The organism is Mycobacterium asiaticum DSM 44297 (genome assembly GCF_000613245.1).
Taxonomy (GTDB): domain Bacteria; phylum Actinomycetota; class Actinomycetes; order Mycobacteriales; family Mycobacteriaceae; genus Mycobacterium; species Mycobacterium asiaticum.
On sequence record NZ_HG964936.1, the window covers coordinates 900821 to 1015795 of the forward strand.

Here is a 114975-nt window from a genome sequence, read left to right on the forward strand (position 1 = left end):
GCCTGCGGGCGCCGGCGCGGCGCTGCCCGCCGACGTTGTCCCGGGGCTCCGCTGACCACCATGGCGGGGACGGGCAAGGGCGCGCCGAGCACCGTGGCGCCGGCGCCCGCGCCGGTCGTGGTGCCCGGTCCGGCAGCACCCGCCGCGGCCGAAGTGCCGCCGCCCGCGCCCATTCCGGCCTTCCTGGCCGGCATGACGACGGCAATGCCCACCTGCGGAGGGGCGCTGGCTCCGGCCCAATAACGCGGAGTCTCATGACGGCGGTAGTTCGCGCGGCTTGGCTGGGTCGGCCTTCTTCTCGACCGGGTCGGCTTCCTTGTCGCTGCGGATCGTGGCGACGCCTTCCTCGACGATCACCGGGTCACCGATGTGGACGGTGTCGAAGTACCACTCGGCGTCAGTGGGGGTCAGGCTGATACAGCCGTGGCTGACGTTGTCGACCCCCATCGACGGCACGGCCCACGGCGCGGAATGCACGTAGAGACCCCGGTTGGTGATGCGGACGGCGTATTCCACGTTCAGCTTGTAACCGTCGGGGTCGTTGACGGGGATGCCGACACTGCTGGAATCCATCAGCACCGAGCGGTCTTTGGCGAGCACGGTGTAGGTGCCGACCGGCGTCGCGAACTCCGGTCTGCCCATGCTGGCCGGGAGCACCCCGGTCTCACCGAAGTGTGACCGGTGATGCGGTGCGGGTAGTGACGGCGGCGATTCCGGGTCGGCCCCGTCGATGCTCACGGTGAAGGTGTGGTTGGCGATGTTGGCGACGCCGACGACCTTGGGCCCCGTTTTGAAGTCGGTGCGCAGGCCACCCACTGACAGCGCGATCGTGCTGTGCGCCGGCCAGTACCTGTCCGGAACCCATTGCACGACGTTGTCCTCGATCCACTCGAACCGGCCCGTCATCGCCGGCACCGACGTCACCGCGATGGCGCGTTCCACCGCCGCGCGATTGACGACCGCACTGTGGAAGGTCACCACGACCGGATGCGCGACGCCGACGACGGCGCCGCGCATGGGCGCGATCGATGCGATGTCGAAATACCCCCGCGACGAGTTCGTCATCGTGACGCCGGTGGGTCCGGCAAACACCGTCGCAGCGATACCAATCACCACAAGAACCGACCGCATTGCCGCCCGCATCGCTTTTTTCAACACCTTTCGAATAGCAGATTGCCGTCGATCGTAGGACCGCGGTGACGTGCGAATATGCAAGCGACAGTGAGCGTTTCGGTCAGGGTTCGGTTACAGGTTGGTCACTCGCGGAATCGGTGTGTCACCGCAGCCCGGCACACTGACACCGTGCTTGACCTGGTTCTTCCACTGCAGTGCGCGGGGTGCGGCGCACCCGCGGCACGATGGTGCGCGTCCTGTGGACGGGAGCTTGCGCTCAAGGCCGACGAGCCGCATGTGGTATCACCGCGGGTCGACCCGCAGGTGCCGGTGTTTGCCCTGGGCCGCTATACCGGGGCCCGCCGCGAGGCGCTGTTGGCCGTCAAGGAACGCGGCCGCGCGGACCTCATCGCGCCGCTGGCCCGGCATTTGGCCCTCGGCATCCACCGGTTGTTGGCCTGGGGCATGGTCGACACGCCACTGACGGTGGTGCCGGCGCCGACCCGGCGGTCGGCGGCGCGGCGCCGCGGTGGTGATCCCGTCGCGAGGATGACGCGGGCGGCGGTCGCCGGACACCCGGAGATCGCGGTCGCGGCCGCGCTGCGCATGCGGGCGTTCGCGCGCGACTCGGTGGGCCTGGGGACCGCGGCCCGCGAGCGCAACATCGCCGGACGGGTGCTGCTGCGCGGGCCGCGCCCGAGTACCGAGGTCCTGATCGTCGACGACATCGTCACCACCGGGGCCACGGCGCGCGAATCGGTTCGGGTGCTGCGCGCCGCCGGAGTGCGGGTAGCCGCGGTGCTGACGATCGCCAGCGCCTGAAGAAAATCCGCAATCCGCAAGAGAACGTGAAGAACTCGAAACAGGTCCGCGAATGGGGTGGCACGGTTGGGCGAACACGGGCTAACGTCGAGATCAGAATCAACGACTCACTGTCGCGAAAATGCCAGGTTGAGCAACACCCCGGAGTAGGAGGTGAGAATTCGATTTCTTGCTCCGGCGGGCAGCCTGCGGCGGCGAACATCTCTCGATGTTTCTTAACCGCTTACACCCTCGTCGGCGCGCATCCGAATACCCGGCACGCAGGGCGCGTGTGACGTGAAGAGAGAAACGAGTTGTCACGAATGTCAAGGCTTACCGTGGATTCCGAACAAGTTCTGGACCAGACGCCGGCAGCTAGCGACGGCCAAACGGAACCGATGGCTAACGCCGAAATCGTGTTCAAGGGCCGCAACGTCGAGATCCCCGACCACTACCGCATCTACGTTTCACAGAAGCTCGCACGCTTGGAGCGGTTCGACCGAACCATTTATCTGTTCGACGTCGAACTCGATCACGAGCGCAACCGTCGCCAACGCAAATCCTGTCAGCGCGTCGAGATCACCGCGCGCGGTCGCGGGCCGGTCGTGCGCGGCGAGGCCTGCGCCGACAGCTTCTATGCCGCGCTGGAATCTGCCGTCAGCAAGCTGGAGAACCGGCTGCGCCGCACCAAGGATCGCCGCAAGGTGCACTACGGGGACAAGACGCCGGTGTCGCTGGCCGAAGCGACCGCCGTGGTGCCAACCGACAACCCCTTCGACAACCAGCCGGCCGAGCCGCACGACCATTACGGCGAAGTGCCGGACCACCAACCCGGTCGGGTCGTCCGCGTCAAGGAGCACCCAGCCAAGCCGATGTCGGTCGACGACGCTCTCTACGAGATGGAACTGGTCGGGCACGACTTCTTCATGTTCCTCGACAAGGAGACCGATCGGCCCTCGGTGGTCTACCGCCGGCACGCCTACGACTACGGCCTGATCCGGCTGGCTTGATCCGGCTGGCCTGACGATCAGCGGCCTTCACTCGGTCGTCACCTAGGATGGGGGTCGCCCGAGACTCCTACCCGCGAGGGACATAGCTGTGCTGTCGAAGTTGCTGCGCCTTGGTGAAGGTCGCATGGTCAAGCGCCTCAAGAAGGTGGCCGACTATGTCAACACGTTGTCCGATGACGTCGAAAAACTCACCGACGCGGAGCTGAAGGCCAAGACCGACGAGTTCAAGAAGCGTCTCAACGACGACAAGAACCCCGAGACGCTCGAAGACCTGCTCCCGGAGGCGTTCGCGGTGGCCCGCGAGGCTGCCTGGCGCGTGCTGGACCAGCGCCCGTTCGACGTCCAGGTGATGGGCGCGGCCGCCCTTCACCTGGGCAACGTCGCCGAGATGAAGACCGGTGAAGGCAAGACGCTGACCTGCGTGCTGCCCGCCTACCTCAACGCACTGGCCGGCAAGGGCGTGCACGTCGTCACCGTCAACGATTACCTGGCCAAACGCGACAGCGAGTGGATGGGCCGCGTGCACCGGTTCCTGGGCCTGGAGGTCGGAGTCATCCTCGCCCAGATGACGCCCGACGAGCGCCGCGTCGCCTACCACGCCGACATCACCTACGGCACCAACAACGAGTTCGGCTTCGACTACCTGCGCGACAACATGGCTCACTCGCTGGACGACCTGGTGCAGCGCGGACACAACTTCGCCATCGTCGACGAGGTCGACTCCATCCTGATCGACGAGGCGCGCACCCCGCTGATCATCTCCGGGCCCGCCGACGGCGCCTCCAACTGGTACACCGAGTTCGCCCGGCTGGCGCCGCTGATGGAGAAGGACGTCCACTACGAGGTCGACCTGCGCAAACGCACCGTCGGTGTGCACGAGAAGGGTGTGGAGTTCGTCGAGGACCAGCTCGGCATCGACAACCTCTACGAGGCCGCCAACTCCCCGCTGGTCAGCTACCTCAACAACGCGCTGAAGGCCAAGGAGCTGTTCAACCGCGACAAGGACTACATCGTCCGCAACGGCGAAGTGCTGATCGTCGACGAGTTCACCGGCCGCGTGCTGATCGGCCGCCGCTACAACGAGGGCATGCACCAGGCCATCGAGGCCAAGGAGCACGTCGAGATCAAGGCCGAGAACCAGACGCTGGCCACTATCACCCTGCAGAACTACTTCCGCCTCTACGACAAGCTGGCCGGCATGACCGGTACCGCCCAAACCGAAGCGGCCGAGCTGCACGAGATCTACAAGCTGGGTGTGGTGCCCATCCCGACGAACAAGCCGATGATCCGCACCGACCAGTCCGACCTGATCTACAAGACCGAAGAGGCCAAGTACATCGCGGTGGTCGACGATGTCGTCGAGCGCTACGAGAAGGGCCAGCCGGTCCTGATCGGCACGACCAGCGTGGAACGCTCGGAGTACCTGTCGCGCCAGTTCACCAAGCGGCGCATTCCGCACAACGTGCTCAACGCCAAGTATCACGAACAAGAGGCCGGCATCATCGCCGAAGCGGGCCGGCGCGGCGGCATCACCGTGGCCACCAACATGGCCGGCCGCGGCACCGACATCGTGCTGGGCGGCAACGTCGACTTCCTCACCGACAAGCGGCTGCGCGAGCGCGGCCTGGACCCGGTGGAAACGCCGGACGAGTACGAGCAGGCCTGGCACGAGGAGCTGCCGAAGGTCAAGGACGAGGCCAGCGCCGAGGCCAAGGAGGTCATCGAGGCCGGCGGGCTGTACGTGCTGGGTACCGAGCGGCACGAGTCGCGCCGGATCGACAACCAGCTGCGCGGCCGGTCCGGCCGGCAGGGCGACCCCGGTGAGTCGCGGTTCTACCTCTCGCTGGGTGACGAGCTCATGCGCCGCTTCAACGGGGCGGCGCTGGAAAGCCTGCTGACCCGCCTGAACCTGCCCGATGACGTGCCGATCGAAGCCAAGATGGTCACCCGCGCCATCAAGAGCGCCCAGACGCAGGTCGAGCAGCAGAACTTCGAGATGCGCAAGAACGTGCTGAAGTACGACGAGGTGATGAACCAGCAGCGCAAGGTCATCTACGCCGAGCGTCGCCGCATCCTCGAGGGCGAGAACCTGCAGCAGCAGGCAAAGGACATGCTGACCGACGTCATCACCGCCTATGTCAACGGCGCGACCGCTGAAGGCTACGCCGAGGACTGGGACCTGGACGCGCTCTGGACAGCGCTCAAGACGCTCTATCCGGTGGGCATCTCCCACGAAGAGCTCACCCACCGCGACGAGGAGTCCGAGCGCGACGACCTCACCCGCGAGGAACTGCTCGAGGCGCTGCTCGAAGACGCCGACCGGGCGTACGCCAAACGGGAAGCCGAGCTGGAGGAGATCGCCGGCGAGGGCGCGATGCGGCAACTCGAGCGCAACGTGCTGCTCAACGTCATCGACCGCAAATGGCGAGAGCACCTCTATGAGATGGACTACCTCAAGGAGGGCATCGGGTTGCGCGCGATGGCGCAGCGCGACCCGCTGGTGGAGTACCAGCGCGAGGGGTACGACATGTTCACCGCAATGCTCGAGGGCATGAAAGAGGAGTCGGTCGGCTTCCTGTTCAACGTCAGCGTGGAGGCGGTCCCGGCCCCGCAGGTCGACCTCGCCCCGGTCGAGCCGCCGGAGGGCTTGGCCGAGTTGGGTTCCTCCGCGGCCGGCGACGAAACGACCGACGAGCCGCCGACGCCCAAGCCGGCACTCAAGGAACCCGTCAGCACGTTGCGCGCCAAGGGAATTGAGAACGAGGCCCCGGCGCTTACCTACAGCGGGCCGTCGGAGGACGGCTCGGCGCAGGTGCAGCGCAACGGCGGTTCGGCGGGCAAGACCCCGGCTGGGGTGCCCGCCGGTGGCAGCCGACGCGAACGGCGCGAGGCCGCCCGACGCCAGGGCCGCGGCGCCAAGCCGCCGAAATCGGTCAAGAAGCGTTAGCCCCGGGGCGCCGCAACTTGAGGCAGTCGCCTCATGTGCGGCCCCGGCGCCGGCGCGCACCATTGCGCCATGACCACACACCACACCCCTTACGACGCCGCCACGGCGGTCCTGCAGAACCCGACCCTGCCCGACGGAGACGACGAACGATTCGTCGGCTACGGCGTGATGGGCCTGCCCTTCGCCAGCGGTCACTACCTGGCGCTGCGGCACTTTCCGAAGGCCACCTTCGCACCCGCCTACAAGTCGGTGTGGCACCGCGGCCCCGACGGCGTCTGGACGTTCTACGCGACGACGTGCGGGCAGCAGAGCTGCGCTCGCTACTTCAGCTCGGCCACCAGCCAGGACGCAGTCCAATGTCAGATCGACGTCGACTGGATCGGCCCCTGGTCCCTGTCCGTCCGAATAGCCGGCCTGCTCGACTGGCAGCTCGACATCCGTTCCAGCCTGCCGACGCGGCTGATGAGCGCCGTCGGCGGACGCTTGCCCACGGCGACCTGGACCAATCGCACCGCGCTGGGGGCGCTCAGCCGTGCGGCCGGTCTGGCTTTGGGCGCCGGCCAGGTCCGGCTCGCCGGCACCGCGCCCAACGGCCAGCGATTCATGATCGCCCCGCGGCAGATGTGGGCGGTGGCGCACTCGCGCGCGGTGCTCGACGGCATCGACCTGGGGCCGGTCGGCCCGCTGCCCAGTCAGGCGCGGCTGGCCAGCTTCCGTCCCCCGCAGCGGGGACTGTTCGTCGTCGGCTCCGGGCACTTCGAATCCTTCGATGCGGATCGTCACCATGCCGTCGAACGCACTATCTCGATCGACTGACCCGGGCCACAATGAGCGCATGGTCTCTCGCCCCGAGCCTGCGCAGCTACCGACGCGCGCGGAGTTGTTGGCCGCGCTGTCGGTGGCGATCGACCTCGGGCTGGGGCAACCCGCCGAACACATGCTGCGGGCCGCGCTGATCGCCACCCGGCTCGCCGATCGGCTCGGGCTGAGCAAGCCGCAACGCGACAGCGCCTACTACACCACGCTGATCATGTGGATCGGCTGTCACGCCGACTCGCACGAATACGCGCAATGGTTCGGTGATGACATCGGGGTGCGCCACGACTCCTATCTGGTCGACTGGTCCGGACTGCCGTACATGCGATTTCTGGTCAGCAACATCGGCCGCGGTCAGCCGCTGTTGCAGCGGGTCAGCATGATGGCCACGCTGTTGATCAACGCGCGCGGCCAGATCTCCCGAATGATCCACTCACACTGCACATCCGCGGCACTGCTTGCCGACCGGCTGGGCCTGGGCGCCGATGTGCAGGCGGCGCTCGCGTGCGCGTTCGAACGCTACGACGGGGGCGGGCTGCCCACCGGCGCCCGCGGCGAGGCGATCCCGGTCCAGATGCGCGTCGCTCAACTCGCCGAGATGGCCGAGGTGCACCACCGCATGTACGGCGTCGAGGGCGCCAGGGCGATGGTGCGGGCCCGCAGCGGCGGCCAGTTCGATCCACAAGTGGCCGCGACGTTCCTGGACCACGCCGAGGACATCCTGGCCGGCCCGCCCATCGGCGACGTGTGGGTCGCGGCGCTGCAGGCGGCACCCGATCGCCACGAGCGCCTCGACGACCGGGCGCTGGACACGCTGCTGGTCGCCCTCGGCGACTTCGTCGACCTGAAATGCCCGTTCACGCTTGGCCATTCGCGGGCGGTGGCCCGGCTCGCCGGGGACGCCGCTGTTGCCGTCGGGCTCGACGCCGACGCGGTGGCCCTGACCCGGCGCGCGGGTCATGTGCACGATCTGGGCCGAATCGGCGTGTCGAACCAGGTTTGGTCGAGGCCGGGGGCGTTGACCGCGGCCGAATTCGAACGCGTCCGGCTGCATCCCTACTTCACGGTGCGAATACTCAACCAGGTGCCTGGTCTTCGCCAGCTGGCCGAGGTCGCCGGCAATCATCACGAATGCCTCAACGGCACGGGATATCCGCGCGCCCTCGCCGAGGGCGCCCTGGGCCTGCCCGACCGTATCCTGGCCGCCGCGGTCAGCTACCAATCCGCTTGTGAGCCAAGGCCATACCGCAAGGAGATGACCCCCGACTCAGCGCGGCGACGGCTGCTGGGCCGGGTGCAAGCCGGTGAACTCGATGCCGCCGCCGTCGAGGCGGTGCTGCATGCGGCCGGCCACCGGGCGCAGCGCCCGAAGGTGCGCCCGGACGGGCTCACCCCGCGCGAGGTCGAGGTGCTGTGCTTGGTCGCCCGCGGCGCCTCCAACAAGGAGATCGCGTCGACGCTGGTGATCAGCGAGAAGACGGCCCGCAACCACGTGGAGCGCACCTACGCCAAGATCGGCGTGTCCAACCGGATCGGCGCCAGCATGTACGCGCTGCGCCACGGCCTGGCCACCGCCTGAGAATCTGAGGCAAAAGCCCCATGTGAGATCCGCTCTCCCCGGCACACAATCGGCCCATGAAACGCTATCTGACAATCGGTTACGGCGCCCTGAGCTACCTGGTCTTCCTGGTCGCCTTCTTGTACGCCATCGTCTTCGTCGCCGCGATCCTGGTGCCCCGCAACGTCGACCACGGAATTGACGCTCCGCTGTGGCAGGCGCTCGCGGTCAATCTGGGACTGCTGGGTCTGTTCGGTGCCCAGCACAGCGTGATGGCCCGTCCGGGCTTCAAGCGCTGGTGGACGCGATTCGTGCCACAGCCGGTCGAGCGCAGCACCTACGTACTGCTGGCCAGCGCTGCGCTGCTGTTGCTCTATTGGCAATGGCGCACCATACCCGGCATCGTCTGGGACGTGCGGCAGCCGGCGGCCCGACTGCTGCTGTGGGTGTTGTTCTGGCTCGGTTGGGCAATCGTGTTCGCCTCGACGTTCATGATCAACCATTTCGATCTCTTCGGGCTACGGCAGGTTTACCTGGCCTGGCGCGGAAAGCCCTACGCGGAATTGGGTTTTCGGACGCATCTGCTCTACCGGCTGGTGCGGCACCCGATCATGCTGGGATTCCTGATCGCCTTCTGGGCGACGCCGACGATGACGACGGGTCATCTGCTCTTCGCGGTCGGCACCACCGGCTACATCTTCCTGGCGCTGCAACTCGAGGAGCGAGACCTGTTGGCGGCCATGGGAGATCAGTACCGCGACTACCGGCGCCGGGTCCCCATGCTGCTTCCCCGTCCCCGCCACCGCGCCTCAGCCGATGTGCAGGGCGACCACCAGCCATCGATCGGGTAACTGCTCCACCCGGCATGCGATCGCGTGCACGCGGTGCCCGCGGCTGTAGGTGCCGAACACCTCGGCCGCCCGGTCACCGGCGGGCTGCACGTGCATCCGGCGCAGCACGGCGGCGCCCGTCGCCGTGCCCAGCGACCGACTGACCGAGAGCACCGAATCGATCAGGCCCGGTGCCAGCACCGCGCCCAGCTGCGCCGCCGGTCGGCGCCGGTCGATGACCTCCAGCACGCGGCGCAGCGCGCCATCAGCGAAGGCCGCCGCGCGGCGCGTCTGCGGCGCAAGCGGTGCCTGGGAAAGTGCCGAGCTGCTCGTCCGGCTGCCCCGCCGTGTTCGCGGGTTCGGCGGTGACGGCTGCCCTCGGGGGACGGCGCGCGTAGGCGGCTCGTAGTCGATCACCGGGGTGACGGTCAACGGAACTCTCCACGGGCAATGGTTGGTTGGGCGGCGTGCTGAAGAGTGTCAGACAATGGGGTGCCGCGCTATTCAGCTCCGGGCTTTCGTCCACAGGTACGGTGGGCGATGGCAGGGGCCCGCTCATGAAATGAGGACGACTTGACGAGAAGGACAGGGCCGCAATGGTGACCCGATTGTCCCCCGCGGACGCGTCCTTCTACCGGCTGGAAAACACCGCCACCCCGATGTACGTCGGCTCACTGTCGATCCTGCGGCGCCCGCGATCGGGACTGAGCTACGAGACGTTGCTGGCCACCGTCGAGCAACGGCTGCCGCAGATCCCGCGCTATCGGCAGAAGGTCCGCGAGGTCAGCGTCGGCATGGCCCGACCGGTGTGGATCGACGATCGTGACTTCGACATCACCTATCACGTCCGGCGTTCGGCGCTGCCCTCACCAGGCAGCGACGAGCAACTGCACGAGCTGATCGCCCGGCTGGCCGCCCGCCCTTTGGACAAGTCGCGCCCGCTGTGGGAGATGTACCTCGTCGAAGGCCTGGCGAAGAACCGCATCGCCCTCTACACGAAATCCCATCAGGCGTTGATCAACGGCATGAGCGCGCTGGAGATCAACCACGTCATCGCCGACCGGACCCGCAAGCCACCACCCTTCCCGGAGGACATCTGGATACCGGAACGCGATCCCGGCAACACCCGCCTGGTGCTGGGCGCCATCGGCGACTGGATCGTTGGGCCCGGCGCCCAGCTGCAGGCCGTCAGCTCCACGGTGGCCGGATTGGCCACCAGCTCGACGCAGCTCGTCGAGGCGGGCCGCCGGGTGTTGGACGTCGCCCGCGCGGTGGCGCGCGGCACCGCGCCCAGCAGCCCGCTCAACGCCACCGTCTCACGTAACCGGCGCTTCACCGTGGCACGCGGGAAGCTCGAGGACTATCGGGCAGTGCGGGCCCGCTACGACTGCGACATCAACGACGTGGTGCTGGCGGTGATCACCGGCGCGCTGGGCAACTGGTTGATGTCCCGGGGCGAAGCCGTCGCGTCCAGCACGACAATCCGGGCGATGGCGCCGCTGTCGGTGTACGCGGACGATCAACTGGATTCGACCGGTCCTGGCCAGGCGATGAGCGAGGTGACGCCGTTCCTGGTGGATCTGCCGGTGGGGAGGGCAACGCAGTGGTGCGGTTGTCGCAGATCGCCCACGCCACCGAGTCCAATCCGGGTGCCGCCAGCCTCGTCGACGCCAGGACCATCGTTACGCTGTCGGGGTTCGCACCGCCGACGCTGCACGCGATGGGCATCCGGGTGGCCACCAGCTTCCCAACCCTGTCCCGGCAACCGTTCAACCTGCTGATCACTAATGCGCCGGGAGCGCAATCGCAGATGTACATCGCCGGCACCAAGCTGCTGGAGACTTACGCCGTGCCGCCGTTGCTGCACAACCAGGCACTGGCCATCAGTGTCACGTCCTATAACGGCATGCTGTACTTCGGCATTAACGCCGACCGTGACGCGATGAGCGACGTCGACGTGTTGCCGGGCCTGCTGAATCAGTCGTTAGAAGAGCTGCTGGAAGCGTCGAGGTGAGCGTGGGTAAAAAGAAGGCTGCGGCCGTGCAGAAGATCCCCGATGACGTCTACGAGGCCGAATTATTCAGGCTGCAAACCGAATTGGTGAAGCTGCAGGAGTGGGTGCGCTATACCGGTGCTCGGGTGGTGATCGTCTTCGAAGGACGCGATGCCGCCGGAAAGGGCGGCGCGATCAAGCGCATCACCGAATACCTGAGCCCCCGGGTGGCGCACATCGCCGCGCTGCCGGTCCCGACCGATCGGGAACGCGGCCAGTGGTACTACCAGCGGTACATCGCCCACCTGCCGGCCAAAGGCGAGATCGTGTTGTTCGACCGGTCCTGGTACAACCGCGCCGGTATCGAGAAGGTGATGGGATTCTGCACGCCGCAGGAGTACGTGTTGTTCCTGCGCCAGACGCCGATCTTCGAGCAGATGCTGATCGACGACGGAATCCTGTTGCGCAAGTATTGGTTTTCGGTCTCCGACGCCGAACAACTGCGCCGGTTCAAGGCGCGCCGCAACGACCCGGTGCGGCAATGGAAACTCAGCCCGATGGACCTGGAGTCGGTGTACCGCTGGGAGGACTACTCGCGCGCCAAGGACGAGATGATGGTGCACACCGACACGCCGTCCAGCCCGTGGTACGTGGTTGAGTCCGACATCAAAAAGCACGCCCGGCTGAACATGATCGCCCATCTGCTGTCCACCATCGACTACGAAGAAGTCGAGAAGCCCACGGTCGAGCTGCCCGAGCGTCCGTTGGTGAGCGGCAACTATCAACGCCCGCCGCGCGAATTGTCCAAGTACGTCGACGATTACGCCGCCACCCTGATCAAGTCATGATTGCGATCTACATCCCGGCCACCGTGGCCATGCTGCAGCAACTCGTCGCCGACGGGGAGCTGCGTCCGGTCAACGGCACCGCGTTCGCGGTGACACCGAGATTGCGGGAGTCCTACGCCGAGGGCGACGACGACGAGCTCGCCGAGGTGGCCCTGCGGGAGGCGGCGCTGGCATCCTTGCGGTTGCTGGCAGCCGACCAGCCCGGGACACTGCCCGCCCGTCGCGCGGTCCTGGCGGCCGAAGTGGACGAGGTTACCTACCGTCCAGATCTGGATGACGCCGTCATCCGGCTGGACGGAGCGGTTGCCATGAACCGCGTGGTCGCCGCGTACGTCGACACCGCCGGCGCCGAGTCGGCCGTGACGGCTGCGATCGAGGCGGTAGATGCCGCCGACCTGGGCGATGAGGATGCGGATTTGATCGTCGGCGACGCCCTGGACCACGACCTGGCCTGGTATGCCGCCCAGGAACTGCCGTTCCTGCTGGAACTGCTGTAAGCCGCGTCACGCTGGCTAGAAAACCGTAACTTACGGTACCGTAGCTTCTAGCCATGAGCAGAAAACACACGGCGCTCACCGCCAATGTGGTCAACACCCAGCGACCGGTGGTCGCCGGGGCTGACAAGCATCCCGGCTGGCACGCCCTGCGCAAGCTGGCCGCCCGCATCACCACGCCGCTGCTGCCAGACGATTATCTGCAGCTGGCGAATCCGCTGTGGTCCGCCCGGGAATTGCGGGGCCGCATCCTGGACGTGCGCCGGGAAACCGAGGACTCGGCAACGCTGGTCATCAAGCCGGGCTGGGGGTTCAGTTTCGACTATCAGCCGGGGCAGTACATCGGCATCGGCCTGTTGGTCGACGGTCGCTGGCGGTGGCGGTCGTATTCCCTGACCTCGAGCCCCGCGGCGGGCACGTCTGGGTTGACGCGCACCATCACGATCACCGTCAAGGCGATGCCCGAGGGCTTCCTGTCCACCCACCTGGTGGCCGGCGTCGAGCCCGGGACCATCGTGCGGCTGGCCGCGCCGCAGGGAAATTTCGTGCTTCCCGATCCCGCCCCTCCGAAGGTCCTGTTTCTGACCGCCGGGTCGGGCATCACGCCGGTGATGTCGATGTTGCGGACGCTGGTTCGCCGCAACCAGGTCACCGACATCGCCCATCTGCACTCGGCGCCCACCGCGGCCGACGTGCTGTTCGGTGCGGAGCTGGCCGCGCTGGCCGACGAGCATCCCGGCTACCGCCTGACCATGCGCGCGACGCGCACCCAGGGCCGGCTCGACCTGTCGCGGTTGGATCAGGAGGTGCCGGACTGGCGGGACCGCCAAGTTTGGGCGTGTGGCCCGGAGGGCATGCTCAACGATGCCGAGAACGTGTGGTCGGCCGCCGGTATCAGCGACCGTCTGCACCTGGAGCGGTTCGCCGTGGCCAAAGCAGCACCGGCGGGAGCCGGTGGCAGGGTCACCTTCGCGCGCAGCGGCAAGAGCGTGACTGCCGACGCCGCGACCTCGGTGATGGACGCGGGCGAAGGCGCCGGCGTGCAGATGCCGTTCGGTTGCCGGATGGGAATCTGCCAATCGTGCGTCGTCGAATTGATCGACGGTCACGTCCGCGACCTGCGGACCGGCCGGGAACACGACCCGGGAACCCGAGTCCAGACGTGCGTGTCCGCCGCGTCCGGCGATTGCGTGATCGACATTTAGGGTTACCGAAGGGTAACCTACGGGTACGTAGGTTACGATAGCGTAGGTCTAGTAAGTTCAAAGACCGGACGACGTAGGGAGAGCATTATGGCGATCACAGACGTCGACGAATTCGCCCACTTGACGGACGCCGACATCGAAAGTCTGGCCGTCGAGCTCGATGCCATTCGCCAGGACATCGAGGATTCTCGCGGGGAACGCGACTCCCGCTACATCCGCCGCACCATCGCCGCGCAGCGCGCGCTCGAGGTGGCCGGGCGGGTCATGCTGGCCGCCAGCTCACGCCGCTCGGCGTGGTGGGCGGGCACGACGACTCTGGCCGTGGCCAAGATCGTCGAGAACATGGAGATCGGCCACAACGTCATGCACGGCCAGTGGGACTGGATGAACGACCCCGAGATCCATTCCTCCACCTGGGAATGGGACATGAGCGGCTCGTCCAAGCACTGGCGCTACACCCACAACTTCGTGCACCACAAGTACACAAACATCCTGGGCATGGACGACGACGTCGGCTATGGCCTGCTGCGCGTCACCCGCGACCAGCGCTGGAAGAAGTTCAACGTCTTCAATCTCGTCTACAACGCTTTGCTCGCGCTGCTTTTCGAGTGGGGCGTCGGCATGCAGCACGTCGAGATCGGCAAGATCGTCAAGAAGCGGATGGACCACCAGGAATCCCGCGAGCGCATCGACGAGTTCCTGGCCAAGGCGAGCCGCCAGGTGGTCAAGGATTACGTCGCCTTCCCGGCACTCACCTCGCTGTCGCCGGGTGCCTCATACCGGTCCACCCTGACGGCCAACGCGACCGCGAACATCATCCGCAACGTGTGGGCCAACGCCGTGATCTTCTGCGGCCACTTCCCGGACGGCGCAGAGAAATTCACCAAGACGGACATGGTGGGCGAGACCAAGGGCCAGTGGTACCTGCGGCAGATGCTGGGTAGCGCCAACTTCGAGGCCGGCCCGGTGCTGCGGTTCATGAGCGGTAATCTGTGCCACCAGATCGAGCACCACTTGTACCCCGACCTGCCGAGCAACCGCCTGCACGAGATCTCCACGCGGGTGCGCGCCGTCTGCGACAAGTACGACTTGCCTTACACCACAGGCTCTTTCCTGGTGCAGTACGGCAAGACGTGGCGCACGCTGGCCAAGCTCTCGCTGCCCAACGCCTACCTGCGCGACGGCGCCGATGATGCGCCCGAGACGCGCAGCGAGCGGATGTTCGCGGAGCTGGAGCCCGATTTCGCGGGTACCGACCCGACGACGGGCCGGCGGCGCGGACTCAAGACCGCGATCGCCACCGTGCGGGGTTGGCGGCGCAGCAAGCGCAAGGCGGCCGCCACCGGGTCCACCGGCGGCGAGCTCGCAGCCTGACTGACCGGATTACGGCCGGTTGAGGACCGGACGCAAATCGTCCAACCGGTCGAACAGGTGCCATACGTAGTTCGACGACCCCTGTTCGCGGTGCGGGTGTAGGTCCGCCAGTTGCGGGTCGCTGCGATAGGAATCGAACGCTTCCTTCGACTCCCACTCGACCAGGATCAGCACCTGCCGGGGCGTGATGTCGCCGGTAACCGCTTGGCTGAACTGGCCCAGCGCCACTATCCGGCCACCGTGCGCGGCGACTTGGGTGGGCGCTTCCCGTGCGTACTGCACGTATTCGGCACTATCGGCGACGTCGAAGAGGTTCAGCGCATATACGGTCACGGGCGCTCACGCTACCTGCACGAACTGGTTCGCCATACTGGAACATGTGCAGGTTTTCGCTGGGCAGCAGGTCTCGCACTGGGATTTCCCGCGCAACACCGGCAGCGTCGCCCTGATGACCGAATTCGGCTGTGCCAACCAACTTTCCGCGGCGGACCTGCTGGACGGATCCGGCTTGTCCGAAGGTGACCTGGGTGATCACAGCCGGATGATCGCTGGTCGTCAGGAGCTGGCGGTCGCGACCAACCTGGTCAACCTGCTCGGTAATCGGATCGGTCCCGCCGACCTGGGCGTGAAAGTGGGTCGTAGTTACCACGTCGGGTCGTTCGGCATTTTCGGCTTCGCCTGCCTGACCAGTTCGACGCTAGGGGACGCCGTGCGATTCGCCGCCCGGTTCTATGAGCTCAGCTACGGGTTCTGCCTGCCCTCGGTCACCCTGGAAGGGCCGGTCGCCGCGCTCCGGCTCGACCTGCCCGACCTCACCGGCCCGGTCGCCGATTTCCTGGTGCGACGCGACATGGCGGCCATCGCGCAGGTCATGGCGGAATTGGTGGGCGAGCCGGTCACCTTCGCGTACATCGAATTTGCCAGTCCTGCACCGGGTTCCGGTGATACAGCGGCTCGCGAGGCGTTCGGGGTGACACCACGCTACGACGCGCCCGCCAACGTGGCCGGCCTACCGGTCGCGTTGCTGGAAAATCGGCTACCGCAGGCCAGCGAGATGAGCGTGGCGATCTGCGAGCAGCAATGCCAGGTGCTGCTGGAACGCCGGCGGCAGCGCACCGGCGTGGCCCGTCGGGTGCGGGACCGGTTGGCGTCGATCGACGGCAAACCCCACACAATCACTAGCGTCGCCCGGCAACTGGCGATGAGCGAGCGCACGCTGCGGCGGCGGCTGGCCGAGGAGAACACCACCTTCCGCGACCTCGCCGAGGAAGTCCACCGCGTACTCGCCGAGGAGTTGCTCGCGACCGGAGCCCTGACGGTCGAGGACGTCGCGTTACGGCTGGGCTATGCCGAGGCGACCAGCTTCATCGCCGCGTTCAAGCGCTGGACGGGCACCACGCCGGCCCGCTACCAGCGGTCAGTGGCCCCGCGCGAACGACACCTGGCCGGAATCATGGATTTGCCGACCGCAATCGGCTGACGCTGCGGTACCGTCGCTGGCCACGATGGAGTTATGACAGCTACCATTCGTCCTCGCGTACTGGTGATCGGCGCCGGCTTCGGTGGCCTCGCCGCCGCCTACGAGCTCTCCAGGGAAGGTCTCGCCGAGGTGACGGTGCTGGAGAAGGCACACGACATCGGCGGTGTCTGGCGGGAGAACACCTACCCCGGCGCCGCGTGCGACGTCCCGTCGAACCTGTACTCCTATTCGTTCGCCCGAAAGACGGACTGGGGCCGCCGCTACGCGGAGCAGCCCGACATCCTGGGCTACATCCACGACACCGCCGATCGGTTCGGGCTGCGCAAGCTGGTGCGGACCGGTGTCGAGGTGACCTCGGCTCAGTTCGACGAGTCGACCGCAACCTGGAGGGTGACGACGTCGTCCGGTGACGTCTTCGAGGCCGACGTCCTGGTACCCGCCGTGGGCCAACTGTCGCGGCCGGCACTGCCGAACATCCCTGGACTCGACACCTTCGCCGGTCCGTCCTTCCATTCGGCGCAGTGGCGCCACGACGTCGACCTGGCCGGCAAACGTGTCGCGGTGCTGGGCACCGGCGCGTCGGCGATCCAGTTCGTCCCGCGCATTCGCCAGACCGCCGGGCACGTCACCGTCTTTCAGCGCTCGGCACCCTATGTGGTGCCGAAGGTGGATCGCGCCTACACCGAGAAGCACCACGCCGCGTTCGCCAAGGTGCCCGGGTTCGCCGCCGCCATGCGCGGTGCGATCTGGGAGACCACCGAACTGCTGGGCCTCGCGCTGACCCGAGTCGCCCCGCTGGCCCGGGTGCTGCAAGCGCTGGCCTCGGCAAACCTGAAGCGCCACATCAAAGATCCGGTGCTGCGAGCCAAGCTCACCCCCGACTACCCGATCGGCTGCAAGCGCGTGCTGTTCAGCAGTGACTGGTATCCAGCGCTGGCGTGCGACAACGTCTCCGTCGAGACCGACGCGATCACCGAGGTGACCCCGACCGGCGTGCGCACCGCCGACGGGCGACTCCACGAGGTGGACGTGATCGTCTACGGCACCGGCTTCAAAGCCACGGAATTCCTTGCCCCGATGACGATTACCGGCCGTGACGGGCGGGATCTGCACGCCGAGTGGGCCCAGGGCGCGCGCGCCCATCTGGGCATGGCCGTTCCAGGCTTCCCGAACATGTTCCTGATCTACGGGCCGAACACCAACCTTGGCAGCAGTTCGATCATCTTGATGATGGAGCAGCAGGCCGGCTACATCCGCCAGATCACCGCGGAGCTCGCCCGTCGCGGCATGGGCCGCGCGTTCGAGGTCCGCCGGGACGTCGAGGAGGCCTACGACGCGGCGGTGCAGTCCCGGCTGGAAAACGGCGTCTGGACCACCTGCGACTCCTGGTACCGCACCGAGTCGGGCCGGGTCACCACCAACTGGCCGGGGCTCGTACACGAATATCAGCACCGCACCCGCGTCGCGGCGATCGAGGACTACCACGAGGTCCTGCCGGTCCGGCAAGCCGAGGAGGTCAACGCGTGAGCCGATTCGACTATGACGTGCTCGTTATCGGATCCGGTTTCGGCGGCAGCGTCACCGCCCTGCGCCTGAGCGAAAAAGGTTACCGCGTAGGCGTTCTCGAGGCGGGCCGACGGTTTGCCGATCAGGACTTCGCCAAGAACAACTGGCATATCCGGGATTACCTCTTCAAACCGTCGGTGGGCTGCTACGGCATCCAGCGGATCGACGTGCTCTCCGACGCCGTCGTGCTCAGCGGCGCCGGAGTGGGCGGTGGCTCGCTGGTTTACGCCAACACGCTGTACCAACCGGACGATCCCTTCTACGCCGACCCGCGCTGGAGCCACATCACCGACTGGAAGGACGAGCTCGCGCCCTGGTACGACCAGGCCACCCGGATGCTCGGCGTCGAAACCTACCCGCGCACAACGCCGTCGGACAAGGTGATGCTGAAGATCGCCACCGACCTGGGCGTCGCGGACTCCTTCCACGCCACCCGCGTCGGGGTGTGCTTCACCGACGCCGACGGTAAACCGGCCGCGCCCGGCGCCCCGGTCGGTGACCCGTATTTCGGTGGCGCCGGCCCGGACCGCAACGCGTGCCTGCACTGCGGCGAATGCATGACCGGCTGCCGGCACAACGCCAAGAACACCCTGGTCAAGAATTACCTTTACCTGGCCGAGAGATTGGGTGCCACGATCCACCCGCTGACCACCGTCGTCGACGTGCGGCCGCGGCCCGGCGGGGGATACGACGTCATTACGCGCCGGACCGGGGCCAAGCTGCGTCGGAGCCGCCAGACCTTCACCGCGGAGCAGGTGGTGTTCTCGGCTGCCGCGCTCGGCACCCAGCGGCTGCTGCACAAGTTGCGCGACGGCGGCAGCCTGCCGCACGTCTCGCCCCGGCTCGGGGAGCTGTCCCGGACCAACTCCGAGGCGATCCTGGCCGTGCGGGCCCGCCGTGACGATGTGGACTATTCCGAGGGGGTGGCGATCACCTCGTCGATCCACCCGGACAACCACACCCACGTGGAACCCTGCCGGTATGGGCACGATTCCAACCTGATGGGGTTGATGGGCACGGTCCTGGTCGACGGTGTGGATGGGCTGACGAGGGGGCGAGGCAGGTGGCGTACCGGCATGAAAGAGCTTGTGCGGCAGCGCCGTGACCTCCGACGCCTGCTCAACCCCAAGCGCTGGTCCGAACAGACCATCCCGCTGCTGGTGATGCAGACCCACGACAACTCGCTGACCACCTACACCCGCCGCTGGCTGTTTGGGCGGCGCATGGTGACCCGGCAGGGCGTCGGGGACCCGAACCCGACCTGGATCCCGGTGGGTCACGAGGTCGCCCGCCGCGCGGCCGAGCACCTGGACGGTATCGCCGGTGGCGCCTGGGCCGACCTGGCCGACATCCCGATGACCGGACACTTCATCGGCGGTTGCGTGATCGGCGAGACTCCGGACGACGGCGTGGTGGATCCCTACCACCGCATGCACCGGTATCCGGGGCTGCATGTGATCGACGGCTCCACGATCACCGCCAACCTGGGCGTGAACCCGTCGCTGACCATCACCGCGCTGGCCGAGCGCGCCACATCGCTGTGGCCCAACAAGGGGGAGCCGGACCCGCGCCCGCCACTGGGCTCGTCGTACCGGCGCGTCCAACCCGTCGCCCCGAACCGCCCGGCCGTTCCGGCCACCGCACCGGGGGCATTGCGTGCTGAGCGGGACTACGCTTCATAGCGTGCTCGCTGCTTTCGGATTCGAATCCCTCGGCGTGGTGGTCGGGGACATGTATTTCGTCGATCCCTCACCGATGACCGGTCAGGAAACTCCCGAACGGGGAGTGCGCCTGGAACTTCGCCTCGTCGACCGCGACAAACCCCAGGGCTCGATCTATGCCGGCATCCCCATCGCCTTCGCCCGCCCAGTGTGGCGGGTCGACCTGTTCGGCTCCACCGAGAGTCCGCCCGGGACGCTCGATCGGGCCCATCACCACCCGCGTTTTGACGGCTGGGAACCGGGGCGCAGGCACTTTGTGCCCGAGCTGTCCGCCGACCCGGTGTCCTGGCTGGCGGGCCAGCTGGCCGACCCGGCCGCGGTGCTGGAGCGGGCCGGTGTCGACCTGGACGAGGTCACCGAGGCCGACCTGACCGGCCTGGCGGCGGCGGCCCCGGAAATCGTCGCCTCGGTGAAGCGGATGCTCGACGGTGTGCGCGACGGCGAACTCGCCCCGGCGCCCGCCGAACCGGTGGCCGCCGCGCGCACCGGCTGGCTCTGAGCTACCCGCCGAATGACTCCCGTCGTCATCGAGTGCGCGATCAACGGCGTCACCTCGAAGGCGACGAATCCCCATGTGCCGGTGGAACCCTCGGAAATCGCCGCGGATGCCCTGGCCTGCATAGCGGCAGGTGCGGCGATCATTCACAACCACATCGACCTGTACGGCGTCAGCCTCGAGCGGGTTGTTGAGCGCTACCTGGAGGGATGGCGGCCCATCCTCGAGGCTCGCCCGGACGCCCTGCTGTACCCGACGATTCACTTCGAACAGGGTTTCTCGATCTCCTACGAACATTTGATTCCGCTCGCCACCGCCGGCATGCGCGTCGGTCTGACCGACCCCGGCTCGGTCAATCTCGGCGGGGTCGACAACGGCATACCCACGGGTGATCTGGTCTACCGCAACTCATTTGAGACGATCGGTCGCGCCTTCGACATCTGCCGCGAGGCCAAACTGGGACCCAGCTTGGCCATCTATGAACCCGGCTTCTTGCGGGCCGCACTCGCTTGGTGGCGCGCGGGCAGGCTGCCGCAGGGGGCGATGGTCAAGCTCTACTTCTCCACCGAACAGGGTTATCTTGGAGCGCCTTTCGGGCTACCGCCCACCGAACGCGCCCTCGATGCCTATCTGGAAATGCTGGACGGATGTGACCTGCCGTGGGCCGTGTCGATCGTCGGCGGCGACCTGTGTGCCCACCCGATCGCCGAACGGGCACTCGCCCGCGGCGGACACCTGCATCTGGGACTCGAGTTCTATCGTGGCGACCGTATGCCGACCAATGTCGAGTTGGTCAGCGAGGCTGTGGCCCTCTGCCAACGGGTGGGCCGTACCGTTGCGACTCCCGATCAGGCCGTAGAGATTCTCGGACTGCCCTAGCGGCAAACGTCCAACGGCGAGTACATCTAGATCCGTGGCAGCGTACGACTACATCGTGGTGGGGGCCGGGTCCGCCGGGTGTGCGGTGGCTGGAAGGTTGGCCGCTGAATCTGGGGCGCGGGTGTTGCTGATCGAAGCCGGCGGTTCGGATCGACGATTGGAAGTGCGAGCGCCGCTGGCGAGCATCCGGCAGTTCGGGACCTCGCTGGACTGGAACTACGAAACCGAGCCGGAACCCGGTTGCGCCGGTCGCCGGATTCCCCTGCACGCCGGTCGCGTGCTAGGCGGTACCAGCGCAATGAACATGATGTTGTGGGTCAAGGGCAGCAACCTCGACTACGACGGCTGGCAGCTGCCCGGTTGGTCGTGGCAGGAGGTGGCGCCGGTATTCGCGCGGATTGAGCAGGGGCCGATGCGAATTGGCCGATTGCCTTATCCCGACGAGGTGTCCAAGCGCTTCGTCGCGGCGGCGCGTGCGGCCGGTGTCCGTGCCAACGACGACGTCAGCGGACCCGAGCTGGAGGGAGCGGCGATCGCTCCCGTCACCATTCACAACGGCCAACGCTGGAGCACGCCACGCGGCTATCTCCAACGTCGCAAGAACCTGACGATTCTCACCAAGACCGAGGTCCAGCGGGTGATCATCCGCAACGGTCGCGCGGTCGGTGTCGAATACTCGCGTGGAAAAAGGCGCCACGGGCGCGTGCAGCAAGCTTTCGCCGACCAACAAGTCGTTATCAGCGCAGGCGCCTACCGCTCGCCGCACCTGTTGCAGCTGTCGGGCATTGGTCCGGCTGACCACCTGCGCAGCGTCGGAATCACCCCGGTCGTCGACAGCCCCCGCGTCGGCAAGGGCCTGACCGATCACCCGCACGCCTGGGCTATCTGGTCTCTTGCGCCCGGCTATGTCGGCTTGTCGGACACCACCCACCCGAAGTGGTTGCTGCAGTGGCTCTTCGGCCGAAGGGGCAAGTTCGCCAATAGCGTGGTCGAGGCGGTCGCCCATATCCGGTCGGCGGCCGACCTCCCGGCATGCGACTTTCAGGTGATGACCTGCCTCGCCGATGCCACGGTGGATCCGAGCTCGGGAAAGCTCGAGCCCGCGTTGTCCATCGGGCACTCGTACTGGACACCCAAGAGCCGCGGCAGCGTCCTCGTCCGTTCATCGGATCCCGCAACGCCACCGGCCATCCGGATGAACCTGCTCACCGAACGCGGCGATGTCGAAGCGCTCATCCGGGCGGTGCAGGGCACCCGCGAACTCATGCGCTCCGACCCGATCGCTTCCTGTGTCGACCGCGAGCTTCTCCCGGGTCCGGGCAGTGACATCGAGACGCGCATCAGGGAGACGACCATCACGACGTACCACCCGGCCTGCACTGTCGCGATGGGCAATCAACCTGACAGCCCCCTCGACGAGCAGCTGCGGGTGCGCGGTGTGGACAATCTCCGCGTCGCCGACGCGTCGGCGCTGCCGCGGATTCCCCGAGCCAACACCAACGCCGCCTCGATCCTGATCGGCGAACGTTGCGCGGACTTCCTGCTGGCCGTATCTCCTGCCCGCCACTCGGTAACCGCGAGCGACTAGGTCACACGACCTTCGTCGCCAGCGCAGCCAACTTGGCGTCCAGTTGCTCGGCAGCGCTGCGCAATTCGGGATTGTCCTCGACCACCATCAACGACGACGGCTTGACGTAGGTGAGGCTGGCGCCGCCGGGCTCGTCCAGGATCAGCAGCTCGACCGGCGCGAACAATCCCGCGCTGACGTCGTGGCGCAGCATGGTGATCGCGATCAGGGGGTTGCCGAGGATCACCCGCAGTACCTTGCGGTCGATACCGGCATTGCTGATCCAGGCGCCGTGGTCGATCAGGCCGAACAGCATGAATCCGCTTGGTCCGACGCGGGGTTCCACCTGTTTCCGGTAGGAATCCCAGTCGGCATTACGCGTGGCGATGTCGCCGATGGGCACCGGCTTCTCGCCGATGTCGGCAAGCAGGGCCGCGACGAGTTCGTCGTAACTCTTGGTGCTCTGGTAGCGCAGCCGCACTCCGTCGAAGCGGGTTTCAGACGCGGACATAGTTGGCCTCCTCGGGAAATTCGAGCCGCTCATGCACTTGGGCAGCGGGGGTACGGTCCACCAGCAGGCTCAGCAGATCAGGGCGGCTGTAGTGTCCGCTGGCGTCCATCTGAGCCTTGCGGGCATCGATCAACGTGAAGTCGAGATCGGCGATAACCTCACCCTGCCCGGAGCGCAGCGGCTCACCCAGCAATTCGCCATGCGGTGACACGATCGCGGTAAAACAGCCGCCGGAAATCGGCCCAATCGGGGCGCCGGTGTCGGCCATCAGCTGGGCCTGCTGATCCGCGTCGAGCCAGGCGGTGGCGTTGACGACGAACGCACCCGACTCGAGTGCGTGATTGCGCACGCTGAGCTCTGTTTGCCGGGCAAACAACTCGCCGCCGAACGAGCCGGGAAACATGCCTGAGTGGATCTGTTCACCGTCGGCGATCAGGGCATACCGGGCCAGGGGGTTGTAGTGCTCCCAGCACGCCAACTGACCGATCCGCCCGACCGCACTGTCGACCGCTCGTAATCCGCTGCCATCGCCCTGCCCCCAGATGATCTTCTCGTGGTAGGTCGGAGTGATCTTGCGTCGGCGCTGGATCAACGTCCCGTCGGCGTCGAACAACAACTGCGTGTTGTACAACGAACCACCGTCGCGCTCGGTCACCCCGACGGACACCACCATGTGGGCGGCGCGGGCCGCGGCACCGATGGCCTCCACCTCTGGCGAGGGGATCGTGACCGCCTGATCCATCAACTTCAGGTGTTCGGCCCGCAGTTCGAACGGGCGTTGCACGAAGGTGAAGTACGGGTAGTACGGAATGACGGTCTCGGGGAAGGTAGCGAACTGGACACCCCGTAGACCGAGCTCCTCGATCTTGGCGACCACCCGTTCCACAGTGGCTTCCCGGCTGTACAGCACCGGACTGATTTGCACTGCGGCGGCACGGATTACGGTCATGATCCGACCTCTTTCTAGACGAGCCGCTCGATAATGGTGGCGTTCGCCATGCCGCCGCCTTCGCACATCGTCTGCAGGCCGTAGCGGCCGCCGCGCTGCTCGAGGGCATTTACCAGGGTGGTCATGATGCGTGCGCCGCTGGCCCCCAAGGGGTGGCCGATCGCGATTGCACCACCGTTGACATTGGTCTTCGCCAGATCAGCTCCGGTGTCATGCGCCCACGCCAGCACCACGGGTGCAAACGCCTCGTTGACCTCGAACAGGTCGATGTCGGCCAGCGTCAAACCGGCTCGCTGCAGCACCTTTTCGGTGGCGGGGATGACGCCGGTCAGCATGTACAGCGGGTCCGAGCCGACCGCGGTGGCGGTGTGGATGCGGGCCAGCGGCCGCAGGCCGTGCTGCTTGGCGAACTCTCCACTGGTGATCAGTACCGCGGCGCTGCCATCGGACAGCGGGGAGGAGTTGCCCGGGGTGATCGCCCAGTTGATCTGGGGGAACCGCGCGGCCACGGCTTCGCTGTAGAACGCCGGCTTGAGCCCGGACAGGGTGTCGACCGTGGTGCCGGGACGGATGATCTCGTCGGTGGAAAGCCCGGCGATCGGGATCAGCTCGTTGTCGAACAGGCCTTCCTTGGTGGCGCGGGCGGCCTTCTCGTGGCTGGCCGCGGAAAATTCGTCGAGCTGGGCGCGTGAGAGCCCCCACTTCGCGGCGATCAGTTCGGCGCTGATGCCCTGCGGCACCAGGCCCTCGGGGTAGCGCGCGGCCATGTCCGCGCCGAACGGGTTGCTGCCGGGCAGCACCGAGGTGCCCATCGGGACGCGGCTCATCGATTCCACGCCACCGGCGATCACGACGTCGTAGGCGCCGGCGATGACGCCCTGGGCGGCAAAGCTGATGGCTTGCTGGCTGCTGCCACACTGCCGGTCGACGGTGGTGCCAGGGACCGACTCGGGGAAACCGGCTCCGAGCAACGCGTTGCGGGCGATGTTGACGGCCTGGTCGCCGACTTGGGTGACCGCGCCGGCAATGACATCGTCGACGAGCGCTGGGTCGACGCCAGTGCGGGCCACTACTTCACGCAGGCAGTGGGCGAGCAGGTCGGCGGGCAGCACGTCGTGCAGGGCGCCGTTGGCCTTGCCTTTGCCGATGGGGGTGCGGACAGCGCCGACGATCACGGCGTCACGGGACATGGCTCCTCCTTGAGCTGGGTACATATCACTGTACTCAGCTATAACAGCTAGGTATAGTGAAAGCAACCCAGACTGAGGAGTGATTTGCGTGACAATGCTGCAGGGGGCCCTTGCCGATCGCGACTCCTGGTCGGCGATCGGCGAGTGTGCGATCGAGAAGACCATGACCGTGGTGGGCACCAAGTCGGCCATGCTGATCATGCGCGAGGCGTACTACGGCACCACCCGGTTCGACGACTTCGCCCGCCGGGTCGGCATCACGAAAGCCGCGACCGCGGCGCGATTGGCCGAACTCGTCGACCTCGGCCTGCTGAGCCGCCGGCCGTATCGGGAGCCCGGGCAGCGCAGCCGTGACGAGTATGTGCTGACAGCAGCCGGGGAGGAGTTCATGCCGGTGGTGTGGTCGATGTTCCAGTGGGGGCAGCGGCACCTGCCGGGCCGGCACCGGCTGCGGCTGACGCATGTGGGCTGCGGAGCCGATGCCGCTGTCGAGATACGGTGCACCGAAGGGCATTTGGTTGCCCCCGACGAACTCGGCGTGCGGCTGGCGAAGTCGCGAAGCTAGCTGCCCCGGCCCTGCTTGCCGAACGTGCGGAGAATGCCACGTTCCTCGGCGTGTCGGCGTACATCTACGCACGTTCGGCGGACGCCGGGTCAGGTCTCCCTCAGAACGGCGAGCAGTCGCCGCGCCGCGGTGACCCGGCGCACCGCGGTACCCGTCAGCGCGTCCAGCGCACACTCGGGGTCGGCCGGCGGGCCCATGTGCCCGCAACCGCGGGGACAGTCCTCAATCGCCTCGGCCAGGTCGGCGAACGCCAACAACACGTCGTCAGGCTGAATATGGGCCAGCCCGAACGAGCGGATGCCCGGCGTATCAATCACCCAGCCGCCGTTCTCCAGCGGCAAGGCGACTGACTGAGTCGACGTGTGCCGCCCCCGCCCAATATCGGTGACCAAGCCGACCGCCCGGTCGGCTTCTGGCACAAGACGATTCACCAACGTCGATTTGCCCACCCCGGAATGCCCGAGCAGCACCGTGATCTGCTCGTCAAGTAGATCGGCCACCGCGAGCAGCGGATCGTCGACGCCCGCGGCAACCACCGTCAGCTCCAAATCGACGAACTGCTCGGCGAACGGTTCTGGCGGTGCAAGGTCGGTCTTGGTTAGGCACAGAATCGGCCGCAGCCCACCGGCGTAGGCGGCAATCAGTGCCCGGTCCACCAGCCCGGTACGGGGCGGCGGGTCGGCCAGCGCTACCACCATCAACAGTTGGTCGGCGTTGGCGACCACCACCCGTTCGGTCGGGTCGGTGTCATCGGCGGTGCGCCGCAACACCGTTCGCCGCGGCCCGCGCCGCACAATGCGGGCCAGGGTATCGGCGCCGCCAGACAGATCGCCCACGATGTCGACGTCATCGCCGACCACGATCGGGGTGCGCCCGAGTTCGCGTGCACGCATCGCGGTGACACGTCGATCCGGGCGCCCGCCCAACACACATCCCCAACGGCCGCGATCGACGCTGACCACCATGGCGGACTCGGCATCGGCGTGCTGCGGACGGGTCTTCGTCCGGGGCCGCGTCCGTTTCCCGGCGCGGACCTTGACGTCGGACTCGTCGTAGTCGCCAGGCCTCAAGCGCTGGATCCAACCATCTCGCCCCACAGCTGGGGGAATGCCGGCAGCGTCTTCGTCGTCGCCGCGATGTCGTCGACCTCGACGCCAGGAACCCGCAACCCGACGATTGCGCCGGCCATCGCCATCCGGTGATCGGCATAGGCCCGCCAGAGTCCGGACCGCAGCGGGGTCGCGGTGATGACCAGACCGTCGGGCGTCTCCTGGCAGTCGCCGCCCAGGCGGTTGATCTCGGTGCTCAGTGCGGCGAGCCGGTCGGTTTCGTGGCCGCGCAGATGCGCGATGCCGGTCAGGTGTGACACCGATCCGGTCTTGGCCAGCGCCGCCAGGGCGGCGACCGACGGTGTCAGCTCGCCGACATCGCGCAGGTCGACGTCGAAACCGTCGTATCCTTCCGATCCGCGCACCTCCAGCGATGAATCAGATTGTGAAACAACGGCATTCATCTTCTGCAGGACATCCAGGATGTGTTCGGCCGGCTGGACGCTGGCGGCGGGCCAGCCGGTGATGCGCACCGAGCCGCCGGTGACGACGGCGGCCGCCAGAAACGCGACGGCATTGGTCAGGTCGGGTTCCACCTGCCAGGGCCGGGCGCGGACCGCGCCGGGGCGGACTCGCCAGGTATTGGCGAGCGAATCGTCGACGTCCACTCCGGCCTGTCGCAGCATCGCCACCGTCATCGCGATATGCGGCGCCGACGGCAACGACGTGCCCGTGTGCCGCACGGTCAGCCCTTCGGTGAACGACGCGCCAGCCAGCAGCAGGCCCGAGACGAACTGCGACGAGGCCGAGGCGTCGATGGCGACGGTGCCGCCCGCGACGGATCCGCTGCCCTGCACCCGGAACGGCAGTCCGGTCCCGTCGACCGCGACGCCCAGGCCGCGCAATGCGTCCAACAGCGGTGCGATGGGGCGGGCCCTGGCCTGTTCGTCGCCGTCGAACACCACGGCGACGGCACTGAGTGCGGCCAGCGGCGGAACGAATCGCAGCACCGTCCCGGCCAAGCCGCAGTCGACCCGGGCATCGCGACCCGGTGCGATGCCGCCACCGACCGTCAGGTCGGTGCCGGCTCCGTCGACGTCAAGGCCAAGGGTGCGCAGCGCGCCGATCATCAGATCGGTGTCGCGGCTGCGCAAGGCGCCGGTGATCGTGGAACTGCCCTGGCCCTGAGCCGCCGCCAGCGCCGCCAGCACCAGCGTCCGGTTGGTCTGCGATTTCGAGCCTGGCACGGTCACGGTCGCGTGCACCGGTGCCGTGGTGGACGGGGCCTGCCATGCGCTCACCGGTCCATCATTGCGTGTCAGCCCGGTCAGGCAACATGGAGACATGTGCGGGCGTTTCGCGGTGACTACCGACCCGGCCTTGCTAGCCGAGAAGATCAAGGCGATCGACGAGGCCACGGGCGCCTCTGAAACGGGCGCGGGGCCAAACTTCAACGTCGCTCCCACCACCACCATTGCGACCGTCGTGACCCGGCACAACGAGCCGGATGACGAGGCCACGCGGCGGGTGCGGCTGATGCGCTGGGGGCTGCTGCCACCCTGGGTCAAGGCGGGTCCGGACGGGGCGCCGGACACGAAAGGCCCGCTGCTGATCAACGCCCGCGCCGACAAGGTCGCCACCTCGCCCGCATTCCGCAATTCGGCCAAAAGCAAGCGCTGCTTGGTGCCGATGGACGGCTGGTACGAGTGGCGCGGCAGTCTGGAGGGGCCCAAGGGCAAGAAGGGCGGCAAGACACCGTTTTTCATGCACCGCGAGGACGGCGGGCTGGTGTGTATGGCCGGTCTGTGGTCGGTCTGGAAGCCGAATAAGGATGCCGATCCGTTGCTGAGCTGCACCATCATCACCACCGACGCGGTGGGCGAGCTGGCCGCGATCCACGACCGGATGCCGCTGATGCTTCCCGAGGCGGACTGGGACGCCTGGCTGAATCCGGACGCTCCGCTGGATCAAGAGTTGCTGTCCCGCCCACCCGACGTCAGCGGCATCGAGATGCGTCAGGTGTCGACGCTGGTCAACAATGTCCGCAACAACGGGCCCGAATTGCTCGAGCCCGCCGAGGCCGAGCCCGAGCAGATCACGCTGCTATAGCCGGCTAGAGCGGCAGTCGTCCCTCGACCATCACGCAGTGCGGCACCCCAGCGTCGTCCTCTTCCGACGCGCGGCGCCGATAGCGGGCCATCACGTCGTGCACCTCGAGCTCATCGGCCTGCCAGCCGTGCTGCCGCAGCCAATCGGCCAACTCGGTCCGCTCTTCGTCGAAGAAGAGGTTCGGTGTGTCCGGCAGGTCTCCGCCATTGCGGATCATCACGGCCCTGATCTCAACGAAGAAGCTGCCGAGCCGGGTCAGGTTCTCCGGCAGGAAGAACGCGGCATCGAGTGCGTCGACGGCGATCCGGCTGCCCGGTGCGCTCAGGGCGTGCAGTCGGTCGAGTAGTAACTCCTGCGCGCTGGCCGGCAGGTAGGCCAGCAGACCCTCCACCGACCATGCTGTCGACAGGGTGGGGTCAAATCCGGCCTCGCGCAGCGCCTTTGGCCAGTCGGTACGCAGGTCGATCGGGATGGAAACACGTCGTACCGCCGGCTCGACGCCGTAAATCCGCAGCGTTTCGTCCTTGAACTCCAACACCTTTGGCTGATCTATCTCGTAGACAACCGCATCGGGTCGCCACTGCAGCCGCCACGCGCGGGCATCCAGCCCGGCGGCCAGGATCACGGCCTGTCGGATGCCGGACGCGGTTGCCGCGGTGAAGAAGTCGTCAAACCATTTGGTTCGTGCCGCAACGAAGTCCTGTTGCGCCCGCACGCCGCGCACGATGTGGGGGTCGGTCTCTTGCAACCGCGCCATCAGTTCTTCGGTGAACTGCGAGTTCGGGATCTTGCGGGCGGCCACCGCATCAAGGAAGACCTGCGCATAGGGGTCGGCGAACAGCCGGTCCGGGCGTACGTTTTCCCGGGCTCGCCATTCTGCGGCTCCAACGGCGGTCGCGCCCACGCTCTCGCCCACGCCCCACGTGTCGTCAGCAGTTCTGGCCATAGCTGATTCTGGCCCGGTTCGCCTACGCGAACAACGCCTAGCATTCCAGGGGTGACCGGCAAGTACACCTACACCTTCGAAGACATCCAGGACCGACCCGCGGCGGTGATCGGTGCGGGAACGCTGGGCCCCAGGATCGCGCTGATGCTCGCCAGCCGCGGCGGAACCGTCCAGATCTACGCCCGCCGCGCCGAGCAACGCGCCGAAGCCGTCCAGTATGTCACCGAGAACCTGCCGAAGTTATTGCAGGACAGGGGGTTTGGCGAGCTAGGCACCGCGGTCGGAGCCGGTTCCTTAGACGAAGCGCTGGACGGTGCCTGGCTCGCCGTGGAGTCGGTGCCGGAACGGCTCGACATCAAGATCCCGCTGTGGGGCCAGATCGACCAGGCCGCACCGCCGGACACCATCTTTGCCACCAATTCGTCGTCGTTCCCGTCGCGGCTGATGGCTGAGAATGTCCGCGACAAAACCAGGCTGTGCAACATGCACTTCTATATGCCGCCGCAGTTCAACGCTCTGGACCTGATGTCGGACGGGCAGACCGACCGCGGCCTGCTGGACACGCTGCTGACGGTGCTGCCCGAGTTCGGGGTGCATCCGTTCGAAGCCCGTAAAGAGTGCACCGGCTTCATCTTCAACCGGGTCTGGGCTGCCATCAAGCGTGAATCGCTGGCCGTCGTCGCCGAAGGCGTGGCCCGCCCGCAAGATGTGGACGGCATGTTCAAGGTGAACTGGGGCGTACCGGCCGGGCCCTTTCAAATGATGGACATCGTGGGCCTGGACGTGGTGCTCGACATCGAAAACAACTACGCGCAGGAGTTTCCGCACCTGCCGAAGAGCGTGCGCGAGCTGCTCCAGTCCTACGTCGACGCAGGCAAGCTCGGGGTCAAGACGGGCGAGGGGTTTTATAACTACCGGTGAAGCCCGCCGCCACGGGGGTAGCCTCGCGCACATGACCGCTCTGAGCGCCAACCTCGTTGCCTCCAAAATGCGCGATCCCGACCACATCGCCCTGCGCTTGGACGATCTGCAGCTGACCTTCGCCGAACTGGACTCCGCGGCAGCGCGGGTGGCTACCTTGCTGGAGCGCGCCGGTATCGAGCCGGGCGACCGGGTCGGGATCATGCTGCCCAACATCCCGGCGTTCGCCGTCGTTTTCTACGGGATCCTGTACCGCGGCGCCGTCGCCGTCCCGATGAATCCGCTGCTCAAGGGACGTGAGGTGGCCTTCTACCTGTCCAACAGCGGCGCCAAGGCATTGTTCGCCACCCCCTTGTTCGCCGACGAAGCCACCGCCGGGGCCGACGAAGCAAAGGCCCAGTGCTGGCTGGTGGACGATGCGGGGCTCAGGGAGCTCATCGCCGAGTTGCCCGCCCACGGGCCGGCGGACCGCGCTGACGACGACGTCGCAGTCATCCTGCACACGTCCGGAACCACCGGAAAACCCAAGGGCGCCACGCTCACTCACGGCGGTTTGAGCCGCAACGCCGAGCTCACCGTCCGCACCCTGATCGAAATCGGGCCGGACGACGTGGTGATGGGGTGCCTTCCGCTCTTCCATGTCTTCGGGCTCACTTGCGGGCTCAACGGCGCGGTTCTGGCGGGCGCGACGCTGACACTGATACCGCGGTTCGACCCCCGCAAAGCGCTGGAGGTGATCAAGCGGGACGGTGTGACGGTGTTCCAGGGCGTGCCCACGATGTACGCGGCGCTGCTCAGCCTGGCCGACGAGGCCGGACCGGAGGCCACCGCTAGCCTGCGGGCCTGTGTCTCCGGCGGCGCCTCGATGCCGGTCCAGCTTCTGTCCGACTTCGAAAAGGCCTTTGACTGCATCATTTTGGAGGGCTACGGACTTTCCGAGACCTCGCCGGTTGCCTCGTTCAACCATCCCGACCGGCCCCGCAAACCCGGCTCGATCGGCACCCCGGTGGAAGGCGTCGAGATGCGGGTGGTCGACCTCAACGGCGCCGAGGTCGCTCAAGGCGAGCCCGGCGAGATCCAGATCCGCGGCCACAACGTCATGAAGGGTTACTGGAACCTGCCCGACGCCACCAAGGCCACCATCTCCGAAGACGGCTGGCTGTCCACCGGTGACATCGGTCGCGTCGACGAGGACGGCTACTTCTACATCGTCGATCGCACCAAGGACATGATCATTCGCGGCGGCTACAACGTGTATCCCCGCGAAATCGAGGAAGTGCTCTACGAACACCCGGCCGTGGCGGAAGCCGCCGTCGTCGCCGTCCCGCACGACGAGCTCGGCGAGGAGGTCGGCGCCGCGGTGGCGCTGAAAAAGAACTCCGACGTCGAGCCCGACGAACTCCGCGAGTTCGTCAAAAGCCGGGTGGCCGCCTACAAGTACCCGCGCCGGATCTGGCTCGTCGACGAACTGCCGAAGGGTCCGACCGGCAAGGTGCTGAAGCGGGAAATCGAGGCCCCACCAAGCTAAGCCAGGATGTCGGCGCTGGTTGCATCGGTGAGTCGGATCAGATCCCGGGGCGCCACGGCCACGTCCCAGCCTCGCCGGCCTGCGCTGCAGAAGATGCGCTCCCAGCGGAGCGCACTCGCGTCGACAACGGTGGGCAGCTGCCTGCGCTGCCCGAAGGGCGAGACGCCGCCGACCACATAACCGGTGGCGCGCTGCACTGCCGCAGGATCGGCCAGCACGGCCCTGGCCACGCCCAGCGCCGCCGCGGCCGCCTTCAACGACAACTTCGACGGCACCGGCACGACTGCCACCGCCAACCCGTCGGGCACCGCGATCACCAAGGTCTTGAAGATCTGCTCCGGGGCAATGTCACCGGCGTTGGTCAACGCGCTGACCGCCGCCGCCCCGAACGACTGCTCGCGCGGGTCGTGGCTGAACTTCACCACCTCATGCGGCACCCCGGCTGTGACCAGCGCCGCAATCGCGGGGGTAGCCGCTGCGGCCATGTCTATTAGGGAGCCGAACTAGGGCCCGGAGTATCCCGGCGGGTTCACTCCGTCCACCCAGAAGTCGACGCCGAGTTCGCCACCGGGTACGCAGTTGTACACCGACAGGTCGGTGACACCGGATTCCACCAGCACGTCCTCGCACAGCAGCGTGTTCCCGGTGTACTCGCGGGAGGGCTTGTTCAGGATGACGTAGGCCGCGTCCGAATACACCTCGGGCTTGCGGGCGCGTCCCATCGCCTCGTCGCCGCCGAGCAGGTTCTGCACCGCGGCCGTGGCCACCAGCGTGCGCGGCCACAACGTGTTCGATGCGATGCCCTCGTCCCGCATCTCCTCAGCGATTCCCAAGGCGCACAACGTCATTCCGAACTTGGCCATCATGTACGCCGTCGGCTTCAACCACTCCTTGTCCAGCAGCACCGGCGGCGACAACGTCAGGATGTGCGGGTTCTCCCGGCCCTTGAGGTGCGGGATGCAGGCTCGCGAGACCGCGTACGTCCCGCGCACCTGGATGCCGTTCATCAAATCGAAGCGTTTCATCGGCACGTCGGTGATCGATCCCAGATTGATGGCCGACGCGTTGTTGACGACGATGTCGATGCCGCCGAACTGCTCCACGGCCTTGGCCACCGCGGACTCGACCGACTCCGGGTCGCGCACATCGCCGACTATCGGCAAAGCCTGTCCGCCGGCTTCCTCAAGTTCTGCGGCCGCGGTGTACACGGTGCCCGGCAGCTTGGGGTGCGGCTCGGCGGTCTTGGCGATCAGGGCGATGTTGGCACCGTCTTGAGCGGCGCGTTTGGCGATCGCCAGGCCGATACCGCGGCTGGCGCCGGAAATGAACATGGTCTTACCTTTGAGGGACATGGCGTCACAGTAATACTCGCCCCGATCGCAAATTGCATGGGTGCGCCGCTGCCGCACCGCGCACGGGTTTGCCGCCAGCCCAGGAAATAGACCGTCGGAAATTCCCGTTACTCAGGGCGGCGACTGCACATGTCGGCCACGGGCCTTAGATTGGGAAGGAGGAATCCCGGTGTCAACTGCGACGAGCCTGTTGGGTGCGGAGTGGTTGGATCGCGACACCGCAATCGAAGGGACCGTGTTAATCAAGATGGCCGACATCGATGGCGTGGTGGGGTCCGAGGTTGTCCAGGCCAGGCCGCCCGAGACCGACGCGGAGCTGACGGCGCGCTTCGAGCGCGACGCGATTCCGCTGCTAGACCAGCTCTATGGCGGTGCCCTGCGGATGACGCGCAATCCCGCCGACGCGGAGGATCTGCTGCAGGAAACGATGGTCAAGGCCTACGCCGGCTTCCGTTCGTTCCGCGAAGGAACCAACCTCAAGGCGTGGCTGTACCGGATCCTGACCAACACCTACATCAACAGCTACCGCAAGAAGCAGCGGCAGCCCTCGGAATACCCGACCGAGGAGATCACCGACTGGCAGTTAGCCGCAAACGCCGAGCATTCCTCGACGGGGTTGAGGTCGGCCGAGGTCGAAGCGCTGGAAGCGCTTCCGGACACCGAAATCAAAGCCGCACTGCAGGCGTTGCCGGAAGAGTTCCGGATGGCCGTTTACTATGCCGATGTCGAAGGTTTTCCGTACAAGGAGATCGCCGAGATCATGGGCACCCCGATCGGTACCGTGATGTCCCGTCTCCACCGTGGGCGACGTCAGCTGCGTGATTTGCTGGCCGACGTCGCCAAAGACCGGGGATTCACCCGTGGTCAGCAGGCGCACGAGGAGGTGTCGTCATGAGTGAGATCACTGGCTCAACCGGCTCCTGCTCCAGCAATCACGAGTCGCACCTGGGCTGCGCCCAGGTCATCGCGCAGATCTGGACCCTGCTCGACGGCGAATGCCAGCCGGACGAGAAGGCGATTCTGCAGCGGCACCTCGACGCATGCCCGGGCTGCTTGCAGCACTACGGGCTCGAGGAGCGGATCAAGGAATTGATCGCGACGAAGTGCAGCGGCGAGAAGGCGCCCGAACGGTTACGGGAACGCCTGCGCCTCGAGATCCGCCGCACCACCATCGTGCAAACGGAAATCGAGACTCAGTAAGCCAGCTCAGGCGTTGGGACGCTTGCCGTGGTTCGCCTTGCTGTACTTGCGGTCACGCTTCTTGCGGCCACGCTTGGCCATGGTTGAACCTCGTTTCCGTCTGATTTAGCGCAATTGCGGAGCGGCCGGCGGGCCGCTCAATTGATTCCCATTGTCTCATGCGCAGGCCGACGCGCCCTCATCAGCCCGCGCGACATCGGTCTCACCGGCCTTATGGTTCGATATACGCAACAAACCGGCCGAAACGAGTGGGGTGATGATGTCCGAGGAGGTTCGCGCCGAAATCGTGGCCAGCGTGCTCGAAGTCGTGGTCAACGAAGGCGACCAAATCGGTCAGGGTGACGTCGTCGTGCTGCTGGAGTCCATGAAGATGGAAATTCCCGTGCTGGCCGAGGTCGCCGGAACCATCAGCAAGGTGAACGTGTCGGTCGGTGACGTCATCCAGGCCGGCGACCTCATCGCCGTCATCAGCTAGCCGCTCGCCCGTTGTCCACTCTCGGTAACCTGCTCGCCGAGCACACCGTCCTGCCCGGCAATGCCGTCGACCACCTGCACGCTGTGGTGGGGGAGTGGCAGCTGTTGGCCGATCTGTCGTTCGCCGACTACCTGATGTGGGTGCGCCGCGACGACGGCGTGCTGGTGTGTGTGGCGCAGTGCCGGCCAAATACGGCACCGACGGTGCTGCAGACCGACGCGGTGGGCAGCACCGTTGCCGAGGAGCAGCTGCCGCTGGTTGCCAAGACCTTCGCCACCGGCCAGGCGGTGCCGGAAAGCGAAGCGGGCGAACAGTATTCGTGGCCGTTGCCGGGACCGAACGTGTCGGCCTCGCCGGTGCGTTACCGCGATAAGGTGGTAGCGGTGCTCACCCAGCATCAGACCGAATTGGCCGCCGAGCGCATGTCCGGGCACCTGGAAACCGCCTACCGGGAGTGCGCCACCGATCTGCTGCAGATGATCGCCGAAGGCACCTTTCCCGACGTCGGCGACGTGGCGATGTCACGCTCGACGCCGCGCGCCGGCGACGGCTTCATCCGGCTGGACGTGGACGGCATCGTCGCCTATGCCAGCCCCAACGCGCTGTCGGCCTATCACCGGATGGGCCTGACCAGCGATTTGGAAGGCCACAACCTGATCAAGGTCACCCGGCCGCTGATCTCGGACCCGTTCGAGGCGCAGGAGGTGGCCGAGCACGTCCTCAACCTGCTGGCCGGCGGGTCGAGCATGCGGATGGAGGTCGACGCCGGCGGCGCCACCGTCCTGCTGCGCACCTTGCCGCTGGTGGTGCACGGTCAGAACGTCGGTGCGGCCATCCTGATCCGCGACGTCACCGAGGTGAAACGGCGGGACCGGGCACTGATCTCCAAGGACGCGACCATCCGCGAGATCCACCACCGGGTGAAGAACAACCTGCAGACCGTGGCGGCCTTGCTACGACTTCAGGCCCGCCGCACCGTCAACGCCGAGGGGCGCGAGGCGCTGATCGAGTCGGTGCGCCGGGTGTCCTCGATTGCGCTGGTGCACGACGCGCTGTCGATGTCGGTCGACGAACAGGTCAACCTCGACGAGGTCATCGACCGGATCCTGCCGATCATGAACGACGTGGCGTCGGTGGACCGGCCCATCCGGATCAACCGGGTCGGGGACCTGGGTGTGCTGGATTCCGACCGGGCGACCGCGCTGATCATGGTGATCACCGAATTGGTGCAGAACGCCATCGAGCATGCCTTCGACCCGACGGCTACGGGCGGGTCAGTGACCATCCACGCCGAACGCTCCGCGCGGTGGCTGGATGTGGTGGTGCACGACGACGGACGCGGCCTGCCCGAAGGGTTCAGCCTGGAGAAGTCGGACAGCCTGGGCCTGCAGATCGTGCGGACGCTGGTGTCCGCGGAATTGGACGGCACGCTGGGCATGCGGGAGGGCACCGACCGCGGCACCGACGTGGTGCTACGGGTGCCGATCGGCCGAATGGGCCGCCTGTTCGTTTAAGCGCGCAACGATACGGCCCCGACAGAAGCTGTCGGGGCCGTAAAGCTACTTAGCCGAGTTGTCAGACTCCGCTGCGGGCCTTCGTCCGGGCGTTACGACGCTTGAGTGCACGCCGCTCGTCTTCGCTCATCCCACCCCAGACGCCCGAGTCCTGGCCGGTATTCAGAGCCCATCCGAGACACTCAGTGGTCACTGGACACCGATTACAGACCAGTTTCGCGTCAGCGATCTGCGCGAGTGCCGGGCCGCTGTTCCCAACCGGGAAGAACAGCTCCGGATCCTCGTCACGGCAGACCGCCCTGTGGCGCCAATCCATTAGTTGCTACTCCTCACTATGTGCGCAGCACTGCGCACGGGCGATTTTCCCTTGCCGGTTTCCTTGCTGTTGAGCGTGCGCAAGAAAGGTTTTCCGTACCTCTGCATATCTCTGCATGCAACCTTTTGATCGTTTCACAGGCTCAACAGATGTCAATAGTGTTACGTGGGCCCGTGGGGTATCTCACTTCAACGAACTCTTACCCAAGCCCTTACTCCGTTGTACTACACTACCTGGGAAATTTCGCCCCACAATTTCGTCGCGGGCTTGTTACATCTTAGATTTCCGCAGGTCACAGCCTATTTCGGGTGGTGGCGCTACAACGGCCAACGCATCCGGGACCGCCCGGAACGTCATAGATTCGCGCACCCCGAGGTATTCCCCGTCGAACTGGCAGGCAGCGGGCGACGTCATGCTGCTAACCCGTACGTAATCCACGTCGTCGTCGCGGATGAGCTGCGGAGCCTCCAGCTTCGGACGCTTGGCGAGCAGTTGACGGAGCAACCTCAGTGTCGGGATCACCCTCATCTCGGTCAGCGCGAACAGCCCGAGGCCGGACTCGAAGCTGCAGCCGGGGTTGGTCACCATCGGCCGGTTGTTGCTATAGGTCCACGGATTGGTGTTGGACACCCAGGCGAAGTGCACGCCCGAGACGGGCTGCTGGCCAGGCAGTTCGAGGATCAGGTTCGGTTCCCGGCGGCGAAACCGCAGCGTAACGGGCACCGCCACCCGCCAATACCGCAGCGGCGTCACCTTGACGCCACGGCTGCGCTCGGCCTGCACCGCCTCCACGACCTCGGCGTCGACGCCCATGCCGGCGTTGACCAGGGCCCAGATCTCACCGCAGTCGATGAGCCCGATGCGGCGCCATCGCCCGGTGCGTCCGTACTCGTCCAGCAGCGCCACGAGCTGCTCCAAGGCCGGGGCCGGATCCTTCGGTATCCCCAGCGCCCTGGCCAGCACGTTCGCCGAACCGCCCGGCACGATCCCCACCGCGGGAATCGGCCCGGCCGTCTGCGTGCCGGGTCGGCCCAGCATGCCGTTGACCAGACCGCTGACCGTTCCGTCGCCGCCGTGCACGACGACCAGGTCGTACCCGTCGGCGACCGCGGACCGCCCGAGTTCCTCGGCGTGACCGATGCGTTTGGTCTCTTCGATGGTGAGCTGCAGGCGGCGGCTGAGGGTTTGGGTCACGAGGTCGCGAGCGGCCGGTGTGATGGTGCTGGCGGTTGGGTTCACGATCAACATGGCGCGCATGGCAGTCGAGCTTATGCGTTAGGGATAACGATTTACGCTGGCACTGTGACCGATCGCCCTCCCGCCACCGTGCGCCGAGCCGGATTCATCGTTGCCGCCGAAGGGGTGGCGGCGCTGGTCGTGGCCGCGGTCCTCGTCATTCGCGGCATCGCCGGAGCCGACCAGCACGTCGTCAACGGGTTGGGTACCGCGGTGTGGTTCGTGCTGGTCGGCGGCGCGGTACTGGCCGGTGGCTGGGCCCTGACGAGTGGCAAGCGTTGGGGCCGCGGACTGGCGGTGTTCACGCAGTTGTTGCTCTTGCCGGTGGCCTGGTACGTGGGGATCGGGTCGCATCGCCTCATGTTCGGGGTCCCACTGGCCTTGCTGGCCGTGGCGACGCTTGGGCTGCTGTTCAGCGCGCCGGCGGTGCGCTGGGCCGCCGGTGGTGATCAGCGGGGCGAGGCGAGCGCGGCCAGTTCTGACCCGGACACCCGGTAGGTGGTCCACTCGGTCTGAGGTTGCCCCCCAACGCCGTCGTAGAGCGCGATCGCGTCGACGTTCCAGTTCAGCACCGCCCACGACAGCCGGGTGTAGCCGTTGCGAATGCACTCGCCGGCCAGCGTCGCCAGCAACGCGCGGGCCAGGCCGCGGCGGCGAAAGCTTGGCCGCACGTACAGATCCTCGAGATAGATCCCCGGCACCCCGTCCCAGGTGGAGAAGTTCAGGAACCACAGCGCCATCGCGGCGATCTCGCCTTCGATTTCGGCGACGTGTCCTCGCACCGTCGGAGAATCACCGAAAAGCGCTGCGGACAATTGATTTTCGGTCACACTGCATTCGTCGGCGGCGTGCTCGAATTCGGCGAGTTCATGAATCATGGCGGCGATGTCGGAAACATCGGCTGCGGTGGCGTGACGAATGGTCATTGCTCGACCCCCAGTGCGGTCAATATGGTCGCGAATTTCGTTGTTGTTTCCTCAAGTTCGTCGTCAGGGTCGGATTCGGCGACGATCCCGCCGCCGGCGCGCGCCAATGCGGTCCGTCGGTCGGCCGACAATTCGGCGCACCGAATGGCGACCACCCACTCGCCGTCGCCGCGGGCGTCACACCAACCGACGGCGCCGGCGTAGAACCCACGGTCGCCTTCCAGTTCGGCGATCAGCTCGGTGGCTGCGCCGGTCGGTACGCCGCCGACTGCCGGTGTGGGATGCAGAGCCAGCGCGAGATCGATTGCCGTGGTTGCGGTATCGCGCAGCCGGCCGACGATCGGGGTGCACAGGTGCCACACCGCGGCGGTGCGGGTCAACTGCGGTTCGGTGGCAATCTTCAATTCGTCGCAGAGGGGCTCCAGGGCCGCCCGCATGGTGTCGATGACCAGTTGGTGCTCGTGCCGATTCTTGTCCGAACCCGACAACGCGGCCCCGTTGGCGGCATCGGTGTCGGGGTCGGCGGAGCGCGGCGCCGAACCGGCGAACGGGCGGCAAACGACTCGGTCACCCGAACGTGCGACCAGAAGTTCGGGGCTGGCGCCCACCAGTGCGGCGCCGGCGTGGTCCGCGCCGGCGGGGGCGAGGTCGACGAGATAGCCGTATGCGGTCGGGTCGGCGGTCACCAACCTGCGCAGGATGGTGCGGCCGTCCAGCGCAGCGTCGGCGGTCAGCTGCAAGGCGCGGGCCAGCACCACCTTGGACAGCGGATTGTCCGTAGCGCCGAGCTGAACCCGGGCCCGGCCGACCCGCTGCCGATGTTCGTCGGGCGGGGGTAGGGCGGCCTCGATGCGCACTGTCGGCAGCGGCCGGGACGGCCAATCGGGTAGGGCGTCGGCGCGGCGCAGGGCCTCGGGCACCTGCAACGCAGCCGGCCTGCTGACGTCAAACGGCAACGCGCCCAATATCACTGGAGCTTCGTTAGCGCGTAGCGCGGCCTGTGCCGCGGCGACGTCGGAGAAGCCGGCGCGGACCCCTTCGGCGAGCAGCGTGCCGCTCGGCCCGCTCAGCGCGAACGACGGCTCATCGGACGTCACAGGTACCCGTGACCGGTCAGCCCAAGCGTGGCGAGCTGGCGAACCCCGTGTTCGTATCCGCAGACCGCGACCGAGGCGGTGACCATGCCGAAGCGGCTGCCCTCTTCAAGAGGTAGCTCCACCCAGCGGGTGATCACCGCGCGCGAGAAGTGCCCGTGGCTGACGAACAGCACGTCTCGTTTCTCGATGTGCTCGAGCGCCACCGCGATGGCCTGGTCGGCGCGATCGCTGACCTGCTGCACGGTCTCGCCGTCGGGGCAGCCGTGGGTCCACACCAGCCAACCGGGTTCGGTTTCCTGGATCTGGGGCGTGGTGAGGCCTTCGTATGAGCCGTAGTCCCATTCGGCGAGCAGGGGAGACACCTCGTCGACGCGCAACCCGGCCAGTTCCGCGGTGACCAGGCACCGGGTGCGCGGGCTGCTGATCACCAGCGGGTCTTCGAGTTTGAGTGCCTGCATCACCCCCGCTGCGAGCACCGCCTGGTCGCGGCCGGCGTCGGTCAACGCGATGTCCGTGCGGCCGGTGTGCTGGCCCGACTTCGACCATTCGGTCTCGCCGTGGCGCAGCAGAAGCAGTCGATGGTGAGGCACGCCCATGCCGACCGATTCTGCCTGAGACACGCCGGGGCGGTGCCGGGCCCGCCACCGGAACCCGAGCAGGGGGTACATGCCAGGATGGGCACTGTGACTGACATGCGCGTACTGGCTGTGGCAAACCAGAAGGGCGGTGTGGCCAAGACGACGACGGTCGCTTCGCTCGGTGCGGCGATGGTGGACAAGGGCAAACGGGTGCTGCTCGTCGATCTGGATCCGCAGGGCTGTCTGACGTTTTCGCTGGGCCAGGATCCGGACAAGCTGGCGGTGTCCGTGCATGAGGTGTTGCTCGGTGAGGTGGAACCTGACGCCGCGTTGGTGCCGACCACCGAGGGAATGACTTTGCTGCCGGCCAACATCGACTTGGCGGGCGCCGAGGCGATGCTGCTGATGCGGGCCGGGCGCGAGTACGCGCTCAAGCGGGCGCTGGCCAAACTCGCCGACGATTTCGACGTGGTGATCATCGACTGCCCGCCGTCGCTGGGTGTGCTCACCCTCAACGGGCTGACCGCGGCCGACGAGGTCATCGTCCCGCTGCAGTGCGAGACGCTGGCACATCGCGGAGTGGGCCAGTTCCTGCGCACCGTCTCCGACGTCCAGCAGATCACCAACCCCAGCCTGCGCCTGCTGGGCGCGCTGCCGACCTTGTATGACTCGCGGACCACTCACACCCGGGACGTCCTGGTCGACGTCGCGGACCGATATTCGTTGCCGGTGTTGGCGCCGCCCATTCCGCGGACCGTGCGGTTCGCCGAGGCCAGCGCATCGGGCTCGTCGGTGCTGTCCGGGCGCAAGAACAAGGGTGCGCTGGCCTACCAGGAGTTGGCGCAGGCGCTGCTCAAGCACTGGAAGACCGGCAAAGCGCTGCCGACGTTCACCGTCGAGTACTAGTCCCTCGGCTCCCCTTGGCGAGCAGACGCAAAAGAACCCGCCACGCCGTGTTTTCGGGGGCTTTCGCGTCTGCTCGCGCAACCCCGGCACAACCTAGCCCAGGGCCACCACGGTGTCGCCACGCTGCTCGATCACTTGCGAACCCGTCACCACCGGCACCACCGGCGAGCTGCTGGACTGCCGCTGCACCGGGATGAACCGGCTGGGCTCGCCGCTGACCGGGTCGTACACACCGATCGCATTGGTCACCGGTACCAGCAGCTGACCGGCCATCATCACACCGGGACCCAGCGGCGCTGCGGTCTCCCCGGCAGCAATGGTGTAGCGCTGAGTCAGCGTGCTTGAGTCGAACACCAGCAGCGAGGCGCCGGTCCACCAAGTGACCAGGCTTCCGCTCTGCGACACCACTCCGGACTCGGGTGGTGGACCGGGCAGTGGCGTGCTGGACACCGTCGTACCGGTCTCGTCGACCACATCGACGCGCGGTTGCGGGGTGGGCAAATACACCGCGGTCCTGTTCTGCGACACCACCAGCACGCGGGCCCCGGTGCCGGGGCGCACCCCGCCCTCCTGCACCGCCTGTTGCTGAGGTTCGTCGTCCTCCTTGCCCGGACGCAGCAGGATCAGCCGCAGGTCGGCTTGGTTCGCGCACGCCTCGAGCACCGCCACCGCCGACGAACTGGCCGCGGCCGATTCCAGCTTGCAGCCCGAGTGCAGGCCACGGTTGACCGGTTTGACCCGGGCATCGGTCTCGCCGTAGGCCATCATCCGGACCATGTCCGAACGCCACATCTCCAGCCGGGTGGCGCCGGCCGACAATACGGTCGTGCCGTCGGTGGACAGGCGCACCTGCGGGTCGGCGTAGCTGCTGCGTGCGGGCCCGCGCCGTCCGGTGGACCCGTCGATGGTGCTGACCTGACCGCAGCCACGGGCGTCCCGATAGACGGCGACGGTGTAGCGGTAAACCCACGTCACACCACACAGGTCGGTGTCCCGCGAGTAACTCCACAGCACTTGGCCGGTGCCCGGGTCGCGTCCCTGCACCTCGCGGCCCACGGCCGTTGTGACCGTTCCGCCCACCGCGACCGGAACCCGGGTGGCCGGGCTCGGGGCGGTCCAGAGCTGATGCAGCTCGGCCGGAACCGCACGCGCCTGGGTCGGGGCAGGCGCGGGGGATGCCGCGGGCCGGCTGATGGTGGCCCGGGCGTCGCTGGTCCACCAGATCAGAGCCGCGATGACCGCGACAACGACCGCGATCGTCGCGGCGGCCAGGATGTCGGCCTTGGTGCGGCGTTCGGGTCGGACCATTCGATGAGTATGGCCGCTCAGTTGGCCGGCGCGGCGGCCTCGGCCGGCTTGCGACGACGCCGACGACGCCGAGTGCCGTTGCCGGCCGCGGGACCCGAACCGGAGGTAGCGGTCGCCGCCGCTTCGGGGGCGCCGTCACCGGCCACGGCCGCGCCGGCGGGATGCCCGGTAACGGGCTTGCCGCCGCGGGTGCGCTTGCGTGGCTTGCTGCGTCGCGCGGGGCGCTCGGTGGCGCCGCTGCTGCTGTTGCTGCTGGCTTCGCGCCGCTTGACCGGAGCCTTTCGCGGCGCGCCGACGTTGCCGGTGGCCTCGGCCGGGATGGACAGCTCCTCGTACAGGTGCGGCGAGCTGGAGTAGGTTTCGGACGGGTCGGGGGAGCCCAAGCCCAGCGCCTTGTCGATCATCGCCCAGCGTTCCAGCTCGTCCCAGTCCACCAGCGTGACCGCGATGCCGGTGCGCCCGGCGCGGCCGGTGCGCCCGATGCGGTGGACGTACATCTTCTCGTCCTCGGGGCACTGGTAGTTGATGACGTGGGTGATGTCGTCGATGTCGATGCCGCGGGCGGCGACGTCGGTGGCGACCAGCACGTTCACCTCGCCGGCGCGGAAAGCCTTGAGCGCCTTCTCGCGGGCGATCTGGCCAAGATCACCATGGACGGCGCCGACGGCGAAGCCGCGCTCGTTCAGGTCATCGGCCACCTTTTGGGCGGTGCGCTTGGTGCGGGTGAAGATCATTGTCGCGCCACGGCCCTCGGCCTGCAGGATTCGGCTGACCAACTCCACCTTGTCCAGCGCGTGGGCGCGGTAGACGAATTGCTTGGTGGTGTCGTGCACGGCCAGCGAATGCGGCGCCTCGGCCCGGATGTGCGTGGGCTGGACCATGAAGGTACGGGCCAGCGTGATGATCGGGTCCGGCATGGTCGCCGAGAACAGCATCGACTGGCGGTCGGCCGGAATCTGCCGCAAGATGCGCTCGATATCGGGGAGGAAGCCCAAGTCGAGCATTTCGTCGGCTTCGTCGAGTACCAGCACCGATAACCCGCCCAGCTGAAGGTGCCCCTGCTGGCACAGGTCGAGCAGCCGGCCCGGGGTGCCCACGACGACGTCGACGCCCTTGTGTAGCGCGTCGATCTGCGGCTCGTAGGCGCGGCCGCCGTAGATGGAGATCACCGACAGCGGACGTTGACCGCCGTCCTCCTGGTCGGCGGTCAGGTACTTGCCCGCGGCGGCCAGGTCACCGGTGACCTGCAGGCACAGCTCGCGGGTGGGCACCACGATCAGGGCCCGCGGGGCCCCGGTCAGCGGCCGCGTCGCGGTCTCGGAGGTGATGCGCTGCAGCAGCGGCACCCCGAACCCAAAGGTCTTGCCCATGCCGGTGCGGGCCTGGCCGATCACATCCTCGCCGGCGAGCGCGAGGGGCAGCGTGAGTTCTTGGATGGCAAACGGTGTCTCGATACCCTTCTCGGCCAGCGCGCGAACAATCTCGTCGCGGACGCCAAGGCTGGCAAAGGTTAATCCAGTGGTGCTTTTGAGTGCGGTCATACGCGGGGGGTGGGCCTTTCAATGGTGACGTAGTCGAAAATTGCGTCGGTGCTTCTGTGTCGCGGTTCTCGCGCGCACGGTGTCCGACTCCGATTACGTCGCCGAGGCCTGCTGCCGCTTCCCTAGGGCGGGGGGCGGGCCGTAGCGTGCACGCACATTTCTTCGGCGGTGGCAGCACAGATTCAGCCACTACCGTTGTCCATCATAGCTGGTCGATCGGCGGGCACCGGTTGGTTCCTCGCCTGCCTACTACAGTGTTGCCATGACTTCGCCCTCGTCCGGGCCCTCATCCGCCGATGCAGCAGCCGACCAGGACGGGGATTCGTCCAGGCCACGGCTACCGGCGGATCACCCCGGCATCAACGAATTCTTCGCTTTGCTCGCTTACGGCGAGGTAGCGGCCTTCTACCGGTTGACCGACGAAGCGCGGATGGCACCGGACCTGCGAGGCCGGATCTCGATGGCCAGCATCGCCGCCGCCGAGATGGGCCACTACGAGCTGCTGCGCGACGCGCTGGAAAGCCGCGGCGTGGACGTCGTTTCGGCGATGTCGAAGTACGTGTCGGCGCTGGAGAATTACCACCGGCTGACCATGCCCAGCACCTGGCTGGAAGCCCTGGTGAAGACCTACGTCGCCGACGCGCTGGCCGCCGACCTGTACCTCGAGATTGCCGGCGGGCTGCCCGACGAGGTGGCAGACGTGGTGCGGGAGGCGTTGTCGGAGACCGGGCACTCGCAGTTCGTCGTGGCCGAGGTGCGTGCCGCCGTGACAGCGAGCGGCAAGCAGCGCAGCAGGTTGGCCTTGTGGGCTCGTCGGCTGCTCCGGGGAGGCTATCACCCAGGCTCAGTTCCTGCTCGCAGACCATGACGAGCTGGTCGATCTGGTGGTAGCCGGCACCGGCGGGCTCGGTCAGATCAGTACGTTCTTCGATCGTCTGCAGGAGACACACAACCAGCGCATGCGCGAACTGGGTCTGGGCTGAGTTAGCGGGTGCAGGTCGCCAGCGACGTGTTGTTGGTCGACGCTTTGACCAGCTGACCCTGTCCGTTGACGATCGAGCAGTTCAGCTGGCTGAGCAGGCTCGTGGCGATCACCGATTCGGTCTGCACGCCCGGGTTGAGCACCACCACTTTGGTCCAGGGCAGCGCGACGTTGAACTCGGTCACCGGGAAGCCTCGCGCATCGGTGTAGGCGATGTTGACCAGGTCGAAGAGCTGCTTTGTCCCGGTGACGCTGTAGACCACGGTTCGGGGGCTCAGGGCGGCGCCCGGGGGCGCGGCCGTCGGCGCCGGTGCCGCAGTGGGCAGGCGAGTCGGCGCGTTGCCGGGTGCCAGCGTGGTGACGGTTTCCGGCGGCAGCGGCCGTGTGACGCCCGGGGTGGTGCTAGGCGCCGTGGCCGATGGCGGTGACATGTTGGGCTGGCTGGTCCTGGGCGTGGCCGACGGTGTGGTCGACATGGTCGGCGTCATCGCCGGGCGCGGCGGTAGCACGGTCGCCTTGGTGGTGGCGCTGTCGCCGCTGTTGATGATCACCGCGGTCGCGATGGCGCCGATCGCGATGAGCGCGCCGACGAACAGCGCGACCGGCCGCCAGCGGCGATCCGATGGCCAGGCCCATTCGTCGGTGTCGTCCCAGCCGTCGTAGCCGTCGTCGGTGTCGTCCCAGCCGTCGGAGCCGTCGTCCGCGTATGCGTCATCGGCCGGGTAGTCCTCGACGTCCCGGACGTTGTCGTAGAGGGTGTTACGTGTGGTACTGATGGTGCCGATGGTAATGACGCAGATGGGGCGTTTCCGGCCTCGCGCAAGCCGTACACCGAATCGTGATGGGTTCGTTCGCTAACCGCGAAGTGGCGTCCTGGGGGCAGGGCGCAGTAGGGCGGGTCAGCTTCCACTAGCCTGCTGCTACAGACGCCTGCGACGGAATACCAACGGAAGGGGCCCCGTGGAGGTCAAGATCGGTATCACCCAGAGTGCTCGCGAGCTGGTGTTTTCCAGTTCGCAGACACCGAGTGAAGTGGAAGAACTCGTCGCCGCCGCGCTTCGCGAGGACGCAGGTCTGTTGAGTCTGACCGACGAGCGCGGCCGCCGTTACCTGGTCAGCGCCGCAAAGATCGCCTACGTCGAGATCGGCGCCGCCGACGCGCGCCGGGTCGGCTTCGGGATCGGCGCGGAAACCGCGGCCCGGGCCTAGGAGCGGGCGAGCGGCACGTGCGACAGGCCGCCCCAGGCGAACTGCACGGTGCCTTCGACGGCGTCTGACTTCGAGATCGGGCGATCGGAGTCCAGCCAGTACCTGGCGCTGTCGACGCTCATGCCGACCAATCCCACCGCGATCATCCGCGCCCGGTGTGGATCCAGGCCCGAATCCTCGGCGATCAGCGCGAATACCGCGTCGATACAGGATTCGGTGGCCACCCGCACCTGCGCGGCGACCTCGGGTTCGGTGACGTAATCGTTCTCGAAGATCAGCCGGTAGCCCTGGCTGTCGTGCTCGATGAAGTCGAAGAACGCCTGGACCGCCGAGTGCAACCGCTGCCGGTTGTCGGTGGTGCGGCCCAGGGCCTGCTGCACGCCGCTCACCAAGTTTTCGACGTGCCGGTTCAGCACCGCCAGGTACAACTCCAGCTTGCTGGAAAAGTGCTGGTAGAGAACGGGTTTGCTGACGCCGGCCCGGTCGGCGATCTCGTCCATTCCGGCAGCGTGGTAGCCACTTTCGACGAAGACGTCACTGGCCACCACGAGCAGCTGGCCGCGACGTTCGTCACGGGGCAGTCGGTTGCCGCGTCGGTTCGAGGGCGGCGCTCCTTCGATCGGGCGCACACCGGCGGGCGACCGGACGGCACGTCGCTGCGCCGCCTTGGCAAGATCGCTCATCGGTCCTCAATCTGATCGCTCCGGTTTGCGCGGCCATTTTGTCATCCCCGCGGCCGCGCTTTCGATCGCCATGACATTACTACCTGGGGCTGGCAAAGGGCTGTTATCCGGTCCGAACTGCTGCTATCGCGTTTTCCGGGCGCGCCAGGGCTGGCTGGCCGGAGTCGCTGTGCGATCCTGGAAAAATGACATTTCCGCGCCCTTCGCACGGCACCGGTCGGTCACCGGTGCTGCGTGACGACTGGCGGGAGCCGCTGCGGGCCCAGCGTGATCCGCTCGGGCAGAGCGCGGGGCGGGCGCGGGCCGATCGGGACCGGCCGCGCCAGTGGCGCAAGCAATCGTGGCTGGGACGCTTCGTGTCGACCTATGGCTGGCGGGCCTACGCGCTGCCACTGCTCACGGTGCTGACGTTGGTGGTGGCCTACCAGACGGTGACCGGGACCAGCACGCCCAAGCCGGCCGCGCACTCGATCCACAAGGACCCACCCACCATCGGGGCGGTGGGTACGTCGATCATCGACACCCCGCCCCGCGGCCTCGTCGCGTTCGACGCGAACCTGCCGGCCGGAACGCTGCCCGATGGCGGACCGTTCACCGAGGCCGGCGACAAGACCTACCGGGTGATTCCGGGTGGGACGCCGCAGATCGGTCAAGGCACCGGCAAGGTGTTCCGGTACACCATCGAGATCGAGAACGGCCTGGACCCGGTCAATTACGGCGGCGACAGCGCGTTCGCTCAGATGGTCGACCAGACGCTGGCCAATCCCAAGGGCTGGACCCACAACCCGCAGTTTGCCTTCATCCGGATCGACGCCACCACTGGTGCCAAGCCCGATTTCCGCCTATCCCTGGTGTCACCGGTGAGTGTGCGGGAGGGTTGCGGCTACGAATTCCGCCTCGAAACGTCCTGCTACAACCCGGCGTTCGGGGCGGACCGGCAGGCGCGGGTGTTCATCAACGAGGCGCGCTGGATCCGCGGCGCCGTCCCGTTCGAAGGCGACGTCGGCTCCTACCGTCAGTACGTGGTCAACCACGAGGTCGGCCACGCGATCGGGTATGTGCGCCATGAGCCCTGCGATCAGCAAGGCGGCTTGGCGCCGGTGATGATGCAGCAGACGTTCTCCACCGCCAACGATGACGGGGCCAAGTTCGACCCCGACCAGGTCAAGGCGGACGGCAAGACCTGCCGGTTCAACCCCTGGCCGTACCCGATCGCATAGGCCGAGCAGACGCGTCAGGGTCCCGCCGCCGGCCCGGTGTCCTCGAGCGTCACATTAGAGTGGCGCCCGACGCGCAGGGTTGGGCCAGCGTGACGTTCGGCGTTGCCTCGGGAAGCGTTTCGGAGTTGTTTGCCGTTGAATGACGCAACTGCTGTGATGGTAAGAGCAGATTATTGGAAGTCCAGGAGAAATTCGGTGACGAGAGCCCTGCCGCCGCTGGTCGAGCCCGCACCCGAGCTGAGCCGCGAAGAGGTGGCCCGCTACAGCCGCCACCTGATCATTCCGGACCTGGGTGTCGACGGGCAGAAGCGGCTCAAGAACGCGCGGGTGCTGGTGATCGGCGCCGGTGGACTGGGCGCGCCGACACTGTTGTACCTGGCAGCCGCGGGTGTCGGGACCATCGGGATCGTCGAATTCGACGTCGTCGACGAGTCCAACTTGCAGCGACAGATCATCCACGGTGTCGCCGACGTTGGGCGCCCGAAAGCCCAGTCGGCTCGCGATTCCATCGCGGCGATCAATCCGTTTGTCGACGTGCGACTGCACGAGTTCCGGCTGGACGCCGGCAATGCCGTCGAGCTGTTCGAGCAGTACGATCTGATCCTGGACGGCACCGACAACTTCGCCACCCGTTACCTGGTCAACGACGCGGCGGTGCTGGCGGGTAAGCCGTATGTCTGGGGATCGATCTTCCGCTTCGAGGGCCAGGTTTCGGTGTTCTGGGAGGACGCGCCCGACGGTCTGGGCCTCAATTACCGCGACCTGTATCCCGAGCCGCCGCCGCCCGGGTTGGTGCCGTCATGTGCCGAAGGCGGTGTGCTGGGCATCATCTGCGCTTCCATCGCATCGGTGATGGGCACCGAAGCCATCAAGCTGATCACTGGGCTCGGCGAGACGCTGCTGGGCAGATTGATGATCTATGACGCCCTCGAGATGAGCTACCGCACGATCCGCATCCGCAAGGACCCGACGACGCCCAAGATCACCGAGCTTGTCGACTACGAGGACTTTTGTGGTGTGGCGCCCGAGGAAGCGCCCGGCGATTCGGCCATCACCCCGCGGGAACTGCGCGACATGCTGGATTCCGGCGCTCGTCTGGCGCTGATCGACGTGCGTGAGCCGGCCGAATGGGACATCGTGCACATCGACGGTGCGCAGCTGATCCCGAAGGCGTTGATCACGTCCGGCGAGGCCCTGTCGCAATTGCCGCAGGACCGAAAAGCAGTGCTGTACTGCAAGAGTGGCGTGCGCTCGGCCGAGGCATTGGCCGCGGTCAAGCGGGCCGGCTTCTCCGATGCGGTGCATCTGCAGGGGGGAATAGCCGCCTGGGCCAAGCAAATTGAGCCCGACATGGCCATGTACTGAGCCGTTGGCTGCAGCAGTTTGGATCCAGCGCGGTGCACAACGCCTGCAATGACTCCCGACGGACGACTCCTCGCCGGCGGCCGAGCTGAAGCGGAACGACACGATCTCGACCGGCGCCGGATGCGCGCGGCACCGCTTCTCACGGCTCTGCGTCTCGGGCGCGGTCTGAGGAATCGGATCGCCATGGCCGCAACACCCGAGCGTCACAGCGCCGAAGCCCGCAAAGCCTCTACTAGGCTGGTCCTCGTGACTGTCGAGCCACCGCCCGAGCACGTGCTGGCGGCTTTCGGTTTGACAGGTGTGCAACCCGCCCCGCTCGGCGCTGCCTGGGAGGGCGGCTGGCGGTGCGGCGAAGTGGTGCTGTCGATGGTGGCCGACAACGCGCGGGCCACCTGGTCGGCCCGGGTGCGGGAAACGTTGTTCGTCGACGGCGTGCGCCTGGCCCGCCCGGTACGGTCGACCGACGGGCGGTATGTGGTGTCAGGCTGGCGAGCGGACACGTTCGTGGCGGGCGCGCCCGAACCCCGACACGATGAGGTGGTTTCGGCCGCGGTGCGACTGCACGAAGCCACCGGCAAGCTGGAGCGGCCACGTTTCCTGACGCAGGGACCCACCGCGCCCTGGGGTGATGTCGACGTCTTCATCGCGGCCGATCGTGCCGCCTGGGAGGAGCGGCCGTTGCAGTCGATCCCGCCGGGGGCGCGGACCGCGCCGGCCACCGCGGACGCCGAGCGTTCGGTCGAGTTGATCAATCAGCTTGCGACACTGCGCAAACCAACCCGTAGCCCGCATCAGTTGGTACACGGCGATCTCTACGGCACGGTGCTTTTCGCGGGCACGGCGCCGCCGGGCATCACCGACATCACGCCGTACTGGCGGCCCGCGTCCTGGGCCGCCGGGGTGGTCGTCGTCGATGCTCTGTCCTGGGGCGAGGCGGACGACGGTCTCATCGAGCGGTGGAACGCGTTACCCGAGTGGTCGCAAATGCTGTTGCGCGCGTTGATGTTTCGCTTGGCGGTACATGCGCTGCACCCGAGGTCCACGGCCGAGGCGTTTCCCGGTCTGGCCCGCACCGCGGCGCTGGTGCGGCTGATCCTTTAGTGGTCCTCTAGTCCTTGCGCCCGAACTCGTAGCGCACTTCACTCAGCGTGATTCTGCCGTCGTTGGCCAGCACTCCCTCCGCGCGCAGGAGTTCCAACTGTCGGGTCGTGAGGTGCCGGGCCGGTCGTCCCGATGCGGTGATGACCCGATGCCAGGGCAGGTCGGCGGAATCCGTGCGCATGATCCAGCCGACGATGCGTGGGCTGGAAAGTTCTGCGGCCGCGGCAATGTCACCGTACGTCGACACCTTGCCGGGCGGGATGGCCGCGACCAGCGAGCGCACCCGCTCGATCTGTTCGTCGGTCACCTGAGCCATTGGCATCGCTTACGAATCAGGGTGGCGACGTCGTCGGGCTTGGCGTGCGGCACCATGTGATCGCATTCGTAGTCGAGCAACTCGAAATCGTCACCGAGCCGATCGCGCAGTCCGGTGATCAGCCGCTCCCCGACGTAAGGCGGCGACGTCCACTTGGCCCGCACCAGCGTGGTCGGCGTCCCGGCGGGCGGCACCACGATGTCCCGGGCCAGCTCGCTCCAGTAAGACATCATCGCGGGCAGGCTGATGCGCCAACCGTATCGACCGTTGGGCAGCTCGATCAGATGTTCGTTCAGATCGGCGTCCAGGACAGCGGGGTCGACGTCCGCCCAGGAGCCGGCCGCCTTCTCCTGCCTGGCCTCGGCGCGGTCGGGATAATCCGGGTTGGCGAACATCGCCTCGGCGATCTGCGCCATCCAGCCCCCATCCAGCCCAATAGCGGGGTCCAGCAACAACAACGACGCCACCAGATCGGGGCGGGCCGCGGCCAGGTGCAGCCCGAGCGCGGCGCCGAAGGAGTGGCCGACCACGTGCACCGGTGCCTGCGCCTCGTCCTCGAGCAGTGCGCTCAGTGCCGCCACGTTCGCCTCAATGGTCCAGGGCGCGGACCACGTGGACCGCCCGTGCCCGATCAGATCGGGTGCCGCGATGGCGATTTCGGGCACGTAGTCGGCAAAGTGCTGCCAGCGCTGTCCGTGGCCGGTCAGCCCGTGCAGCGCCAGCACCTCCGGTGGGCTGCAGGGACCGAAGCGGTGCACGTGTAGGGCGGCTGTCACGCGTCGATCATGCCATTGCGCTGGTCAAAGCATCTTGTCAGAGGTGCGTGGTTGCATGCCCGGTATGTCGATGACCTGGGCCCCCGAGGCGGAGAATGTTCTGCAACCTGGTCTGGGTGGCGTGGTGCGTATCCTGGGCGGCCCGGGGACGGGCAAGAGCCACCTGCTCGTTGAGGCCGCGGTCGGTCGCATCGCCGCGGGCGCGGAGCCGGAATCGGTTCTGCTGCTGACGGGTTCGGGCCGCATCGGGATGCGGCAGCGTAGCGAATTGACCAAGGCATTACTGCGTTCCAGTGGCGGTCGGTCCGCGGTGCGCGAGCCGTTGGTGCGCACCCTGCACAGCTATGCCTATGCGGTGCTGCGGCGCTCGGCCGAACGCGCTGGTGACCCACCGCCACGGCTGCTCACCGGCGCCGAGCATGACGCGATCATCCGGGAACTGTTGGCCGGCGACCTGGTGGACGGACCGGCCGCCGGATCGTGCTGGCCGGCGCACCTGGTGCCCGCGCTGAGCACCGCGGGATTCGCCAACGAACTGCGAAACCTGTTGGCACGCTGCGCCGAGCGCGGGGTCGACCCCCAAGAGCTGGAGCGCTTGGGTCGCCGCTGTGACCGCCCGGAGTGGGCCGCGGCCGGACGATTCGCCCGACAATACGAGCAGGTGATGTTGCTGCGCGCGGCGGTCGGCACGGCGGCTCCGCAGGCGACCGCGCCGGCGTTGGCCGCCGCCGAACTGGTCGGGGCGGCGCTGGAGGCGCTGGCGGTCGATCCCGAACTGCTCGCCGCCGAACGGGCCCGGGTCCGGGTGCTCCTGGTCGACGACGCCCAACAGCTCGATCCGCAGGCGGCGCAACTGATCCGGGTGCTGGCATCGGGCGCGGACGTCGCTCTGATCGCCGGGGATCCTAATCAGGCGGTGTTCGGCTTCCGTGGTGGCGAGGCCGCCGGGTTGCTCGATGCGGAGGGACCTGCGGTGATCCTGACCGAGTCTCATCGCTGTGCGCCCGCCGTTGCCCGCGCCATCAGCGGCATCTCGAGTCGGTTGCCCGGGACCAGCGCCGGCCGGCGAATCGACGGCGCCGGTGCCGACGACGGGTCGGTGACGGTACGACTGGCCGCCTCCGCGCACGCCGAAGCGGCGCTGATCGCCGACACCTTGCGGCGCGCGCATTTGGTCGACGGGGTGCCGTGGTCACAGATGGCGGTGATCGTCAGGTCGGTGCCGCGCGCCGGCGCGCGGTTACCGCGTGCGCTGTCGGCCGCCGGTGTCCCGGTGGCGGCTCCGGCAATCGGCGGCTCGCTCGCCGACGAGCCGGCCGCGCGTGCGCTGCTCACCGTCCTGGCCGCGGCAGCCGATGGGCTCGACGGCGAGAAGGCGCTGGCGCTGGTCTCTGGTCCGATCGGTCGCGTCGATCCCGTGTCGCTCCGGCAACTTCACCGGACGCTGCGTCGCAAGGATTCAACCCTGGTCGAAACGTTGGTCGGTGACGAACCTTTGTCCGGCCCGCAGTCCGCCGCGCTGCGCCGGGTGCGGGCGGTACTGGCGGCGGCGCTCCGGTGCGACCGCGCTGGGCAGGATCCCCGTTACACCCTGTGGGCGGCGTGGCACCGGTCCGGCCTGCAGCGGCGCTGGCTGTCGGCCATTGAGCGGGCAGGCCAGGGGGCGGTTCAGGCCAGCCGGGATTTGGAGGTGGTGACCGCGCTGTTCGACATCACCGAGGACTACGTCTCCCGGACCGCCGGTGCGTCATTGCGCGGGCTGATCGAGCACGTCGCCGCCTTGCAGCTACCGCCGGCCAGTCGTGAGCCGGCCGCCGAAATCGAGCAGGTTCGGGTGCTCAGCCCGCACGCCGCGCTGGGCCAGGAATGGGATCTGGTGGTCATCGCCGGTCTGCAGGACGGCCTGTGGCCCAACACGATTCCCCGGGGCGGGGTCCTTGCCACCCAGCGTCTGATCGACGAACTGGACGGTGTAGCTCAGGATGCATCGGTGCGGGCGCCGTTGGTGGCCGAGGAACGTCGGCTGCTGGTCGCGGCGATGGGCAGGGCACGGCACCGATTGCTGGTGACGGCGGTAGACAGCGACTCGGGCGGCACTGGTCAGGACGCCGCACTGCCGTCGCCGTTTTTCTACGAGATCGCTCGCGTGGCTGGCCCGGAAGGTATTGTGGCGCCGCCGATCCCGGCCCCTCGGGTGTTGTCCACCGCTGCGGTGGTGGGCCGATTGCGTGCGGTGGTATGCGCGCCGGACGGCGCGGCGGATAACGCCGCCCGAGCATGTGCCGCAACGCAGTTGGCGCGACTGGCAGCGGCCGGCGTGCTGGGCGCCGATCCGACCGGGTGGCACGGCCTGGTCCCGGTGAGCAGCGACGCCGCGCTCTGCGGCCCCGACGATGCCGTCACATTGACTCCCTCGACCCTGCAGACCCTGACCGACTGCCCATTGCGCTGGCTGGCCGAACGGCACGGCGGAACCGACCCGCGGCCGCTGCGGTCCACCATCGGTTCGGTGCTGCATGCGCTGATCGCCGAGCCGGGCAAGACCGAATCGCAGCTGCTCGCCGAGCTCGACCGTGTGTGGCAGCTCCTGCCGTTCGACGCCGACTGGCATTCGGCCAACGAGCTAACCCGGCACCGAGCGATGCTCGGCGCTTTCCTCGAGTGGCGAGCACAGACGCGCGGTGAGTTGACCGAGGTGGGCGTCGAAGTCGACGTCAACGGGGTTCTTGAGACCCCGAGAGGGAGGGAAGTCCGGTTACGTGGCCGGATCGACCGGCTGGAACGCGACGGCGCCGGGCGGTTGGTGATCGTGGACGTCAAGACCGGTAAGACACCGGTCAGCAAGGACGACGCGCAGCAACACGCCCAGCTGGCGATGTACCAGTTGGCGATTGCCGAGGGCATGCTGCCTGCCGGCGACGAGCCCGGCGGCGCCCGCCTGGTTTATCCCGGCAAGACCGGAGCGGCGGGTGCCACCCAGCGCGAGCAGGATCCGTTGACGGCGCAGGCCCACGAACAGTGGCGCACCGTGGTACGGCAGGCGGCCGAGGCCACCGCCGGACCGCAGTTCGTCGCCCGGCGCAATGACGGCTGCTCGCACTGCCCGATTCGGCCCTCCTGTCCGGCTCACACCGAGGCGGCGGCGCGGTGAGCCCCAGCTACAGTCCGGCCGAACTGGCCGCCGCGCTGGGCGTGTTCCCGCCCACCGAAGAGCAGGCGGCGGTCATCGCGGCTCCGCCGGGTCCGCTGGTGGTGATCGCGGGCGCGGGAGCCGGAAAGACCGAGACAATGGCCGCGCGGGTGGTGTGGCTGATCGCGAACGGTTACGCCGAACCCAACCAGGTGCTCGGATTGACGTTCACGCGAAAGGCGGCCGGCCAGCTGCTGCGCCGCGTCCGCTCCCGGCTGGCCCGGCTGGCCGGCGCCGGTGTGGGCTCTCCGGCTGATGGTGAACCGGCCGGCACGCCGACCGTCAGCACTTACCACGCCTTCGCCGGTGCGCTGCTGCGCGAGTACGGGCTGCTACTGCCCGTGGAGCCGGATACCCGACTGCTCACCGAATCCGAGCTCTGGCAATTGGCATTCGACGTGGTCGCCGGCTACCGCGGCGAACTGCAGACCGAGAAGACGCCGGCGGCGGTCACCTCGCTGGTGTTGCGGTTGTGGGGCCAGCTGACCGAGCACCTCGTCGACACCGACCAACTCCGGCACACCCATCTCGAGCTGGAAAGGCTGGTGCACACCCTGCCCGCCGGACCGCACCAGCGCGAGCGTGGCCCTAATCAGTCGCTGCTGCGCATGCTGGCCACCCAGACCGAACGCAGCGAACTCGTGCCGCTGCTCGACGCCCTGCGCGACCGCATGCGCACCGACAAGGTGATGGACTTCGGGATGCAGATGGCGTCCGCGGCCCGGCTGGCCGCCACGTTCCCGCAGGTGGGTGAGGATCTGCGTAGCCGGTACCGGGTAGTGCTGCTCGACGAATATCAAGACACCGGGCATTCCCAGCGGGTCGCGTTGTCGTCCCTGTTCGGCGGCGGCCTGGACGACGGCATGGCGCTGACCGCGGTCGGCGACCCGATCCAGTCGATCTACGGCTGGCGGGGCGCCTCGGCGACAAACCTGCCGCGATTCACCACCGACTTCCCGCTGTCCGACGGCTCCCCGGCGCCGACCCTGGAGCTGCGGACGAGCTGGCGCAACCCGCCCCGCGCGCTGCACCTCGCGAACGCCATTTCCGCCGAGGCGCGGCGGCGCTCGGTCGCCGTGCGTCCGCTGCGACCGCGGCCCGATGCCCCGGCCGGGACGGTGCGCTGCGCGCTACTACCCGACATCCAGGCCGAGCGGGAGTGGATCGCCGACCACCTGCAGGAGCGCTACGCAGCCGCGCGCGCCGAAGGCGTCGCACCGCCGACGGCGGCGGTGCTGGTGCGCCGTAACGCCGATGCCGCGTTGATTGCGGATGTGTTGCGCGCGAGGGGAATTCCGGTAGAGGTCGTCGGTCTGGCCGGTTTGTTGTCGATCCCCGAGGTCGCCGACCTGGTGGCGATGCTGCGCCTGGTCGCCGAGCCGACGGGCGGCGCGGCCGCGATGCGGGTGCTCACCGGGCCGCGCTGGCGCCTCGGCGGCCGCGACATCGCCGCATTGTGGCGGCGCGCGCAAGAGTTGGGCGGCGCGACGCGGCCGACGGAACCGCCCACCGCCGCGGCGATCGCAATGATTGCCGGCGCCGACGCCGATACCGCTTGCCTGGCCGATGCCATCTCCGATCCCGGGGCGGCCGAGAGCTACTCGGCTGCTGGTTATGCCCGCGTCAATGCCCTCGCCGCAGAACTGGCCGCGCTGCGCGGTCACCTCGGCTACGCCCTGCCCGACCTGGTCGCCGAGGTGCGGCGGGTGCTCGGGTTGGACTGCGAGGTCCGCGCCACCGCCGCCGGCGCGTGGTCTGGCGCCGAGCACCTGGACGCTTTCGCCGACGAAGTCGCGGGGTACGCCGAACGGGCCGGGGCGGGGTCCAATCAAGCCACGGTCGCGGGGCTGCTTGCCTACCTCGACGTGGCTGCCGAAGTGGAGAACGGGTTGGCGCCCGGCCAGCCGGGCATCACCCGTGACCGCGTGCAGGTGCTCACCGTGCACTCCGCCAAGGGACTTGAATGGCAGGTCGTCGCGGTTGCGCACCTGTCCGGCGGCACATTCCCGTCGACCGCGTCCCGAAGCAGCTGGCTCACCGACCCCGGTGAGCTGCCGCCGCTGCTGCGCGGTGACCGCGCTGGGGCCGGAGCGCTTGGCGTCCCGGTGCTGGACGCCTCCGCCGTAACAAACCGAAAACAGTTGTCGGAGAAGATCTCCCGACATCGCGCCGAACTCGACCAGCGCCGTGTCGACGAGGAACGCAGGCTGCTGTATGTGGCGGTGACGCGGACCGAGGACACGCTGCTGGTCTCCGGGCACCACTGGGCGGCCACCGGCATCAAACCGCGCGGTCCATCGGAATTCCTGTGCGAGCTCAAGGACATCATCGACCGTTCCGCCGAGGCGGGGGAGCCCTGCGGCAACGTCGAGCAGTGGGCGCCGCCACCCGCCGAAGGAGAGCGAAACCCGTTGCGCGACAACGTTGTCGAAGCGATCTGGCCCGCCGATCCGTTGTCCGCCCGCCGTGGTGACGTCGAGCGCGGGGCCATGCTGGTCAGTCGGGCGACATCGGCGGTCACCGAGGCGGACACCGGCCAGCCCGATGTGGAGGGCTGGATCGCTGACGTGGATGCGTTGCTGGCCGAGCGCTCCCGCACGACGCATCCGCCGCGGCGCACGCTGCCCAGCCAGCTGTCCGTCAGCGGCCTGGTCGAGCTGGCTCGCGACCCCGAGGCCGCGGCGCAGCGGCTGATCCATCGGCTGCCCACGCGTCCGGACCCGCACGCGGTGTTGGGCAACGCTTTCCACGCCTGGGTGCAGCAGTTCTACGGGGCCGAGTTGTTGTTCGACATCGGCGATCTGCCGGGTGCCGCCGACTCCGAGGTCGGCGACTCGGCGGAGCTGTCCGCGTTGCAGGACAAGTTCACCGGCTCGCCGTGGGCCGCCCGCACCCCGATCGCGGTGGAGGTGCCCTTCGAGATGCCGATCGGTGACACCGTGGTGCGGGGGCGAATCGACGCGGTCTTCGCCGATGCCGACGGCGGCATCACTGTGGTGGATTGGAAAACGGGTGAGCCGCCGCGTGGCCAGCAAGCCCGGCGGCAGGCGGCGATTCAGCTGTCGGTGTATCGACTGGCCTGGGCGGCGCTGCACGGTTGCCCGGAATCGATGGTGCGCACCGCCTTTTACTACGTGCGCAGCGGCATCACGATCACCCCCGACGAGCTGGCCGGAGCCGGCGAGCTGGCCGCGCTGCTGCAAGACTCCGGTCGCCCCTGCACGGCCTAACCGTGGTTACATGAACTCCGTGGCGAAGGGTAGCTGGCGGCGACTGCGGCGGCTCGATGAGAGATTGACGGTCCAGCCCAGCTACGCGCTGGTCGGCGTGTTGCGCATTCCGCAGGGTCAATCCAGCCCCGCCCGCATCATCGCGCGCCGGATCACCATCGCCTTGGCAGCGTTGTTCATCGCCGCCGTTGCTGTCTACGTCGACCGAGATGGCTACCGGGACTCGCAAGGCGACCGCCTGAGCTTTCTGGACTGCCTGTATTACTCGGCGGTGACGCTGTCGACGACCGGTTACGGCGACATCACACCCATCTCGGAATTCGCGCGGGCAACCAATGTCCTGATCATCACGCCGCTCCGCATCGCATTCCTGATCTTGTTGGTCGGTACGACGCTCGAGGTGGTCACCGAAACGTCCCGACAGGCACTGAAGATCCAGCGTTGGAGGAGCAGAGTGCGTAACCACACCGTCGTTATCGGCTATGGGACCAAAGGCAAGACGGCGATCGCCGCCATGCTCAGCGACGAGATGACCCCGGGCGAGATCGTGGTCGTCGACACCGACCGGTCGGCGCTGGACCGCGCTGCCTCTGCCGGTCTGGTCACTGTAAGCGGCGATGCCACGAAATCCGATGTGTTGCGGTTGGCCGGGGCCCAGCACGCGGCGTCGATCATCGTCGCCGCCAGCCGCGATGACACCGCGGTGCTGGTCACGTTGACCGCGCGGGAGATCTCGCCCAAAGCCAAGATCGTCGCGTCGATCCGCGAAGCCGAGAACCAGCATCTCCTGCAGCAGTCCGGCGCCGACTCGGTCGTCGTGTCCTCAGAGACCGCCGGCCGGCTGCTCGGCCTGGCCACCACCACGCCGAGCGTCGTGCAGATGATCGAAGACCTGCTGACACCCGACGAGGGCCTGGCCATCGCCGAACGGGAGGTCGAACAGTCAGAGGTCGGCGGCTCCCCGCGCCATCTCAAGGACATCGTGCTGGGGGTGGTGCGCGACGGTCGGCTGCTGCGCATCGGCGCGCCCGAGGTGGACGCCATCGAGGCCAGCGATCGGCTGCTGTACGTCCGTCAGGGCCAGGAACGATAGGACGTGGACTTTCGCCTGCGTGACATCCCGCTGCTGTCGCGCGTCGGCGCCGACCGCGCCGACCAACTGCGCACCGACGTCGACGCCGCCGCGGCGGGTTGGGCCGAGGCCGCGCTGCTCCGGGTCGACTCCCGCAACCAAGTGCTGGCGGCGAACGGCAAAGTGGTGCTCGGCCCGGCCGCGGCCCTGGGCGACAAACCGCCGCCCGAGGCGGTGTTCCTGGGCCGCATCCAGGACGGCCGGCACGTCTGGGCGGTCCGAAGCGCGCTGCAGCCGCCCGAGGACGGTGCCGAACAGGTCGAGGTACTGGACCTGCGCCGGCTCGGGCGCATCATCGACGACACCAGCAGCCAATTAGTGTCGTCCGCGCTGGCGCTGCTGAATTGGCACGACAGCGCCCGGTTCAGTTCGGTGGACGGTACCCCGACCAAGCCGGCCCGGGCCGGATGGTCACGCGTCAATCCACTTACCGGGCACGAGGAGTTCCCACGGGTCGACCCCGCGGTGATCTGCCTGGTGCACGACGGCGCCGACCGTGCGGTGCTGGCCCGGCAGGCAACCTGGCCGCCACGAATGTTCTCGCTGCTGGCCGGTTTCGTCGAAGCCGGCGAGTCGTTCGAAGTCTGCGTGGCCAGGGAGATCCGCGAGGAAATCGGGCTCACTGTCCGCGACGTGCGCTACCTGGGTAGCCAGCCCTGGCCGTTCCCGCGCTCGTTGATGGTTGGGTTCCATGCCGTGGCCGATCCGGACGAGGAGTTCTCGTTCAACGACGGTGAGATTGCCGAGGCGGCCTGGTTCAGCCGCGACGAGGTGCGCGAGGCTTTGGACGCCGGCGACTGGTCTAGCAGGTCGGACTCCAAACTTCTTCTGCCCGGGTCGATTTCGATCGCCCGGGTGATCATCGAGTCCTGGGCCGCTATTTGATCCGGTCGGTGATGTCGTCGAGAATCGTGGCGGCGATCCGCTCGGCCGGCTCGATGCCCAGCACACCGACCGACATCAGTACCGTGTTCTTCACGCGGTACTGATGGCTCCAGCCGTTATCCGTGATGCGCAGCGTGCCCGGGCTGGGTTTGTCCAGCTTGAAGTCGTACTTCGGGTCGTGCAGCGCGATGCAGGCGTTGAGCGACGCTTCCAGCTGGTCAAGTGCGCTGCGCGCGGCGTGCGTGTCGGGGTAGATCGCCACGGCCTGACTGACCGAGTCCACCAAGGCGAGCCCGCCCGGGTCGATGTCGTCGGTCACCCCGCTGTAGCCGGCGCTGCGGAACTCGGTCCATCCGCTGGCGAAGGTGAGGTCACTGGTGCCGGCCGCGCGGCACGGTCCGGGCGCATTCACGTCGCCCGAGGGCGGATGCCGCAGGTCGGCGTGCGCGTGTGCGGTCAGCTCCTCGTAGTTGGCGATGCGCCGCACCTCTTCGACGCTGACAATCAGCGCATCGGCGCTGGGTGGACTGCTGGGCGTCGCGGCCGGCGCGTTGTGGTGCGAGCAGCCGGTCAACGCCAGCAGGACGCCAGAGACGATCAGAACCGCTCGCCGAGCCAGCGCCGATGCCATGGAGCTAATCGTAAAGGCGACCAGGGCAGGCGCCGTGCACGCATATCGGCCGCGAGTCGGCCTTAGCCGGCAACCTGGGCCAGCTTGGCCTTGACCTCATTCGCGCTGGGGTTGGTCAATGTCGACCCATCGGCGAACTTGACGGTCGGCACGGTGCGGTTGCCGCCGTTTACGGAGCTGACAAACTCCGCAGCTGCCGGATCCTGCTCGATGTCGACCTCGTCGTACGAAATGCCCTGAGCCTTGAGTGCGGTCTTGAGCCGGAAGCAGTAGCCACACCAGGTCGTCGAGTAAAGGGTCAGCGCAGCGTTGGTCATGACCCCTTAACGTAGCCGGGCGATGAACAATTCCGAGCACGACCCCGACGGCCGGCGCGACACGCCAGGTTTGTCGGCCCGGACTGTAAAGATGGACGCCATGCCGGTGGTGGCCGACCCTTTGATCGCGGGGCTGGACGACGAGCAGCGTGAGGCCGTGCTCGCCCCGCGCGGTCCGGTCTGCGTGCTGGCCGGCGCCGGCACCGGGAAGACCCGCACCATCACCCATCGCATCGCGCAGCTGGTGGCCGGCGGCCACGTCGCGGCCGGACAGGTGCTGGCCGTCACCTTCACGCAGCGCGCGGCGGGGGAGATGCGGTCGCGGTTGCGGTCGCTCGACGCGACGGCGCAGCTCGGTTCGGGCGTCGGGGCGGTGCAGGCGCTCACCTTCCACGCCGCCGCGCACCGTCAGCTGCGGTACTTCTGGCCGCGGGTGGTCGGCAACACCCGCTGGGAATTGATGGACACCAAGTTCGCCGTCGTCGCGCGCGCGGCCGGCCGCTGCCGGCTCAATGTCAGCACCGACGACGTACGGGACCTCGCCGGCGAGATCGAATGGGCCAAGGCGTCTCTGATCGTCCCGGAGGACTACGCGCGCGCGGTGGCCGCCGCCGGCCGCGACACTCCGATGGACGCCGAGAAGGTGGTGGCGGTCTACACCGCGTACGAGGCCTTGAAGGTTCGCGACGAGTCCGTCACGCTGCTGGATTTCGACGACCTGCTGCTGCACACCGCCGCCGCTATCGAGAATGACGCTGCGGTGGCCGCGGAGTTCCGCGACCGCTACCGCTGCTTCGTCGTCGACGAGTACCAGGACGTGACGCCGTTGCAGCAGCGGGTGCTGACGGCCTGGCTCGGTGACCGCGACGACCTGACCGTCGTCGGGGACGCCAACCAGACCATCTACTCGTTCACCGGAGCCTCGCCACGCTTCCTGCTGGACTTCTCGCGGCGCTTCCCGGACGCGACGGTGGTGCGGCTGGAACGCGACTACCGGTCCACCCCGCAGGTGGTGTCGCTGGCCAACCAGGTGATCGCCACCGCCCGGGGCCGCGTCGCGGGCAGCAAGCTGCAGCTGATCGGTCAGCGCGAAGCGGGCCCGGCGCCGTCGTTCCGCGAGCATCCCGACGAGGCCACCGAGGCCGCCTCCGTCGCCGCCGAGATTGCCGCGCTCATCGAATCCGGCACCGCGCCAGCCGAAATCGCGATCCTGTACCGGGTCAACGCCCAGTCCGAGGTCTATGAGGAGGCGCTGACCGAGGCCGGCATTGCCTACCAGGTCCGCGGCGGCGAGGGGTTCTTCAACCGCCAGGAGATCAAGCAGGCGCTGTTAGCTCTGCGCCGCGCCGCCGAGCGCGGCGCCGAGGGCGACCAGCCGGACCTGCCGCAGCTGGTGCGCGGGTTGCTGGAGCCGCTCGGGCTGACCGCCGAGCCGCCGGTCGGGACCCGGGCGCGTGACCGGTGGGAGGCGCTGGGCGCGCTTGCCGAACTGGTCGACGACGAGGTGGCGGAGCGTCCGCGGCTGGACCTGCCCGGCCTGGTGGCCGAGTTGCGGGTGCGGGCCGACGCGCGACACCCACCGGTGGTCCAGGGCGTCACCCTGGCCTCCCTGCACGCGGCCAAGGGTCTGGAATGGGATGCGGTGTTCCTGGTCGGCCTGGCCGACGGCACGCTGCCCATCTCGCACGCCCTCGCGCACGGCCCTGACAGCGAAGCCGTCGAGGAAGAGCGTCGGCTGCTGTACGTCGGAATCACCAGGGCCCGCACGCATCTGGCGCTCAGCTGGGCGCTGGCGCGGTCGGCGGGCGGCCGGCAGAGCCGCAAGCCGTCGCGCTTCCTCAACGGCATCGCCCCCCAGACTCGGGTCGAGGCGGCACCGCCGAAGTCGCGGCGCAACCGCGGTCCCGCGCGCTGCCGGGTCTGCAATAAGGACCTGACCACGCCGGCGGCGATCATGCTGCGGCGCTGCGAATCCTGTTCCGGCGACGTCGACGAGGACCTGCTGCTTCAGCTCAAAGACTGGCGGCGCGACGCCGCCAAGGAACAGGATGTCCCGGCCTACATCGTCTTCAGCGACAACACGTTGATCGCGATCGCCGAGCTGCGTCCCACCGACGAGGCTGCCCTGATCGCCATCCCCGGCATTGGTGCCCGCAAGCTCGAACAGTACGGACCGGACGTCCTGGAGCTGGTTCGCCGAGCCCGCTAATCGCCTATTTCCGCAGGTCAGAAAATCGGTTGTCAGGCTGCGGTGGTATTCTCTACTCTCGATGCACGTTGGCCTCTGTCGAGACCCGGAAGGAGGGTGGCCCGCAATGATCACTATGGACATCACCGTGTTCGGCGTATCGGCGGCTACCCGCCTGCCCAACGCGCATGCCGCCGCACCGGCGGCCGCGGGTAAGCACCGTGTCGCCGCCGCGGCTGAAGCGTCCGTGAATCGGGGCTCAACGTAGAGACCCTCTAGTTTTCGCCAAATGGCCACGGACCCGAAGTCACCGGATCCGTGGCCGATTTCTTTTGGGAGACAACCTCCCTGGTCCGGGTCACGAAGACAACCAACCGACCAGGAAGCAGGTGAACAGGACATGTCGGCTCTGACAGTCCCCAGACGGACGCAGCCGGTCCTGCCATGTCATGCCGGCGATCCCGACCTGTGGTTCGCCGAAACCCCGGCCGACCTCGAGCGCGCCAAGACGCTGTGTGCCAGCTGCCCGATCCGGCGCCAGTGCCTGGCGGCCGCGTTGGAAAGGGCTGAGCCATGGGGAGTTTGGGGCGGCGAGATCTTCGAACGGGGATCGGTCGTCAGCCGCAAGCGTCCACGCGGGCGTCCTCGCAAGGAGGCCGCCTAGGCGAGCAGTAGCAAAAGCACCCGACACGCCGAGCGTGCGGGTGCTTTTGCGTCTGCTCGCGGGACCCGCCCGGCCGCTAGGCCAGTGCCACGTCGGGTTCGTTGAAGCCAGGGATCAGCTCCTCGGTCAGCGCCTTGATGGGCACATGCGCATCGAGCTGACACAGGATTGCCGCTACCGAGGCGATCACCCGCATCGGGATGGCGAGCTTGGGCGGTAGGTCCATCTGCCGCGCCGTCTTGATCTGCGCAACCGAGCGGTCGAACTGGCTGACCGTCATCCGCTGCAACCACTTGCGGGTGTAGTGGAACACCTCGACCTCGATCGGTTCGACGTACTGCCGCAGCATTTCGTCGATTTCGCGGACCGACACCTGCTGCCCGCGCTGGATGAAGCCCACCTTCTCCATCGTCGGCAGCAGCAGGTCATAGTTCTTGTCACGGGCCAGGCGAATCGTCATGCCCAACTCGACGGGGTAGCCGCCGGGCAGGGGAGCCACAGCGCCGAAATCGATGACGCCCATTCGCCCGTCGGGCAGCAGCATGAAGTTGCCCGGGTGCGCGTCGCCGTGCAACATTTCCAGGCGCCGCGGCGCGTCGAAGGTGAGCTCGAGCAGCCGAACCCCGATCAGGTCGCGCTGTTCGGGGGTGCCGTTCCGGATGATCTCCGCCATGTGGATGCCGTCGATCCATTCCTGGATGACGACCTTGGGTGCGCTGGCCACCACGTGCGGAATAGTGAAGTGCGGGTGACCCTCGTACGCCTTGGCGAATTTGCGCTGGTTGTCTGCCTCCAGTCGGTAGTCGAGCTCCATCTCGGTGCGTTGGATCAGTTCGTCGACCACACCCTGCACATCCGCACCCGGCGAGAGCTGCTTGAACACCCCGACCATCCGTTGCATTGTCTTGAGGTCGGCCCGCAGCGCCTCGTCGGCGCCCGGGTACTGGATCTTCACCGCGACCTCGCGCCCGTCGGACCACACCGCCTTATGCACCTGGCCGATGCTGGCCGACGCGACAGGGGTGTCGTCGAAGGAACTGAAGCGCTCTCGCCACTTGGTGCCCAGCTGCGCGTCGAGCACCCGATGCACCTTGGCGGCCGGCAGTGGCGGGGCGTCCTTCTGCAGCTTGGTCAGCGCCTCCCGGTAGGGCTCGCCGAACTGCTCGGGGATGGCGGCTTCCATCACCGACAACGCCTGACCGACCTTCATGGCGCCGCCCTTGAGCTCACCGAGCACGGTGAAAAGCTGATTGGCCGCCTTCTCCATGAGTTCGGCGTTGACCTCGTCTTTGGACTTGCCGGTCAGCCGCTTACCGAAGCCCAGGGCAGCCCGGCCGGCCATGCCCACCGGCAGGCTGGCCAGCTTTGCATTGCGGGCCGCGCGGCCGCGCTTGATCTCTGACACATACCCATCATCCACGACGGCCAGCGCATCAAGTGCACCGATTATTCATCTGCGTGAGAGATGGTGAGCACATGGGAGCCAAACAGACACAACACGACGCCGCGGACGCCCTCTATCGGGCGATCATCGAGACGCTGGACCGGCACCGCAACGAACGCACGCTGGACGAACATGTCCTGGACGCGCTCGGCCGGGCGTATGCGTCGATCTCGTCGAACGTCCCGGAGCAGGGCCGGCTCGGGTAACTGCGTCAGCAATCGCACAGCGGGTGTCTGGTCCACGGCCGCGCGACAATCGAGCTGGCGTGGAGATCGAACTCCAGCGTGGCGTTGAGCGCCGAGGGTGGGTCCGGATCCGCCAGCCGGCCGCGGACCGCGGCGACCACCCGGTGCACCTGGCTGAGCGCCAGCGCCGCGGTGGCCAGCAGCGTCGCGCGATCGGCGACCCCAACGGTGTCCCGTAGCTGCGCGGCGATGGCCGGCCACGCGGCGTCCCGGTCCCGGCGGTGCAGGTCGGCGCAACCCAGGCAACTGGTGACGCCGGGTATCACCAGCGGCCCGACCAGGCCGGTGCCGTCGCGCACCCGGACCGGTAGGTGCGGCACACCCGCGGTGTGCAAGTCACGCACGATGCGCGGATCGGCCACCAGGAAGTCGGCCAACACCACCAGATCCACCGCGGCGGCGGTGACCGTCGCATGCGATTGGCTGCTGTGCCCCGTCCGCACGCCCGATCCGCGCAGTGCCTGCACCAGCAAGTCGGACAGCGGGCCACGGCCGTGCACCCGGATGGACGCCGCCCGCCCGGTGGACGTGCCGTCGCCGCGGGTGGCCACCCCGGCGTTGACCAACTGGGTCACCAGTTCGGTCAGGTCCTTGCCGGCTTGCCGTTGCAGTTCACCGATCGAGGTCGGTGACCGCATGGATCGCAGCACCGCGGCCAGTCGCGCCGCCGTCAGGTCGCCTGGCGGACGGACCAGCACTGCGCGACGGGGATCCCAGCCCACCTGAACCACGCCGTCGGGACGCAGCAGCACCGGCATCGCCGGGTTCAGCGCATATAGGCAAGTGGCGGCCCGGACCATGACGTGTCAGGGTGCCACCCCGGCGGCCCCAGCCGAAGTCAGTTATCCCCAGGCTCGGGGTCCTGGGAGTCCCGCCCGAGTTCGGCTTCCAAATCGGAGAGGGCCTCATCGATCCCGCTGGTGTCGCCGCCGATGACCCGGTCGATGAATGCGGCAGGGTCGTCCAGATCGTCCGCCCCCGGCAGCAGGTCGGGGTGTTGCCAGACCGCGTCGCGGGCATCCATGCCGGCGGCTTCGGTGAGGCGCACCCACAGCGCACCGGCTTCGCGGAGCTTGCGGGGCCGCAGCTCCAGCCCGACCAGCGTTGCGAAGGTCTGCTCCGCCGGGCCGCCGCTGGCCCGGCGCCGGCGCAGCGTTTCGCTCAGCGCGGCTTCACCCGGAAGCCGTTCACCCAGCGCGTCCGTCACGACTGTCTGCACCCAGCCCTCGATCAGCGCGAGCAAGGTCTCGAGCCGTTCTAAGGCCTGGGTCTGGGCGGGCGTCGCCTTCGGCTCGAATACGCCCTGGCTCAGCAGTTGCTCCATCGCCGCGGGATCGGCCAGCGACGCCGGGTTGAAGTCGCGGGCCAACTCCTCGATCCCGGACATGTCGATCTTGATGCCCATCGCGTACGCCTCGACCGCTCCCAGCAGCTGACTCGACAGCCACGGAACATGGCTGAACAAGCGATGATGCGCTGCTTCGCGCGCGGCCAGGAATGTGATGATCTCGCTGCGCGGCTGCTCGAGGCCGGCGGCAAAAGACTCCACCGCATCCGGGAGTATCGCGGCCACTCCCTTGGGCCCGAGCGGCAGGCCAACCTCCGTCGACGTCAGCACCTCGCGGGACAGCCGGCCCAGAGCCTGTCCCAGCTGCGACCCGAACGCCACCCCACCCATCTGCGACATCATCTGCAGCAGCGGGCCGGCCATGTTCTTGGCTTCCTCCGGCAGCGACTGCACCCACACCGCCGAAATCTGCTGGGCCATCGGGTCACACAGCCGCTTCCAGGTCTGCAGCGTGTTGTCCACCCAGTCAGACGGGCTCCAGCCCACCGCTCTGGTGGTCCCCGCGGGCAGCGCCGTCGCGCCGTTCAGCCAGGTCTCCGCCAGATGCACGGCATCGGAGATGGCCGAGTTGGTGGCCGCCGGGATGGGCGCGACGAAGCCGATCGAGCTCGTCGCGACCTGGCGGGCCAGGTCGTAGTTGACCGGGCCCGAGTCTTTGCCGGAGGTCATGGCGCTCCCGACCCCGCCGAACATCTCACCCAGGCGGGTGAACAGCTGGCCGAGGTTGGCCATGTCGAACTCGCCGCCCAGGGGGAACGAACCGAACGGGTTGGCGCCCGCTCCGGAGTCGGGATCGTCCTTCCCGCGCTTGTCGCGCTCAGGGTCGTCGCCCGCGGAGAAGCCGAAAGGCAGGTCAGCCATAGGCTCAACGGTACCCACCGCAGAATCAGAAAGCGCGGTCCCCGGTCACGCTCGCAGCTGAACTGGTCTGTCCGGTGCCGTCTAAGGTGAGCGGCGTGAACAGGCGGATTTTGACCCTGATGGTCGCGCTGGTGCCGATCGTGGTGTTCGGCGTGCTCCTGGCGGTGGTGACGGTGCCGTTCGTGTCACTGGGCCCCGGTCCGACGTTCGACACTCTGGGCGAGGTCGACGGCAAGCAGGTCGTCCAGATCGAGGGAACCCAGACGCATCCGACGTCGGGCCACCTGAACATGACGACGGTGTCCCAGCGCGACGATCTGACTCTCGGTGAAGCCCTCACGCTGTGGATCTCCGGGCAGGAGCAGCTGGTGCCGCGGGACCTGATCTATCCGCCGGGCAAGTCGCGCGACGAGGTCGACAAGGCCAACAACGCGGACTTCAAGAACTCCGAGGACAGCGCCGAGTACGCCGCACTCGGCTACCTGAAATATCCCGAAGCGGTCACCATCGCTTCGGTCAGCGAGGGCGGCCCGTCGGTGGGCAAACTCAAGCCCGGCGATGCCATCGACGCCGTCGACCGCACCCCGGTCGCCAACGTCGAACAATTCACCGCGTTGCTCAAGAAGACGAAGCCCGGCCAGGCGGTGACGATCGACTACCGTCGCAAGAACGAGCCCGCGGGCGTCGCGCAGATCACGCTGGGCACCAACAAGGACCGCGATTACGGGTTCCTGGGGGTCGCGGTGCTGGATGCGCCGTGGGCGCCGTTCTCGGTGAGCTTCAACCTGGCCAACATCGGCGGGCCGTCCGCCGGCCTGATGTTCAGCCTGGCGTTAGTGGACAAGCTCACCACCGGCGACCTGGCCGGTTCCACGTTCGTGGCCGGTACCGGAACGATCAGCGTTGACGGCAAGGTGGGGCCCATCGGTGGCATCACCCACAAGATGGCCGCGGCCCGGGCGGCCGGGGCCACCGTGTTCCTGGTGCCCGCGAAGAACTGCTACGAGGCGGTTTCGCAGATTCCGTCGGGGTTGAAGCTGGTCAAGGTCGAGACGCTGGGTTCGGCGGTGGACGCTCTGCATGCGATGACGTCTGGCGGGCCCACCCCGAGTTGCTAGCCGCGTTGCTGATCGGGCCATCCGGCCCGACCCGCCCGGTGCGTAGAGTTGTGACCGTCGGGGAAACAGAGCAGGGAGCGTAACCAGTGGGAATGCGGCCGGCCGCCAGGATGCCGAAGCTGACCCGGCGCAGCCGGATTCTGATCCTGATCGCACTGGGTGTGATCGTGTTGCTGCTGGCCGGTCCGCGTCTGATCGACGCTTACGTCGACTGGCTGTGGTTCGGTGAACTGGGCTACCGCTCGGTGTTCACCACGGTGCTGGTCACCCGCATCGTCGTGTTTCTGGTGACAGGCCTGTTGGTCGGCGGCATCGTGTTCGGCGCGTTGGCGCTGGCCTACCGGACTCGGCCGGTGTTCGTCCCGAGCAACGACAACGACCCGGTGGCCAGGTATCGCGCGGTTGTGCTGCAGCGGTTGCGGTTGATGGGCATCGGTGCGCCGGCCGCCATCGGTCTGCTGGCCGGGGTGGTGGCACAGAGCTACTGGGTGCGGATCCAGCTGTTCCTGCACGGCGGGGACTTCGGGATCAGGGACCCGCAGTTCGGTAAGGATCTCGGGTTCTACGCATTCGAGTTGCCGTTCTACCGGCTGGTGCTGAGCTACCTGTTCGTCGCGGTGTTTCTGGCTCTCATCGCGAGTCTGGTGGCGCACTATCTGTTCGGCGGAATCCGGTTGTCCGGGCGCGCCGGTGCGTTGAGCCGCTCGGCGCGGATCCAGCTGATCAGCCTGGTCGGTGTGCTGGTCTTGCTGAAAGCCGTTGCCTACTGGCTGGATCGGTACGAGCTGCTGTCGCACACTCGCGGTGGCAAGCCGTTCACCGGCGCCGGTTACACCGACATCAATGCTGTGTTGCCGGCGAAGCTGATCCTGATGGCGATCGCGCTGATCTGCGCGGCGGCGGTGTTCTCCGCGATTACGTTGCGGGACCTGCGGATTCCGGCGATCGGGTTGGTGTTGCTGCTGCTCTCATCGCTGATCGTGGGTGCCGGCTGGCCGCTGATCGTCGAGCAGATCAGCGTCAAACCCAATGCGGCGCAGAAGGAAAGCGAATACATCAGCCGAAGTATCACCGCTACCCGGCAAGCATACGGCCTGACGCCGGACGTGGTGACCTACCGCAACTACACCGGTGACGGGCAAGCGACGGCGCAACAGGTCGCCGCCGACCGCGCCACTACGTCCAACATCCGGCTGCTCGACCCGACCATCGTCAGCCCCGCGTTCACCCAATTCCAGCAGGGCAAGAACTTCTACAACTTCCCCGACCAGCTCTCCATCGACCGCTACCTGGACCGCAACGGCAACCTGCGTGACTATGTCGTTGCTGCAAGGGAACTCAACCCGGACCGGCTGATCGAGAACCAGCGCGACTGGATCAACCGGCACACCGTCTACACCCACGGCAACGGGTTCATCGCCTCGCCGGCCAACACCGTGCGCGGCGTCGCCAACGACCCGAACCAGAACGGCGGCTACCCCGAGTTCCTGGTCAACGTCGTCGGCGCGAACGGCGCCGTGATCTCCGACGGTCCGGCGCCGCTGGACCAGCCGCGGGTCTACTTCGGACCGGTTATCTCCAACACGTCGGCCGACTACGCGATCGTCGGAAAGACCGGCGCCGACCGCGAATACGACTACGAGACCAGCACCGAAACCAAGAACTACACCTACACCGGCGGGGGCGGGGTTCCGATCGGCAGCTGGCTATCACGCAGCGTGTTCGCCGCGAAGTTCGCCGAGCGAAACTTCCTGTTCTCCAATGTGATCGGCAACAACAGCCGAATCCTGTTCAACCGCGACCCCGCCCAGCGAGTGGAAGCGGTGGCGCCGTGGCTGACCACCGACAGCTCCGTGTACCCGGCGGTCGTCAACAAGCGCCTGGTGTGGATCATCGACGGCTATACGACACTAGACAACTACCCGTACTCCGAACTGACCTCGCTGTCGTCGGCGACCGCGGACTCCACCGAGGTGGCATTCAACCGGCTGGCCCCGGACAAGAAGGTGTCCTACATCCGCAATTCGGTGAAGGCGACTGTGGATGCCTATGATGGCACCGTCTCGCTCTACCAGCAGGACGAGAACGACCCGGTGCTCAAAGCCTGGATGCGGGTCTTCCCCGGAACCGTCAAGCCCAAGAGCGACATCTCGCCCGAGCTCGCCGAGCACCTGCGCTATCCCGAAGACCTGTTCAAGGTACAGCGGATGTTGCTGGCCAAGTACCACGTCAACGACCCGGTGACGTTCTTCTCCACGTCGGACTTCTGGGACGTGCCGCTGGACCCGAATCCGACCGCCAGCAGCTACCAGCCGCCGTACTACATCGTCGCGAAAAACATTGCAAAAAACGACAATTCGGCGTCGTATCAGTTGACCAGCGCGATGAACCGGTTCAAACGCGACTATCTGGCCGCCTACATCACCGCCAGTTCCGATCCGGCCACCTACGGCAAGATCACGGTGCTGACGATTCCCGGCCAGGTCAACGGTCCCAAGCTGGCCAACAACGCGATCACCACCGATCCGGCGGTTTCCCAGGACCTCGGTGTCATCGGCCGCGACAACCAGAACCGGATCCGCTGGGGCAACCTGCTCACCCTGCCGGTGGGCCAGGGTGGCCTGCTCTACGTCGAACCGGTCTACGCCTCACCGGGTGCCAGTGACGCGGCATCGTCGTATCCGCGCCTGATCCGGGTGGCGATGATGTACAACGACAAGGTCGGTTACGGTCCCACCGTGGGTGATGCGCTCACCGCGTTGTTCGGACCGGGAGCCGGTGCCGCCGCCACCGGAATCCAACCGACCGAGGCCGGGGCCCCGGCGAGTCCGCCGGCGAACCTGCCGCCACCCCCGTCGGCCGGGCCTGGGGCGCCTCCGCCGACGGCGGCCGTACCGCCGCCACCGGACGGTGCGCAAACCCTTTCTCCGGCTAAAGCCGCTGCGCTGCAAGAGATTCAGGCTGCCATCGGCGCCGCGCGGGACGCCCAGAAGAAGGGTGACTTCGCCGGCTACGGGTCCGCGCTGCAGCGGCTCGACGAGGCCATCACCAAGTTCAACAACGCCAGGTGAACCCCCTCGGGTGCGAGTCTGGGCGTCCGCATGCCATTGGATATAGGCTAGCTATAATCAATATTATGCAGCTAGCCCATTTGAGATCCAGCGCTGTCCTGCAGCACCTGGCGCAGACCCCTGCGGGCCCAACCCTCGATGTCTTCGGCGGCACAGTCGAATTCGTCAGCTGGTCAGCCGAGTTCTGCGTGATGCGCGCGGTGCTGCCGCCGGGCGGTGTCGTCGCGTTGCACCGCCACCCCGACGCCGAAGACTTCCTCATCCTCTCCGGACGGCATCAGGTCCTCGTTTCCGACGGGGACAACCTGGCCTGGCGCGACGCGGTTGCGGGAGACTATGTGCGCATCCCGGGCAACGTCATGCATGCTCATCGCAACGTCGATGACGAGCCGGCCGTCGACCTTGTGGTCACCACGCCCAAACTGGGCCGTTTCTTTCTCGAAATCGGTCGGCCCGCAACGGATTCACCGCAGCCACGCACGTCCGAAGAAGTCGCCCAGTTCGTCGCGACATCCATTGAATACGGCTACGTGCTGGGTACGCCCGAGGAAAACGCCGCTGTCGGGATCGATCTACCGGCCTTCACCGGTTAGGCCAGCAGAGCCGCGCGGGCCTGCGACAGCAACCACTGCTCGGCCCGATCCCACGACCATCCGCACTCCGTCACCAGGACCTGCCATGCCTCCCGGCCGAAACAGAACCACAGAATGTCGGTCGCCACGGCTTGCGTCATTCCGGCCGGCAACGCGTGCAGGGTGCGTAGCCGCCGGGCGATCTGGGCCAGCGCCTGCCGATAGCCGGCGTCGGACCGCTGCAGGATCGCGGTGGCGTTCTCGTCAACCGCCGCAGCATGTTTCATCACCGCGATAATGTCGCGGTAGCGCTCGTTGTCGGTGCGCACACCGCGCGCGCTGACACGCAGCACCTCGTCGCCCGACTTGCTGTGGCGCACCGCCGTGAGGGTCTCTCCGACAATCGGGTCCCCCATCGCCTCCTCGATGAGTGTCGCCAGGATCGCCGCCTTGCCGCCGGTGCTGGCATACACCGTGGGTACCGCCAGGGAGGCTTCGGTTGCGATGTCATTGACGGTCACCCTGCCGTAGCCGCGCTCGAGGAACAGGCGCATCGCGGCTTCCAGGATGGTTCTGCGAGTGTCCAGCGCGGCTTTGGCCCGCAGGGTCGATGTGTAGCGGCGTGTGGACTTGGCCGGCCCCATCACTTTCTCCTCGCAGAGCAATCAGCCGCGCGACGCGGTGCGAAATCTCTCCCGGTAGGCCTTCGGCGAGACGCCGAGATGGTCGACGAACACCCGCCGCAGGCTTTCGGCACTGCCGAACCCCGCCAAGCGTGCGGTGTCGGCCACCGTGCGGCCGGCGTCGAGGGCCGCGCGGGCGGCATCGATGCGCACCAACTCCACATAGCGGGCCGGCGTGGTGCCCAGCTCGGACTGGAACAGCCGGGTCAGTTGCCGAGTGCTCAAAGAAGCCCGCGCCGCAAGAGAGTTCACACTGTGGTTGGCTGCCGGGTCGGCCGAAATCGCATCGGTGACCTTGCGCAGCGGAGACTCCGGCGGCGGATCGGCCTCGACGAGCACCGAAAATTGCGACTGGCCGCCCGCGCGCTTGAGGTACACGACCAGCCAGCGGGCCACGGCGCGAACCAGGTCGGTGCCGTGATCCGCTTCGACCAGGGCCAACGCCAGGTCGATGCCGGCCGAAATTCCGGCCGAGGTGAAGATATCGCCGTCGCGGACGAAAATCGCGTCCGGCTCGACGGTGACCTTGGGGAAGGCCCGAGCGAACAACCGGACGTCATGCCAGTGCGTCGTCGCGCGCCTCCCGTTGAGCAGGCCGGCCTGCGCCAGGATGAACGAGCCGGTGCAGATCGACGCCAGCCGCTTGGTCCGGCCCGCAACGGATCTGACCGCCTCGACGAGCGCGGGGTCAATCGGCCGCCGGGGCAGGTGGTCGCTGCCGGCGACCATGACGGTGTCGGCCGACTCAATCGAGCAGATGGCGTCGGTGACGCCCAGCCGGGTGCCGATTGAGGTGACGACGTCGCCGCCGTCGACCGATGCGATCTTCAACCGGTAATCGGCGCCGAACCGGTTGGCCTCGGCAAAGACCTCTCCCGCGCCCGCGACGTCCAGCATCGTCACGTCGTCGAAGACGACGATGACCACTACCCGGGGAGAGCCACTGACGTGGGTTGCAGGCGGCACCCTCCCATTCTGCTGACCGGTGTCGCGTTTTGTGGGATTCACGGCACAAAAGCCACGAACCAAACGGAGTGCAACGGCTCACACTGGTCACACCAACCGAGGAGGAACCCATGACCACTCACTCGATCGAAGCCGTAGCCGGCATCATCATCCCCGACACACCGCTGGTACGCGAGGTCACCGAATACATCCGCGACGTCGAAGACGATCTGCTCTTCGATCACTCCCGACGGGTGTTCCTGTTCGGCGCGCTGCACGGCCGCCGGCTGGGTCTGCAGCCCGACCTGGAGCTGCTGTACGTCGGTGCGATGTTTCACGACATCGGGCTGACCCCGCGCTACCGGACCTCCATGTTGCGCTTCGAGGTCGACGGCGCCAACGCGGCGCGCGACTTCCTGCTGGAACGCGGCTACGACCCGGCCGACGCCGAGAAGGTCTGGCTGGGCATCGCCCTGCACACGACGCCTGGGGTGCCGGAATTCCTGGACCCCGAAATCGCTTTGGTCACCGCCGGTGTCGAGACCGACGTGCTCGGCATGGGCCGCGAGGACTTGGTACCCGAGGCGCTGGAGGCGGTGACGGCGGCACACCCGCGACCGGACTTCAAGAATCGCATCATCGCGGCGTTCAACGAGGGCATGAAGCACCGCCCGGAGAGCACCTTCGGCACCATGAACGACGACGTGCTCGCGCACTTCGACCCGAACTTCAAGCGGGCGAACTTCGTCGACATCATCCGCAACAACAGCTGGCCCGAGTAGTGGAAGGAGTGACCGATGGATGTCTATGAGGCGCTGTACACGACCAGAATGATGCGGCGGTTGCGTCCGGACCCGATCCCGTTGGACACCCAGGCGCGGATCCTCGATGCGGCCGTTCGCGCGCCGAACGGCGGTAACACCCAACGCTGGCACTTCGTGGCGGTGGACGACCCGAAGCTGAAGGGTGAGTTCGCCCAATTGTTTCGGCAGGCCCGCGCGCTGGAATATGAGAAGTTCAGCAGCGGGACGGGACCGATGGCAGTGGCGGCCCCCGGCGTGGACGCAGCCGCGCACGCCGAGAACATGCGCCGGATCAAGGGCTCGGGAAACTACCTCGCCGACCACTTCGAGGAGATTCCGTTGTTGCTCTTCGTCTTTGCGATCGACGATCTCGGTGGTGCCAACATCTATCCGGCGATCTGGAGCGCGCTGCTCGCCGCGCGTGCCGAGGGGGTCGGCGGTGTCATGACCATGGTGCTCCGCAATTGCGAGGACAAGGTGAACGAGTTGCTGGGCGTGCCGGTCGAGCAGGGTTGGAAGATGTCGGCCATGCTGGCCATGGGCTACCCACGGGGCCGGTGGGGTGTTGCAGCAAACCGGCTTCCGGTGCAGGAGGTCTCGTCCCGAAACCACTGGGATGCGCCATTCGGTGTCGAGGTGCCACAGCCGTTGTGGCCGCCGCAGGATGGCCCCGAAACGGTTCTGACGGCCGTGGGATAGTTTTTCCCGCAACGCTTTTCAGGCCGCCAGGATTGCTTCGGCAATCTCATCGGGATGGGTCAGCATGGCGTTGTGGGTGCCCGGCACCGGGATCGGTGGCACATTGAGCCGGGCCGCGAACTCAGCCGCGGGCCACTGCAACGCCTGATCGTACTCGCTGGCGAGATAGGCGACGGGAATGCCAAGCGTCGCCGCATCGACATCAAGTGCATCGGTGAAGTAGTGGCCGGGCTGCGGGGTGAGCAGGTCGGCCACCAGCCGCTGCAGTTCGGGTGCAACGTCTTGCATGAACCCCCGCTGCACGTCTTCTAGCGTGGCCGGGATGGAGCCGGTCGGTGATGCGGCGATCAACCGCAGATTCTGCTCGCGCAGCTCCGGTGGGTCGTCGTCCACCAGGCTTCTGCCCCGAACCGGTATCTGCGCATTCAGATACACGACCTTGCGGACTTGCCCGGTGAGTAGCCGCGCCGCGCCGGTGGTGGGATAGCCACCCCAGCTGTGGGCGACGAGGACCACGTCGTCGACCGGCAGGCGACGCACCTCGCCCACGATGTAGTCGACCGCATCGCTAAGCCGGTGCATCGAGGGATCATCACCGTCGTTGAGGCCGGGGAGCGTCAGAGTGACCGCCTGATACCCCTGCGCGCGAAGCCGTTTGGCCACCGGCTGCCAGGACCATCCCCCGTGCCAGCTGCCGGGGACCAGGACGTACGTTGCCGGCGGGTTCATCGTGCCGCGGCGGCGCCGGCCGCGTGGAAGATCGACTTGGTCGTCTGATAGGCGGCCAATCCCTCGGGCCCGAGCTCACGGCCGAAGCCGCTGGCCTTGATGCCGCCGAATGGTGCACCCAGGTCGGGCTGATACATGTTGATGCCGATGGTTCCCGTCCGGACGGCACCGGCTACCTCAGTCGCCCGCGCCTCGTCGGATGACCACACGCTGCCCGCAAGGCCGAACTCCGAATCGTTGGCGATGTCGATCGCTTCGCGGTCCGACTCGTAGGGGATCACAGACAGCACCGGCCCGAAGATCTCCTCGCGAGCGATTCGCGCCGAGTTGTGCACGTCGGCAAAGATGGTCGGCGCCACGTACCAACCGCGCCGACGATCGGAGGGTATACCGCCGCCCGCCACGATTCGCGCGCCTTCGGCTTTGCCGATCTCGATGTAGTTCAATACCCGTTGCTGCTGGCGCGAACTGACCATCGGGCCGATCTCGACCGTCTCGTCGAGCGGGTTCCCGACGACCAGCGCGTCGGCCATCGCGGCCAGCGCGTCGACGAATTCCCCGTAGCGACTGCGCGGCGCGAGGATCCGCGTGCTGGCATAACACAATTGGCCGTTGTTGCCGAACGACACCGTCCGCAGGCCTTGGACGGTGGATTCCAACTCGGCGTCGTCGAGGATGATGGCGGCAGACTTCCCACCCAGCTCCAGCGTTATCGGCCGGACAAGTTGCCCGCAGGTCTGCCCGATGAGTCGTCCGGTGTCTGTCGATCCGGTGAACGCCACTTTGTCAATGTCGCGGTGACTTACCAGGTACGCGCCGACCTCACGCCCGGCGGGAACCACATTGAGAACGCCGGGCGGTATTCCCGCGTCTTCGGCTGCCTGCGCGATAGCCAACGCGTCCAGCGCTGTCTCGGGCGCCGGTTTGAAGACCACGGTGCAGCCGGCCGCCAGAGCCGGGGCCAGCTTCATCGTCGCCAGCAGTTGGGGCACATTCCATGGGACGATGGCGCCCACCACGCCGATCGGCTCCCGCCGCACCAGGGTGTGCCCGGCCGGACTTGGCCTGAATTCCTCGACGTCGAGCGTGTCTACGAGTCCGGCGTAGTAGCGGAAGATCACCGTCGGCAGGAAGCCGTTCGCTTGCCGGGAGTATGTGATCGGGGCGCCCGTCTCCCGGGTGCACAGCTCACTGGTATGGGGCGCGAGTGCCTCGAGGGCGTCGGCCAGTCGATAGATGGCTTTGGCGCGGTCGGTGGCGGTCATACCGCGCCAGCCGGGCAGCGCGCGCCGGGCCGCATCCACGGCGTCGTCGATATCACCGCGGGTCGCACTCGCTCCGAGCCCCAGGACTGTTTCCGTCGCAGCTTCCAACACCGGCTCAACGTTGCCGGCGTCGCGGAATTTCCCGTCAGTGAACAGCTTTCCCTCGATCAAATCCACTGCAATCCTTTCGTCGGTCACCCTTCTACCGGAGGTGCGCCTACCGGCGCGTGTCTGTGGTGTGTGCCATGTACATGCGGTGCGAATCGATTTGACATGTCGTTATCTGAGGGAAAGCTGTCGCATTGCCTGGCCTCACCGGGTCGGCGCCGACCCCAAACTGGCACTTGTGATTTCGCGATCATTCACCCATTCCTCGTGCTCCCATACGGCGGCCGCGGCACCCGAGAACATCGCGGGTGCCGTGGGGTTCGCCCCTCACAAGCGCATCACGTCTGCGAGCCATGCTGTGTCGGCAGCGATCTGGCGCTTTCACGGCGATTCGGTCTACGAATTGCGGGGACCGGCCCGGGAGAGCATCGACTTGGTATCCCTTGCGCTTAGTGGCAACCACCACCACACCTACTTCGCGAATGGCCGGAAGAAGTGGAGTCGCCCGCATCCGCCCTTCCACATGAACCTGGTCGCGGCCGGCGAACATCCCAGAGGCATCTTCAGATCCGAGCGGCCGTTCAGTTACCTGCACGTGTATTTGCCGCACAGGCTGGTAGAACGCGTCGCCGCGGAGAGCGGTGTGCTGAAGTCAGCCGGCTCCGTAGCCCTCATCGATCCGATGTGTTCGCGCGATCCGTTCGTGGAAAGCATCGGCCGTCAGATCGTTCGCGAGATGAGCTATCCGGACGCATATTCGGCTATGACGATCGACCTGCTCGCCCAGCATCTGGTCGTTCGCCTGATTCGGGAGCATTCCAGCCTTTCCGGCACGATTCCCAGAAGTGCCAGAAGTGTTGCACGATACCGTGATTGGCGATTGAAACGGCTGGTCGACTACCTCGAAGCCCACCTGTCCGATGATGTCGTCCTCGACGACCTTGCCGAACTGGTCGGACTTTCAGCGGCACGCGTGGCAACTCTGTTTCGTGAAGGCATGGGCGAGCCGCCCCATCGGTGGTTGATGAACCGCCGTGTCGCCAAGGCGTGTGAGCTGCTGGGCAACCCCTCGTTGAGTATCGGCGAGATCGCGCAGCAATGCGGGTTCGCCAGTCCGCAACACCTGGCCACTGTGATGCGCCGGCTGCTCGCCACCACACCGACCGAGTATCGGGCGAGCAAGCTTGGAGCTGAGAGTGTCTGAATCGAAAGGTAGTGCCGTAGTACTCGGCGCGGGCATCGCCGGACTGCTTGCCGCGCGGGTACTCGCCGATTTCTACGGAGACGTGACCGTCGTCGAGCGCGATGTATTGCCCAACGGACCGTTGAATCGTCGGGGAGTGCCCCAGGGTGGGTTGCCGCACATCCCGGCGGCACGAGCCACTCAAAGTATGGAAAAGCTGTTTCCTGGCTTCCTTGCCGACCTTGTCGCCGGCGGTGCGCGGGTCTGGAACGACGGTGATCTGTCGCGGCTTTGCATGAACTTCGGCGGGCACCAACTGTTGCGGTCTGGGAGCATTCCGGACCCGGAATCAATCGTCGTCCACTACGCGCATCGGCCCTTTCTCGAATGGCAGCTGCGTCGCCGCGTGCAGGCCATTCCCAACGTGACGTTTGCCGAGGCCCACGACGCGGTGCGCCTGACGTCGACCGGGCAGCGCGGCCGGGTCACCGGCGTCGTGTTGGCGCGGCGCGACTCCGGTGCCGAACGAACCCTGGCGACAGACCTGGTGGTGGACGCCACCGGGCGCGGCTCCCGGACGCCGGTCTTCTTGGAGCAATTGGGCTATCGCCGTCCGCCGGAAAGTGAACTGAAGGTGCACGTTACCTATTCCGGCCTGCCGATCTACGTGGCGCCCGGCAGCTTGCGCGAGAACATCACCCTCACCGCGGCCGAACCCAACCGCCCACTGGCGTTCGCGATGTTCGCCGGCGAGAACGATAATTACATGTTGGCGGTGCAGACGCTGGCCGGGCATCCGGCGCCCACCGACCGTTCTTCGTTGTTCGCCTGCCTCACAGGTGTCGCGCCCCCTCATGTGCTGGCGGCCGCGCGGTCCGCGGAACCCCTCGCCGACGTCATGCAATACAAGTTCCCGGCGAACCGTTGGCGCCGCTACGACAAGCTGACCCACACACCCGATGGCCTGATCGTTATGGGTGACGCCATGTGCACCTTCAACCCGCTCTACGGCCAGGGCATGTCGATCGCCGCCATCGAGGCATTGATCCTGCGCGATTGTCTGCGCAACGGTGACGACGACCTGCCGCGGCGATTCTTTCGCCGCGCGGCGAAAGAAGTGGGCGTGGCTTGGCAGATGGCGGTGAGTTCTGACCTTGCGCTGCCGCAGATCGCGGGGAAGCGAACCGCGTCGGTCCGGATCCGAAATGCAGTCGTTGATCGCATGGTTACCGCGGCGCAAACCGATCCGCTGGTGTTTCAGCGGTTCCTGCACCTGATGAATATGGTCGGTCGCCGCGGGCCGCTCACCATCGCATCAACGTTGCTGCGCACCGCTATTCGATGAGAAGGGACAACATGGCACGAAGTGAGAACGACACCTGGGACCTCGCGACGAGCGTGGGTGTGACAGCCACCATGGTCGCTGCGGCCAGGGCGGCGGCCAGCAGGCAGCCAGATCCGATCATCAATGATCCCTACGCCGCACCACTGGTCTGCGCCGCGGGTGTCGATTTCTTCGCCCGGCTAGCACGCGGTGATCTCGAGTATTCCGATCTCGGAAGTGCTTGGATCGCTGACTTTTTCGCGGTAAGGGCGCGTTACTTCGACCAATTCTTCCCGGATGCGACGGCCGCCGGTATCCGGCAGGCGGTGATCGTCGGATCGGGGCTGGATTCTCGTGTCTACCGGCTGGCATGGCCTGCGGGTGTGGTGGTCTACGAGATCGATCAACCGGCGGTGCTTGAGTTCAAGAGCTCTACGTTGGCTGAAATCGGGGCGCGTCCGTCGGTGGAATTGCGCACGGTGGGAACCGATCTGCGCCAGGACTGGCCAATAGCGCTGCGCCAGGCCGGCTTTGACAGCTCGATGCCCAGCGCGTGGATGCTCGAGGGACTGATGATCGGATATCTTCCTGGTGACGCACAGAATCGGATGCTGGACGACATAACCGCGCTCAGCGCCCCGGGCAGCCGTCTGATCGCCGACCATTTGCCCCGCGGGGCCCGGTCCATCGGAACCTTGATGGGGGCGGTCGCGGAAACCTGGCGGCAGCACGGCCTCGACGCCGACTTCAGCGGGCTGACGTATACGCATGAACGCAATGACGCAGAGGACTATTTGCAAACGCACGGCTGGGCCACCAGCTCCCGCGAGTTGAGCGACCTGCTGCAGGCGGCGGACGTCCCGGTGGGGGACATGGACACCAGCCCCAACGGGCAGGGCGCGATCAGATATTTGCTGGCCGCGCGAACCGCTCCGTGACCCAAAGTGTGGGAAAGACGTCTGGTTGCCCTAAGTAGGTGAGCGGCCCGGGCGCGCATGCTTGACGCATGAATTCGAAGTCCCGATCGGTACCGCGATGGTGTATCGCGGCCTCGTGCGGAAGCGTTTGGGCGACCGTGCTGCTCGGCCGGGATTCGAATGCGAAAAGTCCGGCACCGCAACGGGTAGAGGAGGCGGCTCCCATGACCGAGACACAAGTGACGGGCCGGCGGTTGGTCTGGCATGGCATGGTGCTATTCCTGATCGGCGTAGTGACCGGCACCCAGCAACGCCGCTTCACCAATATGCGCATGGCGCTTTCGGCGCACCTGGAGGGGGTGATGAACGGCACCTTCCTGATCGTGCTGGGTGCGATCTGGACCCAGGTCAAGCTGCCGCCCAACCTCGGCCGCGCGGCCCGCTGGACGACGCTGTACGGCACCTACGGCAACTGGCTGTTCACCACCATCGGCGCCGCGCTCGGCACCGCCGCCGCCAATCCGACCCTGTCCCAAGGACATCACGGCAAGCCATCACAGGAACGATTCGTTCTGTTGGGTTTCCGCAGCATGCGATACGCGTTTCTGGCCGCGCTGGTGCTCATTGTTTCGGGCTTGACCCGTGGACTTTCCGAGGAGTGATCATCATGCGCTTGGTAGTTGGCATGACCGGTGCAACCGGAGCCGCCCTGGGTATCCGGCTGCTCGAAGTTCTCCGCGACCTTGACGTTGAAACCCATCTCGTCCTGAGCGATTGGGCTCGCGCGACGATAAAGATGGAGACCGACCACACCGTCAACGACGTCCGGGCATTGGCGTCACACGCATACAGCGCCCGGGACCTCGCCGCCGGCATTTCCAGTGGCTCCTTCCGCACGGACGGCATGGTCGTCTGTCCGTGCAGCATGAAAACCCTGAGCGCCATCCGGATCGGCTTCAGCGACAACCTGATCACCCGTGCGGCCGACGTGACGCTGAAGGAGCGACGGAAGCTTGTCTTGGTCGCGCGTGAGGCGCCGCTGAGCGAGATCCATCTGGACAACATGCAGTACCTGGCACGGATGGGCGCGGTGATCTTCCCACCGACGGTGGCGTATTACGCGCGGCCCACCTCCATCGCTGAGGTGACGGATTACGTCGTCGGCCGGGTCATCGATCAACTCGGCATCGAGCACGACCTGATCAAACGCTGGAAGGACGGCGTGAACGGCACGCGATCGGTTGTAGGGGTGACATCATGAGTGAACCGGCCGCACCGGACCTGCGCAGCTGGCTGGCCACCCTAGAGGCCGCGGGTCAACTGCGCCACATCACGGCTCGCGTCGACTGGGACGAGGAAATCGGCGCGATCACGCGGGCGAATCTGTCCCTCGGTGGTCCCGCGCTGCTGTTCGAGAACATCGTCGGCCACGAAAACACCCGGTGCACTAAGTTTCTGACGTCGGCGATCGGAAACCGTTGTCAGATCCGGCTCATGCTGGGTCTGCCGCCGAACGCCAGCGATGCAGCCGTAGTCCGTCACCTCAAAGACGCTTTCCGGCAACCGGTTGCACCACGCATCGTGGAAACCGGTCCGGTCAAGGAGAACATCGTCTCCGCCGATGAGATCGACCTCTGGCAGTTTCCGGCGCCGAAATGGCATGCGGCAGACGGCGGTCGGTATATCGACACGTTCTGCGGCGTCGTAACCGAAGACAAGGTGACCGGCCGCGACAACATCGGCGTCTACCGCGGCATGATCGTCGACCGCGACAAGATCGCCAAGCTGTTGGCACCCATCCAGGGCTGGGGCGGTCATCTTCAGCAGTACAAGCCCGAGCCGATGCCGGTGGCCATCGTCTACGGCTGGCACGACGTGTTGCCGTTCTGCGCCGGCAGCCCGTTCCCGAAGGATGTCTGCGAATGGGACATGATGGGCGCGCTGCTCGGCCGGCCGGTGGAACTGGTGGCATGTGAAACGGTCCCGCTGCACGTCCCTGCCAGCGCGGAGATCGTCGTTGAGGGTTATCTCGACCCTGACCCGGCCACGTATCTGCCCGAGGGGCCGTTCGCGGAGTACCCGGGTTACCTGGACGGCCACGCGGCGCCGACACCGGTGCTGCGGGTCACCCGGATCACCCATCGCGACGATCCGGTGTTACGGGGTTCGTTGGAGGGCATGCGGCCGGGATTCCTCGTCGAAGACTCGATGATCAACTACGCGCGCTCGGCGATCGCCTGGAACTTGCTCGAAAGCGCCGGGGTTCGCGGCGTGACCGATGTGTGGATGTCGCAGGTGTCGAACGGCACCAACATCGTCGTCCAGGTCCACAAGGCCTACCGCGGACACGCGCAGCAGGTCGCCGCCGCGCTTTGGGGCACCAGCGGATCCATCTGGTTCTACAAGAACGTGATGGTCGTCGAGGAGGACATCGACATCCACGATCCGGAGGCACTCGACTGGGCGATGGCCTACCGTGTCAACGCCGGCCTGGGCGATATTTCGTTTTACGGGCCCACCCTCGGCTCACCGCTGGACCCTTCCACGCCACCGGAGAAGGCGGACATGGCCAGATACGGCAGTGGCGAATGGACGCGGGTGCTCATCGACGCGACGCGAAGCTGGGAGTTTGAACCGCGCCCGGAGTGGGGTGGACGTCACTATCCGGCGATCAACAAGCTCTCGCCGGCGCTGGAGGCCCGGGTCGCTGCCCGCTGGGACGAACTGGGAATCGGCATCCCGTACCTGCGTGCCGACCGCCGTGAACTGCTGACGATGGAACAGCTCAGCAAGCGTCTGCCGGACGTCTAGGTGCCCTTGACGTTCATGATCTGCCGCAGCGAGGTGACGATCTCGACGAGCGGTTCCGCGTCCGCCATCACCTGGTCAATGTCCTTATATGCCTGCGGAATCTCGTCAATCCACGCCTTGCCGTGCCGGTATTCGATACCCACCATGGCGGCGGCCAAGTCCTGCTCGGAGAACAGCTTCTTGGCCTTCGTCCTGCTGTAGCGGCGGCCGGCGCCGTGCGGCGCCGACCACAAGCCGTCGCCATTGCCCTTGCCGCGCACAATGTATGACCGGCTGCCCATCGAGCCCGGGATGATGCCCAGCTTGCCCCTCGACGCGTCGATGGCGCCCTTGCGGGTGAGCCAGACGGTCTCACCGTCGATCTTGGTGGGGACCGTGTAGTTGTGGTGGGTGTTGACGCGGTCTGCTTCCACGTGTTCGGTTGTCACGCCCAGCCATTCGGCGAAGACGTGCACGAAACGGTCCATCATCTCGGCACGGTTGAGGTAGGCGAATCGTTGTGCCCAGTGCAGATCCTTGATGTAGCGGTCGAATTCGGGCGAGCCTTCCTGGAGATACGCGAGGTCCCGGTTCGGCAGCTTGATCAAGGGGTCCTTCGTGCACTGCTGCAGCGCGATGTTGATGTGGCGTTGTGCAATCTTGTTGCCGACGCCGCGGGAGCCGCTGTGCAGGAACAGCCACACGTTGTCGTCGGTGTCCAAACATAATTCGATGAAGTGGTTGCCACCGCCAAGAGATCCCAACTGCTCCATCCACTTTGGGCTGTGTGACAGGTCGACGCGCAGCTCTTGCTGCAACTGTGTCAACTCGTCGTGTTTCTCGGCGGTGAACGGGAACCGCTGCAGCGACTTGTTGTAATTGCCAGGTGACAAAGGAATCGCGTCCTCGACCGCACGCCGAAGCGCGGGCAACTTCGGTCGGTAGTCCCCGCCGAACTTCTCCGACAGGTCGGCCTCGGTGAGCCGCGTCTTTGCGGCGACCATTCCGCAACCGATGTCCACCCCGACCGCTGCCGGGATGACCGCGCCTTTGGTGGGGATGACGGTGCCGACGGCCGAACCCTTGCCGAGGTGCGCGTCGGGCATCAGCGCGACGTGCGGATGCACGAACGGCATCGACGCGGTCGTCTTCGCCTGCGCGACGGTCTCGCCCTCGATCTCGGTGGCGAAGCTGACCAGCTTCGGCCCGAGGCGTTGCGACATGGCCGTCTCCTAGGGCGATCTCGAATAGCGCGGGTGTTCCTCGTGGTACTACCCGGTTCTTGATGGCGCAAGCGACCCGTCGTGCGGCTGACCGCGCGATTTGGTCAGGCCCGCTCGGGTTGGGTAACCTTGCGTTTACCGACGCGGGGTGGAGCAGCTCGGTAGCTCGCTGGGCTCATAACCCAGAGGTCGCAGGTTCGAATCCTGTCCCCGCTACCAGCGGAAATGGCCCTCAGGCGCAAGCCTGGGGGCCATTTTCATGCCCGCTGGCCAGCCCACACCCCAATCCGGCGTTACGCCGCGGTCAGTCGAACGGGTAGCCGGGTCGGTCCGCGCAGGGAGCTGTGGGTGGACCATGTCGTGGGGCCCGCGGGTGTGATCCGGCTGACGCGGGTGATGAGTTGTCGCAGTACGGCTTGTGCTTCCATGCGCGCCAGGGGTGCACCGAGGCACATGTGTGCGCCATAGCCGAAGGCAACGTGGGTGCGCGGGTTGCGGTCAGCGCGGTACTGGTCTGGTTCCTCAAATGCTGTTGGGTCGCGGTTGGCCGCTCCGAACGACAGGAGGACGCGTGAACCATTGGGAATGGTGACATCACCGACCTGATAGTCGGCGCGGGTGTAGCGGTAGAGATTCTGGATTGGGGTGGTGGTGCGGAGTTGTTCTTCGACGGCCAGCGGGACGAGATCGGGTTGGGCGCGGATCATTTCGTACTGATCGGGGTGATGGGCCAGAGTGTCGAACATGCCGCCGAGGAGGTTCGTCGTCGTCTCATTTCCGGCGATGAGTAGATGGATTGCGATGAGCAGCAGTTGACGATCGGTGAGGCTGCCGTCGGTGTTGTGTGCCAGGAGTCGCCCGAGCACCGTGTTGGATCCTTTGAGTTCCCCCGCGGTGAACTGCTTGACGAAGTAGCGCTGCAGCGCGGCCATGGCAGTCACGGACCGTGCAGCGCCGATCAGTCCGGGAAGTGTCGGGGTCACGTCCATGACTCCGACGCCGCGTTCGGACCATCGGCGGAAGTCGCCGACGTCATCGTTGGGTATGCCGAGGATCTGAGCTATCAGACGTATCGGCATCGGTATGGCTAACCGCCGCACGACATCACAGCCTGGATTGGCAAGTACGTCACCGACGAGCTCTTCGGCCAGCTGCTCGATCATGCCCTGCCAGGCGTTCATGGCTCCTTTGCTGAAGCCCGGCTGGACTTGTCTGCGCAGGCGCGCGTGCTCCTCGCCGTCGGTGAGCACGGCCAACGGCGCGGACATTCTCAGTCGGGTGACTCCTTGGGAGCTGGTGACCTGGTCGGTGTCGCGCAACGCGGCCCGCACGTCGTCGAGCCGACTGATGATGAAGGTGGCGCGCCGGGGGTTGTAGTGCACCCGTCCACCTCCATGTAGCGCCCGATAGGCGTCAAACGGTTGTGCAGCGGTGAGAGGATCTTGCGGGTCGTAGTCAGTGTTGATTGCGCCTGTCCACCCGGCGTAGCCGCGGCGGCGGGTCCGGACGGCGGCGGCCAGATTCATCCGCGCGGCGTGGCCAAGCAGTCGGGCGCCTTCTGCTGTTCCTTGGAAAGCCTGCTTCCCGGCCATGCTTACCTATCCCACCCGCCACCGACGATTCGCCGCGACCGGAGCTGAGTCGTGGCGATGCAGGTCGTGAGGTAGGTGATGTAGCACAGCCCGAGTACGTGTGCGCGTCGTCGGGTGCGGGGATTGGCCGCCAGGGTTCCGAGGATCGTTTCGATGCCACCGTTGATGTAGGTGAAGGCACGCGCGTGGTGGGGGAAACCGAGGCGGTTGAACCGCTCGAACAGGCGCGGCGCCAAGAAGTGCGCCAGCCCGATGCTGATCGCGGCAGCCGCCTGCACGGGGCGGTTCTCTTGACGGCGGATACCGATGTCGGTCACTGGTTTTCGTTTCTCGTCGAGCCGGAGATGGCGGCTAGCGCTTGACGCGCTGTCGCGAGTTTGGCTCTCGCTGTCATGGCTGCGAGAACTCCGCCGTCGCAGGCAATGTCAATGCCGGTGAGATAGCTGGCCTTGTCGCTCGCGCAGAATGCCAGTACTTCGGCGACCTCTTCCGGCCTGCCGATACGCCGGAGCGCGGCCTGCTCGGCGATCGCTTTCGAGCCGGTTCGTTCCTCGAGTCTGCCCATAGCGGTGTCGATGGTGCCCGGCGACACCGAGACGATTCGTCCGCCGCGCCCTCCGAACTTGGCCGCCTGCGAGGAGCAATACCAGAGCACGAAATTCTTGCTGATCGAATAGGCGAACCCGGGCCGCAATGCGGCCGGCACCACATTGCAGGCGGCGGTGATCTTCTTCATGAAGACGTCCCGGTCGTCTAGCGCATACCTGAAACGACGGTAGGGGGTGAGGGCTCGGGGAAACATGTGGGCCGCGACGGACGCCACGTTGACGATCGCGAATCCTTCCTCGATGGTCGGGTAGAACGCCTCGTTCACGTTGAGGGTGCCCAGCGCGTTGATGCGCATGATGCGTTCTGCCGATCCCATGCTGGGACTCACACCCGCGGCGTGGATGACCGACCTGACGACGCCGAATCCCATTGACTGCTCGACCAACTCGGTGACGGACTGATCATTGGTGACGTCGACGACGACGGATTTGCACTCGGCGCCGGTGGCTTCCAGTTCCTTGCCCGCCGCGTCAAGACCGGCGCGACTGACATCGCAGAGCACGATCGAGTGGTCGCGTCCCAGCAGTTTCGCCGCCGCGAGCCCCATGCCTCCTGCGCCTCCGGTGACAACGCACACTTCACGCATCCGGCATCTCCTGGCGGCAGCAAATCAAATTCCGAGAGAGATTTTCTCGTAAATAGTGTCATACGGGCCCGCTGGTGTACAGGACGACAGGCTTAGGGTCGTGTGGTGAGCCAACCCCGCCGAGGACGACCGCGAAGCGCCGCCGCGCACGAGGCGATTCTGGCGGCGACGCGCTCGCTGCTCGTCGATGTCGGCTACGCCGGGGTGTCTATGGACAAGGTGGCCGCAGCAGCGGGAGTCGGCACGCAGACGGTGTATCGGCGCTGGCCGTCGAAAGCGCCCCTGGTGGCTGAAGCCGTCATGAACCAATACCCTCCGGGCGACTTCACATTGCCCGACACCGGCGATTGCGTCGATGATCTGCGGACTTGGATGCGCGAATACGCCGCACGCACGGCCGCCCCCGAGCATGCCGCACTGATCCGGGCCCTCGCCGCGGCGGCTGCCGAAGACCTAGACGACCGAGACAGCCTCTATCGGCAGCTCACCGGTCGTATCCACCAAGGTGTCCAGGATCGGTTGCGACGAGGGATATCTCTGGGGCAGATCCAGTCCGACGCCGACATCGAGGCCGTCGCCGACGCGCTGATCGGAGCCATTCTGTATCGAATACTCAGCGCGACAACGCCGGTGAACGAAACATTGCTACGGTACGACGGGCTTATCAACACGTTGACAAATGGACTCACTCCCCGCTGCACGCACTAAACGAACGCTGGTCGCGCATTCCCCCGAACGTGCGCCTTACGTACGTCCGTGCGCCGGTTTTCATCCATATCCCACACGCTCGGCGAGCTATCCGCCGCCATCAACCGGTTGCTCCGACATTGTCGCGCAGAGCCGGGCACAGAGATGCATCATCCAGCGGGGTGACGGATGTGACCGACATGACGGATGTGACCGATGCGACGGATATGACGGATGTGACGCGTCCCGCCCGCCCAGACCCTCAGCCCGCCTCAGCGAAAGTCCGCCGCTCAGCGCCATTGCGTAGTGTCTGCAACGCCTTGGCCAGCAGCCGGGACACGTGCATCTGCGAACACCCGATGCGCTCGGCAATCTCGCTCTGCGTGAGTTCGTCGAAGAACCGGAGCTTGATCACGGTGCGTTCGCGCTCCGGCAATGCTGCAATCAGCGGCCGCGCCGTCTGCACACTCAGCACCTTCTCCAAACGCGCATCGACTCCACCCATGGTGTCGGCAAGCGACCGGTGCTCGTCGTCCTCACCGCGCGGAGCGTCCATCGACAACACCGAGTAGTTGCTGCTCGCGATCATCGCGTCAACGACCAAAGCGCGGTCGACACCCAAACGCTCGGCAATCTCAGAAGCATTCGGTGCCCGACGCAGTTGCCGCGTGAGATCGTTTGTCGCCGCGGTCAATTGCGCCTGGAGGTCCTTGATTCGCCGAGGCACCTTGACCGCCCACCCGTGGTCGCGGAAGTGACGACGCACCTCACCGGTGATGGTGGGAACGGCGAACGACAGGAATTCCGAACCATTCTCGACGTTGAAACGGTCGACCGCGTTCACCAGACCTATCCGCGCCACCTGGACCAGGTCCTCGAATGTTTCGCCGCGATCCCGGTATCGACGGGCGATGTGATCGGCCAACGGCAAGCACCGCTCGATGATCAAGTCTCGTTGCCGCCGATAGGCGCGAGAATCGGGTTCAAGCTGCTGCAATGCCTGAAATAGGGGCGTTACGTCGGCATACTCACCCGTCGATCCCACGATCAATCCTCCGGCCGTTATCAGTAAAAGGTCCGGGCTCTGATCTGAACTCGACAGGTCCGTTTACCCCAGCAGCCCCTAAGCGAAACGTGACCGGGCTTGGTCACGGTCGGCTAACGTCTGGCGACACGGGCCCCGCCGAGCGCATTTCGCCCACCAAGCGGACCACAATGCGGGCATGACGGTACCGCGCAAACCGCGCGAGATCTCGCGGCAGACGTTCTTGCGGGCTGCCGCCGGAGCGCTGGCCGCGGGCACGGTTTTCGGCACTGTGCGCGCCACCGCGGACCCAGCCACCTCCGGATGGAGTGGTCTCGCCATCGGCGGGCAGGTACTGACCCCCGGTGACGGTCAATTCGCAACGGCCAAACAGGTTTTCAACACCAACTACAACGGATCGACCCCCGCCGCGGTGGTCGTCCCGACCTCGGCGGCGGATGTGCAGAAGGCCATGGCGTTCGCCGCCGCACGCAATCTCAAGGTCGCGCCGCGCAGCGGCGGGCATTCGTACGTGGGGGCGTCCACGCCCGACGGCGCGATGGTGCTCGACCTGCGCCAACTGCCCGGTGACATCAAGTACGACGCCGCCACCGGCCTCGTCACGGTCACTCCCGCGACCAGCCTGTACGCGGTGCACCAGGCATTGGCCGCGGCCGGGCGGGGGATTCCAACCGGCACCTGTCCGTCCGTTGGTGTTTCCGGACACGCCCTGGGCGGTGGCCTCGGCGCGCAATCCCGGCACGCCGGCCTGTTATCCGACGCGCTCACCTCAGCATCGGTGGTACTGCCCGGTGGCCAGGCCGTCACCGCGTCGGCGAGCAGCCAACCCGACCTGTTCTGGGCGCTGCGCGGCGGCGGGGGAGGCAACTTCGGGGTGACGACCTCACTGACGTTCGCCACCTTCGCCACCAGCGATGTGGACGCCGTCAATCTCAATTTCCCCGCACAATCATTCGCCCAAGTACTCGTCGGCTGGCAGAACTGGCTGCGCACCGCCGACAAGAACAGCTGGGCACTAGCGGATGCCACCATCGACGGGATGGGCACGAGCTGCCGCATCCTGGCCACCTGCCCGGCCGGGTCGGGCGCCAGCGTGGAGAGCGCGATCGTGAAAACCGTTGGCTTGCAACCATCCGGGACCGAGCACCACACCTTCAACTACCTGGACCTGGTGCGGTATCTGGCCGTCAACAATCTCAACCCGTCGCCGCTGGGCTATGTCGGGGGATCCGACGTACTGCCGGTCATCAACGCGGCCGCCGCCCAGGGCATCGCCAAGGCGGTCGAGGCCTTTCCCCGTGAGGCGGGCAGGGGGCTGGTGATCATGCATGCGCTGGACGGCGCGCTGGCCTCGGTGGCACCTACGGCCACGGCCTTCCCCTGGCGGCAACAGGCCGCACTGGTGCAGTGGTACGTCGAGACGGGCTCGCCGTCGGCGGCCACCGGCTGGCTGAACACCGCGCACCAAGCGGTGCGAGGGTCCTCGGTCGGCGGTTATGTGAACTACATCGAGGCCAATCAACCGGCGTCACGGTACTTCGGTTCGAACCTGGCCCGCCTCAGTGCGGTCCGCCAGAAGTACGATCCGAGCCGAATAATGTTCTCCAGCTTGAACTTCTGAGCCAAATCCTGATGACACACCCAATCCGACCGCCCTGGTACACCCACGTTTTCCCGCGCCTGCTGGTGGCCTTCGTGCTCGGTACCGCTGCTCTCGTCCTGATGGGATTGGTCGCCGGCTGGGAGTACGCGTCGAGCGCAGGTTGGATCGCCGCGGCCGGTGTCTATCTGGTCTGGACTTGGTTGGTTGTGTTGCCGATGGATGCCGACGAGACACGCGAGCACGTGCGCCCGGAGGCGCCGCCACGTCATTGGATGATCGACGCCGTCCTACTGACGGCGAGCGTGGCCAGTCTGGCCGGCGTCGCGCAATTGTTGGCCGCCGGCTCGAAGGCGGGGACAGAGAAGAACATCGCCGCCGGCGTCGGGGTGGTCAGCATCATCGCGGCGTGGTGCGTCGTCCACACCGTGTTCAGCCTCCGCTACGCCGATGTCTACTACTCGAACTCCGCGGGCGGAATCAATTTCGACGACACCGAAAATCCGCGGTTCTTCGACTTCTTCTATCTGGGATTTACCGTCGGCATGACGTACCAGGTCTCCGACACGAATCTGCAGACCGGCCAACTGCGCCGCATCGCGCTGGGCCAGGCCCTGCTGTCCTATCTTTTCGGCGCGGTGATCCTGGCCGTCACAATCAATCTTGTTGTTGGGCTTGGAAATCCGCTGGGATGACGGTAAAGGAGCGCCCATGACCGAGTCGGGCAGGGACCGCAGAGCCCGCAGGGCAGCGGTGGTCATCGAGCACATGCAGAGCGAGAACGTACAGCAGTGGGACCGCACCATGGCCACCTTCAGCCACCCCGCTACGAGCTTCCGGACGGCACGGTGTTCGACGGCGCCGACGAGGTGATGCAGTACTGGCTCGACGGCCGCACCATGGTGCCGGACCAGACAAACGAACTCATCGAACTCACCCACCTCGACGACGGCGACGTCCAGATCGAGTTCTGGCTGCGCGGCACCCCGGCCACGACCGGCGAGCCGTTCGAGGTCCGGCTCTGGGCCATTTTCGGCTTCGACGACGCCGACCTCATCACCGGCGAGCGTGTGTACATGCAACCACCGGGGAACGCATCCCATGAATAAGGTTTCTGATCGCTTGACGCCGGGAACGAGGACGTGTGCCTGACGACCCCATCCGCAGCCTGATCCCCGCCCGCATCGACCGGTTGCCCTGGTCGCCCTTCCATACGCGCATGGTGGTGGCGCTCGGGGTGGCCTGGATACTCGACGGGCTGGAGATCACCGTGGCCAGCGCGGTCGCCGACACCCTCACCCAGCCCGAAACCCTGCACCTGTCCTCGACGGCGGTCGGCTTCCTGGCCACCGTCTACCTGGCTGGAGAGGTGATCGGCGCGCTGTTCTTCGGGCGCATGTCCGACAAGCTCGGCCGGCGGAACCTGTTCATGATCACCCTGGCCGTGTACCTGGTCGGCAGCGGCCTCACCGCCTTCACCCTGGGCAACAGCGCCGGTTGGCTTGTGTTCCTGTACATCACCCGGTTCATCGCGGGGACGGGCATCGGCGGCGAGTACGCGGCCATCAACTCAGCGATCGACGAGCTCATTCCGGCACGCTACCGCGGCCGCGTCGATATCGCGGTCAACGGGACCTACTGGGCGGGCGCGGTCCTCGGGACGTTGGGCACCTTTGTGTTTCTCAAGGTCATCGACCTGAGTCTGGGCTGGCGGCTGGCCTTCCTGATCGGCCCGGTGCTGGCGGTCGTCATCTTGCTGGTCCGGCGAAACCTGCCGGAAAGCCCCCGCTGGCAGGTGATGAACGGACGCACCGAACAGGCCGAGCGCACCATTTCCTACATCGAACAGGAGGTGCAGGCGACCGGGGCGACGCTGCCAGAGGTGGACAAATCCAAGGCCATATCGTTGCGGCCCGCCGAACAGATCGGTTACCTCGCGCTGACTCGGGTGCTGTTCCGCGACTACCCGAGCCGCGCTGTGCTGGGCGCCGCATTGATGATCAGCCAGTCGTTCCTCTACAACGCCATTTTCTTCACCTACACCCTGGTGCTGGGCAAGTTCTACGGCGTGCCGTCGGCATCGACGCCGCTCTACCTGATCGCATTCGCCGTTGGGAATTTGTTGGGACCGTTGACCATTGGTCACTTCTTCGACACCATCGGCCGCCGGAAGATGATCGCCGGCACCTACGGCCTGTCCGGGCTGCTACTCGCGATCAGCGCCGCACTGTTCCAAGCCGGGGTGCTCAACGCCATCACCCAGACCATCGCTTGGTGCGTCATCTTCTACATCGCCTCGGCCGGGGCCAGCGCCGCATACCTCACCGTGAGCGAGATCTTCCCACTGGAGGTCCGCGCCAAGGCCATCGCGGTGTTCTTCGCGATCGCCCAATGTTTCGGCGCCCTCGGGCCCGTGATCTACGGCGCGCTCATCGGCGAGGCCGAACGGTCCCTGCCGCTGTTCCTCGGCTATCTGCTTGGGGCCGTGGTGATGATGGCCGGTGGTCTGGTCGCCTGGTTCCTGGCCGTCGACGCCGAAGGCAGGTCGCTGGAAGACATCGCCACCCCTTTGTCGGCCAGCAACCAAGGTTCGACATACTAAATGCCGGGTAAACGTTCCGACCGCATTGAGCCAACAGTGCACGACCATTCCACGGGAAACCCCACCTGAGAGGGACGTCAGTGGTCTTCCGCGCAGACCAGGAGATCGGACGCGATCTGGCCGCGGTCGACTGGGCGTCCACCCCGCTGGGACCGGTCGAGGACTGGCCGCAAAGTTTGCGTACGGCCGTGAACATCCTCCTGTCGTCCCAATTTTCGATGTGGATGGGATGGGGCCCGGAACTCACCTTCTTTTGCAACTCCGCCTACCGCCGCGACACACTTGGCCGGAAATACCCGTGGGCACTGGGTCGCCCGGCGAGCGAAGTCTGGGCCGAGATCTGGGCCGACATCGGGCCGCGCGTCGACCGCGTCCTGTCGAGCGGCGAAGCCACCTGGGACGAGGCACTGTTGCTCATCCTGGAACGGTCCGGGTATCCCGAAGAGACCTACCACACCTTCTCCTACAGCCCGTTGCATGACGAAGACGCCAGCGTCGTCGGCATGCTGTGTGTGGTCAGCGAAGACACCGAACGGGTCATCGCGGAACGGCGGATGGCCACGCTGCGGGATCTGGGGTCGGACCCGAGCGTGGTCCGCACCGAGCGCCAGATGCTCGATTTCGCAGCCGGACAACTCGCCAACAATCCCTACGATCTGCCGTTCACCCTGACCTACCTCTTCGGGGACGACGGCGACGCGCACCTCGCCGGCCTCAGCGGTATTCCCCGTGGGCATCCCGCCGCTCCCGAAACTCTGCCGCGCGACGGAGGTGGCGTCTGGCCTGTGCAGCGAGCAGCTCAAGGTGACCCTGAACTGATCGAAGTCGACGGCGGCGCAATGGATCTGCCGAGCGGTGCCTGGGCCGATCCGCCCGCACAGGTGCTGGTGGTGCCGCTGTTGCAGCGCGGCGGCACACCCGTCGGATTTCTGGTCGCCGCGCTGAACCGGCACCGTGAAATCGATGATGGCTACTGGGGTTTCGTCGAGTTGGTGGCCGGATACATCGCCGCAGGGGTGGGTAGTGCGCGCAGCTACCAGACCCAACAGCGACGCGCCGAGGAGCTCGCCGAGCTCGACCGTGCCAAGACCACCTTCTTTTCCAACATCAGTCACGAGTTCCGCACACCGCTCACGTTGATCCTCGGACCAATCGACCAGCTGCGCAGCCGGGTTGGCGGTGTCGACGAGCCGGCGCGACAAGAACTGGAGTTGGTGTATCGCAACGGTTTACGGCTGGCGAAGCTGGTGAACACGCTGCTCGACTTCTCCCGCATCGAGGCCGGCCGAATGCACGCCCGATTCGAGCCCGTCGAACTCTCCTCGGTTACAGCGGAATTGGCCAGTGTGTTCCGCTCGGCGATCGACCAGGCCGGGTTGACGTTCACTGTCGACTGCCCGCCCCTGGGCGAGCCGGTGTACCTCGACCGTGAGATGTGGGAGAAGGTGGTGCTGAACCTACTCTCCAATGCGCTGAAGTTCACCTTCGACGGCGAGATCAGCGTCCGGGTCTCTCGCGACAGTCAAGCGGTGGTGACCGTGAGCGACACCGGGATCGGTGTGCCGTCCGCGGAGATGCCCCGGCTATTCGAGCGTTTCCACCGCATCGAATCCGCGCGGGCCCGCTCGGCCGAAGGTAGCGGTATCGGGCTGGCACTGGTCAAAGAGCTCGTCAGCCTGCACGGCGGCACCATCACCGCGGACAGCCGCGAAGGTCTTGGCACCACTTTCACGGTCCGGCTGCCGTTCGGTGCGGCTCATCTGCCGGCCGACGATGTCGTGGCGCCATCGGAAACGCGCTCGGCGACCGGGGCGATCGCGGCACCGTACGTGCAGGAGGCGCTGCGCTGGCTGCCGGGCGACACCGCCAGCACCCCGGCTGTACCGGCGCTGGCACCCGCGGCCGCCCAGGGCGAACGCGAAGGCGTGCGAGCGCGCGTGCTCATCGCCGACGACAACGTCGACATGCGCGAGTACCTCTCCAATCTGCTCACCGCCGCGGGTTACGAGGTAAGTGGTTACGGTGACGGAATTTTGGCGCTGGGGGCGATCCGCTCTCGGCTGCCCGACCTGGTGATCAGCGACCTCATGATGCCGGGCCTGGACGGTCTGCAGCTATTGGCGGCGCTGCGTAAGGATCCGCGGACTGCCGCACTGCCCGTGCTGCTGCTCTCGGCCCGCGCGGGCCAGGAGGCCTCGGTCGAAGGCCTGCTGGCCGGAGCCGACGACTATCTGGTCAAACCGTTCGCCGCTGCCGACCTGCTGGCCCGAGTCCGCGCGAATGTCCAACTGGCGCGCCTGCGCAACTATCACGCCCGCTGGCGCACCGCCCTGGTGGACTCGCTACAGGAGGCGTTCTTCGTCTGCGACGAGCGCGGCACCATCGTCGAGATCAACGCCGCCTTCACCGAAATTCTGGGCTATGGATCTGAACACCTGCCGTATGAACCGGTGCATCCCTGGTGGCCGGACGCCGCGACCGAGCCGGATTCTCGCCAACAGGTCGAGGGTGCGTTCGCCGAACTGTTGACCAAGACACAAGGCGCATTTACGGTGCCCGTTACACATCGTGATGGTCATCGGCTGTGGATCAACGTCAGTTTCAACCACGCCACCGACCCCGACTCCGGACAGCGGGTCATGGTGGGCACGTTCCGTGACGTCACGGCGGAGCACTATGCGGTGCAAAGCCAAACGGCGTTGGCTGGACTCAATCAACAACTGGTGCAGGCGGATACGTTGCGCCAAGCGCTGCAGGGCGCACTCGAGGTACTCAGCGGGGTGTGGCGGGCCCGGCGGGTCCTGGGCGCGACGTTCATCGGCGAACTACCGGAGAACCCCGTGCCGAACCTGCTGTGTGCCGGTGAACCGGCCAAATGGACAGAGCTGGCAGCACGCCAACGTGAATTGATCGAATCACTGCGGGGCGCGGATCTGTTGAGCATCATCGCCGAAGCCGGGGCGGCGGGCATCGCGTTGCAGCATCCGCGCGGCCGATTGGTGGTCTGGGTTCAGCTGTCCGAGCATCGTCGCTTCACCCGCGAGGATCGCACCCTGCTCACGGTGTTGGGCGGCCGGCTCAGCCAGGGGCTGCAACGCGTCTATCAGCTGGACGAACAGCGGGAAACCGCTGTGGCGCTTCAGCACGCGATGCTCGGCCCTGCGACGCTGCCGGACGGTTTCGCGGTGCGTTACCGCCCGGCCAGTCACCCGCTTCAGGTCGGCGGCGACTGGTACGACGTCGTCGAACTCGACGACGATCGCGTGGCACTGATCGTGGGCGACTGTGTCGGCCACGGGTTGGCAGCCGCGACCGTCATGGGTCAATTGCGCAGCGCGTGCCGCGCACTGCTGCTCGAGCAGCCCAGTCCGGGCGCCGCGCTGGGCGCGCTCGACCGTTTCGCGGCGCGACTGCCGGGGGCCCGCTGCACCACGGCCTTTTGTGCCGTGTTGAGCCGTGACACCGGGGAGTTGGTGTACTCCAGTGCCGGTCATCCGCCGCCGATCATGGTGTACGCCGACGGCACCACGGTCATGCTCGGCGGGGAGCACGGCTTGCCGCTGGCGCTGCGGCCGCAGTGGAACCGCCCGGAGACCCACGTGATCATGCCGCCGCGCGCGACGCTGTTGCTCTACACCGACGGCCTGATTGAGCGGCGCGGTTTGTCACTCGACGACGGCATGACCCGGGCCGCCGACGTCGTGCAGGACGGCCGCTCGCACGGACTGGAAGAGGTGGCGGACGAACTCATGTCTGTGCTGGAGCCCGGTGGTGGCTATCCAGACGACGTGGCCATGCTCCTGTATCGGCAACCGGCGCCGCTGGCGATGGAGATCTCCGCCGACGCCAGCGAACTCGCTCCGAGCCGAGCCGCCTTGCGCAGCTGGCTGACTCAGGCGGGAGTCGACCCCGATCAGATCCAGGACGTGCTCGTGGCCACGGGTGAAGCCGTAGCCAACGCGATCGAACACGGCCTGCGTGACCGCCCCGCGGGCACCGTCTCATTGCGTGCGACCGCGATTGTCGACCGACTGCAGGTGACCGTGGCCGACACCGGGGTCTGGAAGCCTCCGGCCGAGGTACCCGGCTTCAGCCGCGGCCGCGGCATCGACCTGATGCGGGTCCTGATGGAGGATCTCAGCATCGATTCCAGTGAAGCGGGAACGACTGTTCACATGTACGCAAGGATCACCTGATGGCCACACCGCTCACGCTGAACACGGACCGCGACGCCGACGGGACGCCGCGAGTGACGGCCATCGGGGAAATCGACCTGAGCAACATCCACGTCTTCACTCGCGCGCTCGCCGCGGCCAACGGAGGTACCCGCGAACCCATCACCATCGATCTGAGTGCGGTCCGGTATCTGGACAGCGCCGGTATCAACGCACTTTTCGACCACGCCGACGTGGTCGACAACCTGCGCGTGATCGTTCACCCGTTGCTGGTCCGAGTGCTGACGGTCAGCGGTTTCAGCAAGATCGCGACGGTCGAAGCCGGCGGCTAGCGCCTGAAAGACCGCGCCAGCAACCGTCTTCCGCTCACCGTGACTTATATGAACTCGGTGTGTGCCAAGTCGCGACGACGGCGGCGCCCGGCCACCCGAAACCCGTCGTGACGTGCGGCGAACAGGGTTCGCGTCCGTAGACGGGCATCAGGCAACCCCGCCCGCTCGACATGCCGACACCCCCGCTCTCTGTTAGCTTTCGCGCATGCAGACGGCAGCGGGCGTTTCGGAGCGTCGCGCCGTCGTGCGCTGTTGTCGCTGACTTTCGTACCCGTGCGCGGTGTGGTGTCGAGTCGACGATCAGCTCATGCAAACGCTCTCCGCAGCAACGGGATCCGCATACCTAAGTCCCGTCGGAAGGCCGTCCATGACTCGCAGCGCATCCCGCTGGCGACATGTCGCGGCGTTGCTCGCAATCACCGGCCTCGTCGCCGCGTGCCACGGGGGTGCCAGCGACGCCATAGACGGCGGCGTCATCGATGCGGTGAACACCAGCATCACACTGGTCGCCTACTCCGTCCCGGAACCGGGGTGGAGCAAGGTGATTCCGGCGTTCAACGCATCCGAGGAGGGACGCGGTGTGCAGGTGATCACCTCCTACGGCGCCTCCGGTGACCAGTCGCGCGGCGTGGTGGCCGGCAAGCCGGCGGACATCGTCAACTTCTCGGTGCAACCCGACATCAATCGACTGGTCAAGGCCGGCAAGGTCGCCGCGGACTGGGATACCGAAGCGGGCAAGGGCATCCCGTTCGGGTCGGTGGTGACCCTGGTGGTGCGCAAGGGTAACCCGAAGAACATCAGGAATTGGGACGACCTGTTGCGTCCGGGCATCGAGATCATCACCCCGAGCCCGCTGAGTTCTGGTTCGGCGAAGTGGAATCTATTGGCGCCGTACGCCGTCAAGAGTGGCGGCGGCCGCAACCCGCGGGCCGGCGTCGATTTCATCGACAGCCTGGTGCGCGACCACGTCAAACTTCGTCCCGGATCGGGCCGGGTGGCAACGGACGTCTTCATCGAGGGCAGTGGTGACGTGCTGATCAGTTACGAGAACGAGGCCATCGCGGCCGAGCGCCAGGGACAGGCGGTGGAGCACGTCAACCCGCCGCAGACCTTCAAGATCGAGAACCCGGTAGCGGTGGTGAGGACCAGCCCACACCTCGATGCGGCCAGGATGTTCAAGAACTTCCAATACACCTCGGTGGCGCAACGGTTGTGGGCTGAGGCCGGCTTCCGCCCGATCGACCCGGCCGTCGCCGCCGATTTTCGTAACCAGTTTCCGGTACCGGTGAAGTTGTGGACGATCGCCGACCTGGGCGGCTGGGGAACCGTCGACGCGCAGCTGTTCGACCGCAACACCGGCAGCATCACCAAGCTCTATCTGAAGGCGACCGGATGACAGCTACTCTGCCTCGTCCTCCCGTGGTGGTGCCGAAACCGCCTGGGAGCACCCCCCTTCGGGTCGGTGTCGCCACGTTGTGGCTGTCGGTCATCGTGCTACTGCCGTTGGCCGCGATCGCCTGGCAAGCGGTCGGCGGTGGCTGGGAGCATTTTTGGCTCGCAGTCACTTCGCACGCCGCCCTGGAGTCGTTCAAGGTCACGTTGATCATCTCGGTCGTTGTCACCGTGCTGGACGTGATCTTCGGTGTCCTGGTCGCCTGGATGCTGGTGCGCGACGACTTCGCCTGGAAAGGCTTGCTGGACGCGGTCATTGACCTGCCGTTCGCGCTACCGACCATCGTCACCAGCTTGGTGATGCTGGCTCTGTACGGTGCGAGCAGTCCGATCGGCCTGCACCTGCAACACACCCCGCCCGGCGTGGCGATGGCGCTGGCCTTCGTGACGTTGCCCTTCGTGATCCGTGCCGTCCAGCCGGTCCTGCGTGAGATTGATCGGGAAGTCGAAGAGGCCGCGGCATCACTGGGCGCGGGCGGACGGAAGGTTTTCACCTCGGTGGTGTTGCCGGCGTTGCTACCGGCCATCCTGTCCGGCGCGGGTCTGGCGTTCTCGCGGTGCATCGGTGAGTTCGGTTCGGTGGTGACGATCGGCGGGGCGGTACCGGGCAAGACCGAGGTGTCCTCGCAGTGGATACGCGCCCTGATCGAGAATGACGATCGCACCGCGGCCGCTGCGATATCCATTGTGCTGCTGTCTGTCTCGTTCAGCGTGCTGCTGATCCTGCGGATCATCAGCGGCCGCACCACCACGCGCGAGGAGCAGGCCGAGTGACCACCTCGACCTGGGCCCGCTACCTGATCCGCTACGTGGGTTCGGGCTACATCGTTGCGATGCTGATCGTCCCGGTGTCGCTGATCCTGTGGCGGACGTTTCGGCCCGGCTTCCATCAGTTCTACGTCTGGATCACCACACCGGCGGCCATCTCGGCGCTGCAGCTGTCGCTGCTGGTGCTGGCGATCGTGGTGCCGCTCAACGTGATCTTTGGAGTACCCACAGCAATGCTGCTCTCCCGCAACAAGTTTCGTGGCAAGGGGGTGTTGCAGTCCATCATCGATCTGCCGTTCGCGGTATCCCCGATCATCGTCGGTGTGGCGTTGATCTCCGCGTGGGGATCGGCCGGCGCCCTCGGCTTCATCGAGCGCGATCTCGGCTTCCGGATCATCTACGGCGTGCCCGGCATCGTGCTGGCCAGCATCTTCGTCACCCTGCCGTTCATCGTGCGCGAGGTGCAACTGGTGCTCAACGAAGTGGGCACTGAACAGGAACAGGCGGCGGCAACGCTGGGATCGAGCTGGTGGCAGACGTTCTGGCGCATCACGTTGCCATCCATCCGCTGGGGCCTCACCTACGGCGTGGTGCTGACCGTGGCGCGCACGCTCGGTGAGTTCGGCGGGGTCATCATGGTGTCATCCAACCTGCCGGGCAGCACCCAGACGCTGACGCTGCTGGTCAATGACCGCTACAACCGCGGGCATGTCTACGGCGCCTACGCGTTGTCGACCCTGATGATGGGCGTTGCCATCGCCTTCCTGATCGTCAAGGTGATCCTGTTCATTCGCCGGAAGCGGAGTGCCGACGGCTGAACTGCATGTCCAGGCTGCGCAGGTGGGTCTGCAGCCCGGCGTCCTGCACCGGGATCAGGTGTGCCGGCGCGCCGGACTCGTTGTAGTGCGCGTGCCACATCCCCGGTGGGGTGGTGAAAGCCCCACCGGCCTGCCAGTCCACCCGGATCGGGTCGGCGATCTGACCGCGGTCGTCGAGCCGAGTGCCCAGCAGCGTGTAACAACCCGGCTGGGCGTCGAGAATCAGGTCCAGTGCCACCGACTGGTGCCGGTGTGGGCGCTGCTCCCGGCCGGGCGGCAGCACGCCGAACATCGCCCACAGCACATGCGTCAGGGTCAACGTCTGCTGCTGCTCGGCGTTGGCCAACAGCACGCTCACCCGGTTCTTGTTGTTGGCCCCGGGCTGCGCGGCGATCTGCTGGAGTTCGGCGACGGCGTCCGCGCGACGGAACTTGGTGGGGCGGAACCGCGCCTCGGTAGCCCGGACGCCCAGATACCGCAGCAGCGGCTCGTCGTGCACCCAGTACATCGCCGCGTCGGCGTCGGCATAGAACACCGTGTGCGCGCCCGCGGGCAGGGTTAGAAAGTCGCCCTTTTCCCACTGGACCAGCCGGCCGTCGACCGCCGCCATGCCGCGCCCGTACAGGACGTAGTACAGCTGCGAGGTGGCGTTCGGGTTTGTGTCGATCTGCTCACCCGCCCGGATCCGCACGAAGTTGGCCAGCAGCGCCGGGCTGGTGGCGTCACCGGTCGTGATGCCCATGTCACCGGAGAGGTCCAGCGGGATGATGCCGGTGGGCTGGTCCTGGTACAGCTGGGAGCTGAACTGGGCGATCGGCACCCGAGGGGTGTGCCCGGAGCCGATGGGGTCGGCGGCCTGGGTGTACTCGAAGTAGCGGGCGTCATCGGCCCAGTCCTCGAACCTGCCCTCGAATCCAAACTCGGCGACATCGGCCATCGGTGCCGGGATGGTGGGGTCCAACGTGTCTGCCGTGATTGTCATGGCTTCGCGTCTCCTTCTCGACTACTTATATTCAAATCGTATCTATCATGTATCTAAGATGCAAGCGGAGGTCGCCGCTACAGTCGGGATACGACTTAGCCGCAAGGAGGACGGCATGGCGTTGGAGACGGCCCGCGGGCCGGGCGCTGCCAAGGATCGAGCACTGGACTACGTGAAGTCCCGGGTGCTGACCGGGGCATATCCCGGCGGCGAGTTGATCAGTGAAGGGGAAGTCGCCAACGCGTTGGGCATGTCGCGGACGCCGGTGCGCGAGGCGTTTCTGCAACTCGAGGCCGCGGGTCTGCTGCGGCTGTATCCCAAGCGGGGCGCGCTGGTGGTGCCGGTGTCACCGGACGAGGTGCGCGGGGTGCTGCAAGCCCGGCTCGTGCTGGAAGACTTCGCGGTGGGTGCGGTCCTGCAGCGGGGTCCGCAAGCGGGTGCCGCACTCTACGAACAGCTTTCGGAGGAGTTACAGCGGCAGCGTGAGGCCGCCACCGCGTCGCGGCTGGCGGACTTTCTGGAATCCGACCGCGCCTTCCATCAGCTCACCCTGGACGCGGCGGGCAACTCGATCCTGGCCGGGTTCTACTCGACGTTGCGGGACCGCCAGATGCGCATGATCGGTGAATCGGCGCGTGACGGCCAGCGCCTGGTCAACATCATCGGCGAACACGAGCGAATCGCGGCCGCGCTGCGCGAGGGCGATCTTGAGATTGCTCGCGAGGCGGTGCGTGCCCACCTGGCCAGCACCACACGCGCCCTCGGGTTGCGCTAAGCGCGGAGCGAATAGCGCGCCGGCGGTGTGACATCGTGAGGCTATGGCGAAGCTGCAAGGACGACGGGTTGCCGTCACGGGCGGTGCGCAAGGGATCGGCCGCTCGATCGGCGAGGCGCTGATCGCTGCGGGCGCCAAGGTTGCCCTCGGTGATGTCCAGGAAGCGTTGGTGCACCAAACCGCATCCGAATTGGGTGATGCCGCAACGGGTTACCACGTCGATGTGACCGATTCGGTGAGTTTCGAGAGCTTCCTGAACCGGGCGGGCGAAGACCTTGGCGGGCTCGACGTACTGGTCAACAACGCGGGCATCATGCCGATCGGACCGTTCCTCGACGAGAGCCCGAAAGTCACCCGGCGCACCATCGAGATCGACGTACTAGGGGTGATGACCGGGACGCGGCTGGCTGGTGCCCGTTTCGCCCAACGCGGATCGGGCCACATCGTCAACATCGCTTCGGTGATGGGCACATTGGCATCGCCCAATGCGGCCACCTACTGCGCGTCGAAGTACGCGGTGGTGGGCTTCAGCGAGGCGCTGCGTCAGGAGTGGCGGGGCAGCGGAGTCAAGATCTCGGCGATCTGCCCCGGTTTCGTGCGGACCGAACTGATCGCTGGGATGTCTGCACCGGCAGCTTTGGAGCCTTTCCTGGTGGTCAACCCGCAGGACGTCGCCGCCGCCGTCGTTGCGGAGCTGGCCAAGGGGGCGTCGCGCACGGTGTTCGTGCCCAAGCTGGTCGGGCTGGTGTCGCGCGGCAGCACCGTCCTGCCGGCTTCCGTCGTCGACGCCGCTTTCCGGTTGTCGGGTGGTAACAAGGTCACCGCAGAGTTGGACCGCGAGGAACGGGCGTCGTATCAGGCGCGCATCGAAGATCAGGAGTAGCGATGGGAGACACCAACACGCGTATCGAACTGACTGGACTGCGAGGAGTGCCGGAGACCGCCCTGAGCGCGGCGCTGGTCGCCTCCCTGCCGGTCAACGAGGCGCCCGCACCATGGGAGTGCCGCTGTTCGGCGCTGCTGTGGCTGGGTCGCGGCGGGCGCGCCGCTGCTGCCGCGTTGCCGCCCGCCCTGGCCGGCAGCCCGGCGCTGGCCACCGTCGGCGGGTTCGTCCGCTACACCGACACACCGGTCGGCGCCTACGACGAGGTGCTCGGCATGATCGCGTCCCGTACCGGCGTTCGGCCGTGGGGCAACGTCGCCTTCATGTCGGTGAATTCCGAGTCCAGCCTGGTCGGCGGCCGCACCAACTGGGCGATGCCCAAGACGCTGGCCCGCTTCGACGGAGAACTGGCCAACGGGGGACTGATCATCGGCAACGGCCTTGACGAGGTGTCGTGGACGGTCAGCGCGACCCCGCGAATCGCCGGGCCGGCTATCCCGCTGAAGACCAAGGCCACCGCGCGCCAGGAGTTCGCCGACGGCCGCGTCGGTGATTCGCTGCTGACCTTCTCCGGCCGGATCAGGCCCGCGTTCATTACTGTGGGCGTCTCCTCGGCCGGACCATTGCCGACGTGGCTGCGTCCCGGGCTACATCCGGGCGCGTTCGTCGAAGACGCCACCTTCACCTTGGGTGAACCCAGCTTCCGTTGATGCCGGGCTAATCCATCTCGCCGTATTCGTCGAACCAGTGCGCAAGCTTGCCGCGTCGGCTGACCGCACGGAGGCGAGCCTCGGCGGCGGCCCGCGTCTTGCTCGTGGTCACGATCAGGAGTTCGTCACCGCTCTCGATCCGGGTGTCCGGCTCGGGGACGAAGGTGTGGCCGTCCCGGATGATCAGGGTGATGACGGCCGGATCGGGCAGGCGCAGCTCCAGGATGGTGACGTTGTGCAGGCGGGACGGCTTCTGAACGGTCATGGTCAGCAGTTCGGCGTCCAGCATGTCCAGCGGCGCGGCTTCCACCTGGATTTCCCGGGTGGCTTCGCGCGAGATCAGGCCCAGAACACGTGCGATGGGCCGCAGGCTCGGGCCCTGGATGAGGGTGAAGACAAGCACCAGCACAAATACGATGTTGAGCAACCGCCCGCTGCCGGCCACCCCGGCGACGATGGGGAACGTCGCCAACACGATTGGCACCGCGCCGCGCAGCCCGGCCCATGACAAAAACGCTTGATCGCGCCACGGAATGCGGAACCAGACGAGCGTGCCCACGACCGACAGCGGGCGTGCCACCAGCAGCAACACCAATCCGATGACGACCGCCGGGACCACGTCGCCGGCCAGCTCGCTTGGGTCGACGAGCAGCCCGAGCAGGACGAACAGCCCGATCTGCGCCAGCCAGCCGACCCCCTCGGCGAACGATCGGGTAGCCGAACGGTGCGGCAGCCCCAGGTTCGCCAACACCACCGCGGCCACATACGCGGCGATGAAGCCGCTGGCATGGGCATCGCCGGCGGCCGCGAACGCGACCAGCCCCAGCCCGAACGTCGCGATCGGATACAGCCCGGACGCGGGCAGTGCGATGCGGCGCAGCCCGAAAGCTCCTAGATAGCCGACCATCAATCCGATCGCAGTGCCCGCGACCAGCTCGTATACCAAGTCGATGGCCGCGCCCTCCGGCTCAAGCACGAACGGCACCACGCTGAACATCAGCACCAGGATCACGCCGGGCGCGTCATTGAATCCGGATTCCGCCTCCAGCAGCCCCGCCAGGCGTCGCGGCAACGGCAGCACCCTCAGCACCGAGAACACCGCCGCCGCGTCGGTGGAAGAAATGATGGCACCCAGCAGCAGCGCTAACTGCCAGTCGAAATGCAGCAGCACGTGGGCGCCGACCGCGGTGACCAGCGTGCTGATGACCACCCCACCGGTGGCCAGCGCGGCGGCGGGCGCCAACACCTTGCGGATGTCGCTGAAGCGTGTGGTCAAGCCGCCCTCGACGAGGATGACGGCCAGCGCCGCGGTGCCGACGTTTCTGGCCAGCACCACGTCGTCGAACTGCAGACCCAGCCCGTCTTCGCCGATCGCCACCCCGACCAGCAGGAACAACAGCAGACTGGGGAACCCCACGACCGTGGCCACGCGGGTACCGACAATGCTGGCCAGCAGCACAAGGCCGCCGATCGACAAAGTCAGGTACAGCTGCTCGAGGGTCATTTGGTTCCAGTTCACACGCGACCGCGACAGCGATGGCTGCCACGGCTTGTACGGACGGGGGCGCCGACTTCGGCGTGCTGTCATTAGATCAGCCCGGTCCCACGGCCCGCCCGGTGCACAGTCATACGCAAAGATGGGGTGTGGCCAAGCGGAAGTTGCGGATCGGGATTGCCGGCGCCGGCAATGTCGGCCGTTCCGTCGCGCAAGAGTTGCTGGACGCCGGGCACAAAATCCTGCTGATCGAACGGCAGCGACGCAATTTCGAGCCGCACAACGTTCCCGATGCCGACTGGCTCTATGCCGATGCCTGCGAAATGTCGTCGTTAGAGGAAGCCGGCGTGCAGACGTGCGATGTGGTGATCGCGGCGACCGGTGACGACAAGGCCAACCTGGTGGTGGGCCTGCTGGCCAAGTCCGAGTTCGGCGTGCCCAGGGTGGTGGCCAGGATCAACGACGTCCGCAACGAGTGGCTGTTCGGCCAGTCGTGGGGCATCGACGTCGCCGTCTCGACGCCGGGTGCCATGGTCGCCGGCATCGAGGGCGCCATCGACGTCGGCCACCTGGTCCGGCTAATGGGACTGCGCGAGGGCCGGACCGCCCTGACCAAACTGACCCTGCCCTCCGACAACCCACTGGTCGGTCAGCAGGTGGCGGAGCTGAAGCTGCCGAAGAACACCGGCCTGGTCAGCGTGGTACGGGGTGACGCCGTGATGGTGCCTGCTCCCGAGGACGTGCTGGAGGCCGGCGACGAAATGCTCTTCATCGCCGACAACGCGCGCGAGCGCGCCTTATGGGCGGCGATCAACCGGGCCAGGCGCGCTCGGTTGCCGATCAACCCGCCTTAAGCTGGCGCGGTGTCCGTCGCCCTGCTTCGCGAGATGTTCGACCGCATGGTCGTCGCCAAGAACGCTGACCTGATCCAGCACTACTACCACGCGGACTTCGTGATGACCTCCGACGGGCTCAGCCAGGATTTCCCCGCGTTCCGGGACAGCCACCGGAAGCTGTACGCGACCGCCATCACCTACGCGGTCGAGTATGACGAGGCGGCCTGGGTGGAAGCCGCCGACAAGGTTGCCGGACGGGTATGGATCACCACGGCAAGGCCTGGAGAGCAGCCCACCCGAATCGAGGTCGTGCTCATCGCCGCCTACCGTGACGGGCGGATCCACCGAGTGTGGGAGACGACCTGGCCGAGCTGGCGCACCGCGGCGGCATTCGAAGGTTACTGAGAAGCAGGTCAGCCGAGGCGGCGCAGCAATTCGGCCGCCGCGTGCCGGCCGCTGAGCAGCGCCCCGTGGACGGTGGCGGGGTTGTCCGCACCCACGGCCTCGCCGGCCAGATAGAGGCGGTCACTGACCGGTTCCTGCAACCGACGACGGTCCTCGGGTCCGGAACCGGGTGCGTGGTAGGAATACGAACCCAGGGCATAGGGGTCGACGGTCCACTTCGAGGATCGGACGTCGACGAGGTCGGCGCCGAACAGCTGCCGGGCGATGGGCGTCGCTGCGGCCAGCAGATCGGCGGGCGGCGCGGATTCCACGTATCGCCCGGTGCGACCGGGATTGAACGCCAACACAATCGGTCCGGCCGCGGCGGGCAGGGTGAACCATTGCGCCCACCGATTCTCCGTCGCGCCCAGATACTGGTAGAAGGCGTTCTCCCGATCCCAACTACGTTGGCGGACGCGGAAATAGCTCTTGGACAGCACACCGAATCCCAACGCGTTCACGGCATGCGTGTGTGCCTCCGGCAGGGGCGGGTCGAAGGTGATCGCTCCGGATTTCAGCACACCGAGCGGCACCGTGACAATGGCCGCGGGTCCCTGGAATGTCCTGGCGCCGGCTCGCACGGCTATCGAGTTACCTTGTTGCACAACCGAATTGACAACAGTATTAAAGACGATCGGGAGGCGCTCGCCCAGCGAGCGCGGGAATGCGTCGTAACCGCTGGTGACCACGGACTGCGGGCCGCCGGTGTAGCTGCCCTGATCGAATGTGGTCACCGAGAGCTGGTCTGCGTCGGCGGCGTACTCGTCTTCGATCTCGGTAGTGACGTAGTAAGCCAGCTCGGCGCGTTCCCGGTCGGAGAGTTCCTCGCGGTCGGCCTGCGCGGCGACGGCGGTACCGAGGCTGCCGCCGACGGCCTCCTCACGTGCGTCGGACACCAGGTCGCGCCACGTTTTGGCGTCGAAGGTGATCGGCTGTAAGGCCGGGTCGATCGCGAGTTTGACCGGGTGGTTGTAGTCGGTCGGCACGAGCTGGGCTTGCACCTTGTCGGCCAATTCCAGCAGCGGGTTGTTCGTGGTGCCATGAATCCACGACGCGCCCATTTCCAGCGGTGTGCCCCACTCGCGATTTGTGTCGATCCGCCCGCCGATCCGGTTGCGGGCCTCGATGATCCGCACCGGCCATCCCGCGTCGGCGAGGCTGCGCGCCGCTGCCAGCCCTGCCATGCCGGCACCGATGACCAGGACCGACTTGTCATCCACCGGACGCGGTGCACACCCCATGCCCAGCGCGGTACCCGCCACAACGGCACTGGCTGCCAAGAAGTCCCGGCGGGACATGGGGGACACGCCTGTCAGGGTCCCACATGCCGTTACCGTTTTGTGTTCTTGGAATGCGATTGGCCGCACATCGCGTGCGGGTAAACTCGCGGGACACCGGAGGGTGGCAACGGAGCCGCCGAGGGGGGAGCGACGATGAGTGCTCGAAAGTCCACTGACCGTGGCAGATCGGGCCACCAGCTGCCCGTCGACTTACCGCCCAGCCGCATCCTTTCGGTCCGCGCCGCCGATGGCACCCCGCTGCACGCGGAGGTGTTCGGGCCGCCGGACGGCTACCCGATCGTCCTGACACACGGCATCGTCTGTGCCATCCGGGCCTGGGCCTATCAGATCGCTGATTTGGCAACCGAATATCGCGTCATCGCGTTCGATCACCGCGGCCACGGCCGCAGTGGCGTGCCGCGGCGCGGCGGCTACAGCCTCAAACACCTTGCCTCCGACCTCGATTGCGTGCTGGATGCCGCACTCGCCCCGTACGAGCGTGCGGTGATCGCCGGGCATTCGATGGGCGGCATGACCATCCAGGCCTGGTCGGAGCGCTACCGGCACAAGGTCGCGCGGCGGGCCGACGCGGTCGCGTTGATCAACACGGCGAGCGGGGACCTGCTGCGCCAGATCAAGTTGTTGTCGGTGCCCAGGGGGTTGTCGCCGGCCCGCGTGCTGGCCGGCCGCACCCTGATCAATGCCGTTGGGGGACTGCCGCTTCCGGCTCTTGCCCGGATACCGAGCCAGCACCTGGTGGCGATGATGGCGGTCGGGGCGGGCACCGATCCGGCTACTGCCCGGCTGGTGTATGAGCTCTTCGAGCAGACCTCCCCGGCCGGACGCGGCGGTTGCGCCCGCATGCTGATGGCCGAGGTTGGGTCGCGCTACCTCAACCTCGACGGCCTGACGGTGCCGACCCTGGTCATCGGCAGCCAGCGGGATCGGCTGACACCGATCAGTCACTCCCGCCGGATCGCTCGCGACGCACCGAATGTTATCGGTTTGGTCGAACTTCCCGGCGGTCACTGCTCGATGCTGGAACGGCCGGCTGAGGTCAACCGGGAACTGCGTGGCCTCGCCGAATCCGCGATGGCCCGGCACGACCGCTTCCGGCTGATCAGCTCATAGCATTGCCGCCACTTCGGCGGCGGCGCGCTGGCCGGACCTGACCGCGCCGTCGAAGTACCCGGTCCAATTGTCAGCCGTCTCGGTGCCGGCCCAATGGATGGGGCCGACCGGTGCGCGCAGCACCCGGCCGTACTTCGTCCACGAGCCGGGCGGCACCGCGGCAGTCGGACCGCCGGGAGCGAATTGCTCTGCGCCCCAACGGTGGTCGGCATAGTCGAGGGGTTGGAGTGCTTCGTCCCCGAACAGCGCGGCAAAGCACTGCAGCGCTTTGCCGCGGCGCTGATCGGGGGACAGCGAGTCGAAGCTGCGGGAATCGACGAAACCCAGCAGCAGGCCGGGGCCGTCGGGGTGCGGACTGAGGTCGAAGGTGATGAAGACCGGGCCCTGGTCGGACAAGGACTGGCCGGAGAACCCGCTCTTTCGCCAGAACGGTGTCGGGTACGCCGCGTAGGCCTTGCTGAGCCGGCCCTGGGGCCAATTGTGGGCGAGTTGCTCGTATTCCGGAGGCAGTGGCGGATTGAACTCGATGGCGGCCCGATGGGCGGGCGGGACGGCCACGATCACAAAGCCGGCCTCGACCTGGCCTTGCTCGGTAGTGAGCGTGACGCCCGAGCCGTGCCGGTCGATGCGACGGACCGGTGCGTTGAGCAGCACCCGGTCGCCCAGTTCGGCGGCCACGGCCAGCGCGATCTGCTGGGTGCCGCCCGGAAAATGGTCCTCCTGCGCGCCGTTTCGGGTATCCAGCAGACGGTTCATGCCGCCGGCCGCACGCACGTAGCGGGCGGCGTGCAGCAATGACACGTCCTCGGGCTCACATCCCCAGGTCACGCGCGTCATGATCGCCATCAGGTCACGCGAGGAGGCGGTGGCGCGGATCAGGCGCAACCACTGAGCCAGTGACACCTCGTCGAGTTGCTGCGCCCGCCGCGCAGTCCAGGGTGCCGCTACCGGCACGGTGCGAGCGATCCGCTCGAACTGCCATTGCAACCGCGCGATGTCGAGCAAGCCGAGCAGCGAGAGCCGTGGGATGGTGCCCCGGTAGGGGCGCGAGGAGCCGCGCCAGCGGATGACGTTCTTGCCCTCGTGGTGCGTCGGTGTGGTGGGGATCCGCAGGTCAGCGGCGAGGGCTTTGACGGCGTCCTGGGTGGGGCCGACGAACGAGCCGCCCAGGTCGATGGGCAAGCCGGCGACGCTGCCGGTAAGCGAACGCCCGCCAACGCGGTCGCGACCTTCGAGTACCAGCACGTCGTGACCCTGCTGCGTCAGTTCGCGAGCTGCGGCAAGCCCGGCGAAGCCGGCGCCCACCACGACGACATCGACAGTCCGCGGGGGGGTTGTCACGTCCCCTAGTCAACAGCATTAAGCAGGTTCCGTACTGTACTTTTTTGCCCCGTCGTCCCCCGGCCACGTATCTGAGGTAGGCGCGTTGAAAGTCTTCACCGCTTTGTATGGCCTTGCCGATGCGGCCGAACGGGCCCGTGAGCTGCGCGACGCCGGCGCAAGCGGCGTCGCCACCTTCGAGGGGCCGCATGACGTGTTCGCTCCGTTGACGTTGGCGGCCACCGTGGGCGGACTGGACCTGATGACCAATGTGGCGATCGCGTTCCCGCGAAATCCCATACACCTGGCGCATCAGTCCAACGACCATCAGTTGCTCAGCGGCGGGCGGTTCACCCTGGGACTCGGTACCCAGATCCGGCCGCAGATCGAGAAGCGATTCGGCGCCGAGTTCGACCGCCCGGTGGCGCGGATGACCGAGTTGATCGCGGCGCTACGCGCCATCTTCGAAGCGTGGAACACCGGTGGCCGCTTGGACTTTCGCGGCGACTACTACCGGCACACGCTGATGACGCCGACCTTCAATCCCGGCCCGAATCCCTATGGGCCACCGCCGATTTTTGTAGGCGCCCTGGGTCCCCGGCTGACCCGGGCCACGGCCGAACATGCCGACGGCCTGCTGGTGATGCCGTTCGGCTCCAAGCGGTTCCTGCAGACGAACACGCTGCCCGCGGTGCGGGCGGGCCTAAAGGCCAGCGGGAGGCGTGCCGAGGACTTCAGGATCATTCCCGAGATCATCGTGTCGGCCGGCGATACCGAGGAGGCTTTGGAGCGGGCAGCCGCCGGTACCCGTCGGCTGCTGGCCTTCTACGGGTCCACCCCCGCGTACCGTCCGGTGCTCGCCGCTCATGGTTGGGAGGACCTGCAGCCCGAGCTCAACGCGATGTCCAAGCAGGGCCGCTGGCAGGAGATGGCCGGGCTGGTCGATGACGAGATGATGCACACCATCGCGGCGTGCGGCACCCCCGCCCAGATTGCCGCGCACATACGCGACCGCCTCGACGGGGTCGCCGACAGCGTGTTCCTGTATCAGGCGGCGCCGATCGGCCTGTCCACGATGGCCGAGATTATCGACGAGCTCAGGCACGATGGTGGCGACCCGCTTCGCCCGCCACTACGGCGCAACGGTTAGCCAGTCGGCGAAGCCCGACGGGTCGTGCCGGCCCAGTGCGCCGTGCTCATACAGACCCCAACCTTCGACCGGATCGGCATCGCCGTCGCGGCACACGGCCCGACCGACATGGTCGATCACGCCGAAACCGGAGCGGCCGATGATCGCGGGATCGGTCATGTTGTAGGTGAGCCGTTCGACGAACTTCTCGCCCTTCCAGATGCCGTGCAGCCAGTCCGAATCGCCGCCGTAGCCGCCGCCGACATGGATCGGCACCGGCAATTTGGACTCCACGTCAAAGTGGATCGGGGTGCCGTCGGGCCGCGTCGCGTCGATGGTCGCCCCGGTCGGGATCCGGGTGCCCGAACGATAATGAATCTTCACCCGCGGCCAGCCCAGCTGCTCGACCCGGCCGTCGCGCCACACCCGGGTGCAGTCGTTGAGCGAGCGGAATCCGTTTGGCTCCTCCTGGATGATCAACACGATGGCGAAGTCGTCGAACGCGATCGGCACGTATAGCCACCACATGCCCTCGAACGGCGGATCGGCCGGACGCCCGGCGGGTTCCGGTTCGCCGATCGGGCGGATGCCCCAGGATCGGTCCCGGCTGCCGATCCACCGGGCTGGGTCGACCTTGATCTCCTCCCCGTCGACGGACAGCTGCCCGCTCCAGCTGCCCAGCTGGGCGAAGCGTTGCGCGTTGAGCGTGACCCGGTTGCCCGAGCGCAGGATGTGCGGCTGTTCCTGGACGACGTCGAACAACCCTTCCCAGGTGAGATCGGCTGCGATTCCCTCGGTTTCGTCGAGCACGATGCGCAGTTTCCGCAACGGCTCGATGACCTCCACCCGGTAGCCGCCCACGTGTTGGTGCAGCCGGTCCTGGTCGATCGCGTCGGACAGGTGCACTGCCGTCTGAGTGTCGCCGCGCCTGATCAAGAGGAACGCGTCTTTTACACCCAGGTTGGGGTAGTAGCCGATGCCGGTGATCACAAAGATGTCACCGGTGCGGTCATGGGCGTTGAAATAGGAGCGGTCGTAGAAGTTCCGGTCCGAGGAACCAGGCCAGGCGATCGGCTGAGGGAGCTGGTGAACCGGGTACTCGTCGAGTGGGCCTAGCATCACTGATCCTCTCCAATAAAGCGTTTCATCAATCCGGCGTGGTAGAACAGCGATTCCACGTCGTCGGGCTTCTCGGCTTCGCCGAAGTGCACCCGCCGCGCGCCGGTACGCATGAACACGCAGGCCCACATGACTCCCGAATACGCGTAGAACCAGCGCAGATCGTCGAGATCCACACCGGTGAGTTGCCGATACGTGGCGCGGACGTCCTCCTCACGCATCACCTGCGGCAGGCCCGGTAGCGTAGCCAGGTTGGCCAGTTCCTCAAAGACCTTGTGCGCGTAAATCATCCAGGCCACATCCAGTTCACGCGGGCCCAGTGTCACCATTTCCCAGTCCAGCACCGCGACGGGCTCGAAGTCCCGGTATAACACGTTGCCCACCCGTGCGTCGCCCCACAGCAGGACGGGTTCGCGGGCGTCGGCATCCGTGGGCCAATTGTCCTGCAGCCACTGCAGACTGCGTTCGACCAG

At 66.8% G+C, this 114975-nt stretch carries 110 protein-coding genes, 1 tRNA gene and 2 pseudogenes (1 of these 113 running past the window's edge); 70 read left to right on the plus strand and 43 right to left on the minus strand.

The features are described from left to right. Positions 1–243, plus strand: a 243-nt coding sequence (locus BN972_RS04290; RefSeq protein ID WP_235192362.1) for a hypothetical protein, incomplete at its 5' end; no start/stop codon positions are given. A 9-nt stretch (positions 244–252) separates the two neighbouring features. On the opposite strand, the gene BN972_RS04295 is transcribed toward BN972_RS04290, so the two are convergent. After that, the gene (locus BN972_RS04295; protein WP_051545273.1) at positions 253–1143 is read right to left on the minus strand and encodes a L,D-transpeptidase; all 891 of its coding nucleotides are present in this window, start codon (positions 1141–1143) and stop codon (positions 253–255) included. A gap of 159 nt (positions 1144–1302) precedes the next feature. Here BN972_RS04295 and BN972_RS04300 point away from each other — a divergent pair, with 159 nt between their 5' ends. From BN972_RS04300 to mddA, 6 genes are all read left to right on the plus strand, one after another. Then, the gene (locus BN972_RS04300) at positions 1303–1935 is read left to right on the plus strand and encodes a ComF family protein (RefSeq protein WP_036353269.1); all 633 of its coding nucleotides are present in this window, start codon (positions 1303–1305) and stop codon (positions 1933–1935) included. Between the two features lie 317 nt (positions 1936–2252). After that, positions 2253–2924: a ribosome hibernation-promoting factor, HPF/YfiA family gene (gene hpf / locus BN972_RS04305; RefSeq protein ID WP_390176198.1), complete on the plus strand. Its 672-nt coding sequence runs from the start codon at positions 2253–2255 to the stop codon at positions 2922–2924. A gap of 88 nt (positions 2925–3012) precedes the next feature. Then, the gene (secA, locus tag BN972_RS04310) at positions 3013–5871 is read left to right on the plus strand and encodes a preprotein translocase subunit SecA (protein ID WP_036353274.1); all 2859 of its coding nucleotides are present in this window, start codon (positions 3013–3015) and stop codon (positions 5869–5871) included. A gap of 69 nt (positions 5872–5940) precedes the next feature. Continuing rightward, a complete protein-coding gene (locus BN972_RS04315) occupies positions 5941–6687 on the plus strand; it encodes a hypothetical protein (protein WP_036356508.1) in 747 nt (248 codons plus the stop codon). Positions 6688–6706: 19 nt separating this feature from the next. Continuing rightward, positions 6707–8266, plus strand: a complete 1560-nt coding sequence (locus BN972_RS04320; protein ID WP_036353276.1) for an HD domain-containing phosphohydrolase — start codon at positions 6707–6709, stop codon at positions 8264–8266. Positions 8267–8322: 56 nt separating this feature from the next. Further along, complete coding sequence (gene mddA, locus BN972_RS04325; RefSeq protein WP_036353279.1) at positions 8323–9096, plus strand: methanethiol S-methyltransferase; 774 nt, start codon at positions 8323–8325, stop codon at positions 9094–9096. Here mddA and BN972_RS04330 read toward each other — a convergent pair. Continuing rightward, complete coding sequence (locus BN972_RS04330) at positions 9055–9507, minus strand: Rv3235 family protein (RefSeq protein WP_036353281.1); 453 nt, start codon at positions 9505–9507, stop codon at positions 9055–9057. The two genes, mddA and BN972_RS04330, sit on opposite strands and share 42 nt — an antisense overlap. Positions 9508–9671: 164 nt before the next feature. On the opposite strand from BN972_RS04330, the pseudogene BN972_RS04335 reads away from it, so the two are divergent. From BN972_RS04335 to BN972_RS04355, 5 genes and pseudogenes are all read left to right on the plus strand, one after another. Then, positions 9672–11089: pseudogene (locus tag BN972_RS04335) on the plus strand (WS/DGAT/MGAT family O-acyltransferase). Further along, positions 11086–11916, plus strand: coding sequence for a polyphosphate kinase 2 (gene ppk2 / locus BN972_RS04340; RefSeq protein ID WP_051545034.1), 831 nt, complete (start codon positions 11086–11088; stop codon positions 11914–11916). Before BN972_RS04335 ends, ppk2 begins: the two are co-directional and overlap by 4 nt. Further along, positions 11913–12413 (plus strand): DUF6912 family protein, encoded by a 501-nt coding sequence (locus tag BN972_RS04345; protein ID WP_036353287.1) that lies wholly within the window; start codon positions 11913–11915, stop codon positions 12411–12413. Before ppk2 ends, BN972_RS04345 begins: the two co-directional genes overlap by 4 nt. A gap of 53 nt (positions 12414–12466) precedes the next feature. Next, complete coding sequence (locus BN972_RS04350) at positions 12467–13615, plus strand: ferredoxin reductase (protein ID WP_036353290.1); 1149 nt, start codon at positions 12467–12469, stop codon at positions 13613–13615. Positions 13616–13702: 87 nt separating this feature from the next. Beyond that, entirely contained in the window at positions 13703–14989 is a 1287-nt protein-coding gene (locus tag BN972_RS04355) for a fatty acid desaturase family protein (protein WP_036353293.1), read from the plus strand. A 9-nt stretch (positions 14990–14998) separates the two neighbouring features. On the opposite strand, the gene BN972_RS04360 is transcribed toward BN972_RS04355, so the two are convergent. Beyond that, a complete protein-coding gene (locus tag BN972_RS04360) occupies positions 14999–15322 on the minus strand; it encodes a DUF1330 domain-containing protein (RefSeq protein ID WP_036353296.1) in 324 nt (107 codons plus the stop codon). Between the two features lie 46 nt (positions 15323–15368). On the opposite strand from BN972_RS04360, the gene BN972_RS04365 reads away from it, so the two are divergent. From BN972_RS04365 to BN972_RS04390, 6 genes are read left to right on the plus strand one after another with little or no spacing between them, the layout of a single operon-like run. Continuing rightward, the gene (locus tag BN972_RS04365) at positions 15369–16469 is read left to right on the plus strand and encodes an AraC family transcriptional regulator (protein ID WP_036353298.1); all 1101 of its coding nucleotides are present in this window, start codon (positions 15369–15371) and stop codon (positions 16467–16469) included. A 33-nt stretch (positions 16470–16502) separates the two neighbouring features. Next, complete coding sequence (locus tag BN972_RS04370; protein WP_036353301.1) at positions 16503–17996, plus strand: flavin-containing monooxygenase; 1494 nt, start codon at positions 16503–16505, stop codon at positions 17994–17996. Continuing rightward, complete coding sequence (locus BN972_RS04375; RefSeq protein WP_036353305.1) at positions 17993–19717, plus strand: GMC oxidoreductase; 1725 nt, start codon at positions 17993–17995, stop codon at positions 19715–19717. Before BN972_RS04370 ends, BN972_RS04375 begins: the two co-directional genes overlap by 4 nt. A gap of 1 nt (position 19718) precedes the next feature. Further along, entirely contained in the window at positions 19719–20255 is a 537-nt protein-coding gene (locus tag BN972_RS04380) for a hypothetical protein (RefSeq protein ID WP_036353308.1), read from the plus strand. Positions 20256–20267: 12 nt separating this feature from the next. Further along, a complete protein-coding gene (locus BN972_RS04385; protein WP_036353311.1) occupies positions 20268–21131 on the plus strand; it encodes a BKACE family enzyme in 864 nt (287 codons plus the stop codon). Between the two features lie 34 nt (positions 21132–21165). Continuing rightward, a complete protein-coding gene (locus BN972_RS04390; RefSeq protein WP_036353313.1) occupies positions 21166–22719 on the plus strand; it encodes a GMC family oxidoreductase in 1554 nt (517 codons plus the stop codon). 1 nt (position 22720) lies between these two features. Here the strand turns inward: BN972_RS04390 and BN972_RS04395 are convergent, their stop codons facing one another. From BN972_RS04395 to BN972_RS04405, 3 genes are read right to left on the minus strand one after another with little or no spacing between them, the layout of a single operon-like run. Beyond that, the gene (locus BN972_RS04395) at positions 22721–23209 is read right to left on the minus strand and encodes a DUF302 domain-containing protein (RefSeq protein WP_036353316.1); all 489 of its coding nucleotides are present in this window, start codon (positions 23207–23209) and stop codon (positions 22721–22723) included. Further along, on the minus strand, positions 23196–24158 hold the full coding sequence (locus BN972_RS04400) for a nitrilase-related carbon-nitrogen hydrolase (RefSeq protein ID WP_036353319.1): 963 nt from the start codon (positions 24156–24158) through the stop codon (positions 23196–23198). The genes BN972_RS04395 and BN972_RS04400 overlap by 14 nt, the downstream gene beginning before the upstream one ends. Before the next feature lie 14 nt (positions 24159–24172). After that, entirely contained in the window at positions 24173–25348 is a 1176-nt protein-coding gene (locus BN972_RS04405; RefSeq protein ID WP_036353322.1) for a thiolase family protein, read from the minus strand. An 88-nt stretch (positions 25349–25436) separates the two neighbouring features. On the opposite strand from BN972_RS04405, the gene BN972_RS04410 reads away from it, so the two are divergent. Next, a complete protein-coding gene (locus tag BN972_RS04410; RefSeq protein WP_036353325.1) occupies positions 25437–25913 on the plus strand; it encodes a winged helix-turn-helix transcriptional regulator in 477 nt (158 codons plus the stop codon). Between the two features lie 89 nt (positions 25914–26002). Here BN972_RS04410 and rsgA read toward each other — a convergent pair whose 3' ends face one another. Together rsgA and aroA are read right to left on the minus strand one after the other, a co-directional pair. Continuing rightward, complete coding sequence (gene rsgA / locus BN972_RS04415; protein ID WP_036353328.1) at positions 26003–26983, minus strand: ribosome small subunit-dependent GTPase A; 981 nt, start codon at positions 26981–26983, stop codon at positions 26003–26005. Further along, positions 26980–28263 carry a 3-phosphoshikimate 1-carboxyvinyltransferase gene (aroA, locus tag BN972_RS04420; protein ID WP_036353332.1) on the minus strand — a complete coding sequence of 428 codons (1284 nt, stop codon included), beginning with the start codon at positions 28261–28263 and terminating at the stop codon, positions 26980–26982. The genes rsgA and aroA overlap by 4 nt, the downstream gene beginning before the upstream one ends. A 43-nt stretch (positions 28264–28306) precedes the next feature. On the opposite strand from aroA, the gene BN972_RS04425 reads away from it, so the two are divergent. Continuing rightward, positions 28307–29071, plus strand: coding sequence for an SOS response-associated peptidase (locus tag BN972_RS04425; protein WP_036353336.1), 765 nt, complete (start codon positions 28307–28309; stop codon positions 29069–29071). 4 nt (positions 29072–29075) lie between these two features. On the opposite strand, the gene BN972_RS04430 is transcribed toward BN972_RS04425, so the two are convergent. Continuing rightward, positions 29076–30017 (minus strand): SAM-dependent methyltransferase, encoded by a 942-nt coding sequence (locus BN972_RS04430; protein ID WP_036353338.1) that lies wholly within the window; start codon positions 30015–30017, stop codon positions 29076–29078. A gap of 51 nt (positions 30018–30068) precedes the next feature. Here BN972_RS04430 and BN972_RS04435 point away from each other — a divergent pair, with 51 nt between their 5' ends. Beyond that, entirely contained in the window at positions 30069–30938 is an 870-nt protein-coding gene (locus tag BN972_RS04435) for a 3-hydroxyacyl-CoA dehydrogenase family protein (RefSeq protein ID WP_036353340.1), read from the plus strand. Positions 30939–30969: 31 nt separating this feature from the next. Next, a complete protein-coding gene (locus tag BN972_RS04440) occupies positions 30970–32466 on the plus strand; it encodes a long-chain-fatty-acid--CoA ligase (RefSeq protein WP_036353342.1) in 1497 nt (498 codons plus the stop codon). Here BN972_RS04440 and BN972_RS04445 read toward each other — a convergent pair. Together BN972_RS04445 and BN972_RS04450 are read right to left on the minus strand one after the other, a co-directional pair. Continuing rightward, positions 32463–32951, minus strand: a complete 489-nt coding sequence (locus BN972_RS04445; RefSeq protein WP_036353344.1) for a YbaK/EbsC family protein — start codon at positions 32949–32951, stop codon at positions 32463–32465. The two genes, BN972_RS04440 and BN972_RS04445, sit on opposite strands and share 4 nt — an antisense overlap. Before the next feature lie 18 nt (positions 32952–32969). Next, positions 32970–33818 carry an SDR family oxidoreductase gene (locus BN972_RS04450; protein WP_036353346.1) on the minus strand — a complete coding sequence of 283 codons (849 nt, stop codon included), beginning with the start codon at positions 33816–33818 and terminating at the stop codon, positions 32970–32972. Positions 33819–34065: 247 nt separating this feature from the next. Between BN972_RS04450 and BN972_RS04455 the strand changes: the two genes are divergently transcribed. Further along, positions 34066–34713 carry a sigma-70 family RNA polymerase sigma factor gene (locus tag BN972_RS04455; RefSeq protein WP_167659564.1) on the plus strand — a complete coding sequence of 216 codons (648 nt, stop codon included), beginning with the start codon at positions 34066–34068 and terminating at the stop codon, positions 34711–34713. Further along, entirely contained in the window at positions 34710–35018 is a 309-nt protein-coding gene (gene rsrA, locus BN972_RS04460) for a mycothiol system anti-sigma-R factor (protein ID WP_036353351.1), read from the plus strand. Before BN972_RS04455 ends, rsrA begins: the two co-directional genes overlap by 4 nt. Positions 35019–35024: 6 nt before the next feature. Here the strand turns inward: rsrA and BN972_RS31105 are convergent, their stop codons facing one another. Then, a complete protein-coding gene (locus BN972_RS31105) occupies positions 35025–35099 on the minus strand; it encodes a 50S ribosomal protein bL37 (protein ID WP_089025046.1) in 75 nt (24 codons plus the stop codon). A gap of 178 nt (positions 35100–35277) precedes the next feature. Between BN972_RS31105 and BN972_RS04465 the strand changes: the two genes are divergently transcribed. Together BN972_RS04465 and BN972_RS04470 are read left to right on the plus strand one after the other, a co-directional pair. Further along, a complete protein-coding gene (locus BN972_RS04465; protein ID WP_036356511.1) occupies positions 35278–35493 on the plus strand; it encodes a biotin/lipoyl-binding carrier protein in 216 nt (71 codons plus the stop codon). Positions 35494–35504: 11 nt separating this feature from the next. Then, positions 35505–37007: a sensor histidine kinase gene (locus tag BN972_RS04470; RefSeq protein WP_036353355.1), complete on the plus strand. Its 1503-nt coding sequence runs from the start codon at positions 35505–35507 to the stop codon at positions 37005–37007. Between the two features lie 61 nt (positions 37008–37068). On the opposite strand, the gene whiB1 is transcribed toward BN972_RS04470, so the two are convergent. Together whiB1 and BN972_RS04480 are read right to left on the minus strand one after the other, a co-directional pair. Beyond that, entirely contained in the window at positions 37069–37323 is a 255-nt protein-coding gene (gene whiB1 / locus BN972_RS28055; RefSeq protein WP_036353357.1) for a transcriptional regulator WhiB1, read from the minus strand. A gap of 270 nt (positions 37324–37593) precedes the next feature. Continuing rightward, positions 37594–38580, minus strand: a complete 987-nt coding sequence (locus BN972_RS04480) for a diacylglycerol/lipid kinase family protein (protein WP_036353360.1) — start codon at positions 38578–38580, stop codon at positions 37594–37596. Between the two features lie 45 nt (positions 38581–38625). Between BN972_RS04480 and BN972_RS04485 the strand changes: the two genes are divergently transcribed. Beyond that, positions 38626–39057 (plus strand): hypothetical protein, encoded by a 432-nt coding sequence (locus BN972_RS04485; RefSeq protein ID WP_051545036.1) that lies wholly within the window; start codon positions 38626–38628, stop codon positions 39055–39057. Here BN972_RS04485 and BN972_RS04490 read toward each other — a convergent pair. From BN972_RS04490 to BN972_RS04500, 3 genes are read right to left on the minus strand one after another with little or no spacing between them, the layout of a single operon-like run. Next, entirely contained in the window at positions 39009–39485 is a 477-nt protein-coding gene (locus BN972_RS04490; protein ID WP_036353364.1) for a GNAT family N-acetyltransferase, read from the minus strand. The two genes, BN972_RS04485 and BN972_RS04490, sit on opposite strands and share 49 nt — an antisense overlap. Beyond that, positions 39482–40582, minus strand: coding sequence for an isochorismate synthase (locus BN972_RS04495; protein WP_036353367.1), 1101 nt, complete (start codon positions 40580–40582; stop codon positions 39482–39484). Before BN972_RS04495 ends, BN972_RS04490 begins: the two co-directional genes overlap by 4 nt. After that, complete coding sequence (locus tag BN972_RS04500; protein ID WP_036353369.1) at positions 40579–41178, minus strand: acid phosphatase; 600 nt, start codon at positions 41176–41178, stop codon at positions 40579–40581. Before BN972_RS04500 ends, BN972_RS04495 begins: the two co-directional genes overlap by 4 nt. 87 nt (positions 41179–41265) lie before the next feature. Between BN972_RS04500 and BN972_RS04505 the strand changes: the two genes are divergently transcribed. Further along, a complete protein-coding gene (locus tag BN972_RS04505) occupies positions 41266–42066 on the plus strand; it encodes a ParA family protein (RefSeq protein WP_080696787.1) in 801 nt (266 codons plus the stop codon). Positions 42067–42159: 93 nt separating this feature from the next. Here the strand turns inward: BN972_RS04505 and BN972_RS04510 are convergent, their stop codons facing one another. Together BN972_RS04510 and BN972_RS04515 are read right to left on the minus strand one after the other, a co-directional pair. Next, positions 42160–43374 (minus strand): Rv3212 family protein, encoded by a 1215-nt coding sequence (locus tag BN972_RS04510; protein WP_036353374.1) that lies wholly within the window; start codon positions 43372–43374, stop codon positions 42160–42162. Between the two features lie 17 nt (positions 43375–43391). Further along, positions 43392–44915, minus strand: a complete 1524-nt coding sequence (locus tag BN972_RS04515; RefSeq protein ID WP_036353376.1) for a DEAD/DEAH box helicase — start codon at positions 44913–44915, stop codon at positions 43392–43394. Between the two features lie 262 nt (positions 44916–45177). On the opposite strand from BN972_RS04515, the pseudogene BN972_RS04520 reads away from it, so the two are divergent. Further along, positions 45178–45898: pseudogene (locus BN972_RS04520) on the plus strand (ferritin-like fold-containing protein). Position 45899: 1 nt separating this feature from the next. Here the strand turns inward: BN972_RS04520 and BN972_RS04525 are convergent. Next, on the minus strand, positions 45900–46673 hold the full coding sequence (locus tag BN972_RS04525; protein WP_080696690.1) for an MmpS family transport accessory protein: 774 nt from the start codon (positions 46671–46673) through the stop codon (positions 45900–45902). 184 nt (positions 46674–46857) lie between these two features. Here BN972_RS04525 and BN972_RS04530 point away from each other — a divergent pair, with 184 nt between their 5' ends. Continuing rightward, positions 46858–47106, plus strand: a complete 249-nt coding sequence (locus BN972_RS04530) for a DUF3107 domain-containing protein (RefSeq protein ID WP_036353382.1) — start codon at positions 46858–46860, stop codon at positions 47104–47106. Here the strand turns inward: BN972_RS04530 and BN972_RS04535 are convergent. After that, the gene (locus BN972_RS04535) at positions 47103–47789 is read right to left on the minus strand and encodes a TetR/AcrR family transcriptional regulator (protein WP_036353385.1); all 687 of its coding nucleotides are present in this window, start codon (positions 47787–47789) and stop codon (positions 47103–47105) included. The genes BN972_RS04530 and BN972_RS04535 overlap by 4 nt on opposite strands. 185 nt (positions 47790–47974) lie before the next feature. Here BN972_RS04535 and BN972_RS04540 point away from each other — a divergent pair, with 185 nt between their 5' ends. From BN972_RS04540 to BN972_RS04550, 3 genes are all read left to right on the plus strand, one after another. Then, positions 47975–49009 carry a DUF3152 domain-containing protein gene (locus BN972_RS04540; protein ID WP_036353388.1) on the plus strand — a complete coding sequence of 345 codons (1035 nt, stop codon included), beginning with the start codon at positions 47975–47977 and terminating at the stop codon, positions 49007–49009. Between the two features lie 195 nt (positions 49010–49204). Beyond that, the gene (gene moeZ, locus BN972_RS04545; protein ID WP_036353390.1) at positions 49205–50374 is read left to right on the plus strand and encodes an adenylyltransferase/sulfurtransferase MoeZ; all 1170 of its coding nucleotides are present in this window, start codon (positions 49205–49207) and stop codon (positions 50372–50374) included. A 246-nt stretch (positions 50375–50620) separates the two neighbouring features. Further along, positions 50621–51475, plus strand: coding sequence for a TIGR02569 family protein (locus BN972_RS04550; protein WP_036353393.1), 855 nt, complete (start codon positions 50621–50623; stop codon positions 51473–51475). A gap of 7 nt (positions 51476–51482) precedes the next feature. On the opposite strand, the gene BN972_RS04555 is transcribed toward BN972_RS04550, so the two are convergent. Both BN972_RS04555 and BN972_RS04560 read right to left on the minus strand, forming a co-directional pair. After that, a complete protein-coding gene (locus BN972_RS04555) occupies positions 51483–51791 on the minus strand; it encodes an MGMT family protein (RefSeq protein WP_036353396.1) in 309 nt (102 codons plus the stop codon). Further along, positions 51779–52567 (minus strand): alpha/beta fold hydrolase, encoded by a 789-nt coding sequence (locus BN972_RS04560; RefSeq protein WP_036353399.1) that lies wholly within the window; start codon positions 52565–52567, stop codon positions 51779–51781. The genes BN972_RS04555 and BN972_RS04560 overlap by 13 nt, the downstream gene beginning before the upstream one ends. 64 nt (positions 52568–52631) lie before the next feature. Between BN972_RS04560 and BN972_RS04565 the strand changes: the two genes are divergently transcribed. The 4 genes from BN972_RS04565 to nudC are packed head-to-tail and all read left to right on the plus strand — an operon-like array spanning position 52632 to position 61004. Continuing rightward, positions 52632–55718 (plus strand): ATP-dependent helicase, encoded by a 3087-nt coding sequence (locus tag BN972_RS04565; RefSeq protein WP_036353402.1) that lies wholly within the window; start codon positions 52632–52634, stop codon positions 55716–55718. Continuing rightward, positions 55685–58987, plus strand: coding sequence for an ATP-dependent helicase (locus BN972_RS04570; RefSeq protein WP_390176199.1), 3303 nt, complete (start codon positions 55685–55687; stop codon positions 58985–58987). The genes BN972_RS04565 and BN972_RS04570 overlap by 34 nt, the downstream gene beginning before the upstream one ends. Before the next feature lie 10 nt (positions 58988–58997). Next, positions 58998–60080 carry a potassium channel family protein gene (locus tag BN972_RS04575; protein ID WP_036353406.1) on the plus strand — a complete coding sequence of 361 codons (1083 nt, stop codon included), beginning with the start codon at positions 58998–59000 and terminating at the stop codon, positions 60078–60080. Between the two features lie 3 nt (positions 60081–60083). Then, entirely contained in the window at positions 60084–61004 is a 921-nt protein-coding gene (gene nudC, locus BN972_RS04580; RefSeq protein ID WP_036353408.1) for an NAD(+) diphosphatase, read from the plus strand. Here nudC and BN972_RS04585 read toward each other — a convergent pair. After that, on the minus strand, positions 60997–61635 hold the full coding sequence (locus BN972_RS04585) for a sensor domain-containing protein (RefSeq protein WP_036353411.1): 639 nt from the start codon (positions 61633–61635) through the stop codon (positions 60997–60999). The two genes, nudC and BN972_RS04585, sit on opposite strands and share 8 nt — an antisense overlap. 62 nt (positions 61636–61697) lie before the next feature. Then, positions 61698–61952, minus strand: a complete 255-nt coding sequence (gene mrx1, locus BN972_RS04590; RefSeq protein ID WP_036353414.1) for a mycoredoxin Mrx1 — start codon at positions 61950–61952, stop codon at positions 61698–61700. A 100-nt stretch (positions 61953–62052) separates the two neighbouring features. On the opposite strand from mrx1, the gene BN972_RS04595 reads away from it, so the two are divergent. The 3 genes from BN972_RS04595 to BN972_RS04600 all read left to right on the plus strand — a co-directional run bounded on the left by BN972_RS04595 (position 62053) and on the right by BN972_RS04600 (position 64804). Next, positions 62053–64161 (plus strand): ATP-dependent DNA helicase UvrD2, encoded by a 2109-nt coding sequence (locus BN972_RS04595; protein ID WP_167659566.1) that lies wholly within the window; start codon positions 62053–62055, stop codon positions 64159–64161. A 106-nt stretch (positions 64162–64267) separates the two neighbouring features. Next, positions 64268–64408, plus strand: coding sequence for a hypothetical protein (locus BN972_RS29455; RefSeq protein ID WP_155771591.1), 141 nt, complete (start codon positions 64268–64270; stop codon positions 64406–64408). Between the two features lie 132 nt (positions 64409–64540). Further along, positions 64541–64804 (plus strand): WhiB family transcriptional regulator, encoded by a 264-nt coding sequence (locus tag BN972_RS04600; RefSeq protein WP_036353417.1) that lies wholly within the window; start codon positions 64541–64543, stop codon positions 64802–64804. A 76-nt stretch (positions 64805–64880) separates the two neighbouring features. On the opposite strand, the gene BN972_RS04605 is transcribed toward BN972_RS04600, so the two are convergent. Further along, positions 64881–66224 (minus strand): macrolide-binding ATPase MABP-1, encoded by a 1344-nt coding sequence (locus tag BN972_RS04605; RefSeq protein ID WP_036353421.1) that lies wholly within the window; start codon positions 66222–66224, stop codon positions 64881–64883. A 56-nt stretch (positions 66225–66280) separates the two neighbouring features. Between BN972_RS04605 and BN972_RS28710 the strand changes: the two genes are divergently transcribed. Continuing rightward, the gene (locus BN972_RS28710; RefSeq protein ID WP_155768120.1) at positions 66281–66454 is read left to right on the plus strand and encodes a hypothetical protein; all 174 of its coding nucleotides are present in this window, start codon (positions 66281–66283) and stop codon (positions 66452–66454) included. 5 nt (positions 66455–66459) lie between these two features. Here BN972_RS28710 and BN972_RS04610 read toward each other — a convergent pair whose 3' ends face one another. Then, entirely contained in the window at positions 66460–67293 is an 834-nt protein-coding gene (locus BN972_RS04610; protein WP_036353424.1) for a TOMM precursor leader peptide-binding protein, read from the minus strand. Positions 67294–67331: 38 nt separating this feature from the next. After that, on the minus strand, positions 67332–68720 hold the full coding sequence (locus BN972_RS04615; protein ID WP_099050993.1) for a zinc-dependent metalloprotease: 1389 nt from the start codon (positions 68718–68720) through the stop codon (positions 67332–67334). 77 nt (positions 68721–68797) lie between these two features. Here BN972_RS04615 and BN972_RS04620 point away from each other — a divergent pair, with 77 nt between their 5' ends. From BN972_RS04620 to BN972_RS04630, 3 genes are all read left to right on the plus strand, one after another. After that, positions 68798–69820 carry a YlbL family protein gene (locus tag BN972_RS04620; RefSeq protein WP_036353429.1) on the plus strand — a complete coding sequence of 341 codons (1023 nt, stop codon included), beginning with the start codon at positions 68798–68800 and terminating at the stop codon, positions 69818–69820. An 86-nt stretch (positions 69821–69906) separates the two neighbouring features. Further along, complete coding sequence (locus tag BN972_RS04625; RefSeq protein ID WP_036353432.1) at positions 69907–72891, plus strand: UPF0182 family protein; 2985 nt, start codon at positions 69907–69909, stop codon at positions 72889–72891. Between the two features lie 65 nt (positions 72892–72956). Further along, a complete protein-coding gene (locus tag BN972_RS04630) occupies positions 72957–73484 on the plus strand; it encodes a cupin domain-containing protein (protein ID WP_036353434.1) in 528 nt (175 codons plus the stop codon). Here the strand turns inward: BN972_RS04630 and BN972_RS04635 are convergent. Continuing rightward, positions 73481–74107 carry a TetR/AcrR family transcriptional regulator gene (locus BN972_RS04635; protein ID WP_036353436.1) on the minus strand — a complete coding sequence of 209 codons (627 nt, stop codon included), beginning with the start codon at positions 74105–74107 and terminating at the stop codon, positions 73481–73483. The genes BN972_RS04630 and BN972_RS04635 overlap by 4 nt on opposite strands. 21 nt (positions 74108–74128) lie before the next feature. Then, complete coding sequence (locus tag BN972_RS04640) at positions 74129–75043, minus strand: GlxA family transcriptional regulator (RefSeq protein WP_036356517.1); 915 nt, start codon at positions 75041–75043, stop codon at positions 74129–74131. Positions 75044–75222: 179 nt separating this feature from the next. Between BN972_RS04640 and BN972_RS04645 the strand changes: the two genes are divergently transcribed. Together BN972_RS04645 and BN972_RS04650 are read left to right on the plus strand one after the other, a co-directional pair. Then, a complete protein-coding gene (locus tag BN972_RS04645; protein WP_036356519.1) occupies positions 75223–75873 on the plus strand; it encodes an HD domain-containing protein in 651 nt (216 codons plus the stop codon). A 15-nt stretch (positions 75874–75888) separates the two neighbouring features. After that, positions 75889–76593 (plus strand): nitroreductase family protein, encoded by a 705-nt coding sequence (locus BN972_RS04650; protein WP_036353439.1) that lies wholly within the window; start codon positions 75889–75891, stop codon positions 76591–76593. Between the two features lie 18 nt (positions 76594–76611). Here the strand turns inward: BN972_RS04650 and BN972_RS04655 are convergent, their stop codons facing one another. Beyond that, positions 76612–77322, minus strand: a complete 711-nt coding sequence (locus BN972_RS04655) for an alpha/beta fold hydrolase (RefSeq protein WP_036353442.1) — start codon at positions 77320–77322, stop codon at positions 76612–76614. Continuing rightward, positions 77319–78770: an aldehyde dehydrogenase gene (locus tag BN972_RS04660; protein ID WP_036356522.1), complete on the minus strand. Its 1452-nt coding sequence runs from the start codon at positions 78768–78770 to the stop codon at positions 77319–77321. Before BN972_RS04660 ends, BN972_RS04655 begins: the two co-directional genes overlap by 4 nt. Between BN972_RS04660 and BN972_RS04665 the strand changes: the two genes are divergently transcribed. From BN972_RS04665 to BN972_RS04690, 6 genes are all read left to right on the plus strand, one after another. Further along, complete coding sequence (locus BN972_RS04665) at positions 78736–79899, plus strand: helix-turn-helix domain-containing protein (protein WP_235192364.1); 1164 nt, start codon at positions 78736–78738, stop codon at positions 79897–79899. The genes BN972_RS04660 and BN972_RS04665 overlap by 35 nt on opposite strands. Next, complete coding sequence (locus BN972_RS04670; RefSeq protein ID WP_099050995.1) at positions 79892–81223, plus strand: FAD-dependent oxidoreductase; 1332 nt, start codon at positions 79892–79894, stop codon at positions 81221–81223. Before BN972_RS04665 ends, BN972_RS04670 begins: the two co-directional genes overlap by 8 nt. 11 nt (positions 81224–81234) lie before the next feature. Next, positions 81235–82140: an SAM-dependent methyltransferase gene (locus tag BN972_RS04675; RefSeq protein ID WP_036353445.1), complete on the plus strand. Its 906-nt coding sequence runs from the start codon at positions 81235–81237 to the stop codon at positions 82138–82140. Positions 82141–82343: 203 nt separating this feature from the next. Then, entirely contained in the window at positions 82344–82781 is a 438-nt protein-coding gene (locus BN972_RS04680; protein ID WP_036353448.1) for a hypothetical protein, read from the plus strand. Positions 82782–82786: 5 nt separating this feature from the next. Continuing rightward, positions 82787–83380 carry a UbiX family flavin prenyltransferase gene (locus tag BN972_RS04685; RefSeq protein ID WP_036356530.1) on the plus strand — a complete coding sequence of 198 codons (594 nt, stop codon included), beginning with the start codon at positions 82787–82789 and terminating at the stop codon, positions 83378–83380. Further along, entirely contained in the window at positions 83377–84930 is a 1554-nt protein-coding gene (locus BN972_RS04690) for a UbiD family decarboxylase (protein WP_051545041.1), read from the plus strand. Before BN972_RS04685 ends, BN972_RS04690 begins: the two co-directional genes overlap by 4 nt. Here BN972_RS04690 and BN972_RS04695 read toward each other — a convergent pair. Next, the gene (locus BN972_RS04695; protein WP_036353454.1) at positions 84927–86132 is read right to left on the minus strand and encodes an RtcB family protein; all 1206 of its coding nucleotides are present in this window, start codon (positions 86130–86132) and stop codon (positions 84927–84929) included. The genes BN972_RS04690 and BN972_RS04695 overlap by 4 nt on opposite strands. Before the next feature lie 142 nt (positions 86133–86274). On the opposite strand from BN972_RS04695, the gene BN972_RS04700 reads away from it, so the two are divergent. Then, positions 86275–86351: transfer RNA gene (locus BN972_RS04700), tRNA-Met, on the plus strand. A gap of 74 nt (positions 86352–86425) precedes the next feature. On the opposite strand, the gene BN972_RS04705 is transcribed toward BN972_RS04700, so the two are convergent. Genes BN972_RS04705 through BN972_RS04715 form a run of 3 tightly spaced genes read right to left on the minus strand, consistent with a single transcriptional unit; the run spans position 86426 to position 88919 of the window. Further along, entirely contained in the window at positions 86426–87724 is a 1299-nt protein-coding gene (locus BN972_RS04705; RefSeq protein WP_051545043.1) for a cytochrome P450, read from the minus strand. A 2-nt stretch (positions 87725–87726) separates the two neighbouring features. After that, a complete protein-coding gene (locus tag BN972_RS04710) occupies positions 87727–88041 on the minus strand; it encodes a hypothetical protein (protein ID WP_235192365.1) in 315 nt (104 codons plus the stop codon). Then, positions 88038–88919, minus strand: a complete 882-nt coding sequence (locus tag BN972_RS04715) for an SDR family oxidoreductase (RefSeq protein ID WP_080696692.1) — start codon at positions 88917–88919, stop codon at positions 88038–88040. Before BN972_RS04715 ends, BN972_RS04710 begins: the two co-directional genes overlap by 4 nt. 105 nt (positions 88920–89024) lie before the next feature. Here BN972_RS04715 and BN972_RS04720 point away from each other — a divergent pair, with 105 nt between their 5' ends. Next, complete coding sequence (locus BN972_RS04720) at positions 89025–89627, plus strand: TetR/AcrR family transcriptional regulator (RefSeq protein ID WP_036356541.1); 603 nt, start codon at positions 89025–89027, stop codon at positions 89625–89627. 241 nt (positions 89628–89868) lie between these two features. On the opposite strand, the gene BN972_RS04725 is transcribed toward BN972_RS04720, so the two are convergent. Next, complete coding sequence (locus BN972_RS04725; protein WP_099051050.1) at positions 89869–90654, minus strand: SigB/SigF/SigG family RNA polymerase sigma factor; 786 nt, start codon at positions 90652–90654, stop codon at positions 89869–89871. A gap of 175 nt (positions 90655–90829) precedes the next feature. Between BN972_RS04725 and BN972_RS04730 the strand changes: the two genes are divergently transcribed. The 9 genes from BN972_RS04730 to cysW all read left to right on the plus strand — a co-directional run bounded on the left by BN972_RS04730 (position 90830) and on the right by cysW (position 102398). Beyond that, entirely contained in the window at positions 90830–92272 is a 1443-nt protein-coding gene (locus BN972_RS04730; RefSeq protein ID WP_036353456.1) for an FAD-dependent oxidoreductase, read from the plus strand. Positions 92273–92283: 11 nt separating this feature from the next. Beyond that, positions 92284–92946 carry a DUF1345 domain-containing protein gene (locus BN972_RS04735; protein ID WP_051545050.1) on the plus strand — a complete coding sequence of 221 codons (663 nt, stop codon included), beginning with the start codon at positions 92284–92286 and terminating at the stop codon, positions 92944–92946. A 96-nt stretch (positions 92947–93042) separates the two neighbouring features. Then, entirely contained in the window at positions 93043–93360 is a 318-nt protein-coding gene (locus BN972_RS04740; protein WP_051545052.1) for a nuclear transport factor 2-like protein, read from the plus strand. 35 nt (positions 93361–93395) lie between these two features. After that, positions 93396–94853, plus strand: a complete 1458-nt coding sequence (locus tag BN972_RS04745) for an MFS transporter (RefSeq protein WP_036353458.1) — start codon at positions 93396–93398, stop codon at positions 94851–94853. Between the two features lie 80 nt (positions 94854–94933). Next, complete coding sequence (locus BN972_RS04750) at positions 94934–99049, plus strand: SpoIIE family protein phosphatase (RefSeq protein ID WP_235192366.1); 4116 nt, start codon at positions 94934–94936, stop codon at positions 99047–99049. After that, positions 99049–99360, plus strand: coding sequence for an STAS domain-containing protein (locus BN972_RS04755; protein ID WP_036353463.1), 312 nt, complete (start codon positions 99049–99051; stop codon positions 99358–99360). The genes BN972_RS04750 and BN972_RS04755 overlap by 1 nt, the downstream gene beginning before the upstream one ends. 367 nt (positions 99361–99727) lie before the next feature. Further along, positions 99728–100756, plus strand: a complete 1029-nt coding sequence (locus tag BN972_RS04760; RefSeq protein ID WP_036353466.1) for a sulfate ABC transporter substrate-binding protein — start codon at positions 99728–99730, stop codon at positions 100754–100756. After that, entirely contained in the window at positions 100753–101586 is an 834-nt protein-coding gene (gene cysT / locus BN972_RS04765) for a sulfate ABC transporter permease subunit CysT (protein WP_036353469.1), read from the plus strand. Before BN972_RS04760 ends, cysT begins: the two co-directional genes overlap by 4 nt. After that, on the plus strand, positions 101583–102398 hold the full coding sequence (gene cysW, locus BN972_RS04770; protein WP_036353472.1) for a sulfate ABC transporter permease subunit CysW: 816 nt from the start codon (positions 101583–101585) through the stop codon (positions 102396–102398). The genes cysT and cysW overlap by 4 nt, the downstream gene beginning before the upstream one ends. Here cysW and BN972_RS04775 read toward each other — a convergent pair. Continuing rightward, on the minus strand, positions 102367–103380 hold the full coding sequence (locus tag BN972_RS04775; protein ID WP_036353475.1) for a cupin domain-containing protein: 1014 nt from the start codon (positions 103378–103380) through the stop codon (positions 102367–102369). The genes cysW and BN972_RS04775 overlap by 32 nt on opposite strands. 115 nt (positions 103381–103495) lie before the next feature. Between BN972_RS04775 and BN972_RS04780 the strand changes: the two genes are divergently transcribed. Genes BN972_RS04780 through BN972_RS27570 form a run of 3 tightly spaced genes read left to right on the plus strand, consistent with a single transcriptional unit; the run spans position 103496 to position 105748 of the window. Then, positions 103496–104155 carry a GntR family transcriptional regulator gene (locus tag BN972_RS04780; protein ID WP_036353477.1) on the plus strand — a complete coding sequence of 220 codons (660 nt, stop codon included), beginning with the start codon at positions 103496–103498 and terminating at the stop codon, positions 104153–104155. A gap of 43 nt (positions 104156–104198) precedes the next feature. Continuing rightward, the gene (locus tag BN972_RS04785) at positions 104199–105038 is read left to right on the plus strand and encodes an SDR family oxidoreductase (protein ID WP_036353480.1); all 840 of its coding nucleotides are present in this window, start codon (positions 104199–104201) and stop codon (positions 105036–105038) included. 2 nt (positions 105039–105040) lie between these two features. Continuing rightward, positions 105041–105748 (plus strand): acetoacetate decarboxylase family protein, encoded by a 708-nt coding sequence (locus BN972_RS27570; protein ID WP_051545053.1) that lies wholly within the window; start codon positions 105041–105043, stop codon positions 105746–105748. Positions 105749–105755: 7 nt separating this feature from the next. On the opposite strand, the gene BN972_RS04795 is transcribed toward BN972_RS27570, so the two are convergent. Beyond that, positions 105756–107252, minus strand: coding sequence for a potassium/proton antiporter (locus BN972_RS04795; RefSeq protein WP_036353482.1), 1497 nt, complete (start codon positions 107250–107252; stop codon positions 105756–105758). A 155-nt stretch (positions 107253–107407) separates the two neighbouring features. Here BN972_RS04795 and BN972_RS04800 point away from each other — a divergent pair, with 155 nt between their 5' ends. Both BN972_RS04800 and BN972_RS04805 read left to right on the plus strand, forming a co-directional pair. Beyond that, the gene (locus BN972_RS04800) at positions 107408–108097 is read left to right on the plus strand and encodes a potassium channel family protein (RefSeq protein WP_036356554.1); all 690 of its coding nucleotides are present in this window, start codon (positions 107408–107410) and stop codon (positions 108095–108097) included. A 9-nt stretch (positions 108098–108106) separates the two neighbouring features. Next, positions 108107–108484 carry a hypothetical protein gene (locus BN972_RS04805; protein WP_036353484.1) on the plus strand — a complete coding sequence of 126 codons (378 nt, stop codon included), beginning with the start codon at positions 108107–108109 and terminating at the stop codon, positions 108482–108484. An 8-nt stretch (positions 108485–108492) separates the two neighbouring features. Here BN972_RS04805 and BN972_RS04810 read toward each other — a convergent pair whose 3' ends face one another. Beyond that, positions 108493–109830 carry a flavin monoamine oxidase family protein gene (locus tag BN972_RS04810; protein ID WP_036353486.1) on the minus strand — a complete coding sequence of 446 codons (1338 nt, stop codon included), beginning with the start codon at positions 109828–109830 and terminating at the stop codon, positions 108493–108495. A 126-nt stretch (positions 109831–109956) separates the two neighbouring features. On the opposite strand from BN972_RS04810, the gene BN972_RS04815 reads away from it, so the two are divergent. Next, positions 109957–110934, plus strand: coding sequence for an alpha/beta fold hydrolase (locus tag BN972_RS04815; RefSeq protein WP_036353489.1), 978 nt, complete (start codon positions 109957–109959; stop codon positions 110932–110934). Here BN972_RS04815 and BN972_RS04820 read toward each other — a convergent pair. Further along, the gene (locus BN972_RS04820) at positions 110929–112275 is read right to left on the minus strand and encodes a flavin monoamine oxidase family protein (protein ID WP_036353492.1); all 1347 of its coding nucleotides are present in this window, start codon (positions 112273–112275) and stop codon (positions 110929–110931) included. The genes BN972_RS04815 and BN972_RS04820 overlap by 6 nt on opposite strands. Positions 112276–112360: 85 nt before the next feature. On the opposite strand from BN972_RS04820, the gene BN972_RS04825 reads away from it, so the two are divergent. Next, on the plus strand, positions 112361–113404 hold the full coding sequence (locus tag BN972_RS04825) for a TIGR03617 family F420-dependent LLM class oxidoreductase (RefSeq protein WP_051545055.1): 1044 nt from the start codon (positions 112361–112363) through the stop codon (positions 113402–113404). Here BN972_RS04825 and BN972_RS04830 read toward each other — a convergent pair. Further along, positions 113387–114502: a hypothetical protein gene (locus BN972_RS04830; RefSeq protein WP_036353495.1), complete on the minus strand. Its 1116-nt coding sequence runs from the start codon at positions 114500–114502 to the stop codon at positions 113387–113389. The two genes, BN972_RS04825 and BN972_RS04830, sit on opposite strands and share 18 nt — an antisense overlap. Next, positions 114502–114975: the 3' portion of a phosphotransferase family protein gene (locus tag BN972_RS04835; protein WP_036353498.1), read on the minus strand. The gene runs 645 nt beyond the window's last position; only the last 474 of its 1119 coding nucleotides appear in the window; the start codon falls outside the window, past its right edge — the gene reads right to left on this strand; it ends in the stop codon at positions 114502–114504. The genes BN972_RS04830 and BN972_RS04835 overlap by 1 nt, the downstream gene beginning before the upstream one ends.

Bases quoted from the DNA above. Each gene is read 5' to 3' on its own strand.
- BN972_RS04510 (WP_036353374.1), bottom strand. From the start codon at position 43,374: ATGGTCCGACCCGAACGCCGCACCAAGGCCGACATCCTGGCCGCCGCG.
- BN972_RS04450 (WP_036353346.1), bottom strand. From the start codon at position 33,818: ATGTCCCTCAAAGGTAAGACCATGTTCATTTCCGGCGCCAGCCGCGGT.
- BN972_RS04785 (WP_036353480.1), top strand. From the start codon at position 104,199: ATGGCGAAGCTGCAAGGACGACGGGTTGCCGTCACGGGCGGTGCGCAA.
- BN972_RS04815 (WP_036353489.1), top strand. From the start codon at position 109,957: ATGAGTGCTCGAAAGTCCACTGACCGTGGCAGATCGGGCCACCAGCTG.
- mddA (WP_036353279.1), top strand. From the start codon at position 8,323: ATGAAACGCTATCTGACAATCGGTTACGGCGCCCTGAGCTACCTGGTC.
- BN972_RS04370 (WP_036353301.1), top strand. From the start codon at position 16,503: ATGACAGCTACCATTCGTCCTCGCGTACTGGTGATCGGCGCCGGCTTC.
- BN972_RS04685 (WP_036356530.1), top strand. From the start codon at position 82,787: ATGCGCTTGGTAGTTGGCATGACCGGTGCAACCGGAGCCGCCCTGGGT.
- BN972_RS04490 (WP_036353364.1), bottom strand. From the start codon at position 39,485: ATGACCATTCGTCACGCCACCGCAGCCGATGTTTCCGACATCGCCGCC.
- mrx1 (WP_036353414.1), bottom strand. From the start codon at position 61,952: ATGACCAACGCTGCGCTGACCCTTTACTCGACGACCTGGTGTGGCTAC.
- BN972_RS04355 (WP_036353293.1), top strand. From the start codon at position 13,703: ATGGCGATCACAGACGTCGACGAATTCGCCCACTTGACGGACGCCGAC.
- BN972_RS04535 (WP_036353385.1), bottom strand. From the start codon at position 47,789: ATGAGCGATCTTGCCAAGGCGGCGCAGCGACGTGCCGTCCGGTCGCCC.
- BN972_RS04780 (WP_036353477.1), top strand. From the start codon at position 103,496: ATGGCGTTGGAGACGGCCCGCGGGCCGGGCGCTGCCAAGGATCGAGCA.
- BN972_RS04465 (WP_036356511.1), top strand. From the start codon at position 35,278: ATGTCCGAGGAGGTTCGCGCCGAAATCGTGGCCAGCGTGCTCGAAGTC.
- BN972_RS04480 (WP_036353360.1), bottom strand. From the start codon at position 38,580: ATGCGCGCCATGTTGATCGTGAACCCAACCGCCAGCACCATCACACCG.
- BN972_RS04345 (WP_036353287.1), top strand. From the start codon at position 11,913: ATGATTGCGATCTACATCCCGGCCACCGTGGCCATGCTGCAGCAACTC.
- rsrA (WP_036353351.1), top strand. From the start codon at position 34,710: ATGAGTGAGATCACTGGCTCAACCGGCTCCTGCTCCAGCAATCACGAG.
- BN972_RS04650 (WP_036353439.1), top strand. From the start codon at position 75,889: ATGGATGTCTATGAGGCGCTGTACACGACCAGAATGATGCGGCGGTTG.
- BN972_RS04645 (WP_036356519.1), top strand. From the start codon at position 75,223: ATGACCACTCACTCGATCGAAGCCGTAGCCGGCATCATCATCCCCGAC.
- BN972_RS04630 (WP_036353434.1), top strand. From the start codon at position 72,957: ATGCAGCTAGCCCATTTGAGATCCAGCGCTGTCCTGCAGCACCTGGCG.
- BN972_RS04640 (WP_036356517.1), bottom strand. From the start codon at position 75,043: ATGCTGGACGTCGCGGGCGCGGGAGAGGTCTTTGCCGAGGCCAACCGG.
- BN972_RS04680 (WP_036353448.1), top strand. From the start codon at position 82,344: ATGACCGAGACACAAGTGACGGGCCGGCGGTTGGTCTGGCATGGCATG.
- BN972_RS04445 (WP_036353344.1), bottom strand. From the start codon at position 32,951: ATGGCCGCAGCGGCTACCCCCGCGATTGCGGCGCTGGTCACAGCCGGG.
- cysT (WP_036353469.1), top strand. From the start codon at position 100,753: ATGACAGCTACTCTGCCTCGTCCTCCCGTGGTGGTGCCGAAACCGCCT.
- BN972_RS04400 (WP_036353319.1), bottom strand. From the start codon at position 24,158: ATGACCGTAATCCGTGCCGCCGCAGTGCAAATCAGTCCGGTGCTGTAC.
- BN972_RS04385 (WP_036353311.1), top strand. From the start codon at position 20,268: ATGACTCCCGTCGTCATCGAGTGCGCGATCAACGGCGTCACCTCGAAG.
- BN972_RS04775 (WP_036353475.1), bottom strand. From the start codon at position 103,380: ATGACAATCACGGCAGACACGTTGGACCCCACCATCCCGGCACCGATG.
- BN972_RS04730 (WP_036353456.1), top strand. From the start codon at position 90,830: ATGACGGTACCGCGCAAACCGCGCGAGATCTCGCGGCAGACGTTCTTG.
- BN972_RS04320 (WP_036353276.1), top strand. From the start codon at position 6,707: ATGGTCTCTCGCCCCGAGCCTGCGCAGCTACCGACGCGCGCGGAGTTG.
- BN972_RS04455 (WP_167659564.1), top strand. From the start codon at position 34,066: ATGGCCGACATCGATGGCGTGGTGGGGTCCGAGGTTGTCCAGGCCAGG.
- BN972_RS04395 (WP_036353316.1), bottom strand. From the start codon at position 23,209: ATGTCCGCGTCTGAAACCCGCTTCGACGGAGTGCGGCTGCGCTACCAG.
- BN972_RS04610 (WP_036353424.1), bottom strand. From the start codon at position 67,293: ATGGTCCGGGCCGCCACTTGCCTATATGCGCTGAACCCGGCGATGCCG.
- BN972_RS04350 (WP_036353290.1), top strand. From the start codon at position 12,467: ATGAGCAGAAAACACACGGCGCTCACCGCCAATGTGGTCAACACCCAG.
- BN972_RS04735 (WP_051545050.1), top strand. From the start codon at position 92,284: ATGACACACCCAATCCGACCGCCCTGGTACACCCACGTTTTCCCGCGC.
- BN972_RS04425 (WP_036353336.1), top strand. From the start codon at position 28,307: ATGTGCGGGCGTTTCGCGGTGACTACCGACCCGGCCTTGCTAGCCGAG.
- BN972_RS04830 (WP_036353495.1), bottom strand. From the start codon at position 114,502: ATGCTAGGCCCACTCGACGAGTACCCGGTTCACCAGCTCCCTCAGCCG.
- BN972_RS04540 (WP_036353388.1), top strand. From the start codon at position 47,975: ATGACATTTCCGCGCCCTTCGCACGGCACCGGTCGGTCACCGGTGCTG.
- BN972_RS04440 (WP_036353342.1), top strand. From the start codon at position 30,970: ATGACCGCTCTGAGCGCCAACCTCGTTGCCTCCAAAATGCGCGATCCC.
- BN972_RS04715 (WP_080696692.1), bottom strand. From the start codon at position 88,919: ATGCGTGAAGTGTGCGTTGTCACCGGAGGCGCAGGAGGCATGGGGCTC.
- BN972_RS04575 (WP_036353406.1), top strand. From the start codon at position 58,998: ATGAACTCCGTGGCGAAGGGTAGCTGGCGGCGACTGCGGCGGCTCGAT.
- BN972_RS04585 (WP_036353411.1), bottom strand. From the start codon at position 61,635: ATGGCATCGGCGCTGGCTCGGCGAGCGGTTCTGATCGTCTCTGGCGTC.
- BN972_RS04405 (WP_036353322.1), bottom strand. From the start codon at position 25,348: ATGTCCCGTGACGCCGTGATCGTCGGCGCTGTCCGCACCCCCATCGGC.
- BN972_RS04555 (WP_036353396.1), bottom strand. From the start codon at position 51,791: ATGGCTCAGGTGACCGACGAACAGATCGAGCGGGTGCGCTCGCTGGTC.
- BN972_RS04515 (WP_036353376.1), bottom strand. From the start codon at position 44,915: ATGACCGCACTCAAAAGCACCACTGGATTAACCTTTGCCAGCCTTGGC.
- BN972_RS04755 (WP_036353463.1), top strand. From the start codon at position 99,049: ATGGCCACACCGCTCACGCTGAACACGGACCGCGACGCCGACGGGACG.
- BN972_RS04565 (WP_036353402.1), top strand. From the start codon at position 52,632: ATGTCGATGACCTGGGCCCCCGAGGCGGAGAATGTTCTGCAACCTGGT.
- BN972_RS04295 (WP_051545273.1), bottom strand. From the start codon at position 1,143: ATGCGGGCGGCAATGCGGTCGGTTCTTGTGGTGATTGGTATCGCTGCG.
- whiB1 (WP_036353357.1), bottom strand. From the start codon at position 37,323: ATGGATTGGCGCCACAGGGCGGTCTGCCGTGACGAGGATCCGGAGCTG.
- BN972_RS04760 (WP_036353466.1), top strand. From the start codon at position 99,728: ATGACTCGCAGCGCATCCCGCTGGCGACATGTCGCGGCGTTGCTCGCA.
- BN972_RS29455 (WP_155771591.1), top strand. From the start codon at position 64,268: ATGATCACTATGGACATCACCGTGTTCGGCGTATCGGCGGCTACCCGC.
- BN972_RS27570 (WP_051545053.1), top strand. From the start codon at position 105,041: ATGGGAGACACCAACACGCGTATCGAACTGACTGGACTGCGAGGAGTG.
- BN972_RS04795 (WP_036353482.1), bottom strand. From the start codon at position 107,252: ATGACCCTCGAGCAGCTGTACCTGACTTTGTCGATCGGCGGCCTTGTG.
- BN972_RS04695 (WP_036353454.1), bottom strand. From the start codon at position 86,132: ATGTCGCAACGCCTCGGGCCGAAGCTGGTCAGCTTCGCCACCGAGATC.
- BN972_RS04690 (WP_051545041.1), top strand. From the start codon at position 83,377: ATGAGTGAACCGGCCGCACCGGACCTGCGCAGCTGGCTGGCCACCCTA.
- BN972_RS04315 (WP_036356508.1), top strand. From the start codon at position 5,941: ATGACCACACACCACACCCCTTACGACGCCGCCACGGCGGTCCTGCAG.
- BN972_RS04635 (WP_036353436.1), bottom strand. From the start codon at position 74,107: ATGGGGCCGGCCAAGTCCACACGCCGCTACACATCGACCCTGCGGGCC.
- BN972_RS04500 (WP_036353369.1), bottom strand. From the start codon at position 41,178: ATGGGCGTGCCTCACCATCGACTGCTTCTGCTGCGCCACGGCGAGACC.
- BN972_RS04655 (WP_036353442.1), bottom strand. From the start codon at position 77,322: ATGAACCCGCCGGCAACGTACGTCCTGGTCCCCGGCAGCTGGCACGGG.
- BN972_RS04430 (WP_036353338.1), bottom strand. From the start codon at position 30,017: ATGGCCAGAACTGCTGACGACACGTGGGGCGTGGGCGAGAGCGTGGGC.
- BN972_RS28710 (WP_155768120.1), top strand. From the start codon at position 66,281: ATGGGAGCCAAACAGACACAACACGACGCCGCGGACGCCCTCTATCGG.
- BN972_RS04595 (WP_167659566.1), top strand. From the start codon at position 62,053: ATGCCGGTGGTGGCCGACCCTTTGATCGCGGGGCTGGACGACGAGCAG.
- BN972_RS04705 (WP_051545043.1), bottom strand. From the start codon at position 87,724: ATGGCCGGGAAGCAGGCTTTCCAAGGAACAGCAGAAGGCGCCCGACTG.
- BN972_RS04675 (WP_036353445.1), top strand. From the start codon at position 81,235: ATGGCACGAAGTGAGAACGACACCTGGGACCTCGCGACGAGCGTGGGT.
- BN972_RS04600 (WP_036353417.1), top strand. From the start codon at position 64,541: ATGTCGGCTCTGACAGTCCCCAGACGGACGCAGCCGGTCCTGCCATGT.